Genomic DNA, 115,343 nt, shown 5'->3' with positions numbered 1-115,343 from the left:
CGGTACAGCTTTATCTGTCCAAACAAACCGTATGAACGCAGCTTATATTCTGGTGTATAACCGTCGCCTTCTTTGCGGAAAGAGGCCCAATTGGTCGTCGATGTATCACCGGATATTTGGTGAAATGGGCCGAGCATGTTACGTGGGCTCCCCATTACTTCGATTTCAATTTGGTTGTCTCCCTCGTTGAGATACGCCGTCAAGTCAACTCGGTTGGCAGCCCGCCAAGGCACGTGCCCCGCCGTTTGCCCGTTTGCTCGAACTTCAATCGTTACCGCGGAGTACTCACCAAGCTCCAACACTGTCCGTGCCATTGAATGGTTATCCATAGTGACATCGAAATGGTAGATGATACTGCCGCAATAATGCGCATATCCTTGCTTGCACCAATCTCCGAAAATCAACGTTTCAGGCTCTCTCACAACATACCTGTCAGCATCAACACCGAAATCACCGATTAAGTACATATCCTCCACTTCCATACGGTTATGGTACTTACAGGATATTAGCAGTTCATTCTCACCTTGCTTCAGTCCAGGAAGAAGCACCTTATCAAACGTTCGGTCGAGAAACCAGCCTACAGTAAGATTGGAAACCGTTTCACCATTGAGCGCAATATCGTAATAAGCTGCAGATTCTATAACGAGATACACATCATGAATCGGCACGTCCGACACTTGAAAGGTAAATCGGAATGCTGCCGATGTCCCGTTCTGTGGATGAGGATCGTCAATCCATTTATACCTTTGCTCAAGGCCGTTATAATAAATTTGTCTCATATCCAAAGCTTCGCGAATTGCCCTTTGAGCTTGCCATACACCGGTTTCTTCCGACCAATCACCATCCCTTAATCGATAGGAGCAGGTGTCCAGCGTCAATACGTTAGGCATCGTGCGTGTAAAACGGCAAATTGGTCCAAGCTCAAGAGCCGTCGAGGAAGTCTCATGAGCCCTGCACGAAGATTCTTCCGCTATTAAACTAACTGCTGCTTTAGTCGTATTCATGATGAACAGCTTGGAATCTGCCGGACCAAACTCAGCTTCGAAATGAACGTACCCTTCACGGACGACGATCTCTATCTCCTTCACCTCACCTGTCAGCGCATCCCATTCTTCCACACATCCTTCGCCTTCCATGCGAATGGTTATTCGATGTGTGCCCACACGGTCGTTATTCACGACAAACAAGGCTCGGCAATCGCCTATGTCCCTTAACATATATAACATTTCAGGCGCTTCTTTCGATTGCCTGTTCGTCAAGCTGACTCGCCGTGGCAGAATGCCCTCCAGGGTCGAAACTGTATCTTCAACGTCACCTACGACGGTCATATTCACATGGTCGTATAGCTCAGGTAGCAGCTCTGATTGTCTGCCTTCGATCATCGTCGGAGGCGACCCGACGGCAATCACTTTTCCCCCTGCCTCCAGGAACGCTGACAGAAGCCGAAAAGTGCTGCTTAACATCGTCTGTATAACGGGAATGACGACGATACGATAGGTCACTAGATTCACAGCTAGTTTATCCCCGTGTATTTCCCCTGTTTCCGCCAAAATCGTCTCATCGCCGAGATCGAAATCATAGTGTGCACTGAGTAATTTGCCTAGAAAAGCATTGAATTCATGACCATATGTATTCGTTGCGGAGACATCCCTATCTTTCCCGCGGGCAGGGAAGCCGTACGGACCTGTCCCAACCATACTCCAAGCGGTGGAAGAAGGATGCAGGACAAGCACATCGCGAATTGGCCTGCCTTCCGTCAAAACTGAAGCCAATCTGGCAAAATAATTGTCCACCACATGATTGTATTTCCACCAGCTCGTATTGTAGTTGAATACAGGAGGATAATCCCTCTTCCTGCACCCCTTGATCGAATAAAGTGCCAAATGCTGCGACCTCATATTGACACCGAGCACGTATTGAAAATCTCCCACCCATTTTTGTCCCTCGAAGGTGAACGCCCAACCGGTGCATCCATACGTTTCGGAGAGAACGAACTTTCTACCGTATTGATTCGCTACACTTGTGCATTGCTTAACCGTGATGTATTCGTTCGTCTGCTCGTTTAACATATCGATTCCCGGAACATGCTGATACCTGTAGTTAGGCATAATGGCTCCACAGACGCGGGTGGCAGTACCCAAATTATTTTCCCAGAGGAAATGGCCAGTGAAGTCGATCCCGTTATTCTCGCACCATTCACCCAGTTGCTTAGAGTACGATTCGCTGAATCGTTCGGTGAGCGTCCACCAGTAATCATGACGCGCTTGCGAGGAATACGCGCCATTGAAGTACATGTAGGGGATGACATCCAAGAGATCATAACCCCGTCTTTCTCGAAAAAAGTCAGGAAATGTTAGGGTCCACGGGAGCCAACCGCGGCCAGGAGTAAACTTACAGTGGCTGTCATGCACGCTAGGTTCATCCGTAAATACGCCGCGAATCGTTTTGCCAAAATGATCCCCTACTTCTTTCTTGTAGGCTTCATAAGTGATGTCAATAAAGGCCTGAACTGTCTCTGGATTCAAGTTGTCAGGCGGCGCTTCGTTGTTGAACCAAGCACTGCGCTCAGAAATTTCTACGCGAAATACTAAGAGGACTTCATCCTCATTCAACGCGATATATTCGCCATCATGCAGTCTTTCGCAGCGAACCAAGTTTCTTTCGTCGATGACAGCCTTAAACAGCGCCATACTGTCTGTCAAATCGTGCGGACCAATCTGCATGCATATCTCCAATGTCAAACCTTTGGCACGGAAAGCGTCCCCGCCTCTGTCCTGCACAAGTCCGCCAGCAAATCCGGATGGCCAGCGGTCCTCGTCGTACAACCACACCTGCATGCCGAGATCCTCAGCTGTTTCCACGGTCTTCCGGGCGAGTGCCATCCACTCGCGACCCATGTAATCGGTTTCTAATCCATCGCGGGAATGGATAAAAAAGCCGCCCATTCCCTGTTCCTTCATCTGATTTACTTGACGGACCAGCTCATCTTCTTGCAATTCATCATTCCAAGCCCAGAATGGCACCGACCTGCATTCGACCGATGGATGATCGAATTTATGGCGTAATTGTTCGCTTACTTCCATCGGCATCCGCCTCCTTTTCTGAAGCCACCTCTGACCATGGTCATCTTCTAGCCATTTTACGCCTGCAGGATCAGGATACTCTTGGGCTCTAGCTCAATATCACCGCTGATGCTTAGATTGCTCAGCAGCTCCTTCTGAACGCTGCTGCCTACATTCATTTTTTGAATTTGTTCGGTGTGGTTCATAACAAAAGTAAAGCGATCTCCGTCTTTCTCGCGCTGCGTGACCTCAACTCCCGGCGGTGCGTCGTACAATTGTGAAATCCCTTTCCGTTCGCATAAAGCCTTGATCCATAGCTGCATAAATTCTCGACTTGGGTCTGTAGCTGCATACCATGCCTCGCCCTTCCCGAAGTGATGATAGGTCACGCACGGTGATCCGCGGTAGAAATCACGGTCGAATTCTGCGAGCGTTTCCGCTCCTTCCAGATGAACAATTTCACAAACTAAACCGCATTCATACGATGCTTGAAGCTTTCCAAACCCCTGCTTCATGACCATACCATTTCTTTGGTCTGGAAAAAGAGGATCGATTTCTTCTACCCAGATGCCCAGCAGCTTACGCAGCTCACCTGGATAACCACCAGGTGTAACCAAATCGTTTTCATTCACGATCCCGCTGTAAAACGAGGTCACAAACGTCCCGCCATTCGCTACAAAATGCTCCAGCTTTTGCGCGTACCCGGGTTTTACCATATAGAGCAATGGGGCCAGTACCAAATCGTATTGACTTAATTCCGTATCTACATGGATGAAATCTACTTGAATATGATTCTCGTAAAACGCATCATAATATTTTTGAATTTGATCTAAGTACTTGATATGAGCAGATGGTCCGCCACCAAGTTCTACAGACCACCAATTCTCCCAGTCAAACAAGATGCCGATTCTGCTCTTCACTCGCGAATCMAATAGACGATCGCCTAATTGCTGTAATTCCTTTCCGAGCTCCGCACATTCCTTGAAAACTCGCGTGTTCTCGTGGCCTGCGTGATCAATGACAGCTCCATGGAATTTCTCATACGCGCCAAGGGAGCGCCGCAATTGAAAGAACATAATGGACTCCGCACCACGGGCAATTGCCTGATAGCTCCTGAGCCGCATGACATCTGGGCGCTTGACGGGATTCACGGTTTTCCAGTTAATCACACTAGGACTTTGCTCCATTAACATAAATGGAGCGCCGTCTTTCAGTCCGCGCATGAGATCGTATCGGAGTGCCATATAGCTTTCCGGTGTATGATTCTCGGTGTAGATGTCCAGCGCCGCAATGTCTAAATGGGGTGCCCATTTGAAATAATCAAGCGGCTTGTAAGTCCCGTTTCCTTGGAAATTAGTCGTCACAATCGCATCGGGTATTTCAGCTTTGATGGCATTGTATTCGATCAGATAACAGTCTAGCCAGCTATCGGAGTTAAATCGGTAATAATCGAGCGTAATGCCTTGAAAAGCCGTTTGATCGGAATTTCCGCCTGACAGACCCTCGCTTAACGCGCTAGGGAGTACAATTTCATCCCAATCGTAAAATGTATGTCCCCAGAAGCGGGTATACCATGCTTGATTTAACTGCTCCAAAGTGCTGTAACGTATTTTCAACCAATCTCGAAACGCTTTCTCGCAATTCTTGCAGTAGCAGCGATTGCCAATTTCATTGTTTACGTGCCACAGCAGCAAAGCCGGATGATTTTTGTATCGTTCGGCCAGCTTCCGTGCCATGATTCCGGCAAAATGACGGAAGGTCGGGCTGTGCGGACAAGAATTATGTCGTCTGCCRTATGTTCTTTTTTTCCCATCAGAGGTCACGGTTAGAACATCCGGATATTTCCGCGCCATCCAAGCCGGATGTGCAGCCGTACTTGTTCCCATGCACACTTGAACGCCATTGGCATGCAGCATATCCATCACTTCATCCAGCCAATCGAATCGGTAAGTCTCCTCATCCGGCTGATTCAAGGACCAAGAAAAAACATTGAGTGTTGCGATGTCGATACTGGCTAATTGAAACAGCCGCATATCTTCCTCCCATATTTTCTTCGGAAACTGTTCGGGGTTATAATCACCGCCGAATACTATTTTCCGGAACTTGCGGCTGATCATAGGTTAACCTCCAGTTTCACAGCATCTTGGAATCGCAAGCCATTATGCAGGACAAGAGCAGTCACCCAGGATGGGTTCCATTTATTGCTATGACCCCGGTGATGCCAGTAGGTTTGAAAAAACCCTTCTCCCTGCTCGCCAACAATAGTAAAATTCCATTCTCCGGACTTTGTGCATATTCCCTGTCCCATTGCATTGAATACCATTCGTCCTAATTGCTCATATTGGGTTTTTCCGGTTAACTGGCCGAAACGCCAAAATTCGAAGGTCGGAAAAAAAACATCAAGATGATGATTTTGCACACTGACTCCCGGCCAGCCTGTGGCGGTAAATCCCATGTTCCTGAACTGAGATCCCCGATCAAACACCGGGTTCCACATATATACAAAAGTAAGGAGCCAATCCGCCGATATTTCGGCCCATTCACAATAACGCTCATGATTGGTAAGCACAAATAATTCATAAGCAGCCAGAAAGAAGTACATGCCAGCTTCCTTATCCTCGCAGCTCGCATCGAGCGTAGAACGAGCAAACGGTCGTTCAAATGTCATGGCGTGCTGCTCGTAATAACACTGCATCATTTGCTCAGCAGCCTTCAAATACTTGATTTTACCTGTGACACGGTAAGTCTTTACAACAGCGATCAGACAAGGCAACCCAGCGGCTGTAATCCTATCTTCGGCCGAACGGCCATCGGACAGCCAGGCTGCTGGATAAATACCTGACGGCATGGCCGCGGTAAGGAAGAAGTCACTCGATTCTTCAACAGCCTTCACCCAGGAATTTGGCACTTCCCTGCCCATTTCCCGGAACAGAAGGATGACTTCCGCCAAATCAGCTATGCTTTCCCCGAGAGCTCGGCTGGAGACAACAGCCTGTTTATTCCACTTGAAGTCATCCCATTGCCCATCCGCTAGACGGTAAGAACTGTGCCTTATTCCCGAAACCTCAGTCCGACTTTCACGCAAATAAAAATCGATGGCCTGTTCACAACGGGCGATTCGTTCTTCCTCTTTGTGCATAAACCCTAGCTTGGCGTCGCACCATGCCAACTTCAAACATTGTCCAGTCCACCCGTACATATAGTGAAGCGGACGATTGGAAGCGTTACCGAAATCATTCGAATCCGTAAATTTCACGTATCCCGCGGCACCAAATTCATTTGTCCGCCATCTATCATCCATTGCGTTCTTCTTCAACTGGATCATCTCTTCGAGCGAGTGCGGATTTGCCCCTTTCGGCGCATACAGCTCTATGCCTTTCCGAACAATTTCGCGAAAACCTTGACCAGGATGAGCGACAGATCCCCAATCCAGAGCGTATTCTTTCGTTAAAGAAAACCCGGAAATGAAGTCCAAATAACCGCCGAGGTAAGGGGCTGTTTTGTTTTTACCGACATAATACATGTCTTTCTCACCATTAAACATCAGAACACCGCTCATAGCAGCTAGAATCATTCTCTGTTCCTCTTGAACCGCTCCAAGTGAGCCGTAGTGCACAACGCCATCCGCTGTTTCCTTGTACGCAGGTAACGAAAACAAAGAAAAAAAGCGAGCTTCTGCAGCATCGTTCCATGCCACATTCACGCAAGGGATCGGTAATCGATGTTCCTCGCATATCAAACCTTTATCCTTACCTAATCCAAGTCGCGGAACAACACGGCTCGGATCTGAGGAAGGATTATTGTTGTAAATGAGATGAGGAATGGTCACCATTTCATTGCTCATCTTTGGCAGTGCGAAATGAAGTCCTATCGCTACATCACGCAGGATCCCATGCGTCAAATTTTTCCAAGTCGCATTCATTTTTAGTACATGATGCTCATCGAAGGTTAACTCCATCGTAAACGTTAACGCTTTCAATGATCCGCGGAACCGAATCAAGTTGGGTCCTGCAGTGATTTGTACACCCTCTAACCCTACAAAATCTGAACGCCACGGTCTTCCAGTGGAAAAGCTCAGCATCTCATTCAAATATCCTGAGAAATGAGGGGACTGTTCTCCCTTGTTTTGCAAAATAAGCTGAATGCCTTTAGGCGTACGCGTTATAGCTGCCCGTTTTTGCTTATCTCGGCTAACAATGGTATACATGTGTCGTCCCCTCCTCTCTCGTTCAATATGGAGATCAAGAATCGATCCAATGTTGGGTTGAAACCTACTCTACCCGTAAGCGGCAAACAAACGAAGTAGAACTTCCCTTTACCAACTGGCTTCACTCCAATAACTGGCAGCTTTTTTTTGCCGTTCGGTTCTCCATGAGACTCATAGGCGAAAGCAATTGGATCAAATCCTTCTCCTTGCAAATAACAATTGGTTAGTCCATCTATCCTGTCATTCGTCAAGTTATAAAAATAGGAGAGATCATCCACTTTCATCCACTGCAAATGCGGATTCTCGGTTTGGGAGGCTAACGTGTACAATCCGCGTAATTTATTTGTTCGAACAAGCGTATTTTCGATCTCCCAAGGGTCACTGTCCGGACCGCGCAGAAGCAAAACGGCCGTGGCTCCTTGACGGACCTTCTCGAGAATGGATGTCTGATGACGGTGGAACGCTGCCTTAGAAGAAAGAAGAAGCGAGCCTTCTTTCTGTGTATCTCCGTCATACGATTTGCCTTCAATGTTTAGCAGGGAGCAAATCAGTTCGGCTTCGGCATCTAGATAAGCGATCTTCTGGGAATTCGGATTTTTCGTTTTGGCAAACGCCTCAAAAGAGAATCTTTCCTGATTGATCAACTCCCCGTTTTCATCCAGCAATACGACGTCCAAGTACAAATTCTGTCGATCTAGTACAGATGGAACTGAAAAACTTATTGTTCCTGCATATTTGGAACTCGCCATAGGTACAGAGCCTGTCATTTCGTAATTGCCGTAATCCCGATTATCGTCCCGAAGTGTAGCAATGAAACGGCACCGGTCATAATCTTTGGCTGTATCATTCAATATCCAGACTTCGATTTCCAGCGTTTCCCCTTCATACACCTTCCAACGGTCGCACCTTAAATGGATCCTTACCGGTTCCAAACATTCCTTATAGGTGAAGTAGGCTGGTTTCGGAATACGATCCACACCAACCAGGGCTTTCATCCAGCCTGCAGGCCATGCGTCAATGAGCAGATGAATGGCGGTTGAAACCACCAAATCGGCCCTTCTTCGCCATGCGTCTGTCATCAGCTTCGTCGCCAGACATTGGTGCTTTTGGCTAGCCTCGACCCATTCATGAATCGTAGACTGTTCTGCGAACCAATCGCCGTGCAAACCGTAGGTTTGAGCTCCAGTGATTTTGTTTGGCAGCCATTTCTCCGTCTCTGAGGAGGGAAGCCATTCGCTCGGGTAACGGCTCATCATCAATTGGACATGATCCAGTCCTTCCGTGCCATATTCTCCACAGCCTGCTTTCCATCCCGTCCGAATCGAAGGAAGGAAACCCTTATACATTTTACCTACGGATATCGTATTGTTCGTATACCACATGTTATAACAATGAAAATCGGGCAGTCCTTCATGGGTGGGAGGGTTGTAATCCCCGTCCGCGTTTTTGACTACACGATCCGGATTTTCAATGAAAATTGCCTGTCTAGCGGCAACGAAAAATGCTTCCAGCTCGTTCCGATGCAGATGACGGTGGCCTTTACGCCTCTTCTCCGTTCGGGAAGGTTCATTAATCAATGAAACCATGATCGACGATGGATGACTGCGGATCAGTCTCTCCATTTCCGCTGCTTGTCGGACGCCTTCTACAAATTGGTTGCGGCGGATAAATCCAAATGTTGGAAGATCACATTGATGCATCATGCCGAGCATATCGAAATAGTCATATATTTCTTCCTGAACAGGGCGTTGTGTTATACGGTAAAAGTTCAAATTAGCATATTTGGCGATCAAAATATCATCAATAAGCTGTTCGAAATCGTTGTTCATGACACATTGCTGCAAGTGCCCCATCTCATTGGCGCCTCTTAACATAATCGGCTGATTATTGAGATACAACGTTCCTTTCGGTGTGTCCGTTTCATCCATATGAAATTTGCGCATCCCGAAGGTTCGTTCTTGGGTATCCAAGCATTCTGATTGGCTCATTATCTGTGCACGAGCTATATATAAAAATGGTGTTTCCGGCTCCCACATCCAGAATGACGGAAAATCCACCTTGTAGCGATAATAATTAAGACCTGGACCAGCGTAAGCAGCTTGAAAAGAGATCGGCCCTAATCCTTCACTGGTAAAATTTTTAGGTAAGATTTCAAGAATCAATTCGAAATTTTCCTTAAGCATATTCGTCGTATTAACGACATCAATCCATACTTCCACGAAGCTGTCATCGATGTTAGGCCGAACAAAAATGTCCTGAATAAACAGCGTTGACCGCTCTTCCAAATACACCGAGTTATAAATACCGGCACCTGACGGACAATGACTCCATCCGCTGGATGAATTATCCCATCCTGGCCCAGTTGCTGCGTACATTTTATCTCCGTCCAGCTTCGTGCCGCCTACCCCCATCATTGGAAAGTCGTTTACTACTTCAACGACCAATGTGTTAAGGTCCTGCAGCAAGTCCGTCACGTCGAATTCAAAAGGTGCAAAGAGTCCCTCATGGCTGCCTATGCACTTACGATTGAGATATACGGTCGCTTTGTAGTCAACCCCTTTAAATACAAGGTAGACTCTCTTTCCAACAGGCACGGCTGAATAGGAAAACTCTCTGCGGTAAAACCCCGTCCATTTGCCGTTTTCACCCGTCGGCCCGCGGAAATCAGGAACCATCACATTCTCCCATTCCCCAGTTCCTTCCAGCACATTCGTAAAATCAGCATCCTCCGTTGCTTGATACCGAAATTGAAATTCCTTACATATTTGCCGTTTGCGTTTCATTGCGGAGGATGGAGCCAAATTTCTCATAAAAGGGCTGTACGTTTCACGCAACAGCTTCAAACCCTCATTGAAATCCGCGATTTGTTCCTCATAGGAGAGAACAGAAACGTTCTTTGCTCTTTCCGTACCCGGCGTGAAATATTTTTTCTCATAAGCCACGGGAGGAATCTCCCGCAATCCGTCTTTATTTCCGGGATGTTCGCGGAACGCAATCTCCGCAAACGGATCCTGATGTTTGATTGGCTCCAAACTTATCTCCCCTTCTGCGGAACCCATACCGCATAGATTCAACTCAACCAGCTGCGATTTCAAAATCGAGTGTGTACCCTTCCGTGTCCTTAGGGTACATCCTTACTTCTGTCGTGCTAAAGCGCTGTATCCAGCAGCGTTCTTCGCTCAAGAACGGTTCAACGATCTCTTGGATGCGTTCATCTAAGAAATTGTCCGTAACGTTCCATGTTCCGAAGCCCATTTTCCCGCTCGATCTTAGTTCTACCGGACAATCGGAGGGCAGCAGCCAATCGGCGATCACAACGACGCCTCCATTTTCAGCTCTTTTGACTACCGCCTGCAATGCTGCATTGGAGAGAGATGAGCCTCCCACCATTATCAATTTTGGACTTCCGAGCTGCTCTGCGCTCACTTGTTCGTCAAACACAATCACATTTTGAACAGGATAAAATAACGGATGAACTCTTCTTCCATCGCTGGAAACATACCCATGTTCTAATGGAAATTGTTCGTAGGCTACATTACTTTTCAATTCATGTCTCGGAAAGTCGTAGCCTGGGATATGCATGCAGCTGCCGTGAGCAGGTATTGCACCTCTGCTGAGCAAATGCCAGATGTGAAACACACTTTGGGAACCACCCAAATCAGTGAGTGTCCGATTGCCGAACAATCTTTCATTTTGGCCGTAATTGCTGTCATCTGAATGAATGATGACGATATCCGGATTTGCTTGTGAATGGTGCCAAGACAAGGTATGTTCAGGTATGAATTTATGAACGAACTCTTTCCATACATCTCCGAATTCAGTTGTTTCAAATCCTGTATGACGATGTTTCATTAAAACATCGATATTTTCTACGAACAGATGGGATGGTCCCATTAAGTAGCCCAGCCTTAATGCTGATGCGAATTCCTGCGGAGAATGCCCAGGGAATCCTTGAAAGCGGGTGAACCACTCTCCTGTATCCGGCCCCCACAAGTCGGCGCATATCCATAGCGCTCTGCCATATTGTTTGGCCGCTCCCAAAGCGGTGGATAACTGCAAGGATTGAAACGATTCCTTCATGATCTTAGGGCAAATGTCCATCCCCGCTCTGGCAACCGTATGAAACATAGTTGGAAATACATGCTCCGCAATCAATGGCATGGATGTGCGGGATGCTCCATTTTGTTCTAAAACGTTTTGTACATGCTGGACATGTGACCGAATCGACCGCTCAACCTTGGCGCGCGACTCTGCCAAGTCCCTTGCATCGGTGCTGCCCCAATGCGGGAACCAGCCATCATGCCGATATTGTCCGGCGTTTATTTGCAAATGTTCAGGTTCATCATACAGAAGTCCGATACACCGTCCCGAATTTGCGGCCTGCACAATCGCCTTATCGGGCAGGTCGTACCGGTTCGTTCCTTCCGTCCATGGCCCGTTTATATTTCCGTATTCATTGCCGAGGCAGATGTCTAATCCCGCTTCCGCGATATCCGTCAAGAGTTCTGAATACCCTTTCATTTCTGGAATCACATGATGAACATAAAAGTCCGCGTCTAACTCTTTTAGAGCTCGAAGAAATTGATCAGGCTCTGGCTTTGGATCTTGAGACGGACTGAGACTCCCYGTTCCAGTCCTCATAATAAGCTCAGAAGCATCTCCTGCCCATGAATCCTGCCATGCAACAACTGGGCCCTGTATGCCTAATTTCGGTTTATGCGTCATAGACATTCTTCACGTCCTAACTGCGCTCTCAAAGGATTTGCGGATCAAATCCAAACATTCCGCTACTTCTTCCGGCTTTGCATGCTCCAGAATCAACGGGACATCCGGCAATCGACTGGCAAGCAACGCTGCATACACATGCCAGTCTGCTTGCCCCGCCCCTACCCGAGGTGTCGTGAATACGCCGTCATAGTAGAGCGTGTCTTTGGCATGCGCAATCGGAGAATAGGTAGCAATGCAGTCGAAAATATTCGACATAGCCGCTTCCTGTCCGCTCAAATCTTCTTGCGTCAAATAATTGAATGGATCCATAATGAGCGCCAACCCTTCGGTCCCAAGCTGTTTCATCATTCGGACACCTTGCTCAGGACTCGCCAGCACATTAAGTGCAAATCCTTCGATGACTAATACCGCATCTTTCTTCACTGCTCGGTTCCGTAAACGGTCAATGATGTTCAGCAGTTCATTCCAGGCTTCAGGAGTCCGATTACCTTCAAAATCACGCCAAGCATTGGTAGGGTGAAGACTTCCCGTTTCCGTCGCGATATACCGTGTTCCATAGGCCGAACATAGGTCGATCATCTTCTCTAGCTGTTTTAGCTTATCTTCCCGTTTCTGAAGGTTCGGATTCAATAAATTGGTATAGGCCGACAAACCTACGATGGAAATCCCTTTTTTCTCAAAGATGGCTCGAATTTTTTCAGCTCGTGTCAGTGAAAATGGTTCATCATCCATAACCTGCATAGCCTGCTTGGGGTCGATTTGTACATAAGTCAACCCATGTTTGCAAGCGTCCTCGGCGATAGCTTCCGCGCTCCAGCCTAAGTATATGTAACTCATAAAACCGAGTTTGTTCATAATCCATCGCTTCCTTTCAGCACGTCGCTTCTTTCCACTACACAGCCTTCTTGGCTGGAAATAACCATGGATGTCGTCATAGCAACCGTTTGTAAGTTATCTTCCGAAGTAACCGGCGGACGCTTGCCTTCCTCCAGGGCAGTCATGAATGCAAGCATGGACCCTGCGAAGGCGTCCGGGAACCATGTTCCTTTCAGCTTAATCTCATGTACAACGTTTTTGTGCTTATTTAACGCCATATAGAGCGTTTCTTGCGTACACCAGAGGCTCCCTTCCGTCCCGTCAATCCACCATGTGTTGCTATGTGAACGGTTTGCTTTGGCAATATTGTTAAAAAGCAGCGAAGCCATGAGCTGGTTTCGTCCCCCTTTTGGACCAAACTCGACATTAGCTGAATAGATCAGAGGGTCAATCGCGTTTTGCTGCTTCAATTGAGCTGTCGTGCAGTGTACTCGAGACCACTCTTCTTCTGGGTTAGGATTGAAATATCGGCATAAATCCACATAGTGGACACCGTGATCGACAATATTGAAATTAGGCATGTTCGTCCACCACTTACCGGCTTGGTCTTGGAACGAACGCATCTCATGATGGATGCTGTATACCTCACCGATGAGATCCTGTTCAAGGAGCATTTTCAGCGCTTTATGAGCCGGAGCCCAACGAGCCTGCTGGTTGACGCTAAGTACGATACCCAGTCGGTTTACTTCTTGACTAAGCACTTGAGCGTGCTCTAAATTTAGAGCTAATGGCTTTTGGCATAACACAGGCCTAGGTGCCTTGCCAATCAGTTTCAGCACTTCAAGTCTTGGTTCTGGATGGATCGCTAAATCTATGAGACCAACTTCATCATTTTGCAATAATTCATTAACATCAGTCGTCCAATGCGGTATATCAAATTTTTGTGCTGTCATGCGAGCCGCTTCCTCGTTAACATCACAGACAGCCGCAATATGCAAGCCATATTTACGATAAGCGGGCAAATGCGCTGTATTCGCTATGGTACCGCAGCCAATCAAGCCGATTCCGTATTTCTTCAAGTCCGGAATATGCTGCTTTCTTGGCAAATAATCCTCTGGTCTAATGAATTCCATGGTATCACCTCTTAATTACTACATTACATCACTACGAAAAAACATTTATAGGCTGTTCATGCTTTTTTTAGGGAGCATTCAACCACATCGATAGGATCTTTTGCTCGCCATATATCATCCTATATTCCATGATAAGTAACACAGTGGTGCAGTCGTAGGCAAGAAAAAACCACCGAACGCTATGCGCAAGGTGGTCTACTCAAATAATTAATTGCATGGAACATCAACTTTGCAACTGTGAATACAATCATGAATGACGAACCAATGTCCCTATTTGCGCTTTGCTTTGCTTCTCCGCAATCAGCAAGTAGGTTTTCCCCGCTACCGCGTTAAACTTTGTTAGAAACTCCGACGTAATGGTTTCAACCGGTTTTCCATCCGTTTCCACAATAAGAGCCGATTGCGGACGTCTGCACGTTACTGTGCATAATTGGCTTTTCGTCGCTTTAATGACGCAGTGGGTTAGTTCGCCATCCTCCCACTCCATCTCGATCTCGAAGCCTCCACGGGCGCGAAAACCACTGATTCTACCTCGCTGCCAAGCCTTAGGCAATGACGGTAGCAGCGCAATCTCCCCACGGTGCGATTGCAGGAGCATTTCGGCAATTCCCGCTGTTGCACCGAAATTTCCATCAATCTGAAACGGCGGATGATTGTCAAATAAATTCGGCAGTGTCGAGAGGGAAAGCAGTAAGCGAAGATGCTCATAGGATTGTTCCCCATCCTCCAAACGAGCAAAGAAATTAATGATCCAAGCCCGGCTCCAGCCTGTTTGTCCGCCCCCATTCTCCAACCGGCGCTCCAGTGTCCGTTTGGCCGCTTCCGCCCACTCCGGCGTGTGCCTTGGATGAATGATTTCTCCTGGATGGAGCGCGAACAAATGTGATATGTGGCGATGGCCCGGATGAACTTCATTCCAATCCTCCACCCACTCCTGCAGCTGTCCGTGCTTGCCGATTTGCGGCGCCGGCAGCTTACGCAGCGTAAGTTCCCATTTCTGCCGAATCGTCTCGTCCGTTCGAAGTATGCCCGCAGCTTCCATACACGAACTGAGCAATGTATAGATGATTTGGGTATCCATGGAAGGACCTATACTCAGACATCCTACGCTTCCGTCAGGGCCGATAAATTTATTTTCAGGAGAAGTAGAAGGCCCGGTAACGAGACGCCCCTTTTCGTCTTCAAACAAATAGTCCAGGAAGAATTCAGCCGCTTCCTTCATTACCGGATACGCCCGTTCACGAAGAAATTGTTCATCCAAGCCGAACCGGTAATGCTCCCAGAGATGCAGTGATAACCAAGCGGCACCCATTGGCCAAATTGAACCTGGAATATGATTCCCTTCAATTTGCGTGGATCCCCACATATCGGTATTATGGTGAGCGACGAATCCATTGCATCCGTATACCTTCTGCGCTGTTTTCCTGCCATGTGGCCGCATACGATCGATCAAATCAAACAACGGCTCATGGCATTCGGACAAATTGCAAACTTCCGCAGGCCAGTAATTCATCTCCGTGTTAATATTGATTGTGTATTTTGACTCCCATGGGGGTGTAAAACTTTCATTCCATATGCCCTGTAAATTCGCAGGATTTGAACCAGGGCGGGAACTAGCCATAAGCAAATAACGGCCGTATTGGAAAAACAGAGAAATAAGCCCCGGATCTTCGCCACCGTCTTTGTACCGTTGAAGTCTGACATCCGTTGGCAGTACTTCGATTTCACTTGCATCTTTAGGACGTCCCAACTCCAGCTTTACTCGACCAAATTTGGACGCATGATCCGAAATGTGATCCTGCTTGACCCGTTCGTATCCCTTACTTGCCGCATGAACCAACTGTTGAATACACTCGGCTTGGGGGTCCTCATGACGGAAGGTTGTTGCTGCCGAAAGATAAATGGTAACCGCTTCCGCCTGTTGAACAGTGAGGAAATCACCGATTACTTCCACCGTTCCGCCTTCTGGTACGGCTTTCACTGCCGTGCAGTATGTCACACCGTTTTTCCCGCTTTCACCACTCATCACCAAAGTATCGTTGTCGACCCTATGCGTACCTTCGTCAAAAGGTCTGCGACTCAAATGCATTCGGAGATTTAAGGTTGCAGGTCGATTGCAGGTGATTCTGAGCACCAACACCTGATCGACCGCACTGCTGAACAATTCCCTTTCATGCAAAACATCGTTTAAACAATAGTTTACATGGGCGATACCCTGCTCAATGTCCAGATCCCTATAATAATTGGAAATCATCTTTTTCTCCCCGTCGTGATAAAAGTGCAAATCACCTAACGGCTGATACGGACGCAAAGACTTTGGATTGGACATGAGTCCCATTTGTGCCAGTTCTTCTGCTTCTATTTGTTTCCCTTTTTGTAACAAACGGCGTACTTCCGGAAAATATTTTCGACCGTCAGGATTATCTCCGTTGACCGGCCCGCCGTACCAAACGGAGTCTTCGTTCAGCTGCAGCCGTTCTTGATTCACTTTCCCGAATACCATAGCACCCAGACGCCCATTTCCAATAGGCAGTGCATCATTCCATGTTTTTGCTGGTTTTTCATACCATAGCTTTGAAGTCTTTGAAGTACCCGTTGATTTCCGTAATGGTTCCAATGACATCTCTCCCTTATGAAGCTATTTGTAAGACGTTTCGGTCATCTTGCGAATACGCAACGCGTAATAAAGCTTTGCAGGCAAATCGATCCGGAATCGACCTTCAAATGTCCCGGTAAGAGGTGCGATGGTCATGTTCCATGTATCGATCAGATCTACTTCATATTTACCATCCGGCAGTGAAAATTCGCGATAGGCAAATCGATGCGGGCCAAAGTACTGTAAATAATATTCACCCCTTACCTCCAACGTTGCAGCATCAAGTCGATCGCTGCTGTATGTCATTTGAGCCGGTGCTTTTTCTAGTATTTCGCGCATAAACTCGATTCTCCGAACACTTCTTCCTTGTAGTTCCCCTCCACGAGACGACCAGAGTACATGCTCCACATTTAAAAACGTTTCTCCGTGTGTCACATAGCCTCCACGACAATTTCCTTCCCACATTCGGCAAACTAACTCTTCAGGCGTCAAACTGCCCCAACTTGTAGTCAGATTTCCTTCAAATCCACATTCATCAATGATAACCGGCTTTCCAAATTGTTTGGTGCATTCTGATGCAACTCTTACGTCCGTAGTTTTGATACTCGCATGAGTCACCCACGGGACGCCGAAATCGTACCAAACCCGATCATTATGAATGGAGCGCAAATGTCTGCCATAATCGCATTCCTGAATAAGTCGAAATAAGCGCTTCCAATCCTCACTATTTTTATGTGTCATGCCATCATAGTCATTCGCGAGTGCCCACCACACATTGTGTTGTGCCCCAAGCCGTGCGATGATATATCGCAGATAACGGTCATCCTCATCCGAAGACATTTCATCGAAGCCCCAACGGCCATTGTCATATGGATGCCACAAAATGAGTTCTGCTTGTACGCCGAGATCTGCTAAATCCTTCACCCTTTTCTCCAAATGAGAAAAATATTCCGGACGAAGACGGCTATAATCGAATCCTTGTTCTGGCGTACCTTCAAACGGGTAGTTATTTGGTTCCGCATCACGAAACTCATCGTTTTTCGGAAACACACTCATGCGGATTTTGTTAAATGGCGAATGCTGCAGCGTAAGCAGCGTTTGCTCCTGAAGTTCCTCGCTTTGCAAATGCCACCCATAAGAAGTTGTGCCAATTGGAGTAAATCGCTTTCCATCCGCGTATTGAAAATGTACAGTACCCTTCACCCGAACCGGTCCGTTATTTCCAGATGTTGGTCTGGTACACGCGAACTCTCCCATTATTCCGTCCAGCTTCGAACAATTGCTTGACGTTGAATACGTCCACACACCCTCTTCTTCTGGCATAAACCGGATCCGATAGCTCCCGTTACCGTCGTAAAATCCTTCAGCTTCCGCATAGGTTCGTTCTTTCTTGAAAACAGCGCAGAGACGTATGTCTGTGAACGGGTTTCCATGGCTGGGACCTTCGAGCGTCAATTCGAACACACCCCAACGCTCCACTTCATTGGCTACTCTCAGAGAGACCTCCTCCTTCCCATTCATGGTTCAAAGCTTCCAAATTCGCAATGAAAGATTAGGTTTTCCGGGGAGGTCAACCTTGGTGCGTCCGCAAAACGTGCCTTTAACCGGCGTTATGGTCATGTCCCACGTATCAATAATTTCTAGGCGGTAGGAAGCATTATCAGGGAGATCAACGAAAGTATACGCATGCTGATGATGGCCGAAATATTGAAGCCCATACTCTCCTCGCTGCCAAGCTTTCATCCAATCTGCGGGACCTTCCTCCATCAATTTACGGAGAAAAGCGATTCTCTCAATACTATCTCCATACAATTTTCCCCCGGATGAAATCCAGGCCCTTGTCTCCTTGTCGATAAATGATTCCCCATGCCCGACAAACCCGCCTCGAGACATGGCCTCCCAGAATCGGTGGGTCATTTCCTCGCCCGAAATATTACCCCAACGTCTAGAGCTGTTGCCTTCATAAGAAATTTCGTCAATGACAACCGGTTTTGCGTTCGCTTCCCGCCAGCTTGTCGTAAGCTCTGCATCCCAGTGCTGTATGCTTTGATGAGTGATCCATGGTTTAGAAAAGTCGTACACCCACGAGGACTTATACATCTTTGTTCCGTTATGGATTGAACGAAGATGTTGATAGGGGTCATGATGCTGTACGAATTGGATCAGTCGATCCCAATCCTCAACCGTTTTGAATGTGTTAAAATCGTACTCATTGCAAAGCGACCACCAGACATTTCGAAAAGAGGAGAGTCGCGCGATCACGTAGCGCAAGTAAAATGCATCGGTTTCAGCGTCCATGTTATCGACGCCCCAAAATCCTTTATCATACGGATGAAATAAGACTAGATCGGCTTCTATGCCAAGATCCATCAAATCATCGATCCGCTTTTCTAAATGGGTGAAAAACCCGGGATTAAACCTCGTTCTATCCACATCTTCGGGACTCGAACCCTCGAAAACCAATCGAAGAGGTGCTTTCATATCTCTTGTTGGCAGAAGACACATTCTTACTTTATTAAACGGAGATTCTTTTAAGGATTGAAGAGTAAGCTCCTCAAGTCGCTCATTTCCGTGATGTGTCCAGTGATAGCAGGTAGTGCCGAACGGCATATACGGCGTACTGTCCTCAAAAGCGAATACATACTGATCCTTTACCCTTACAGGTCCATGGTTTTCACAAGAAGCCTCCACACACACGAATTCACCGTGTTGACCATCAAGATCAATGTGATTGCTTTGCGTAACATAAGTCCAAACGCCGACTCGGTCAGGCATGAAGCGGATCCGGTATGTACCGTTTCCATCGTAAAAGCCATCTGGTTGAACCATGTAGTTTTTGTACTGAAATCGAGCAGATAGCTGAACTTCCTGAAAGGGATTCCCTTCCGACGGCCCCTGCATCGTCAGTTCAAACCGTCCCCATTTCTCTATTTCTTGGCTGTTTTGTTGCATGCCCATCATTATGTTACGCTCCCTTCATCCGGTTTGATCCTCTACTTGATGCCGGAATGCGCCATCGTCGCAATAACCTTACTTTGGAAAGCTAAGAACATGATGAAATTCGGCAAAAACAAGATTAATGCAGCTGCAGCAACAGCCCCTTGTCTGGATACACTGTTCGCCAAACCGGAAGTTAATGTTTGGACATAGAACTGAAATGTTCTCAATTCTTCATCTTGAATAAAATTTTCCGATGCTTCTGTGCTGAGCCATGTGGAGTTAAATGCAATGATGCTTACCGTCATGATCGCAGGCAGTACGACAGGAATGACAATTCTTAAAAAAAGTGTAAACTCTTTGGCTCCGTCCATCCGAGCGGAATCGAGTAATTCATCTGGGAGCTGATCAATGAACTGTTTCATTAGAAAAACACCTGTAGGAACGGCTACAAGCGGAAGAACATGCGCCCAATAGGTATTGAATATGCCCAATTGGCTGATGATCAAATATCTCGGGATCGAAACAGTTTCAGGGACGAACAGCAGAGTTAGCAGAATCGTCGCGAATATAAACTTGTGCCCTGGAAACTTATGCTTGGATATCGGATACGCGCACATTGCACTTGCAATTACGATGGCTATAACACCTAGCGTTGTGGCGATCACACTGTTAAACAAATACCGCGTGATCGGGACTGCCGTTCCCTTCGTGATGGACGCTAATTCTAAAAAGCTTTGAATTGTAGGATGTCTCACGAAGATATTCGGCGGATAAATGAACAGCTCCTCATAAGGTTTAAAAGCATGATTAAATATATAAATCAGAGGCAGCATCAAAAAAATACTCATCAAAATAAGAATGATAATTGATACTTTTTCCATAAAACTGAATCTGCGCAGCCGCTTGCGCATACGCCAAGAATCGAATTTCCGAAGAGATCCAGCGACATTCATTTACTCGCCCTCCTTCGTGCCAAACAGCTTCTCACATAGCTTGTTAGCAAAGTAAATAAAAATAAGGAGAAGTACGGATAATGCCGTCGAGTAACCGAGCTCAAAACGGGTGTATCCATAGTCATGCATGTGTGTTAAGAGAACATGACCCGAATATTGCGGCGTTGGATTCATCCCCGATAACGTCTGACCTATTTCTCCCGATTGAATCGCTCCGACAATTGCCATAACAGCTCCGAACAACATTTGCGGTTTTGTGGAAGGGATAGTAATATACCAGATTTCTTCCAGCCTGCTTCGAATGCCATCTATCCTACCTGCTTCGTATAGCTCCGGATTGACATTCAGAATGCCAGCCAACATAGCTAGGAAACCAATTCCCATACTTTTCCAAAGCGTAACAAAAACCATAGAACTCATTAAATACTCTTTGCTGGTAGCCCACAATATTGGTTCGGTAATGAACCCAAATTTAAGAAGAACACTATTCAAATAACCTATTCGATCGCTTGATAACATAGGAACCCATATAATACCAATCGCTATCGTGCCTGCCAAGGAGGGCGTATACATAGCGAGTGTAAACCATTTGCGATATATACTAGGTAAGATCGAAATTAACCACGCTAGTAAGAAAGCGGCTATATATCCACCTGGACCTACTAATAATGCGAATGTTATTGTGTTCGGCAGCGCATATTTGAGCAGGATCAAATCTTCCGACACCATGTAACGGAAATTGTCCCAACCTGCGAAGCGTGGAGGTCCTATGGAATCGTAATACGTAAAACTGAGTACGATCGCAGATAGCACGGGAAGGAAGATAAACAGAATGAAACAGATCATAAATGGCGCTATAAACAAATAGGATACACGGTATGACCAAATTGTTTGCAGCAAGCTACGATCCTTCTTCTTCACTCGGTTTGTGGACATATACGAACTAGGGAGCGTAATCGGCTCACTTTTTAACATACTTATCCACCCCTTCCCAAGGTTTTGTAATAACCGGTAAATCCAACGAACGGACCAACTTTCCATTTTCGTCGATAAATTTAAATTCCTGTAGTTTTCTCTTCACTTCTCGGTCCACTTCTTTCGCGGCCAGTTCAAGTGATGTCCTGTAGTTCATCCCGTCTATGACGGTTCGATTCCATGCATTTTTCATTTCACGCTCCATTAAATAGCTGCCGCCAGGTACGTTCGGCACTTCCCTGTACCATTTCCATTGCTCCAAAATTGCTTGCAGATCATCTTCCTTCCACGGAAGCTGCGTGAACGCTTCCATATTGGACGTGAACCATCGGAATGTAACGCCGTAAAGCGTTTCCAGCTCAGTACCAAACCTGCTCTGCACATCTGCTGATGTCCACCATTTCAAAAACTCCCAGCTCTCATTCGGATGTTTGGCGTTTTTCATAATCATCGAAGAGTACATGTTTCCGCCCATCCAGCGAGCTACCGAACCGTCCTCCTGACGTTCACCTGGAACCGGAGCAACCCCCCACAAACCATTCAATTCAGGAGCTGCTACATTTAATTGCAGATACGTATTCAAATCAGCAATACCAAGGGGATACGACCCATCCTTGAAATGTTGGTAGAAGCTGTCCATCTGTTGATCAATGGCATATTTATTTTGCAGTTCGGTCCATTGCTTGAACGCATTCAAGCTTTTCTCCGAGGACAGCCCCGTCTTTGAACCGTCTTGCAAATAGTATTCGGCCCCATGCATCTGCAGGAATATACCGTGGTCGTTAACCGGCGTGAAGTTCATTCCGTTCTGCTGCAGTACTGGGAGCATCTTGTAAAGATCGTCCCAAGTGTCAGGAACTTTCAAGTCTAGTCTTTTTAAAAGATCTTTCCGATAGTACATGACACGGAACTCTTGTGTTTCTGGCACCGCGTAATAACCGCCGTTATAATAAAAAGCTGGCCACGTACCTGGAGAAAATTGCTTAGCGTACTCATCGAAATCCGGAAATTGCTTCAGATTATAGACGCCGCCCCGAATCGCGTAATCGAACGGAATTGACTGCTGCAAGCCTAACGCAACGTCAGGCGCAATTCCTGCTGCGTTCATCATAACAAGCAGTTTTTCGTCTTTTAGCAGATTTACCCTAACTTTAATGCCGGATTGCGGTGTAAACATCTCATCTGCCAAACTTTGCAGCATGTTGACGTAATCTCTTCCACGCAGCATCCAAACATCAAGCACCATATCTTCGTTATTGGTTTTTCTTTTTGATTTAAAGGAATCGATAAAGTTGATGATTCCGCCTTCCAATTTCTCATAAAAGGTCGGGAGCATTTTCGGAAGCGGCTGCTGGGCTGGCACGACAAACATGCGATCCAACTGAAGAGGCTGATAGGAGAGCTGCTTGATCTGTTCCGCTACCTTGCCTTGAAGCCTGTTCAAAATACTTGCATTATAAGGAATTTCATCTGGATCTTTCAGCAAGCCTTCCAAATCTTTCTGCACGGTAGCAAGCGCTTGCGTAACGGCATCTGGTCGGCCATTGATAGCTGCCATCCGCTCTCGCACACCGTTCAAATCATCATGTACACCTTGCATTTGTTCAATAAAAGTAGGAAGGTCATTTTTGAGATCCCAAGTCCGGTTTTTGTCGTCCACATTACCTGTTAATGTTCTCAAATCCTCGGATAACTTAGACAATTCACTAATCGTTCGTTCCAAGTCCGATGAAACTGAACCTAACGGTGCCCAAGTGGCACGCATCGAGATCGTATTGCTTCCTTTTTCCAAGTAAAATTCGTATGGATTATTGTGTTCATCGGCCAGTGTAATACTTTTCCAACCGGTTGCATACATAAACCGATAGGCTTTCAGCTCAGCAAACGGCACTTTGCCGTTTATCATGATCTGCCGGAATGACGAGCGGTTAGATACAAAAGACTGTTCCGCGCGCATCGCAATTTTATAGTACCCAGTTTCCGGTACATCAAAGTTCCAGCTAATCTCTTGGTTATTCGAAGACCACCGAGCTCCGTCTATCACATTGTAAGTAATATGTCCGCGGACACTGGGTGTTGACGCAATATCATTATCGAAGGCCAATGAGATGGCTGAATCGTTTTTCCATTGCATCTGCTCAGCTTCGATCTTGATCGGTTCCGACTTTACAGGAGGAGTACCGGTTGGCCACTCCCTTCTCACATCTTTATATTCGCCTGGTTGATGAGGTGCTCTTAATGTTATAGACTCGAGCGCAAATGGATCGCTGCCCGCCAATCGGATTCTGTGCTTCCCCGGTTCTAAATACCACGTCAGCGGATCCTCGTATGCACCTGATATATCGCGAAGTTCCCAAGATAACCAGCCTGATTTGTCTTCCGCCGGTGGCCGAATCTCATCGCCTTTGTCGTCCTGACGAATCGGAAACTTATCCTTCCATTGTCTGTATAACTCGACCGATTTCGATTCCAAATAAGGGCTTGAACCATCAATGGTCAAATTCAGCGCAATCGGCTTTCGGTATTTCGTACCGACGAAAGGATTATAGGTCATTGCAATGGTATACAATCCACCTTGCGCCACATTCACCTCATATTCAATCCATTCGTCCTTTGAAGCGCTCCAGATCAAAACGTCATTTTTTTCATTATAGGTCCCGGTAGAAATATTGGCGTTAGCCGACTGGCTGGCCAGCTTCGATCCAGGGATAGTCAAACTCCCATTATGATCGATCGAAGCACCTTCCTTTTTCCACTGTTCCAACTTCTCAGAATAAGATGGATCCAACTGCTTGGATGAATTCACTTGCTCTTCCGCATTCGTTGTCTTTGGTTCTGTTCCCAATGAAGTACCTATATCCGCAAAACCGGGAAGCGTTTGACTGAGTAAACAGAAGAGCGCCAGCATCGCTGAAATCCATACCCGGGTTCGAAAAGAAACCTTCAATTTCATCCCTCCGCTGTCTATTTAATACATGAGATTTTCCTTTGAATCTTTATCGAAAAATAGTACTTTTTGCATATCAAGAGATAAAACAAGCTTCTCATCTTCAACGAAGTTGTGATCAGCACGAGTTCGAACGATCAGTAAATTAGGCACACCAATATCCATATACAGGTACATATCTGCCCCCATTAATTCATTGATCTTTTGGACCCCGTTAATTTGTGCGTGCTGGCCMACATCTGCCGCTGTATGATTTACATGTATATTCTCACACCGAATTCCTAGAAAAACGGATCTATTTACTTTATTTTTCTTTTTCAACATGTTCGCCTGCTGTGAGGGGATTTCTAAATAATATCGATTGGTGTGAAACTCTAATTTGCCGTCTGTGCCTTCCAGAATTTTACCCTCAATGAGATTGATCGGCGGCGTCCCGATAAATCCGGCGACGAACATATTTCTCGGATTATTGTAAATCTGTTGCGGTGTATCTACCTGTTGAATAATGCCGTCTTTCATGACAACAATGCGATGCCCCATGGTCATGGCTTCTACTTGATCATGTGTCACGTAAACCATTGTTACGCCGAGCTGCTTGTGAAGCTTAATGATCTCTGTTCGCATTTGAACCCTCAGTTTGGCATCCAAATTTGACAGCGGCTCATCCATTAGAAAAACCTGGGGATCACGGACAATGGCTCTGCCTAAAGCTACACGTTGACGCTGACCGCCAGAGAGTTGCTTAGGCTTCCTATCGAGAAACGGTTCAATTTCCAGTATTCTTGATGATTTTTTAACCGCTAGGTCGATCTCATGTTTGGGCATCTTCCGCAAGCGCAAGCCGAATGCAATATTTTCGTACACGCTCATGTTCGGGTATAAAGCGTAATTTTGGAAAACCATCGCAATATCCCGATCCTTCGGCGGCAAATCATTGACAAGCTGATCTCCAATATAAAGTTCTCCTGATGTGATATCCTCTAAGCCAGCAATCATCCTGAGTGTTGTTGATTTCCCGCAGCCAGACGGACCTACCATGACAAGAAATTCTCCATCGTGTATTTCCAAATGGAAATCTTTAACTGCATATCCGCCATCTTTGCCATAACGTTTTTCTACGTGATTCAAAAGAATGCGCCCCATTGCGGCACCTCCTATAGTCTGTTTCAATCATCCCGATGATAACGGTTTCAGTTCATTATACATCCATCAACTTTTTCACTTATAGGTGATGATGGCTTACTCTATAGGTGAATCATGCTTTCAACTGCTTAGCTAACCAATCGTAAGAGAGTCTCCCAGATACTTCATGCTTGCCTGGAAAAAGATCAACTTCTAAATTCGCAGCCACTTCTTCAGAATGATATATCTCTTTAAGTTTAGCTACAGCTTCTTGAACGGAAGCAACTGGGAATAGCGGGTCTTCCATGCCTGATTCGACGAATAGTGCCCTCGGTGCAATCAACCCAATAAGTTCCGGAAGCTCCGCAAAAGGAAGAATCGAAGGCATGTAATTGTCAATACAATGATTCATGGCTAATAAGCTTCCGCTAAACGTGCTTGTAAACGCACATAGAACAGTAGCCTGAATGCGTTCGTCCAAAGCGGAAGAAAGCGAAGCTATCAGACCGCCGCCGGAAAAACCCATACATCCGATCCGATTAGGATCAATATCCGCACGAGTTAATACATAATCTACTGATCTTATTGCTTCATAAATCCTCAGCCCAGCTAAAGTTTTACCATAAAGCAGCAAGCGAGAAGTTAGCGCTACACAGGAACTGTTTTTCTTAGGATCCTTCCCCCTGTCAACCCACAGCCTACGATCACCAAATCCAATGATTTCAGGCGCTATGACAATCATCCCTCTTCGAACAAGATGCAATGCAAAATGTTGATGCATACCGGGAGGGTCGTCATCCGTGGTTCCGTCTGGCCGCAAACCGACAATTTCCCTACTCCCATAACCGTGTCCGTGCCAAGCAAGTACGGCTGGCGCCTTGCCCGTGAGCCCTTTTGGAATCAACACAAAGGCAGCTACTTGAAGGTTTACATCTGTTGTGTAAATAACACGCTCTAAATAATGATCCCCCTTATCGATCCTCTCCCCTACAACTGCGTTCAATTCACTTGACTCCCTAGGGAAATCCCCCAAACTTGCAAGCAGCTTTGTCCGTACATCCGCTTTTCGCTCTCTCCAAGGTTGTGTTCGAGTAAGATTAGACGCTTTATTTAAATCGCTGTATAACTGTTCTAAATACTCATCCGGATTTAACATTCAGTAACCCTCCCTATTCATAAATAAAAAAAGCTGCTCCATTGCGATATTGCGATGGTCAGCCGTAAACCTCTTAGTATGTTAATGCCTTATCTTCGAATTCTTGGAAGTTTTGTCGATATTGTCGAGGGGTTACCCCCGTTTTTTTACGAAATAGCGCATGGAAAAATTTCATGTCCTGATATCCCACCTGATTGGCAATTTGGTAGATCGGGATATCTGATGACTTCAGCAATTCACAGCATTTTTGAATACGCACGTTCTGTAAGTATTGCGTGAATGATAAGCCCGTTGATTTTTTAAACAACCGTTGAAAATGGCTGGCACTTAAAAAGAAGTAATCCGCCACATGCTGAACCGTAAGGTTGTCGGTGTAATGGGCTTTGATGAAATGGACAACTTCTTCTAGCATCCGAAAAGGAACCGCTTCCGTTTCATTTTTCAATTCAAAACGCTGCAGCATCACCAACATTTGAATCAGTAAAGCTGTCAAAATAGTTTCAAAGCCATTGCTTCGTTTTAAATATTCTCTATACATAGCGTTAACAATCGTTGAAAACGTATCATGTTTATCTTGAAAATGCAGCCAGCGCTCAGGGCACTTGCCGGGAAGCGTGATGGAATTATAAGTGAGGCATTCTTCCTGTAGCAAATGCATCCAGTTTTCTAATAGCTCTACTTTAAAAATACAGTTATAAATGACGAGCATTTTATCCTGCGTCGGAGAAGACGGACGGAACACATGGGATGTTCCAATCGGAATCACAAACAAATCTCCTTGTTTAATGGGAATTACTTGATCTTCAATGTAATGATAACCGCTTCCTTCCCCCACATAGCTGATTTCAATAAAATCATGGGTATGTTGGGTAGTTGTAAACGATTCCAATTCGCGATTAATAAAAATATTCATCTTTCCATCAAAAAACATATCCCCGCTTAAATGTCCAATTCTACCATTCATGTGCATCACCTCCGGCGCATGATATTAACCCTCACTAACCCATTCTTCCGTTAGACAAACATGTTTGATACCTTTACGCAAATAAGAAAAAGCAATATGTATCTTGCCATCACGCGTTGAGATAATCGAAGGGTAGGAATACCCGATCTCGCTATCTTTGTATTCCAAATCGGCCATCTGTATATTCCTGTAGATTGGCCATGTTTTTCCTTCATCTTCCGAAATGGCTAAGGTAAGTGGTGTACGAAGCGGTTTTTTGCGGAATTCGCCCTTCCTTTGAACCCACCTGAATTGGTCCCGTTCCATGGAGGAATTGTTATAAATCAAGGCTAGATGACCATTCTGCAGCTTGATGAACTGCATCGAGGAATTATTGTTGGGCAATTCACTCTTGACTGGAACCGTCCAATTTTTTCCGTTATCTTGCGAGATACTTGTATAAATGCGATCTGCCTGTCGGCTTCGAAACATGGCATAGAGCGTACCATCATTTCGTTCAACAACATTCATTTGAACCCGGTGCGTGCTGCCCTGCACTTCGTATTCCTTCCATGTTTTCCCTTGATCTGAGCTGATTTGTACAACGCTGTAATGCCCGTCAAGTTTACAATAATACGTCGGAAGCAGCCAATCGCCATTTTTGAGTACAAGCAGCGGATGCCTCAGAAATATGCCCAAACCGTCAAACAACACTTCAGTCGGCCCCCAAGTAAAGCCCTTGTCATCCGATATGCGGAAAACAATTCTTGATGTTTTTTGATTGTGGGGCTCGTTGGACGTATGGAACAGCCAAAGTTTGCCATCTGGTGCCTGGTGAAGGATTGGATTTTGTTCAGATCGTTCGATATCACTTGACAGCTGCATGGGAGCAGTCCATTCATTGGATCCGGCACATAATCTCGACATCAGAACGTTAGTATCTGGATTGCCTTCCCCGCTGCCCGAAAACCAGACACAGAGAAGATCGCCATTGTCGAGTTCCAGTAAATTAGCGGCATGGTTGTCATTCGGGTACGGAATAGGAAGGTAGGCTTCCCGCAATTGCGAATCCGTTTCCGACTGTACAACAACTCCGTTGAAACGTTTCATTAAAACGCACTCTCCTTGCCCGATTGGGGCTATCAATTTACGATAGGGTCAACTCTTTCCAAGTTAACGCTGTTCGACAAAGTGTTGGATTAGAGAAAATAAGTTTGTCATTAACATATAAACGGTAGCCATCTTCGCTATAGGGAGTCTCCGATGACACACTCGGTTTGCGATAGGAGATCCGTATATCCATACCCGCTACCTTTACATGATCTAGACAAAAATAATCTAATTCCACATTCAGAGGATCCAGAACAATCCCCTCTTTTTCAATCGATAATCCTGCCACATGTGAAATTAACAAATCGATATAGTACGAATGATTATATTCCTGTTCGTCACTTAACGGTTCACCCGTTGCACTGTTGTAATGCTCAACAAGACCGGGTTGGTTTAAATCTCTTTGCATAAAATGGAGAAACGAATACTCGCGTAGATAATAGGCAAATTGACGATCAAATTGATGGTTTCTCCGCTTGCTTTCCTTGGCGAGCGCATCGAGCGCGATTGAATTGGTATAAGGCCAGGTTGGGCCGTCCCAAACGCAGCCATTCCGACCTTTGACAAAGTGTCCCATCCAACCGCCTTCTTGCGAATAGGCAGGGCAATCGGCAGAAACAGACGGGAACGGGCATTTCGTATGAAATTCCTGTTCATTGAACAGATGCTCGATCATCCCATTGAATTGATCATCCAGGATTTCTGCCCACCCGGGGTAAATCCCGACAATATTTTTGACAAACGCCTTTTCATCTGTTTGATAATGTAGATCATAGAAGAACTTTGTATTCTCATTCCACATTTTGCCAAGTATGTCCTGCTTGATTTCTTCAGCTTGCCAAAAAAAATCTTTCGCTTCCGGGTCACCGGTTGCCTCGCAAAGCTTAGCAACACCTAACGTGTTCAAGTAGTGATATACAGCGCGATCCACCCTCTTAAGATGGGTATAGGTAGCTTTGTCCTTCGGGTTCTTCGGAAATTGGTGAAAATACCAATAACTTGGTTGATATTCTTTTCCCGTCCGTGTATGTTTGTGTTCGATCATCAAATGATCCTGATCATTACCGTTCACACGTTTCCATGCGGAAATATTCGATTTCATGGCAGGCAGTAAGTCAACTATCGTCTCGGTGTTTCGATGCACAAGAAAGAGCTTATATGCGGCCCAGCAAGAGAAGTTGGCAAAGGAATGCAGGATGGAATCTACCGTCAAGCAGCTAAACATACCATCTTCACCGGGAGCGCTCTTCATGTTTCGAAGAGGACCCTCACTATATACAGGATCGTGATACCATCTAGCATCCATAATATGTAAAGGAACGGACAGATTAATTAGCTTGCTGAACTCCCATCCCCCCTTACTAAAGGGCTTTTTACTTTTTTTATGAGATCTTCCCTCGTAAAACAATGGGTACGACAAGTGACCGTACTGCGGATCAGCCAAATTGTGCCGAAGCAGAAACCAACGATAGGTCCAAGTCTTGTTTAACACAGGGTCGCTGCTGACGAATGTAGGTGCTTTCTCAAACCACGTTTGATACTCATTGCTTTGATTTATTACGAGTTGATCAACCGTGTAACCGCTTTCCGCATAACTCGAAGCCCGTTCCTTCAGCAAGGCGATATCATCCTGACCGGAAATTCCGAACGCTGCAGCGACAATAATTGCTTTGATTTCACCTGGTTTCAACCGCAGCTCTTTGAATACAGCGGGATCGCTTACGGCAATTGCACCTGAGATATCAAAGCTGTAGTGCTCAATATTAAACGATCCATAGAGATAATCCCCTGTGCGCTCCGAGAACGAATCGCTATAGGTCTCCAAACGAAGGACAAGCTCCTCATCACTGCGATTCGTCCAAGTTTGGCACGAAACCGCACAATCATTCCAAGTTATGAATTTGCGTTCTTCCAATGAAAGACGGTTGTCTGTATAGGTCATGTACAAGTGACTCGGAAACCACTCCGTCTGGCATGGCTCTAAGCTTTCTGCCAAATTGTTCGTTATCTTAAACAACAAAGGAATATTCACTTTGTGAATAAAATCGAACCTTCCAGAAAAACCAGGTACGGGATCCAAATAATCGGCCCACAACCGCGCTCCGGTCGAACCGAGCAAGAGTGCACCGGGGAGCGTGCGAAGTGCCTTTTTTCCCGCRCGCAATGTTTCGTCCAATCGGCTGCCAGCAGGCATGGATGACCTCCCATCCCATATATACTTATGGGTGTATAATATTACCATAATTATTATATCGAATTCATTTGATACTTAAATGGTGGTTATCGTCTCAAACTATAGGTCAATCATGCTAAATCGGAAAGCGTTATTTTCCAGAAAGCAATGCGTTCGCGCTTCCAGGTATAGGTCACATATAGGTTTAGTCCACTTGCTACAATAGCGGGGTAGGAATATTGCTTTTCTCCTTGGTCTAACAGAAATTCATTTTCCCAAGTCATTCCGTTGTCCTGCGAAAGTCGAATGACAAGCGGCGTTCTCGGCCCCTTTTTCTTCCCCTCTACCGGACGTGTGGGATTATAAACCAGTGCAATTGTGCCGTTATCCAGCTTCACCAGATCGATTCCGCTATTATTGTTGGGTAAATCAGTGGGATAGGCTGTACACCACGATTTCCCCCCGTCCTTTGAGTCGCTGCGATATATATGCCCTTCGCTGCTTCGAGTGAGCATGTGCACATTTCCAGGGGTAGATTCCCATAAGGTCGGCTGGATAATGCCTGAGCCCTTCATTACGCAGCGCTCCAAGGGAACGATTTCACTGCGAGTCCAGGTCTCGCCTCCGTCGCTCGAGAGGTCAACGAATACATCCCAGGCTGGTTCCAATGAGGCCGGAGCTGCTATCGTACCGTCATACAGAACGATAGGCTTGTTTTTGACAGGACCCCTTCCTCCTTTATCCCCCATAACCAAGGGAAACGGAGACGTCCATGTGTGTCCATCATCCGTTGAGCGAATAACCATGGTTTCCCATTCGGCAATCGAAGTCCCGACCTTATAATAAAGAAATAGATTACCGTCCTGGGTACGAAAAAGGACAGGATTCCAATGCGGAATATCCGCTTGATCCGCTACTTTAAGGGGTGGTGTCCACCCCGTGACTCCCCTGCGTGACAGCCAAATAGCAACGTCTCCAGCTTTCTCGCGTGTTCCGCCAAACCATGCGGCAATAACTTCGCCGCTAGGCAGCAATTCCAAGGTGGATGCGTGACAGCTAAGGAACGGTCTATCTTCCTCAAAAATAAATTCTTTCATGGTATTCACGTATTTCATCTCAAACCTCCGATACAGGGACAATTTCGTAACAGAATCCTACGCCAGTTTCAAATGCGGAATCGACGCCAGTTGAACAAATGAGTTGTCCATTTAGGTGAACTTGGACCGGCTGAGCGCTCCATAAGCGGCACTTCTTTCCAGCAATCGACTTGATGCAAGCGCGTGTAAGTTTGCCTTCGTTCCAGTTCATATCGATTTCAAATCCGCCACGGGCTCTCAATCCACTTACGGTTCCACGCTGCCACTCAGGCGGCAAGGCCGGCAGTAGTTGGATCATTCCAGCATGACTTTGCACCAGCATTTCCGCAATGCCTGACAAACCGGCAAAATTACCGTCTATTTGGAAAATATTCATCTTCACCTTCGGATGCCTGTGAGCATTCATCATGTTGGGGTGCAGACCTGCCAGCAAATCATTTAAAGATCTATTGGCGCCTATTGGGTTTCCTAGCCGTGCCCAAAAGTTAACCGTCCAAGCGCAGCTCCAGCCCGTGTGCGCCCCACCGTGAGCAAGACGGCGTTCGAGTGTTTTTCTGCAGGCTTCAAACAGTTCAGGCTGTCCATGTCGTGTAACGAGGTTCAGCGGATGGAGCGCAACTAAATGCGCAATGTGTCGGTGGCCCGGTTCCAACTCCTCGAAGTCTTCGTCCCATTCCTGCAGCTGACCGTATTTCCCAATACGGAACGGAGGGATTTGACTTAATGCCGTTTCCAGATGACCCCTAAACGTGTCATCTAGGTCTAGAATGAGGCTAGCTTCTATACAATGGGCAAACAAACTTTTAATCAACGCCAAATCCATCGTCGTTCCTTTGGTTACACTACTGGGCTTCCCCTCAGGAGTAATGAAAAAATTTTCTGGGGAAGTAGACGGACAAGTAACCAGATAGCCATCAGGGTCCTCGATAAGCCAATCCAAACAAAACAGCGCTGCCTCTTTCAATGCAGGATACGCTTGTTTAAGAAAGTGCTCATCCTGGCTAAACGCGTAATGCTCCCATATATGTTGGCATAACCAAGCACCGGCCATCGGCCAGAAGGCCCAACTGGGCGAACCGCCGACAGGCGTCGCCGTACGCCACAAATCGATGTTGTGATGAGCGGTCCACCCCCTGCTTCGGTAATGGACACTGGCTACTTTCCGGCCTGTAATTCGTAAATCTTCAATTAAATCAAACATCGGTCGGTGGCATTCCGCAAGATTGCCCACTTCCGCAGGCCAATAGTTCATTTCAATATTAATATTTGTCGTCCAGCTGCTGCACCAAGGAGGTTGGGTTTTGTCATTCCAAATTCCCTGCAAATTGGCAGGCTGTGTACCAGGACGAGAGCTGGATATCAGCAAATATCTCCCGTACTGAAAGAACAATGCGGCGAGGCCAGGATCAACAGATCCATTTTTGACTGCCTGGATGCGAACATCCGTAGGAAGAATGCTGTGGTCTTCACCCCTACCGCCAATGTCAATTAACACTCTGTTGAAAAGTGCAGCGTAATCACCCATATGACGCTCTTTTACCTGATCGTAGCCCAGCCGAATGGCATTCGAAAGCCATGCCACACACATGTCTGTTGGATTTTCGCCTAGAACAGCCGGATCTTTGTCGAAACCGTTATAGCTTGTAGCAGCGGCCAGCAGTAAAGTTACCGCCCCTTTCCCGCTAACGCGAATGCGCCCACCGCTGACTTCCACTTTACCGGATTCTGCAGTCGCTTGAAGGTGGATTTCAAAGCCTATTCCTTTCCCCTCGGCATATTCAACAGGGTCAGCGGATTTGACCGTATTTGGCAATACATGATACGGGCAGCGGCCAGTGAGCGTTATCCGGTCTGCTCCTGTTTTGCGTACGGAAAACTGCAGTGGACTATGTAGAGAGGCAGTAAAACTTGATTTACTCTCGCTATTCAAACGGATCGCCATTACTTGATCAACAGCAGATGCGAACACTTCACGGGTGTAAACAGCACCATTTTGATTGTACCGCACCCTTATCACACCTGCTTCGAGATCCAGTTCCCTGCAATAATCCGAAATTTCGCCATCTTCGTCGTTGATAATCTCCAAATCTCCAAGCGGAAGGAAAGATTCAATATCCGGACCTTCCATGTACTGCTCGATCATCTGCTCGGCATCCGCATATTTCTTCGAAAATATCAGATCACGCACGGATCCGAGATACCGCTCTGCATCATAGCGGATCGTTTCCCGGGGTTCACCCGACCAAAGCGTGTCTTCGTTTAATTGAATATGCTCTCTGTTCGTGCCGCCATACACCATCCCTCCAAACCGGCCGTTGCCAATGGGAAGCGCTTCAAACCAATTCTTGGCCGGCTGGGCATACCAGAGTGTGGATTTTTTATCAGTCATAGATTCTCTCCCCATCTGTCGCTCTTGCTTACTCGTACAGCCAATCCAATGTGTTAATGCCATCATTTTTGTGCTCGACATTTCTTGGCCGAACTTCGTGATCAGCAGGTATGACGCCCAAAATTAAGTAAGCTCCCTTGCCCAAATCGAGCGAATGCCGCCCTGCTTCATAGCGAAACGTATGCACATTGACAGATGGATACGCATACAGTCGTAATCCTTTTTGCAATACTGGCGCATATCCGCCCAAGTCGTCTGCATGTGTATTCTCTTCCAAGCTCGGGACTTGAAGCCACTGCTCATCTTTTGAATTGAAATATCCAATTAACACTTTGGAGGGGTGATGCAATTCAAGATCGATCGTAATTCCGCTTAGACCCGCTTCCATTTGACTGAATCGGATACCTGTCAAACCATCGAGTTCCTCCGCACATCCGACGATGTGAATATCCCCATCCACAAACACTTGCGCTTCCTTCTCAACTCGGTATTTCTCCGCGTTTCCGGACAGTAAAGTGAACGGTACCTCTTCGTATGGAACAATGGGATCTTTCATATTCTTCAGCGCCTCAGGCAATGTACCTGACTTTAACTCACTAAGATGGAACTGAAAACGTTCAAACTCTAACTCATAAACTGGCAAACACGCGGTCCAATGCTTGTATTCAAGACCGTTTCGAACCGGCACTTTCCGTTGCGGCGTTTGCATACTGTTGGCGAATAAATAGGTTCTTTCCGTCAAAGTCGTCAGTGCCCGGTAGCTTTTCAAGGAGCTCTCAAGCTGCCCAGCGGCCTCTTCCAACAATTCCAACTGTGTGAAATATTCCCCTTGAGCCCTGCCTTTGTAAGTCAAAATGAGCAATGCCGCTTGAACTTTATGCACAAAGACATGGACCATGAGACGAATGGCCTGAATGTCATCGTATAAGCGATCAAATTCATCCCAGTTTCGTTTCACTAATTTGCGCGCCCTCTCGATCGCATGCACGGCGTCTGCCGCATGCCGACTGACATCTTCGATAATTTCCGGAGGTGTTTCTCCGATGTGCGGTTCGCCTTTCAACTCACGGTTCACATAGTCCTCCAGCCTTTCCCCCTGAGGAGATTGGGATTCCCATAAATCAGGCCACGGCATGTGCCGATCTGGATTCGTCAATTGACTCATCGTCATGCCCAGGCTCATCGTTTGACGATTGCCTTCGGTAATGCCGAACCGCCGCAGCAATTTAGGCGCACATTCGCCGGACGCTTCGTATGCGGTAAGTATCGCTTCACCTGCTTCTGGACTGCCGAATCGTTGGCCAAGCACATCGGTCCAGTAATTCCGTTCTGCGGCCGGATCGCGGTCTGGATTCCAAGCGTAACGGAACCAAGCTGCGAACCATATCCAATCGCGGTCCAGTTGTTTAAGTCTTGGCTCAGCCAAATCTGGGGAAAACGGCCAATCCCAGAAAAACAATGGATACAGATGAAGCCCGTTCGCTTTCAGCCGGTATTTGGCGGCCTGCATGCATTTTTGGATAAACGAAGGTGCCCCGTAACGAAAAGGCTCCAGGTTAGCAAGAATATGTACATTCACGATATGAATCGTCTCTAGTGAGCCGAGACGGTTGTGAATGTCTAACCATTTGCCTCGCGGTGTATACGTGGTCAATGATTCTCCGTTATATTTGGCCTCTGTATACAAATTTGGATATAGAGGCAGCGCCGCCTCAATGACTTTTTGCGGCTCAATCGCATGGGATCTCAGAATGATTGGCGGCTTTTCCTTCACATTTGAATCCTTTAGCCCTTCCAGCAAGCCTGCTAGAATCGTTTCGTTAAACCATTCCACACCGTATATTTGTCCCTGCAGCGCTTCCCCAAGGCAGACCATCAACCCCACGTTAGGGAATGAACGCACAAAGGAGGCAATCGACTTTTTATAGTAATCACTGGTTAACGGAAGCGGTTTCGGTTGATGCAGCTTCAATCCGTGCTTCTCGGCAAATGGCAGCGGAATATGAATGTTGTAGAACTTCAATACGAGCCATATGCCTCGACGATCTGCTTCTTGCGCCACCCAGCTGAACATTTCAACGTTCAGCGCGAATTCTTCTTCTGTAACTTCAAGCGCCTCCGGGTAATCCGCCAATTTCACTAAAGAGGAAAAAGGATGCCCAGACCACAAATAGACGATGTTGCACCGCTGTTCCAGCAGCATATCGAGAAATTCCTGCCACAATGTCCGGTCGTAAAACCAAGGGAAACGTGCCTCAGTAATCGGATATTCATATGTTTGACGAGGCGGTTCGACAGTTGTTTTCTGCAGTCCGATCGCTGGTCCCCTCAACGAAAAACGAGGAGCGTCCCCATAAGCGATATCTTCGGGCAGAAGCCCTGCAGCGCGAATCCGCCCAGCGAGCTCCAAGCAACCGTAAAGTACGCCGGAATCATTGCCTCCGGAAACTGACGTCAGGTTCCCAGGACCAGTAGCTATATAAAATCCTTCTCCCTCTGGAGCTTCCGTGTGATACAGCAGGACATCTCGTTCTTCCAGTTGCTGCAGCAATTCGGATTCTTTGCGATTTCCCACAAAGATTTTTCTTCCCTGTATGGATCGGTAGCTGTCCCACGTCCAGGACACTTCCTCCGCATTCACCTCATAGCCACAATCCAGCAGCGCTTGTTTCAGCAACCTTATGCCATTTTCCACCCGCGGAGCAGGATTGGGCGCGTATCCAATAGTAATAACTTTCATCGTTTTAAACCAACCTCCATTCTATTCGCTTATTTCAAAAATAGTTCAATGACCGGAACGGTCACATTCGGTTTCTTGACAGGCAGCGATAGCGTCACGGTATGCTCATCTCGACCTTCTTTGAAGGCTCCGTTTTCAATACCGCTTTGCACAAAGCCTTGCTTAAATCTAATTTCGGACGCATCGTTTAAGAATTGTGCATACTCTACTTTTCCAGCAAATCCGTGAAGATGGATATTTTTGAACGGCCAGCTGTACACATGCACATACATGCGATTCAACTGTGGATTGTATGTTAACCGACAATCATCCGGGCACACGAATGTTTCCGGCGCTTGTGTGCATCCGTAGATGGAGCGGTTATGCCGCTTCATCCATTCACCTATTCCCTTCAACCGATTTACGGCACGCTCATCGAATTCACCGCGGCCAGTTGGGCCGACATTCAATAATAGATTGCCGCCTTTACTGACAGTATCAATCATCATTTTGATCAACAATTCGACACTTTTCCATGACTCTTCTTCCCGGTGATAGCCCCACGACCCGCTAAAGGTGTGGCAAGTTTCCCATACGACACGCTTTCCGTTTACCTGAACCCATTTGGTCGGCATATATTGTTCAGGGGTTGTGATATCGCCCCCCACCTGCAATCGGTCGTTCAATAGAATGTTCGGCTGTAGGATGCGGATCATTTTGACCAGCTCTTCACTGCCCCAATCGTCCTTGCCTTTGCCCGCCAAACCGTTTTCTTCTGGGAACGAAAAATCATAAAATAACAGATCCACTTGACCGAAATCCGTCAGTAATTCCTTCGTTTGTCCATACAAATAGTTTCGATAGTTAGTGAAGTCTAGTCGATTATTCCCAGCGATATGATTGGGATCAAAGCGAAGCGGATGTTTAGGATCAACCGTATAATGAGGATGATGCCAGTCGAGCAAGGAATAATATAAACCTACCTTCATATTACGTTTACGGAACGCATCTACCATAGGTCTTAGCACATCACGCCCTGCGGGAGAATTCGTTGCTTTATAATCGGTAAGCTTACTGTCCCATAAGCAAAAGCCCTCATGATGCTTTGTTGTCGCTACAAAGTACTTCATGCCCGCATCGGATGCAAGCTGAGCCCAAAGCTCGGGATCGTATAAATCCGGATCAAATCGTTTGAAATATTTATTACTGTACTGTTCCCCGCTCAATTTTTCGCGGGATTGCAGCCATTCATGTCTAGCTGCTAATGAATATAATCCCCAATGAATAAACATGCCGAAACGGTCATGGGTGAACCATTCACTGTCTCCTGTTGTTTTCTCAACTTCAAATGTCATCGTCTCTCTCCTTTATTCGGAATAACCGTCCACCGGGAAATGAATGTATAGCTTCCTGAACCGGCGCTGTAAACGGATTGATTGGTTGATGTTCCTATAGGTCTCCTGCTGAACGGCTTCACGAAGGTTTATCGTGTATAACGTATTGTCTTCATTCAACATTTCTGCGCAGCTGACGGTAACGAGTTGACCTTCTTGTCCGTCTTCAATCTGAAGACGCACCCAGCCGACCATATTTTGTCCCATATCAAACAGATAGGAGCCGCGCGGAGTTTTCTTCATGCTGACCGGCAGCATCTCCTTCATGACTTGAACAGGAGGATCTACTTGTGGGGTCAGAACCCCTTCATATCTTTCAAAGATACTAGGTGACTCCCATGCATCATCGTCAAAGCCTGGCAAGCTCCATCCCTTTGGCTCCAAACGAGCATCAAAGCTTTCGCCTTTAAGTAAATCCGAATACAAGACTGGACCTGCCATTGTCTTCCATGACTGGTCGGACACAACGATTTGAGTAGAACCGTCTTCATATTCGATATGCAGTTCAAGGAGCAAATAGGGATTATCGCCATATTTGTTTGGTCCAAACATGCCTACGTTGCCGGCGTACCATCCGGTCCCTAGGATTGCACCTAGAGCCATAGTTCCGTTACCCAGATACGATGTTACATCGTAGATTGGAACTGATTGTATGCTTCCGATTTCAGGATCCAGCTTAAACGTGGAACGGTCGTTACTAGGCCTAACGGATTTTCAGAGTATTCCGTTTTCAGATCAGAAACTTTCAAGAACCTCATCTCCTATGGACAGATTCCCTTCAGCGGGTTTCTTGAGTCAAGTGTATCTAAAATTCAACTTTCGGTTATAGGGCGAATTCACCTATTTTATAGGCGACGCCCTCCACCTCACCGCGTTTTTCTTGAAAAAATGTCATGAAAAAGACTGCAGCCATGATGAATGGCATGCAGTCTGAAGTTTGAATGATCGTGTGCATTAATTTCGATTAGGAACGCCAGTAACCGCCTTCAGCCAAGTTGTAGCCATCAACATATCCCCAAGCGTGTTCATATGAACGCCGTCCGTCGTTAAATCCTGACCTATTTCACATTGCAAGAAATTCAGAAAGGCTTCATGTGTCGGCACAAGGATGGCATTGAATTCTTCTGTCAGTCGATTGACAATATCAACATAGGGCTTAAGTAAACGGGTTCCTGTAGAATCAGGATACTCCTTGATGACTGTAGGCTGCATGAGGATCACACGACAATTAGGTAATTGTTTGGTTTGCTCTAACAGACTGCGATATACGGATTCGAACTTGTCAGGGTATACTTGCTCCGCATCCGGCGAATCCAACTGCCGCCAAACATCATTGATCCCGATAGAAACTGAAATCCACTGCGGCTGATGATCCAAGACATCCATTCTCCATCTTTTTTCTAAATCAATCACTCGGTTTCCCGATACGCCTTCATTGATGATCTTTAGCGACAACTTAGGGTATAACGCTGTGAGATAATCATGCAACAGCCGAACATAGCCCGAGCCCAATTTTAAGGGGTCTTTTTTTCTGCCTTTGTCCGTAATGCTATCACCTATAAATACAATTTTGTCCTTTGTTTTAAATGGCACTGTAGCATCTCCTTTTTATTGTTCAAATAGTTACATTTTGTTTTGCCGGTAACTGCTGCTTAAATAGTTGATACAGCCTACCCAGCTGCTTCACTTCCGATTTTTGGTTTTCTCTGAAAGCACCTGCATCTCTGGTCCGGCAGTGCAACGCTATGGATAAACCTATTTGTTGCAGATGATACTTCGCATTAACAGGATACATCTGAAGTTCGATTAATGACGCTGGTCCGATAAACGCCTGAATCATTTCTGCAGTTTCAGACTGCAAGTCCCCGCAATCCGAAAGACGCACATACAAGTCAGGGTGGAAATTAGCCATCACACCGCTGAAGCCAGCCACACCCAAACGTAACGATGCTAGTAAAGTCGCGGAATTTGCATTGAATATTTTCAATGGACTTCCATTTACAGCATCGATCTTCTCGGCAATCTGTTTCATATCGCAGCTTGTGTCCTTGAGAAACCCAAATCTGCCTGTATCTGCACACCATTTAAGCAGTTTCGGGCTCATCAGCCTTTTATACGGATAAGGGCATTCGTAAATACCAAACAGCACATCCGGCACGCGATTGAGCAACTGTTCTGCACGTTTCAACCATACCTCGTCCGATTCTTCCGGACCGGCGAATCGATTGCTAACCAGTACGACTGCATCAACCCCGGTGTCAGCCATCCGCTTAAGCTCATTCACTTGCTCTTCGAATTCGTCTGATATATGGCCGGAAGCGATGACAGGTAATCGGCCGTTCGATTTTTCCTTGACGAACCGTGCGATCCGTACTCTCTCCTCTAAAGTTAAGTAGAACATTTCACTCGATTGACAGACCGCAAATAGGCCGTGAACACCTTGGTCGATGTACCATTCGACCAGCTCCCCTAGTGCTTCAAAGTCAACTTCGTTGGAATTCGTGAAAGGGGTTAGCATCGTTGGCCATACGCCGTTCGGAATGTTAACTTCCATTATCATCAACACCTCTTCCTGATCATTTAATGACACCTTCGCTCACATAGGGATCCATCACGGTTTTCAGCTCCGCTTTAGCAGTCGGAGAGAGAGGTTGAACCGGCAGTCGCGGTTCTCCGGCAGGCAAACCGAGCATGTTCAAAACCTCCTTCAAAACGGAAGGCAGTGTTCCCAACGAGAAGCTACTACGCAGCGCACGCAGCTTACGCTGCGACAATTCGGCTTCTTCCGTTTTTCCTTGCAGCCATAAATCGTAAATGGACCTGACAACTTCCGGGAATACATTGGCCGTAGCTGCGATAGCCCCATGACCGCCTGCCATCAGCGTCGGCAATATGAGTGAGTCTGTCCCGGCTAGTACTGCGAAATCCGGATCGCACAGTTCCAGAACTTGCAAGATGTTATCAAAGCTTCCGCTGCTGTCCTTAATGCCGACAATGTTAGGTACTTTGCTTAACTCCATGACCGTCTTGGGTAAGAGGGTATTGCCGGTTCGCGCCGGAATGTTATATAGGAGAATAGGCAGTTTCGTCGCTTCCGCAACCGTTCGGAAATGTCCAATTAACTCTTGCTGTGTAAATGTTAAAAAATACGGTGTAATGATGGATAAAGCGTCGGCCCCCATTTGTTCAAGACGTGCAGCTAACTGAGCCGTTTCCTGCGTTCCTACGCACCCTGCGCCTACATAAATTGGAACGCGTCCCTGCGCCTCTTCGATGACAATTTCGGCAACTCGTAACTTTTCCTCCATTGTCAGCGTAAAGAACTCTCCATTGGTACCGAGGCAGAACAGACCATGGACGTTAGCGGCGATGAACCTGCGAACGAATAGTCGCAATGCCGATTCGTTGATCTTTTGATTGTCATCAAAAGGCGTAATCATAGCGGGGATAATACCTGCTGGCTTTAACATCGAATCTCTCCTTGTTAGGAACGGATTTTAAATGACCACATTACATGCCTTAGGAAAGGTTATCTATCGGTTTTGGCGCAAGCTCAACCGCAGCGCGGATCGCGGCCAACATACTTCTATCATCCGCTATTCCCCTACCTGCAATGTCAAAGGCCGTCCCATGATCGACAGAGGTGCGAATGATTCCTCCCTTCAAACCGATTGTGATATTCACGCCGGCTTCAATACCAAGTACTTTGATCGGTATATGTCCTTGGTCATGATAACAAGCGACCACAATGTCAAAGTCCCCCTTTACAGCTCGATAAAATAGCGTATCAGCTGGATACGGCCCGGTAACGTTGATACMCTCTTCAGCTGCTGATCTGATACCTGGAATCAGTTTTTGTTCTTCCTCTCCGTTGCCGAACAGACCATTCTCTCCAGCATGCGGATTAATCCCGCAAACCGCAATACGAGGTTTGTCGTTTCCGGCCCTCTGCAACGTTTCATGTGCCAGCTTGATTACCTTGTACGTCCGCTCCGGATTGATCAACTCAATGGCTTGAATCAGTCCGACATGTGTGGTTAAATGGATAACCTTCAGCTTTGGAGCTGTGAGCATCATGCTGTAATCTTCGGTATGTGTGAGCCCGGCTAATATTTCGGTATGACCCGGATAAAGGTGGCCACCCTTATGCAGAGCCTCTTTATTTAAAGGGGCTGTGCAGATGGCGTCAATTTGCCGAGCCAAAGCCAATTCCACTGCTTTCTCAGCAAATACGTAAGCAGCATGTCCCGCTTCGGCGGATACTTTACCGAATGAGAGGTCAGGACCGAGCATGCGCAAATCCAAACAATCTATGCTGCCGTATTCATAACGCCCGTCATGAGGACTCGAAATGATATGAATGGAAGCTGTACCTTTCACAATGTGAAGTGCACGTTCCAACATGACCGGGTCTCCAATCACTAGCGGACGGCAGCTTTCGTATACTTGAGGATGGTGGAGAGCTTTCACGATGATTTCAGGCCCGATGCCTGATGCATCGCCCATCGTGATTCCTATTATTGGTTTCATCTTGTACTCAATCCTCCATTCAATAATTCCAACGCTCGCAGCAATACTTGGTCAGATCCGAATCCCCCTGCTTTGGTTACCGCCAGAAGATGTTCATCTGAAACAAGGCATCCAATCGGGACCCCGCTTTCCACCTCGTCAAGCACCCGAAATTCGTTTACTTGTAGAAAGGAACATACTTGCCTTGCTGTATCGCCACCGGTCAATATGATGCCTCCAATTCTGCTACGAGTCATCAAACGGGACACGGATTCGCCTAAAGCACGTGATATCGCATCACTAACTTCTTGCGCAGTCATGCCATTTAGTGCGCCGGTATTCTGTGCGAGTCGTATAGCTTCCAGGTCACCTGACGAATATAACACCGTATGATAGTTTGCATGTATGGCCTTTTCTGCTTCTTCCACTGCATTCACCAATTCGTGCTCTCTTTCGGCTTTACAAGATACGAGGCGATAAGCCTCCATGCGGATGCCCCGCACATTCGGTTGGCTGAGAAGGACGTCCAATTGACGGCGTGACCGAGAACTGACACTGCCGATCACTGTAAGTATCGGACCGTTTGGTTGCACTAGTTTTTTTGGCGATGGCTGCGTTAAAGTTTCAAATTGAACTGATAATTGTTGTGCCAAACCAGCTGAACCCACCCAAACAACCGAATGCGATGTCTCCCCGACCAGGGAAACAATACGCTTCAAATCATCATCATTGTCAGAATCTACAAGCAAATACCGAAAACCTTTGGAGAGACAATTTTGCAACACGAGCTCCAACGCATCTCTTCCCTCCGCTAGTATCTTGCGAGGGATGACCTCGACAGGCTGCTTCGTCTGATTACGCAATAATTCTGGGATATAGGATTCGGTTACCGGTGTTTTCGGATCGCTTGCGAATTCAGTTTCATGCAGCGGCGTTCCATGAACATACAATTTGCCCTCGCGAACCAGACGTCCGGCTTCGGGATAAGCAGCAGCGATGACTACGAAGTCGGGACGATAGGTGTCGTACACGGCATCAATTTCCGAACCCAGATTTCCGCGCAAGGTGGAATCAATTTTTTTGAAAACAACATCCGCTCCGAAAACCTGAGCGCACCTCGATGCCTCAACAGCTCTCTGGTAGGCGGCTTCGGCATTCAGGGATCGGCTGTCGGTGTCAAATACGAGTACATCCTGCTCTGATACCGCTTCCATTCCCGCCTTGAACTGTAAAAGTACAGTTACATGCAGCCCTTGCTTGGCAAACTGTACGCCTGTATCCCCCGCTCCCGTAAGATCATCGGCAATAACGGCAATTTTCAATTGCGGTAACCTCCCAGCGATTTGGTCAGCAACACGTGCTTCGAACACGTCTAATCCAGGCAGACACTCTCCCTCTATTAAGGGAACAGCTTCCGATACACGGTTTTAATCGACGCCAAGTCCATCGGTTTCGGATTATTTGTTAAAAGCCTAGTAACCTTGGATGCAGCGATCGCCAGATCATCCACATCTCCTTCCGAAATGCCAAACTCGCGCAAGTTTTGCGGGATACGCATCTCTGAAGTCCATTCGAAAATCTGCTTGATCACCCTATCGGAGGACTCTTTCCCTCCCATCTTCCCAACATGCAGCCCCATGACCCCAGCTACCTTTCTAAGCTGATCTGCTATGGCATCCTGATTAAAGGCCATAACATGGGGCAGCAGCATCGAATTGGCAACTCCGTGCGAAATATTGAACTTGCCTCCGAGTGGATATGCAAGCGCATGAACGGCCGCTGTGCCAGCCGCGCTCAACGCCATGCCGCCGTACATGGACCCGAGCAGCATTTTCCCCCTCGCTTCAAGATCCGAACCGTTATGATATGCAGGAACCAGACTTTCTGCAATCAAACGGATGGATTCCAACGCAAACATGTCGCTTATCGGATTAGCCTTGTTGGATATATATGATTCCAAAGCATGCGTAAACGCATCCATTCCCGTTGCAGCCGTGATCGATTTCGGCAAGCCTATCGTCAAAACAGGGTCAATGATGACCAGCTTGGGCAGCAAGTGCCTGCTGATAATACCAACCTTTAACTCTTCTTCCGGAACACTTACAATGGCATTCGGCGTTACTTCCGAACCTGTCCCAGAAGTCGTTGGTACAAGTACTGTCGGGATGCCAGATTGCGAAACAAGATCGGTCCCAATCAGATTCTTCACGTCAACTGGATTCGTCAGTAAAACGGAAAATATTTTTGCAGCGTCGAGAACACTTCCCCCTCCTATACCAATCAACAAATCTACAGGTTCAGCAGAAATGCTGCTGAATACGGAGCGAATATTGTCAACCGTCGGTTCCGGTTTCACTTCTGTTATATAACGACTGGATATACCGGCTTGTTTTAGCTCACGTGCAACTTGTTCAATTACCCCGAGCGCTACGATTGAAGGTTGCGTAACGATCACGGCGTGCCGAAATTCGCCGAGCAACTTGATTCGAGGAATCAATTGATCAATGACATTACGACCGACGACAATGCTGCCGGACGTCTGGAACATGAACGGATTGAATGCATAACCTTCTTTCATAAGAGTCCCCCTTTTGAACAAAATTCCCACAATTTCCCTCATCCTACGCCCGCTTACAATCGATGTCAATGCAGCTGTAGTTTGAAGATGCAATCGACCTATATATCGGATTCAATCCCYCCCTGAGTAGGAATAGGTGTGATAGTAATCTTACAATATGTGGCATCTGTCGTAAGTTCTACAAACCGATGAGGAGATTGAATACCATGAATATTGAGCCCTATGTAACGCCTTATAAATTGGGTAAACCGGTGCTTATAGGATCCGGAATCCCCGGTCACTTTGATGAACGGGCAGTTGATTGCCCCTTCGTCTTTCAACATAATGAAAAGTTTTACATGATGTACGTAGGATTTGACGGTACGGGTTATCAAACAGCCTTGGCCACCAGCAAAGACTTGTTAGAGTGGGAGCACCTTAGTGTCATTTTACGGCGAAATGAAGGTTCAGTCTGGGACTCGAAAAATATAGCAGGTACATGGATTTTGAAGGAAAATAAGATCGATGCTCCTCCGGTGCTTAAGAAATGGAACAACAAATATTGGCTGCTCTATCATGCCTACCCTGATTTTGGGTACGAAGAAGGTTCGGCCAAAATCGGAATCGCATGGTCGGAAGATGAACAACTACTGGAGTGGCACAGATACGTTGATCCAATTCTAACCCCGGAAGAAGGCGCAGATTGGGAAAAAGGAGGTTTATACAAGGAATGTCTTGTTGAACATGAAGGTACGTTCTACCTGTTTTATAATGCCAAAAACGCAAATAAGGGAAAATGGCTCGAACAAACGGGCGTTGCTTTCTCAACTGACCTCACCTCGTGGCAGCGATACGAGCATAACCCGATTCTACGTGTCTCTCCGGAAAGATGGGACTCCGGTTTTGTCAGTGACCCTTGTGTCTTACTGGATAAAGATCAATGGATCATGTATTTCTTTGGCTATAATTACAAGCAAGCACAAGAAGGAATTGCCTTATCGAAAGACCTTTTACATTGGGATAAATATCCGGAGCCGATCATTCGCGTAGGCGAAGAAGGAACGATTGACTCTTCTTTTGCGCATAAGCCGTCTGTCATTACGCATCATGGCGTGCTATATCACTTCTATTGCTCCTGCCGACCTTCTAAGGAAGGCGATGCGACAAAAAACTGGGGAAAAGAGTTCCGTACGATCAGTGTGGCTGCCTCGCATGATGTTTTCAAAGGAGACCCTGCCCATGCAACTGGATGAAATGTTTGTGGAAGGCAAAAGATGCCCGATCGGGATCGATGTGACACGCCCTGCTTTCAGCTGGAGCTACAAATCCAGTCTTACTCGCTCGCAAATGCAAACTGCCTACCGAATCATAGTGTCAACCACTGAAGAAAATATACAGCACATCGTATGGGACAGCGGTAAAATTGCAAGCAGGAAAAGCGTGCATATTTTATATGAAGGTCCTCCGCTACAATCTCGCATTCGCTATTATTGGAAGCTTCAATTTTGGAATCAAGACGATCAGATGGTAGAAAGCCCAGCTTCGTATTGGGAAATGGGACTTCTTCATGAGTCTGATTGGGCAGCTCGTTGGATTGGAGAATGGGATGGAGAGTCGTTCGAACGTATGGCGCTTCCGCTGTTCCGATATGATTTTAAACTAATGAAAAGTGTGAAAAGAGCAAGAGCTTACATCTGCGGCTTGGGACAATACGAGCTTCGCTTAAACGGAAATAAAGTCAGCGATCATGTGCTAACGCCGGGGTGGACAAACTTTGACAAGACCTGCCTATACAACATCTATGATGTGACAGATGAAATGAATACAGGTGACAATGCGGTGGGTGTGATGCTCGGAAACGGATTTTTCAATGTCACGGGTGGCCGTTACACGAAATTTAAACATTCCTTCGGTACCCCAACATGTTTGGTACAGCTTGAAATCACCTATACCGACGGTACGACGGTCACAATTGCCACTAATCAGGACTGGCGGATCGCAGAAGGACCTATCACCTTTTCCTGCATCTATGGGGGGGAGGATTATGATGCTCGTCGTAATCCATCGGGTTGGGATCTGCCCGGTTACACGGAAAGCGATGATTGGAGATACGCAGCAGAAGTTGATCCACCTCTTGGTAAGCTTAAGTCGGAAGCACTTTCTTCAATGAAAGTGATGCACACCTTCAAACCATTGAACATAACACAACCTAGTCCAGGCGTATACGTCGCCGATTTCGGGCAAAACTTTTCTGGATGGGTTGACATATCTATTAGAGGCCAGAAAGATTCAAAGATTACTTTATCCCCGGCAGAACTGTTGAAGGAAGACGGTACCGCCAATCAAAAGTGGACAGGATCCCCTTACAAGTTTTCCTATATCCTGAATGGAGACGGAGAGGAAATCTGGTCGCCGCGTTTCAGCTATTACGGTTTTCGTTATGTACAAATCGAGGGCGCTATTCCTGTCGATTCGTCCGCTCCCCTTGCAGAGATTCCTTCACTGCTCCGCTTGGAGGGACAAATGATCTATCCAGATACGGGATTATCAGGTCATTTTGAATGCTCAGATGTTATATTGAACCGGACACACGAAATGATTAATCAAGCGATTCTCAGCAATATGAAAAGTCTCTTTACGGATTGTCCGCATCGAGAAAAGCTCGGATGGCTGGAACAAATCCATTTAATGGGTCCCTCTGTGGCATTCAATTATCAGGTAGAAGCTTTATTAACGAAAGTCATGGAAGATATCCGAGATGCCCAATTGCCGAACGGAATGGTGCCGACGACGGCACCTGAATATGTTGTATTTTCCGATAAATGGCGCTGCTTCCGCGATTCTGTTTCTTGGGGCGGTGCGTACGTGTTGACAGGCTGGAACCTGTTTCGGCTGTACGGCAATACTCGGATCTTAACCGAGCATTACGACGGTATGAAAGCGTACATCGATTATGTGACGGAGAGCTCCGATCAATTCATCGTCCATCAAGGTCTAGGAGATTGGTATGATGTTGGGGAAAATGGACCTGGGTTCGCCCAAAACACACCTGTCCCCCACACGGAAACAGCGATGTATTACCATCTCGTTGATGTTTTTGTGCAAATCGCAAACTTGTTAAACAACAAGCAGGACGCCATCAAATACATGAACTTACGGGATAAGATCAAATCGGCGTTTAATAACGCATTTTTTAACCAGGAAACTTCCCGATATGCCACCGGCAGTCAAACCTCCAACGCCATGCCGCTATCACTGGGACTTGTGGATGATCAATATAAGGAAACCGTACTCTCTCATCTAATTGAAGACATACGACTGCATGGTTATCATACGACTGCTGGCGATGTGGGGCATCGTTATGTGCTGCTTGCACTCGCGCTGAATGGCCGTTCGGACATCATTTACGAAATGACCCGACAAACTGATCATCCAAGCTACGGCTATCAAATCGCACATGGCGCAACGACATTAACGGAAGCCTGGGACGGTCCAACTGTTGGCAAATCACAAAACCATTTTATGCTCGGTCATTTGGAAGAATGGTTTTATGCCGGCTTAGCCGGCATCGATTATCGATATGACCCCGATTTCCAAAGCTTTACGTTGACGATTAAACCATCGATACCTGTTGGCTTAGAAGAAGTCAAGGCTCAGCACCAGTTGCTTGTCGGAACTATGGGTGTTGAATGGAAACGCTATAATCAAACTCAGTTGACGTTACACGTGCGTATTCCTGCAAACTGTACGGCCGACGTCTATGTCCCTACATTTGCCATGGATAGGATTACAGAAAACGGTTCAAAGATTGAAGCAGCCTCAGGCATCGAAATCATCGGTTATGAAGCTGGATATGGCGTACTTCGAGTTACTTCAGGACATTACCAATTTGAAAGCGAAGTCGCAGACTTACCCTTTGAGCGAAATTAGTCCAACAAAAAAGAGCTATCGTCACATGTATGGACTACATGGTGAGCAGCTCTTTTTCTATACGCATTTAAGGATGGATCGACACGATTTCATAGGCCATACCCGAAGTAGTGTTAAACACGACCACTTGATCGTCTATCAATACATCTTTCAAGGGTTCAACCCCAACTATACGAACTTCGTCACCGGTCCTAAGACGGCAAATACCTCCAAGCAGCGAACGTACCTCTGCACTTTCGAGTTTGCCGCTCCTCCACTTGATATCTACCTCAAAGCCGCCTCGTGCCCTCAGTCCCTTCACTTCTCCGTCAGACCATGCCACCGGCAATGCCGGCAGCAAGTGAAGCTCACCMGTATGACTTTGCAGCAGCATTTCCACGATCCCGGCAGTTCCCCCGAAGTTGCCGTCAATTTGAAACGGCGGGTGGTTATCCAGCAGGTTCGGCAGCGTCGATTTGCCTAACAGCGCCATGATGTTCTCGTAGGCTGCTTCGCCGTCTTCCAAACGAGCCCAGAAATTAATGATCCACGCTCGACTCCAACCGGTATGCCCGCCTCCGTTCGCAAGTCGGCGCTCCAGTGTTTTGCGCGCAGCCTCAGCCAGATCAGGTGTCCCTCTGACAGTCACTTGATTGCCAGGATGAAGGGCGAATAAATGAGAGATATGCCGATGCCCAGCCTTCTTCTCTTCGTAGTCCTCCAGCCATTCTTGAAGTTGACCGTAACGGCCGATTTTCGGTTCTGGAAGCCGGCTGCGGACATGTATCCATTCTTCCCGCACGGAATCTTCTGTTTCCAACAATTCGCTTGCCCGAATACAAGCTGAGAATAAAGCATGCAGAATTTGATTATCCATTGACGGTCCCATCGTGAGACAGCCTCTTTCCCCACTCGGCATCACGTAGGTATTTTCCGGGGAAGCAGATGGACAGGTCACCAGCTTGCCGTCCGGCGTTTCCATTAAGTAGTCGAGGAAGAATAACGCCGATTCTTTCATCGTTTCATAAGCGCGCTGCAAGAATTCGAGGTCGCCGCTAAATTCGAAATGCTCCCACAGGTGCAAACACAGCCATGCAGCTCCCATCGGCCAGTACGTTGCTGGGATATAGATATCCTGCGGAGCAGTATCTCCCCAAATATCCGTATTGTGATGTGCGACGAACCCTCTGCAGCCATACATGGTTTGCGCAGTTTTCCTTCCGCGCTCCCGCATTCGTTCAATAAGATCGAACAGCGGCTCGTGGCACTCCGACAAATTACACGTTTCTGCAGGCCAATAATTCATCTGTGCATTGATATTTATCGTATATTTGCTGTCCCATGGCGGCTCTATTTTATCATTCCATATCCCCTGCAAATTGGCGGGCAAGGAGCCCGGGCGGCTGCTGGAAATGAGCAAATACCGGCCATATTGAAAATAGAGCGGAATGATCCCGGAATCTTCGCCGCCTTCCCGAATTCGCTCCAACCTCTTGTCCGTTGGCAAATCTACAGCCTCTCCCACTCCGGATTGCAGCTTGAATGAAACTCGGTCATACAGACGTCCGAAGTCTTCTAGATGCTCAACTTTTAACTGTGCGTACGTTTTCCCTGATGCTTCCTCCACTTGTCTTACGCATTGCGCCTTCGGATCCTCATAACGAAATGAGGTCGCTGCCGCCAGGTAAAGTGTCACACTGTCAGCTTGATCAATAATCAAATGCTCGCCGATCACACGGACGACACCTCCATGAGCTTCCGCGTGCAGCACTGCACAAAATTCGGAGCCGCCCCCGCCGCAATTGCCGCGAATGGCAATTGCGTGATCGGACAGCTTGCCAATTTGTTCCGCATACTTGTTTTTCTCGCCCCGCATAAGACGCGCGGTCAAGGATAATGCGCCGGGCGTATCTGCTTCCAGCCGAATCGTCAATACCTGATCGACGTGACTGGACAGCATCTCGCGTTTATAACGAATACCGCCCGTCTGGTAGGTTACGGAGGCAATCCCCGTACTTAAGTCAAGTTCACGGTGGTACTCTTCAATCACTCCGGAGTGCCCTTCGAAGCCCAACGTCAAATCAGCAAGCGGCATATAATGACGCTGCCCCTCTGGGACGCCGGAAAGTGCCATCACCGCAAGCTGCTCGGCATCGCGAATTCGCCCTTCCGTAATCCATTGGCGAATTTGCGGAAGATGCGCAAGAGCATCCGGATTGTTGCGCTCCTTCGGTCCTCCATACCAGACCGAATCCTCGTTCAATTGAATCTTTTCCTTGGCAACCTTGCCAAAAACCATACCTCCGAGTCTGCCGTTCCCAATCGGCAGTGCTTCGTTCCACTCGGAAGCCGGCTGCTGAAACCAAATTTTATCCATAAATTCGGTCCACCTCCCGCAGTACTTCGTCATTCATGAAAAATTCTCCTCTCTAATGCGATTGTCTGGCAACCGAAACGAAGTTCAGGCCTAATGAATTACAGTTCAACAACTAAATTAATAACATCGCTAACAGGTAACCTAATATGTATTAACGATCACTGATGGGAGGCTCACCATCCAACCAATTCCATTCGTTGTTTACGATAAAGCGGCTGACAGATTCATGCGGTGTTATTCCCCAATCATGGAAGGAACGAATGCACCCGATGAATGCGCTTATCGTTCCCTTGTTCGGCATAGACAGCATCGCATCTTGCAGTACCATGTAAGATACTGGTTTGTCATGTACCTTTTCCAATGCACCCATCATTGATTTATGGCATGGGAAGAGTATACGGTTATAAGTAAGAATTAATCGTCCTGCAAATAACGCAACTTGACTAACAGCATGCGATAATAAATATGTGTTGTTCAATGCTAACGCTCGATTGGCAAAATATCCCCCATACAACTCCACTTGAGCAAAAAAGTCCTTGAAGTTTCTCTCCCGACTATCTTCAGGATATACGGGAATACGACTAACAAGCTCATCCAAGTTGGGTATTCGAGAAAAGGCGACAAAGGCTCCTTCAAATGAGGCACGAGTCGGCTCACTCCCCTTTTCTGCCGCCGCTTTCAAGAAATCATAATTGATTATTTTCCCGTCATAATAACCACCCTTGTAGTCACAACCCTCTTCTGCATAATAAAACAAATGATCACGCTGTTTTCGTTCCTGGAAAGTCTCATCCTTTACAACCAAATAACAATCAATATCTGAATCCTCGCGTGCGTTTCCTTTAGCGACAGAGCCAGCAATAATCACAGCCAAGTACTCGGAATCCTGCCCAATCCGATTCACTAGATAGTTAATTGCTTTCTTGTGATGTTCTCTGATTTCACTTTTCTGTCCATGCTCAGTCATTGAGAAACACATCCCCAAAAAAGATTTGTTATTCTCACTTTACATCATTTTTGTTGTCAGATTATGTGGTATTCATGACATATCTATAGGTGGAAAATGACAAAAGCTGAATGGTTCCCAAAAATACCCACAAAAGAATATCATGAATAGTTCATTAGGTCTACGAACTATTGGAACTAGTGTGTGAAACGTTAGCAGTGATCGTGTAGTTTCGGCCAGCTTCAGCCGTGAACGCGAACACGCCATCTTCTACCTGTTCCCAATCTGCGACTTCAATCGTAATCGGCACTGCTGTACGCACTTGGCAGCGTCCAGACTGTGAAGCTTGGATAACTGCCCTTTGCAGCTTTCCGTCCGCCCAGTCCAGATCAATCTCGTAACCGCCGCGAGCGCGAATGCCTCTTATCCGGCCGGAAGGCCATGCCTTCGGGAGTGCAGGCAGCAAATGCAGTTCGCCGGCATGGCTCTGCATGAGCAGTTCGGCGATGCCTGCCGAAGCAGCGAAGTTGGCTTCAATTGTGAGCGGATAGAAGGTAATTTTCGGATGACGGTGCGCATTGAATAGGTTCGGGAATGGATTGCCCAACAGCTTCGTCAAATACGAATGTGCCATCTCCGCATCCTCCAGACGCGCGTACATACTAATATTCCAGGAATAGCACCAGCCGATTGTATCCTCGCCTTCATACACACGGCGGCGATCTAGGCTGACACGGGCAGCTTTAGCCAGTTCTGGCGTACCGCGAACCGTAATCTGATTTCCCGGATGCAATGGGTACAAATGGGCGGTATGGCGATGTCCCGGTTCCGCTTCATCGAAATCGCGATACCATTCCTGCAATTGACCATGCTGACCGATACGAAGTGGCAGCAGCCGTTTCAGCGCATCCTGCAGCGATTGTCTGAACGCAGCATCTGTTTCCAATACATGTGCAGCCTCCATACAGTTCGTGAACAGCTCGCGCATAAGTGCTATATCCATCGTCGAGCTCATACTTACCGCAGCCTTTTGTCCATCGGGTGCAATGAAGGTATTCTCTGGTGACGTAGACGGCACCGAGACGAGATTACCTTCACCATCTTCCACCAAGTAGTCGAGGCAGAACAACGCTGCTTCCTTCATAATCGGATAAGCCTTGCCCTTTAGGAAGTTCTTATCTCCGCCGTAAGCATAATGCTCCCACAAATGTTGGCACAGCCATACGCCGCCAAGCGGCCAGAAAGCCCAGCTTGCCGAACCTTGAGAAGGACTCGTATTACGCCACAGATCAATGTTGTGGTGCGCAGCCCATCCCCGACAGTTATAATAAGCCTTTGCCATACGCGATCCGGCGATTCGCAGATCTTCCAGCAAATCGAATAGCGGTTCATGAAACTCCGCGAGATTGCAGACTTCAGCCAGCCAATAGTTCATCTGGGTATTAATATTCGTCGTATAGTTGCAAGACCATGGCGGCTTCGTCATGTTATTCCAAATGCCCTGCAGCGTTGTCGCCTGCGTTCCGGGACGCGAAGCGCTTATCATCAGGTAGCGGCCGAACTGGAAGAACAGTTCAGTAAGCCGCTCGTCCGCTTGACCAGCCAGTACCGCCGCAATCCGTTCGTCAGTTGGGATGTCATCGCGGCTTGGCGCTTCAAGCTCAAATGTCACGCGATCGAAGTAGGTAGAGATGTCCGCAATATGGCGTTCCCGCAGCTCGGCGTACCTCAACTTCGCCGCTTCGTTCAGCCATGCGTCGCAACGTGGCCGTGGATCCACCCCTTCGAGAGCGGGATCGTGGTCGAAGCCGTTAAAGCTGGTCGCAGCGGTAAGCAACAGCGTTACTGCATCTGCTCCCTTTACGACTAACCTTCCGCCATGCGTCTCGACATTTCCACCCTCAAGGATTGCCTGAAGATGAACCTGGAACTGGATGCCTTTATTTTCCTCGTAGACGACCGTATCTTCCGACTGTTCTTTCTCGTGGTCCAGCAGGCTTGGCGCTGCACCAGTCAGGATGATGCAATCGATTCCAAATTTCCCAACGCTGTAATTAAGCCGGCTGGTAAGCGCCGCCTCCAATCCGATTGCTCCCGGACGGTCGGCTTCGAACCGCACCGCCATCACCTGATCAACGGCTGACGCAAACACCTCTCTTTGTATGCTCACGCCACCTGACACATATTCGGTCCGGAACAGCCCGGTACGCAGATCAAGCTCCCGCCGATAATCTTCTACTGAGGAAGGATGGCTCATAACGATCTCCAGATCGCCCATGGCCTGGAACGCATTGCCCGCCGGCCCCAGCATATGCTCTTCAATAATCGCTTGGGCATCACTGTAGCGGCCTGCGAAAATGAGCCTACGGCTCTCCTCCAAATAACGCAACGGCTCCTCACGCTCTCCGTCTCGCTTCGTGCCTGACCACAGAGTATCCTCGTTGAGCGCAATCTGCTCTCGCTTGATACCGCCATAGACCATGCCGCCTAAGCGGCCGTTGCCAACCGGCAGCGCCTCGACCCAATCATCAGCCGGCTGACGGTACCACAATTTCATGCGATTGCCGCCTGTATTGTCTCTCATGGGTTAAACTCCCCTGTCATTGTGTATGATATAGCACTTCATCCCTTACGCATTAGCGGCTTCCAATATCTGGACATCTAGTGCGGCAAGCTGCAGCCTACCTTCATGAGAAGTGCCGCTTAACAAATCAACATAGGTGCCTGCACCTAGCTGAACCTCGGCCGCATCCTCGTTATGATTAAGCAAGAACAGGAATTCTTTTCCGTCTTTGACACGGACGGACGCCTCCACACCGAAAGGCGTAGCCAGCACTGGCTGAATGCCACGCGTTTCACACAAATGCCCAATCAGTCCGCTCAGCATAGATGACTCCGGCGAGGTCGCTACGTACCATGCTTCGCCTGATCCGCGTCGATTGCGAGTAAGAGCAGGGAATCCTTGGTAGAAGTCGCGCTCGAATACGGCAAACGACTCAGCTCCTTCCGCATGAACGACATCGCACAGCACGCCGCAATCGTACGAGCCTTCCAACTCGCCAAGTTGCGATGTCATGACGACGCGATTTCGCTGATGTTCCATCGGTGCGTCGATCTCCTCCACCCATATCCCGAGCAGCTCGCGAAGCTCCCCAGGGTAGCCGCCAGGCGTAACCAGATCGCTTTCGTTCACGATGCCGCTAAATGTTGTGGTAACGAGCGTACCGCCCTGCTCCACGAAATGCTCCAAACGTGCGGCATAGCCCGGATGGAGCAAATACATCACCGGAGCAACCACGATCTCATAATTAGCCAGATCCCTTTCCACGCTAATGAAATCAACCTGTAGATTCCGACTGTAGAAGGCGTCATAATACTTCTCTACTTCATGGACATAGCGTAGATCCACGGTAAGTCCGCTGGAATGCTCGATTGCCCACCAGTTATCCCAGTCGAACACGATCGCCGCCCGCGCATCAGAGCGCGCGCCAATCAACGTATCACCAAGCTGCTGAAGCTCGCTGCCAATCTGGGCGCATTCCCGGAATACCCGGGTGTTCTCATGGCCGGCATGATCGATCATAGCTCCATGGAACTTCTCGAATGCGCCGAGCGAGCGGCGCAGTTGGAAGTACATCACCGCATCCGCACCACGAGCGATGGCATGATGACTCCAAAGACGGTTTACGCCAGGACGCTTCACTGCATTGCGGGGGCGCCAGTTAAGCTGAGTCGGACACGATTCCATCAGCAAGAACGGATCTCCGCCTTTCAATCCTCGCATTAAATCGTAGCGCATCGCCATCTGGCTTGGAGTCATGTCGTCTCCTGGATACATATCGAGCGCAATAACATCCAGTTCCTTCGCCCACTTGAAATAATTTAGCGGCTTATAGGTGCCGTTACTTTGAAAGTTCGTAGTCACAGCCGCATCCGGATTTACTTCCTTGATGGCGTCCCGTTCAAGCTTGTAGCAGTCCAGAATGGCATCCGAATTGAAGCGATCATAGTCTAGCGAAATGCCTTGGAAGGCGGTATCATCCGCATTGCTCGAGCTTAGGTGCTCACTGAGTGCACTCGGCAGCACGATTTCGTTCCAATCATAAAACGTATGGCCCCAGAAACGTGTATACCAAGCGCGATTCAGCTCTTCGAGCGTGCCGTACCGGTCGCGCAGCCATACGCGAAACGCCTTCTCGCAGTTGTCGCAATAACATCTCAAACCGTATTCATTATTTACATGCCACAGCAGCAAGGCAGGATGATCCTTATAGCGCTCAGCAAGCTTACGTGCCATCCGTTCCGAATATAGTCTGAAAGTCGGGCTGTTCGGGCAAGAATTATGCCGGCGGCCGAACTTGCGCTTGCGGCCGTCATACTCGACTAACGTGACATCGGGATACCGCTTCGCCATCCATGCTGGGTGTGCCGCAGTCGATGTGCCAAGGCAAACCTTGATCCTCTGTGCATGAAGCTTATCCATCATCTCGTCCAGCCAGTCAAAGCGATACGTTTTCTCATCCGGCTGATTAAGCGCCCACGAGAAAACGTTAAGCGTGACAATATCAACGCCGGCGATCTGGAACAGCCGCATGTCCTCATCCCAAATTTCGGATGGCCATTGTTCCGGGTTATAGTCTCCTCCGTACATGATTTTCGGTAAGTTCTCTGTAATCATCAGCAATTCGTCCCCCTTGAGTTAATGCACAGACGTAAGCGCTGTCTTTTCTATTCATTGTAATCGCACGATGGCACCAATACAGCGTTCATTTTTAATGAAATTGCTTTAGATTAAGTACTGCCCCCTCAGCGAATGTGACACATTGGCTCCTACGGAGGGGGACTGTCATAAATTTAGCGTAAAAATGGGAGACCTGGTGCCGCAAATACTTGATCGACATCGTCAAGCACCAGCACCCAGTCGTTGCCTGGTGCGCTTATCGAAGGAGGAACGAACGCTTGCATTCCCTCGTTGTCCACCAGTCCAGCGGATTCACTTTCACCTGTTCGCGGATTGAACCACCAAACCGCGGCCCGCTTGCCAGAGAATTGACCAAGCCGCAGGGTGATCGTGCGGCCCGTATAGGTGTACGCCAGCAAATAGCTTTTGCCCAAGTTCACGAATAAACGATCGTATCGGTAACCCGGATCGCCGCAAATCGTCGTCTCGTCAGGCGTCCGCTCATGATAAGGCCTTGATAGGATCAGATGCTTCAAATGGACCATCTGCTTTGCGCCGTCATCATCCAACGCGTCGATCCAGCTCCGCGTGCAGCCGTATGCTCCGACGCCCCGCTCCTCTGTATGAAACTGCATGACCGCATTGTGTCCGTAGGTATGCCCGAATGCGCCTGCGAACACTGCCCAATAGGCATAACGCCTCACATCGTCCGCAGTCCATCTTGGAGCTTCCAAGAAATGCAAGCCATGTGGAATATCCTCGTAAGACGGCTCGGCATCTATCGTCGGCTTCGCTGGAACTTTTGCCCAATCCATTTGCACAAATCGCCAGTTGTCTTCGCCCACTAACGTGTCGGGTTTGTCCTCCTCCATCTGGTCATAGCTACGATGCCCCGACTGAAACATATTGAAGTCGAGCCAATCCTCGTTATGGAACCACGTCGAGGACTGTGTCCGTCCATACGGATGAAACGTCATCAGGTGATTTGGGGCAGCCTTCCGTATCGCACGGCCCATATTGAGCCATGCATCCATATGATCGCTACCACGGATGTCGCCTCCATTTAGCCAGATCACGTTAGAACGATCCTTGTAGCGATTGCCGACCCATTCGCCGTAACGCTCCGCAGTCCCGGCATTGATTGAATAATGTTCTACAACGCTGCCCCATACGGGGACAAGAGCGACATACAGCCCTTCACGCTCTGCCATTCCGATCACCTCATCAGCATATGACCAATAACTTGTAAACTCTGCTGATCGTTCCGCATCGGGCTGGTCCAAATCGAGATCTCGGAACGGCACTCTCCCGTAAGCGTTCTCGGAATTTAAATCATGCACAAGCATGATCTGAATGACGTTGTAGCCCTTGTTTTTCCGGTCACGCAGATAAGTCAGCGCCTGCTCCCTCGTCGTCCGTTTTAAGATTAGCCATGCCGTATCTCCCAACCAAAAAAACGGAGTTCCGTCAGCATGTTGCAAATACCGTCCGTTTTCCGAAACAATGAGTCTCCCGTTATCCCAAGGTCTATGATTATTCATTTAATTACCTCCTATTTCTACTTCAAAATGCAATGGGCGAACATTTTGAATGACTAATGCATTTTATAGTGCTGCCGATATTCGCTCGGTGTGAGACCGCAATATTTTTTGAAAACGCTGAAGAAGTGTCGGACGCTCTCATAACCAACTTGCTCGGATATACGGTGTAAGGAATCCATCGAATCGCCAAGCATCAGTAACTTCGCCTTCTTAATGCGGTAAAGATGCAAATAATTAATCAGCGTCAGCCCAGTCTCTTTACGAAAGAGCGAGCTAATATAATTGGGGTGTAAGTATACATGCTCGGCAATTTGATCGAGTGAAATATTTTCCCTATAATGCGTCTCGATATGCCGGATAATTTTTTTGACATTTTTGGACATTTGATCGTAGTCGATCCCTGGGACGGTTTCATCCCAATTTAATGAGGCTTGAGATGAAACCTCATCCTCACTTTCCAGCAACTCAAGCGACAGATTCGTCATTACGTCGTAAAGCTCTGCCTTATTAATCGGCTTTAAGAGATAATCAATCACTTTACAGCGTATGGCTTGGTGCAGATAGGTAGGATCATCGTATCCGGTCAAAATTATGAAGTGATCGCATAGGCCTCGCTCACGCACTTTTCGTATCAGTTCTAGTCCATTCATCTCCGGCATCTGAATATCCGTAATAAGCAAATCGGGACGGAAGTTCTTCAGCTTTTCAAGTGCATCAAATCCATCATACGCACTGACGATCTGCGAGCATGGTGTCTGCCCTTTCTCAATGATATTAATCAGCCCCTTTAACATAAAGGGTTCGTCATCTACGATCATCAAGTTAAGCATGTTATCCCTCCTTGTACTTGAGCTTTAGTGTGAACATTGTGCTTCGCTAATACATTTATTATATAACCGCGATATCCAATAATGGAATTTTATTCAATCGATTTCATGTGCTAGCATCTTATTTTATATGTAATCAATATCATTTAAGCGTCTAAATTCGCGCCGACGGCCTTTAGGGTAAGAGCAATCCACCTTGCGGGACTTAGTCACCTAAAGATGTGCATATTGTTATTTAATGGCATACAGGCTAACGGGACCATACAGGCCGCCGGCTGCAAAAGCCGTTTCCCAATGCTCAGGCATTGTATCCGTCTGCCAGTAAGACACCTTCGGATTCGTGGATCCACCGACATTGCTTGACGGGCGGCCGATTTCATAATGGGTTCCCAACGTGTTCGTCACCCGAATACGCAGATGATGCGTTCCCGGACCGACATCAAGCTTGAATCGATATGGACTCCATGCGCGTACGCCAAGCGGGCTGCCATTCAGCCATACCTCAGCCGTACCGCGAACATGACCCAACTCAAGTACCGCGCCATTGTCTTCTTTCCATTCGACCATCGATTCATACTCAACTACGCCGCTATGATGCGGCAGGCACAGCACGGATCTCCAATCGCCGAGTTTTCCTTCGACCGGCGCGACCTCGAACCGAATCGGCGCGAGTAACACATCCGTCTCAGTACTCAAATCACTCGGCACGATGCGAAGCGCAGCCATTGTTCCTGCCGACTGCGTTTCGAACCGAGCTTGGCCATCACGCATTACCTTCCGCTCTCCGTCTATCCAACATTCACACTCACCAGCGCAGATGACCTGAAGCGCTGTGGCACCAGCCGGGAGTGGGAAGCGCAGCCAAATTGGTTTTCCCGTCTGAGCTGGTTCTCGCACGAATGGCAGTGGCTGAGACGTCGGCTTGGCATCCGGCATCAGCCAGCCGATATTCGGCAGCGGATGTGTGCGGCCGGGAAGCCACATTGTCTCCGTTTCTGCAAACTGAAGCACTGCTTCATGCAGTACCTCTGAGTGCAGTCCCTGTTCATTCAACCACGATGTGCCGGTGCAGAACAATTGATTGCTTCCATCTACCCGCTCGATCACGCCGTCGACCATTGCCACACCTTCACCCTCTGGCATGACAAGCTCTATGGTATTATCGCCGCCGCGCCAATACTGCGTCAGATCAATTTCTTCTTGACCTTGCCGGATATACGGATTGAAATCGCCATGCTCGGTCATAAGCTTGCCGTTCACATAGAGCACAACGCGCTCCTTCGCACAGAAGATGACGCGTACGCGACTGACACCACTGTTGTCCTGCTCGAAAATCGTGTACGACAACCGAGTTTTCGGATTAGGGTTAGGAGAATAAATCCACTTCGGCAGCGGCTCCTGCTCTTCCGCACACAAGGTAACCCCTGTGCGGATCAGCCCATTGGCTAGCGCCTCCGCACATAACAGCAACGAATTGGCTCCGTACTTCAGGTACACGGCAGATCGCTGCTCCTCAGGACCTCCGCTGCATGCGATCCTTTCTCCATTCACCCATAGCATGATTGCCGCATTGCTCTCCGTGCGCAGCCAGTATGTCCCGGCCTTCGGCGCTACTACATGCGTCCTCGCCCATACCTTATCGCCTAAATCCGCCATTCCCAAATTCAAGAATTTACGGGGAACCCGGCCCATACGGCCCGCCCATGTCCGGAATGACAGATCCCCCAGCGTATTACTGTAGACGACCGGCCAAATGCTGCCTGCATCAAAGCTCTGTTCCCGAGATGCTTCCCAGTAAGCCGCCTCGCTCCACAGCCGTTTCATCCAGACCGAATCGTCAAGGATGCTCACAAGCCAGTTAGCTGCCATGCCGTCCGATTCGCTCTCCTCACGTGCGACAAGCAGCTCGCGGCGCTCGATCGGTGCAAAAGCCGTTTGACCGCCATGTAAATCGAAATCCCCATAGCGATTATCAAGCGTGGGCACTGCCAATACCTGCCAGTCGTGCAGCTCTGTTACCGGGTCCTGTTCTGCAGGAAGCGCGGGTACTTCCGCTGGTAGCACCTGGCTGTCCGATGGGCGAGTGGAATGGCCGAACACTTCAGCCTCCGTTTGATCCCATGGGCATACGACGAATGCCGCTGGCCAGCTGTCGAATACCACTTCCAGTTCAACCCATTCACCGTCCCTGTTATATGAAAGCGGGGACACCTGCCCACTCACCGGATCCCACAGCTGCGGATAGCCTACAGTGCGTAGACGATAGCGTGCGCTCCGCGGAGGCCGCGCCCATTCACCCGACGGTTCGTGCATCGGCAGCAGCTCCCCCGCTTCCGGCAGCAATAGGAATATATCAGCGTCTTCTGTCCTGCGCATCAACGGCATATTCGGCCCATTGGTGCGACCCAGTGACTTCGATTCAAGTATTTCTAACGCGTCTTGGGCGGAGCTGACATAGATAGCACCCTCCAGCACCGGATCATCCTCTCCGCACTGTACAGCAATTACCAGTCCACCGGTTTCAATCCATGCTTTCACGTTCGCTAAGGCAGCATCATCCATAATTGTGGTGCCGCACAGTATTAGCGCAGAGAATGATTCGTCGCCAATTCGAAGCTTGCCGTCTGACATCTTCGCAATCTCCAAAGCAGAATCGTCCGTCACATCAAAATCCATGCATGCGGAGCGAAGCGCACCTGGTTCATTACGCTCCTTGCGATTCCAACGGCCCGTCAGAGATTGGTAAACCGCTTGAACATGCTCGAGTCGCTTATTCGGCATCAAGTTGGCGACAACCATCGGATGCTGGAGCGGCCCTCCGTCTGAAAGCGACATCCAACCGCATGCTGCGTGCGAAGGATAATGTACCGCGACATCGGCGACATGCGTTCCTTGCGTTAACAGCCAGCATGCGCGGCTGACCGTATCGACCAACACGCCGTAATGCTCATAATACGGCTGACGCCATCCCGTGTCGGGCGGCGCCCACTCCCACCATCCGCCACGCGTACTGTAATAGACAGAGTGAGGACTGTAAAGCGTCACGCCAGACTGCAGCCAAGGCACCAGCCAGTGCAACGTCTCCTCCATCGTTCCGCCCCAGCCGCTCGTATGGAAAGACTCCAGAAACACCCGTTTGCCCCCGTGCAAATGAACCATCGAAGCATGTGGCTTGATCTCGCCATCCATATCGCTGCCAGCTGCATTGTACCAGCGATGGGTGCGCATGTAATCCAGATACAGCCGTTGCGCACCATGCAGATCGGCGCGACGCGCAGGTCCAGCCTGATCGCAGCACTGCAGCATATTATGGCGATTGTGCCACTCATGTTGCAGCTTGAACACAGCTTCCTCCGCCAGCTCTGTCGCCAGCTCGTAGACGCGCCTGCGGATGAACGAAGCTCCCTCCACATCCTCGAACAGGGCCGGTAATGCTGCAATCAAGTCCTCTCCATACCGTTCGGCATACAGATTGGGAAGGCTATCCGTCCATAACGGCATCGATGGAAGCTCATCCTGAAAGCTGCCGCCAATCGTCCGGCCTAGCTCACTCGGAAAACGCCGCTCGAACTCGCCGTAAATCCGATCATACAACTGCTCTGTCGCGCTCTTGTCGAGCCAGTTAAATCCTTGCCGAACAGTTATGTAACGATAGCCGCCGCTCTCAGTTAGCAGCTCTACGCCCTCAGAAAGCTCCTCGCCAAGTGCAAGTCTGCGAAGCTGGTAACCGGCTAATTCCGGCTGCTCCGCGACAAGGTGGGCTGGGAAGTTCGATCCTGAGAAGCCGATTTGGTCGTAGAAGAAAATACGCATACCCAGCCTCTGCGCTTCCCGCACAGCCACTTCGAACATAGACCACCAGCGCTCGCTAAAGTATGGCGGATCGTCGGCAACGCTTCCGTATTGTGGACCCGTCGGCGCAATATTAATGATGCCAATATTGCGCAAGCCTCCACTGCGGAATTTCTGTAATTGCCATCGAATGCGTTCCGCTGTTACTTCCTCCGCACTCCACCACCAAAAAGGCACTGGACCGAAGTCCGGATCGGGTGAAGCAAACCTCTCGCGCAGATTCTTGTAATTCATGTAAAGATCCTCCTGAGATTCGGATATGAACATCCATTAAATTAAACCCTTTTGTTGAACCACAGATAACCATTGATTGGCCAAAAGCTGGTGTCCAGCGGAAGTCGGATGTACGCCGTCCCAAATCCAGTATGAAGCGTCAGCTCTGGAACAGGCTTCTTCGAAAGCCTTCTGGAGTGGAACGAATACAGCTTCGAATTCTTCGGCCAGGTCACGTACGGTTTGTTGGTATCCCTGCATCGTCTTCTTCCAGATGTCCCATCTTTCTGAAGTTGCTCCGGTTCTCAGGATGAACGGTTCGCACAAGACAAGCTTGGTATCCGGAAGAAATTCCCGGGTCTCTTTCATAAGTATATGGTACGTCCGCTCGAAACAGGCGGTGGTACCAATGGGTTCTCCGTTTATAGAGCTCCAAACGTCGTTTACTCCGATTAGGAGGCTGAGCAGGGTGGGCTTAATGCTGATGCAATCTTCGTTCCAGCGGGCATACAAATCAGAGACCCGATTGCCACTGACTCCACGGTTGACGAACTCAATAGGTTGTTCTGCAATATCGAAGCCCAACTTGGATCCGATAATAAAAGCATAGCCATGTCCCAGAATATGATTAGGATCGGTTGTCCTCCCTCGGTTCCCGTCCGTAATGGAATCCCCTTGAAATAACACAACTTTTTTACTAGTTGTCATAGTAATCTCTCCTAATAAATATGATCTTTTCCAAACCCCCTTGGATACCTAACAAACAGAATATGAATGACTCAATGGCCGAAATGCGCTTAAGCATTTCGGCCATATCGGCAATCTTCCAATTTTGTTACTGTTACCTCAAGATACGATTAAAAGTTTTTCTGATATTCTTTGTACTTCGCTGTAGCCCACGTTTCTAGCTTCGTTAGTCCAAGACTTTCAGCTTTCTTCAGCATTGTTTCGTATTGCGCTTTTGCTTCTGCTTCGGAAGCCGCCAAATAAATTTTCAATTCTTCGGTCGTGACCATGTTTGTGATTTGAGCTTCAATCACTTGCTCTTCTGTATCCGGTTCTGTAGCAACCAGACCCAGTGCCGGGTTAAATTTAAGCGCGGCTCTGGTGGCAAGACCCCAATTCGTCATTTGAGAACCCGGGGTATAACGTTGTAGCGCTTCGTTAACGCCGCTGCTGCCAATCAATCCCCACCAAACGACGCCCATTTTCTTTTGGATTTCAGCGTTGTTGAAATCATATTTCATAACCGGATATTTCTCTGCTTCGTTCCATTCCCAATCTTCGCCCTTAATACCGTAAAGTCCGAGTTTTTGTCCTTCTTCACTGTACATGTACTGCAGGAATTTAATTGCAGCTTCTGGATTTTTGTTCTTTTTCGTTATGTACATACCTGCCCAGCCGGATCCACCCATCGGAATACCCGCTTGGTCGCTAAGCAGCTTCGTCACTTGCGTCATTTTGAATGCTGCGCCAAGTTTCTCTAATTGAGGGTTAGTCATATCTGCATTTCCTCCGCCATGGGCAAAGGCTTTACCATTCAATACCAATTGATCATCTTGCTGAGCGTCCTTAAATGTGAAGTTCTCAGAAGTCATATATCCATTACGGTACAGATTGTTCATGTACAGGTAGTAATTCAAATAGTTTTTATCTTTCAGGTAGTATTTCGCAGCGCCGTCTATGTCCACGAATCCTTTGCCCTTTTTCAACCCGAAGTTGATGCGTAGATTTTGACCGATTTGATCTTTATCCCACACGAGTGGCACCATATCCGGATACTGTGCTTTCACTTTTCCCAGAACCGAGGTAAGATCATCCAAGTTATTTAGCGCTGGGTTTCCAATCTTATCCATAATGTCTTGCCGGAAAGTCATACCGTTCGCACCTGGTATTGCTTTCGGATTATCTTTCCATTCTTGCTCCGTGGAGAATGCATTGCGTATCGTATAGAAGTTGCCGTCAGGCATCGTGTTGACACCAATACGTTCTTTGCTAATCTTGAAATCCGGCGCATACTTCTTGATTAAGTCACCCAATGGATAGGATACATTACTGACGGCCATACGCGTCAGATCAGTCGCCGTATACACCAAATCAGGCAAATCGCCTGAAGCGATCAGAAGCGGCAGCTGCTTATCATCCGTAGCAACCTGGACGTTCAGCTTAACACCGGTTTTCTTTGTAATTTCTTCCGGTATCTTACCGCTCCAGTCCTTAAGCGACCACCATGGCATATTGACGAATACATTAAGCTCTACAATTTTTTGTTCTGCAACTTGTTTAGTAGCTTCTGGTTTAGTGGCATCTGGTTTGGTACTCTCTTTGCTAGCATCACTATTGTTGCTGGTACAGGCTGTTAGCAACAGCATCCCAGCAAGCGCTATCAACCAACTCGATTTAAAAACCTTATTCATTGAAATTGCCTCCTTTTTATCTTCCCCATAGTTTAGCTGTGAAACGGAATAAAACCTTTGTCTCTGCGGTTTTAATCCGCGATCCACAACGTCATACACCAGAATCAACCTACTGCTGCTTACCCCTTTACGGAACCTATCATAATTCCTTGTACAAAATATTTTTGCAAAAATGGATACACGAGAAGGATCGGTATAACCGCGATTACCATTGCTGTAACCTGTATCGAGAAGGTTGTCACACCAGTAACGGCCGCAGCCCGTTCCGCAGAAGCCATATCAGTTGGAACCATACCTTGATTGATAACTTCCATCATTCGGTAGGTTAACGGCCGGAGCGAATCCTTGTTGACAAAATAAGCCGAATCCATCCATGAGTTCCATTGTCCTACGCCTATAAACAATCCCATTGCAGCAATTAGCGGCTTGGAGACCGGTATGATTATTTTTAAGAAAATGGTTAAATCTGAAGCCCCATCTATTCGCGCCGATTCCTCCATCTCCGCAGGTATCTCACGGAAGAACGAGACCGCAATAATGAGGAAGAAGATCGTCACTGCACCTGGAACAATATAAACCCAAAATGTATTGAGTAATCCTATGCTGCGCAGTACAACGTAATAGGGGATAAGTCCGCCCGACGTGTACATGGCAATGATAAAAAATGAAAAATAGAACTTTTGAAACACCAGTTTACGATACGCCAGTCCATACGCTGTCAAACACGTAAACAAGATCGTGACTCCCACTCCGACAACTGTCCTTAGCCCCGATACGCCAAAAGACTTTATCCACTTCGGATCGCTGAGAAACTTCTCATAATTGCTTAACGTAAATTCCCTTGGCCAAAAATAGATGCCTCCCAGCGAGGTGTCAAGCCCGTTATTGAATGAAATAATGATTAAATAATAAAAGGGGTACATCGTAACCAGCGCAATGATGACAAGTAAACTAATATTTACTGTATCAACGATGCGGTCTTCGATCGTTCTGCGATGCATATTTGACTCCTTTCCGCTGCTAGAACAAGCTGTTTTTGGTGACTTTTTTGGACAAGTAGTTGCTTCCGAATACAAGAATGATCGCGATAACCGACTGAAGCAAGTCGATTGCCGTCGCATAAGCATATCGTCCTTGAGCTAAGCCCATCTTGAACGCATAAGTTTGCAAGATCTCCGAGCGTTCATTATTGATCGCATTACCGAGCAAGTACGATTGCTCAAAGTTAGATCCAACAAGGCCTCCGCCAAGCATGCTTCCTACTGCCAGAATAAGTACGACTACTATCGTGCCCCGAATGCCAGGGAGTGTGATATGCCAGATGCGGCGCAGTCGACCGGCTCCATCCATCTCGGCCGCATCATACAGTGTAGGATCGAGACCGCTGATCGCTGCGAGGAAGATAATCGCCCACCAGCCTGCCTCTTTCCACATTGCCGTCGTGACGGCTAGTCCCCAGAAATATTCCGGACCGGACAGGAATGGAAGCGAATTCTCTACAATGCCTAATCCCTTCAATAAATCGTTTACAATTCCAGAATTGGTTGACAAGAAGACAACGAGCAACCCGGAAACAACGATCCACGAAATAAAATGAGGAAAGTAACTGACTGTCTGTGCGAAACGCTTAAAGAACTGAAGCCGAACTTCGTTAAACATAATGGCCAATATAATTGGCATCGGGAAGGTAAAAAACAACTTCAAAAGACTGATTGCCAGCGTATTCGTTACAATGAGTTCGAAATTGTAAGCGTGGACAAATTCCTTGAAATATTTGAGCCCAACCCAATCACTAGTAAAGATTCCTTGAATACCGCTCGAGATGGAATAATTTTTAAATGCCATCAAAATGCCGAACATCGGCAAGTAATTGAAGACGAAGACAATCAGCATTCCCGTTAAAACAAACAAATGAGCATATTTCTGTTTTACAATTTCACGCCAGATGGATCGTTTTACCGCAGGGAGCTGCCGTGTCCGTTGCGATGTGCTTATCTTCGTTAGCTGCTCCAAACTATCCTCACTCCTCCCTCTTCCCCCGACTCAAGCTGCCGCTTGGAGAATATGACTTTATTGTATAGTCGATAGAATGACATGAATAGTGTTGAAAACTTATATTCCAGCGATCATTTTTAAGGTTTTTGTAAGCGTAATCAAATTCCGCATTTTCTAAATTTGGAAAGTGAATATTTTTAATATCATTTCTTAATATTCTGAATTAGAACGTTATCAAAAAATGTGCGCGCGAAACAAGCCGACCGTTTACAACCCGGTCATGCTCGTCAAGGCCTTTGTTAGACGTACTCCCCGCACCCTATCCCCTTCCGTAAATAGCGCCAATAATTATCATATTCATATTATCTATCACACAACTGCCATCACTTATTGTTGGTAAAATATAATGCTTCCGCCAACTCAGCAGATCATTGCTTGTAATGCCGTTTGATAGCCAATGCCATCATAACCGACATACATCATGTAAAATTGGTCATTGTGCCTCATCGCTTGAGAAAGGCTTCATTCGAACCGTAAATTCCGTCGATTCAGGGGCCACCAGATAAGACGGCAACGTTGGGGCATAGCCGCAGCTATGATTGCCAATACCCGATTGTCTCCAATCGGCATTGATTTCCACTTCGCCCTGATGGATTAGATCAGAATGATGCCTGGCTTCGCTCAAAGCCCGGGTTGAATATCGGCTTACACCAACTTGCCCGAGCGGTATCCCCGCTCCCGCAATGAGCAGCCCAACGCCGTCTACATCCGCGACAGCAGCCCAACGCACGTCCGCCTTACTTCCACTCTCTTGCGGCTTAATATAGGGCACGAATTGCTCATCGACCGTTCCTTTGTACACGCCAAGCTTCCCGCTGTCTTTGCGATCAGCGTAACATTCGTGCGGGCCACGGCCGAACCATGAGAACCGATCGAATCGCTCCGGCATCACGAAGTGAATACCCACTCTTGGCAGAGGCGGCAGTCCTTCCTTCAAAGGTTCAAGCCGATTCTCCAGCTCCACTTCCCCGCTGACGTGAATCGTATATAGCTGCTCTACTTGGAATAATGGCCGGAAGCCTTTAACACTGAGCACGGAACGCGTCTTGATCTGAATGACAGTGTCGTCCTGTAGTGTCAATAACTCGACATTGCGAACGTAGGCTTCAAGCTCATTATAGCCTGCATCACGCCACTTCTTCGCTAGATGGACGTCATTATCAATCGGTGCCCGCCACAAATTGACGCGAGGTCCTTGCGCGATCAAAGATACACCTTTATAATCCCAAGCCGTTATTTCTCCTCTCAGCTTGTCGAACGTCAACGTGAAGACGTCGCCGTCAATGCGAATGATTCGATCGTACTCCACAGCGGACATTTCGGCCAACACCTCGGTGTCTGCGGTAGACTCCGAACAAGCCGAATTGTTCAGCGGCACGTCCGCCCAAGCCACCTCATGTCCTGCCTGCGCCCAATCCGTGGAATCGCGCAGGACGAAGCTGACATGCAGCCAATATTCACTGCGTCCATCTGTCGGGCGCGTGCAGAATGGAATCGTGACCAGCTCCTCTCCTCCTGCCGGAATATCCAGCGGTGCAAGCTCCCCTTCCTCTAGTAGGATGCCATCACAATACACGCGCCAATGGATGGCAAGGTGTTTCAGCGAAACAATATCATAACGATTGCCTATCTGTAAGACGCCTTGCTCCGGTTGCACCGGATGAACGGTGACCGGTTCGATCGCCTTCTTGAATTCGATTATGGCGGGCTTGGGGCTACGGTCAGGGAACAGCAATCCGTCGATGCAGAAGTTGCCGCTATGAGGCTTATCACCGAAATCGCCACCATAGGCGTATTGGAGGCTTCCGTCGCTCGCACGGTGGCGAATCGCGAGATCTGTCCACTCCCAAATCAAACCGCCACAAAGACGGGGATATCGGTAGACGGTATCCCAATATTCTTTCTGATTGCCAAGTGCGTTGCCCATCGCATGCCCGAATTCCACCATCAGATAAGGTCGTGTCTCCTCCTTCTCACCTTCCGCGATCAGCATGTCTACCGAAGGATACATGGAGGAGATGATGTCGACGATCGGTGCATCCTTAGCCCGTTCATAATGAATCGGACGCGTCGGATCCGCCTCTCTCGTCCATGCAGCCATGGCGTCGTGATTGTCACCATAGCCCGACTCATTCCCGAGGGACCAGACAATGACGGAAGGATGGTTCTTGTCTCGCTCAACTAGACGAACCATCCGATCTAGGAAAGCCTCCTTCCACTCAGGATCCTCAGCCAACCTGCTTTCGTAAGCTGTCTTTTCGTCAGGATTGTTGATCCAACGACTGATCTCTCCAAGAAATACACAACCGTGCGTCTCCAAATCCGCTTCATCAATGACGTACAGCCCATATTGATCGCACAGATCGAGCCAGCGCTCATCGTTCGGATAATGAGAGCAACGAACGGTATTAATGTTATGCTGCTTCATCAGCGTAATGTCGCGAACCATCGCCTCCATCGTCGTTACATGACCGAGATCTGGATCGAATTCGTTACGGTTCACTCCGCGAAAGATGACCGGCCTGTCGTTGACGAGCAGACGCCCCCCCTTCACTTTCACGTCCCTAAAGCCAACTGTATAGCGATGTGCTTCTGCCACTTTACCTTCTGCATCGATCAATGTCAGCAGGAGCGTATAGAGAGCAGGCTGCTCAGCCGACCACAGCTCAGGGTCGCTTACTGGAAACTCGGCATGGACGACGGCTTCTGCACGAGGACTAGTTGCAGCGACGGCAAGCGTTGCGCTTGCAAGTTCATCCGCTGGTCCGAGCAGAACCGCATGAAGGTCGCAAGACTCTCCCGATCGGTCAGATCGATTCATGAAGGTGACGGCAAGCTCCAACACACCTTGCCGGTACGTCTCGTCGAGGCGAGTCCGAATGCGAACGTCGAACATATGCACAATGGGGACGGATAGCAGATATACGTCCCTAAATATCCMGCTCAATCGCCATTTATCTTGATCCTCGAGATAGCTGCCGGTCGACCATTGATAGACRCGTACCGCTAGCTTGTTCTCCCCAGAGCGGACAAAAGGCGTAATATCAAATTCCATCCGATTATGGCTGCCTTGACCGAAGCCGACTTCCTCACCGTTCACCCACAAATGAAATGCCGCATCCACACCGTCAAACGCGAGAATGACAGATCTGTCGATCCAGCTGTCAGGGATAATAAACATCCGAGCATAGCAGCCCGTTGGATTCATCTTCGGAATGAACGGCGGGTCAACCGGAAACGGATACTTGCTGCTGCTGTATAAGGGTACTCCGTAGCCGTGTAGCTGCCAATTCGACGGAACTGGGAGTGTATCCCACGCCTCGCAGTTAAACGTTTGTTCATAAAACCGTTCCGGGGTATCAAACGGGTTCTCCGAGTAATGAAATTTCCAATCTCCATTCAGACATCGATAAAACGGGGAGGCAGTTCGACCGTCCACCAAAGCCGCTTGTGCATTTGCGAACGGGATAGAAGCCGCCCTCGGACGCTCTGCGTTTAGTTGCAATATGTTTAAATTTTCAAAATCAGGAATACTGGACATAATTTTCATAGGATTATTCCTCCTTGCCTAAAGGCGGGCTTATTTAGCAATCGTTATCCCTCCGCTATTGAAAGTTTCAAGGTAAATGTCGTACCTTCTCCTTCGCGACTTTCAATAAGCATGCGCGTTTGTCCGCCGTAGAACGTACGAATACGTTCGCTAACATTATATAACCCGTGGCCGGAATTCTCGTTCTGCAGCGCTTGTCGATCCAATTCGTTGCCAAGAACGCCTCGAATCAATTCCAGACGTTCCTCCGAGATGCCGGGCCCATTGTCAGAGATAATGATCAAGAGCACAGCGTGTTCTCGTCTAATGACGATATCGATCTCCCCGCACTTGCGAATGCACCCGACGCCGTGCTGGATGCAATTTTCCACGATAGGCTGCAAAATGAACCTCGGACAGCGAATGTCGTCGATATTCGTCAATATCTGAATGGAGAAGCGTAGTCGATCCAACATGCGCAGCTTATGCATATCCAAATAATGCTGCACATTATCGATTTCGTGCCTCAGCATTGTATCATTATCTCCGGAATTCAGCGTATATCGAAGCAGCCTGCCAAACGTATATGTCGCATTGACCACTTCCTGATCGTTATTGATCTCAGCCAGCATACGGATCGATTCAAGCGTATTGTAAAGAAAATGGGGCTTAATCTGAGCTTGCAACACAAGATAGTCCGCCTCCCTCTTCATGAGCTCGGCTTTATGAACGGTATTTAACAGTTCGTCAATGCGATGGACAAGTGAATTGTAAGATCGGGTCAGAAAGTCAATTTCATCATTAGATGTTCCAACAACGTAAAAGGTTAGCTTGTTTTCGTCCACATGTCGCATATGCTTTGCCAAACCAAGAATTCGGCTAACGAGAGAGGTAGCCGTCGCGTAATAGATCCCCGTCAGCACTGCCAATGAAACCAGTAACGAAAGTGCGAGAATGAACACCTTGATTCGGATGTCAACGAATACTTCATCCATCTGACTGAAGAAGTAGAACGTCATTGAAAGCTCAGGGATTGATAACGTGTTCACAATCATCCTCTGTTTGCGCAAATAGGCGTAGCCTTGATTGCTTCCTTCGGCCATAGCCAGCAAGTCTGCATTCTGTTCGTCGTACAGCCCTTCCCCCCCGCTCATGTAGACTGTATCACCGCCTTGCACAATCTGCACTTGCATGTTCTGATTGACATCGACCGCCTTGAGGAAATTTCGCAGCAATGAATCATTTGTTATAATCTCCAACACAGCAAGCGGCTTCGTATAGCTGTTATTATAAACACGTTGGTAGTAGCTCAAGTTCGGAAGCAGGGTGATATCGGATCCGCTGTGACGCTGCCAGACTCCTTTATCAACATTAACATTGCTTAGCAAGGCGAGCGGCTTCTTATCCAATTGGTTCAGGTCCTCAAGTTCACCGTTGACGGAGCGGACCTCGTTTAAAGTTTTATACAGTTTAATAGATGAAATCTCGTTATGGTGCGATTGCGCATAAACAAATAGCGGACGAATGTCTTTGAGATAATTGTATACAGATTGTAGCTCTGAAGTATTGTAGCCACTAAGATAATCGATCAACTGCTGATTGTTCATGAACAGAGAATGAATCGATTCCACCTGATTCAGACTCGACCGGAACCCTTCACCAGCTTGAATGACCAGCTTCTGCTTGCCTTCCGAATACTCTTTTGTGACATCCATATAGAACTGATTGTACAAGTATCCGCCGAACACAATAATCGGCAGAATCACGAGTAGCAGGTATCCAAGCGCCATTTTCTGTACGATCCTCAAATTCTTCATTTCAACGGCCTTCCTTTGCATCCAGCAACCTTGATTGAAGAGCTTCCATCCTAGTAAACTTGACGATGACGTACATATTTATGCGAAGCTATATCGCTCACTTTAATGAAGAAACCATTTTGAAAATGTTCACAACATCACCTCTGGCTCCTCTGTTCAAAAGAAGTGAAGTGATCGCCATGTTCAATTCCGAAATGGTCACATGAAATGCAGCATTACAATCTCATTCTATCTCAATACAGAAACTATAGCTCTGTTCCAACCTGCCCTATACACGTCCCGTACTTCCGCATCTATCAATGGCAAATAGATCTGATAATTCGATTTGATCGTCATTACTTCCTCCCAGGATGGCCAGAATCCGATGCCGACACCACCGATATACGCGGAACCCATAGGCGATAATTCAGCAACTTCTGTTTTAACGACTTTCTTGCCAAGCAGATTGGATTGGAATTGCATCAAGCCTACATTCTCAGATGCTCCACCATCGGCACGCAATTCTTGAAGCTCAACATGGGTTTCATTCTCTATCAGATTAACAGCATCATTGACCTGATAAGCTATACTTTCAAGAGCTGCCCGAATGATATGGGCTTTGGTTGTTCCTCGATTCATTCCAGTAATTGAAGCCCTCGCGTAAGAATCCCAATAGGGTGCTCCGAGTCCAACGAAGGCCGGCACGAAGTAAACGCCTTCACTATCAGGAGCTTCTTGCAGCAATTCCTCCATTTCCTCGAAAGTACGGAATAATCCAAGATTATCACGTACCCATGCCAAGCAATCACCAGAGGTGCGAATAACAGCTTCAACGGCATACGTTACTTTTCCTCCAATCCCCCAAGCGATTGCACTTACTAATCCGTTCCCAGCTTGAACCGGCTTATTACCCACATTCATTAACACGGACGTCCCCGTGCCATAGGTTGCTTTAGCCATCCCGATATTGAAACATTGATTTCCGAACAGGGCTGCTTGAGAGTCTCCAATGACACCCGTGATTGGTACACGATTTTCACCGAATATAGTTGGGTCTTCTGTGTATCCGAATATATCATCTGACGATTTAACTTCAGGAAGCAAGCTGCTTGGGATTTCGAAAAGGTTGCAGAGCTCTTCATCCCATTCTAATGTATGAATATTAAATAGTGATGTACGGCTTGCATTGGTGTAATCCGTTGCATGCACGTTACCTTTAGTCAACTTCCATATTAACCAGCTGTCCATGGTTCCAGCTCTAAGATGTCCGGCAGCCATCTTATCCTGGATGCCTTCCACATGCCCAAGAATCCATCGCCATTTTGCAGCCGAGAAATACGGATCCAGCATTAAGCCGGTTTTGGATCTTACCCTATCCTCCGCACCTGTCGCCTTGTAAGCAGCACACATATCTGCGGTCCGTTGGCACTGCCATACAATGGCATGATAGACCGGAAGACCAGTCATAAGGTCCCATATGACAGCTGTTTCTCTCTGATTTGTAATCGTCATGGCGGCAATAGCCTCATAAGCAATCCCAGCGGAGCGTACAGCTTCATGAGCTGAGTGTTTTACATTGTTATAAATCTCCATCGGATCCTGTTCAACCCAGCCAGGTCGTGGATAGAATGTTGTATGTGAAACCGTACTACGCGTTATTATGGCACCCTCACGATCAACGATAAGTGCCTTCGTTCCAGATGTACTTTGATCAATAGCCAACAAATATGATTTATTCATCAAACTTACTCCTGTTTACCAAGCATTTTTAATGCGATTTGCTTAAGATTACTTTTGCTTATTCCATAATACTCGAATACTTCCGTACTTTTGCCAGCAATCGCTGGTTCATCAGGAATACCGATAATACGCATGGGAACCGGGTGATTTTGAACAATGACTTCGGCTACAGCTGCACCTAGTCCACCAAGAACGCTGTGTTCTTCTACCGTGATAATATGTCCTGTTTCTTCGGCAGCTTGAATAATTGCTTGTTCATCCAGTGGTTTAATGGTGTGCATATTGATGACCCTGCATGACATGCCAACCTGCTTTAGCTCCTCATGCACATCAAGCGCTACTCGAACAGTTTCTCCAGTGGCAATTATTGTGATATCTGTTCCTTCTCGCATCCTTACGGACTTTCCGATAATAAATTCATATTCGTGAGATTCATACACATCTTCAACGGCATTCCGACCGATGCGAATATAAACACCGCCGTTATGCTTTACAAGTGCTTCAGTCATACGTTTTGTTTCATGCCGATCAGCAGGCAAAATAACCGATAATCCTGGAATTGCACGTGCAACCGCAATATCCTGTACAGAATGGTGAGACATTCCCAATGCGCCATAACTAACTCCACCGCTAATACCAACCAGCTTTACATTAGTTCCCGAATAGGCAACGTCCACTTTGATCTGCTCAATGCTTCTCATACTCAGAAAGCAAGCTGGTGAAGTCACGAAGGGCTTTTTACCACTGTGTGCCAGTCCTGCAGATATCCCAACGATATTTTGCTCTGCTATACCCACTTCAACGAATTGATCTGGGTATGCTTTAGCGAAAGGTGCCATCGCTGCTGATCCCCTTGAATCACTAGCAAGCACCATAATGTCACGATCATCTTTGGCAAGCTCGAGAAGTGTTTCACAAATCACTTGGCGGTTAGGAATCGTGTTCATTTAACGTACCTCCCCCTTTTGTTCAAGTATCTCTAAAGCTGCAGTTAGCTCGGCTAGTGCTCTCCCTAATTCTAACTCATTTGGTACATGATGATGCCAGTGGGGGACATTCTCTGCAAAAGAAACTCCCTTGCCTTTCACTGTATTCGCCATGACTAATGTTGGCTTACCGGCTACTGCTGGAGCTGCTGCAAATGTTTCAACCAAGGCTTTCATATCATTGCCATCGATTGAAATAACGTTCCACCCGAATGCTACCCATTTATCTTCAAGTGGGTCCAGCCCCATAACCTCTTCTGTTGACCCACTTATTTGCAACCGATTCCGGTCAATAATAGCAATTAAATTATCCAATTTATAATGAGCGCCTGCCATAGCTGCTTCCCAAACCGAGCCTTCTGCTTGCTCACCATCTCCCATAAGACAATAAGTCCGATAGAACGCACAATCACGTTTAGCAGCAAGCGCCATTCCTACAGCGACTGCCAAACCATGGCCAAGTGCCCCCGTATTCATCTCGATACCAGGCACTTTGTTATTGGGGTGACCAATAAGCTTTGTGCCGAATTGGCTGAATGTGGCGAGGTCTGCTTTTGGGAAAAAGCCTCGATCCGCAAGTATGGACCAAAGAGATTCTACGGAATGCCCTTTGCTCAAGATAAACCGATCCCTGTCTTCAGCTTTTGGATTCATAGGATCTATGTTCATAATCCGATAATATAAGGCAGTCAATATGTCTGTATTGCTAAGTGAGCCGCCGGTATGGCCTGTTTTGGCAGTCGCAATCATTTGAAGTAAATCCATTCGGATTTGTGTTGCTTTGGCTTGCAGCGCTTTGATTTCCATATTTACAACCTCCTCCTTACAAACCCTTGCCTCTTAGCCATGCTTGAATTTCACTTTCTGTTGGATCTACAGGATCCGGTGTCAGCCCAGGAATATATTGACATGCCTCATATAAGGATGGAATCACGTTCGCATGAATCCCAACAGAATGATGCACATAAGGTCCTTTGACTAATTTTTCTTCCCAAAGTGGCCAATCATTGACTTCTACCCATACATAGGAACCTCGCGTATATGGCCCTTGTATACCATGAGCACGCCCAAGAAACAGTTGATAATCGCCATGATCTCCATCGAACCTAGCCAGCGTCATACCGCCGCCTTTAATTTCTCCTTCATGTGTTCCAGGTGCATGATCATCGAACAAAAAGTGCTTGCGTAGTTTAGGTTTCTCTTCTACAGAAAGTGATACTGGGAAGTTACCACAATGGAAGAGCAATTCACCATTGGCATTCTCCGGATGCCGGACCGTCAAATCAGCGAAGAAAGTTGGAGCTTGATTCATAGCAGCAGCTTGCACCATGACCGATGTGATCGCACCATGTATGTCTGTTTCGCATGTTACCGGAATTTGTTCATCTGTCAGAATCGCATTGGCTAAGCAAGGCATGATACCCATAGCTTCTTGTAAAGAAGACCAACATTGAATGGCAATCGCTGTACTGCCTGTTTGCAAGGCATATTGTTTCATCGCGACTTTTAATGCCGCGATCCGCCTTACGTCCGCTTCCGTCACCTCCGTCCAATCCAGTTTGGCTTTAATGTAATCGATAGCTTGAGCTAATTCAGAGGAATTCCCGTTCTCAACACGCTTGGATGCTCGCTGAATATCTACGAGTGTAATCGGATAAAGCTCAATGCCAAACCGTTCCAACAACTCGCCTTCGTTGCACATCATTGTCCAGAACGAAGATGGCCTTGGACCAATTTGCAGAATGCGAAGTGCGCGGAACTGACGAACAACATTAGCCGCTGAAATAAAATTCGAAAACCCTCTTTCAAGCACAGGGTCGTTCACACGTGTATTCGTTACATAGGAAAACGGCACATTAAAACGTCTCAGAACCTTACCAGTAGCAAATAGACCACACTGTGTATCGCGAAGCCTCATCCCGTCTTCGAGGGGCGCCTCATCACGCGGGCCCCACAAGAGCACAGGTTTTCCTAGCGCTTTACCTACACGTGCAACGGTATCCTCTGTACCGAAGTTGCAATGCGGGAAGAAAACAGCATCAACCTTCTCCTGACGAAACCGCTCGATAATGAGGTCAGCGTTAATATTGTCGTCGTATAAAAGACCTTCAGAATTAATTCCCTCAAGATCCACGATGTCGATATCGAGCCCAAAGCTTTGGATTTTCTCCTTAATAAGTACTTTGTACTTAAAAGCGTCTTCTGCACTAAAGACAAAGCGTCTTGTAGGTGCGTAGCCAAGTTTTAACTTTTTCAAATTGTATGCCCCCAGTTAGTTTAGTCATAAGTTTAGTTCTATTCGATAAACAAAACTAAACAAATAATTTAATTATTTTAGTGAATACTCAATAAAATATGATGTAGAACAAATCTAACACGGCATTTTTAGCGCGTCAATCACATTTTTAGCTAACTTTAGTTTATTTTTATATAATCTTTAGTTAGATCGTTTCCCCCTATTGTACAAATGATCAATCTATTATAAACTAAACCTAACTAAACAACTTTAGCGAATGGGGATTAATTAATATGAAAATGGAAGATATCGCTAAACTAGCAGGCGTGTCCAAATCAGCTGTTTCGTTTGCTCTTAGTKGGAAACCTGGAATAAGCAATGAAACGCGAGAGCGCGTTCTTGAAATCGCTCGAGAAAACGGCTATGCACCCAAGCCGAGATTATCAACAAATGAAGGCTCCGTGAAATCCTTAACATTTTTGGTGTTTACGAATTCAGGGATCGTCCTCGAAGCGTACTACCAGCAACCTTTCTTTCGAGAATTGATTCATTTCATCGAAGAACGATGTCGGGCCAAAGGTTACTCTTTGCTTTTTTCAACAATCAATATGGCCAACTTCGAACAAGAAATTCGTACGTTTTCTGAGGATAATCAGAGTGATGGTGTCATTGTTCTTGGTACAAACCTAACCTCAGTTGATATATTGGAAATCGCAAATCGGCTAAGCCCTCGACTTGTCGTACTTGACAACTGTTTTGATACATTACCTGTTCATTTTGTCGGGATCAATAATAGGATGGGTGCTTATCAAGCGGGGGCTCACTTATGCAAATTGGGGCATCATGAAATCGGATATATAGCTTCAAATGTTCATATCCATAACTTCGAGGAGCGAAAAGAAGGTTTTCAAGAAGCACTTAAGGCATATGATAGACAGATCAATCCAGAACACTGCTTTTCTGTGGCACCGACAATGCTTTCATCACAGGATAATCTGAAAGCCCAAATCAAAACTTACTTGGAGACAGGTCGTAACCTGCCGACGGCTCTTTTTTGCGAATGTGATTATATCGCGATTAGTGCAATGAAAACATTAACCGAGCTTGGTATTCGGATACCAGAGGAAGTTTCCGTTATTGGATTTGATAACATTACAGAATCACAAATCATTTCACCTGAGTTAACAACGATCCATGTTGAGAAACAGCGAATGGCTCAATTAGCCGTAGATTTAGTTATTGAATCTATCGAAGTTGGGCTAGAAATAACATCCAAAATCAGGGTCGATACCCGGTTTGTTGAGCGACGTTCTTCGCACACAATGATGGCAACCACCTTATAGTGGAGGAGATTATCATGAGTATTCAGACAAGTTACCCTAGAGATTACCGTCTTACAGGACCAGAACGAGAACGCGCCATTGAAAAAGGACTATCTTCAGCAGAATGGTACAGCAGTCCCATCCCTCGCAAACGACTCAAGGAACTTATGCAGCGCCGAGATGGACCTGCGATTCGGGATACACTCATCTGGTTCGCTCTCCTGACTGGTATGGGAATATTAGCCTATCATTCGTGGGGCACCTGGTGGGCACTGCCTGCATTTTTCCTATATGGCATCCTCTACTCCTCTCCAGGTGATTCGCGGTGGCACGAATGTGGTCACGGAACAGCCTTCAAAACTTCATGGATGAATGAGCTTATCTATCAACTCGCATCCTTCATGGTGCTGCGTCCCGCTACGCCTTGGCGTTGGAGTCACACACGGCATCACACCGACACATATATTGTTGGTTTGGATCCAGAGATCGCTCAACCACGTCCACCTGTGTGGCGTATTATTGGCATGGAATTCCTTCATTTATACGGCGGACCCAAGGATATGAAGCGCATGTTCTTTCATTGCTTTGGCATTGTGGATGAGGAACAACGAACTTATTTACCACCATCTGAATTTCGTAAAACGTTCTGGGAAGCTCGGGTCTATGTCCTCATATTCTTAATTGTCATTGGACTTTGTATCTTCACTGGAAGTATTTTACCAGCTATGTTCATTGTCCTTCCTTCTTTTTACGGTGCTTCCTTAATGCTGACTTTCGGTCTCTTACAACACCTCGGTTTACATGAAGATGTTCTAGACCACCGCTTGAATTCGCGGACAATCTATATGAATCCCATTTTCAGATTTCTGTATTGGAATATGAATTACCATATTGAACACCACATGTTTCCTATGGTGCCTTATCATGCACTGCCTCTGCTGCACGAAGAACTCAAGGAAGACTTTCCTCAGCCGAATCGAAGTGTGTGGGAGGCAGTCAAGGAAGTAACGGATGCCTTGATTCGTCAAGGCAAAGATCCTGGGTATACAATCCAGCGTATTCTTCCAGCCTCAGCTCAGCCTTACAAGTATGGATCAGCGAAGTGTACTCCAACAGAGGCGGAAATTATCGGGAGGGAATTAACATGCAATTAAAAGGTTGGATTGAAGCATGCACAGTGAATGACATTGAGCAAGAGGATGTGATTCGGTTCGATTACGAGAACCGAACCTTTGCCATTTATCGCTCACAGGACAATGGCTATTATGCGACTGATGGCTTTTGCACACACGAGAAGGTGCATCTCGCTAATGGACTCGTCATTGGTCATTTGATTGAGTGTCCGAAGCACAATGGCCGATTCGACTATACGACGGGTCAGGCCAGTAGGAAGCCAGCCTGTGAGCAATTGACTACCTATCCCGTACAAGTGGTAACAGACAAGGTGTACATTCAAATCAATTAAATACGCTGCTGGCATAAGCTTGTATCAACAAAAGAAATGGATTGCCTTAAAATCAGCAATCCATTTCTTTATTTCTGTATGTTTCTTACAACAACCGCCCATCCCGAAACCTCACAACCCGCTTCGCCTGTTATTAAATGGTTACTAGCTGCCGCTCAGCGCCTCTCTTACCAATTGATCGCTTTTCCATCTCTGAAGAATCCTCCCTGGGGTCCCTCAGGTCCAATCGTCGCTAACCAAAGGATAGACTCCGCTGCTTGATTGGGCTTTCGAGGGGCTGCTGGACCCCCATATCCGTTCTTACCCATCCCGGACAGACTGCGTTGATTTTGATATCGCCCTGGACTTCTACGGCAACCAATCGAGTCAATCCATTAAGGGCAAGTTTGGACAACTTGTAGGCCCCCACTCCTCGCTCMGACATCTCGTTCATCATTCCGTACTCGGATGATTGCTTATGATAAGCCCTCCTTCAATTTCAAATAGCAAGCCCTTATCTAGAAAGTTGTTGAGTAGAGGTAAACATGTACCTTCTTAGCAAAATGGTTACTGAACTCAATACCAATGAAAGTAATCCCACCATTACGACGTATTGTATACCCATTCCTGAGATAAATAACCCGCCAACAGCCGTACCCAAGGTTGTCCCTAAATTTGCTGCTGTTAGAAACAAGCCATTAGCGAAATCAGGTGCTTCTGGTGCTGCAGACATCATTAAGTATTGATTGATATTCCCTCCAATACCCGCTACTATACCCCAGATTAATGTAATGATGGCCATCGGAATGCTAAACTTTCCAAAGAAGAACAACACAATGTAAACAGCCCCCAAAACAAAAGGAAAAGCGACAACAGATCTCATGGCACGATTCGTGAGCAATTTACCTGCGACCACATTTCCGATTATATTGGCTCCGCCGTACATGAACAACATGAAACTAATTGTATTCATAGACATATTTGACACTATTTTCAGATATTCAGCAAGATAACTATAAACGCCAAAAACGRATGAATTGAACAAAATGACGGTCACAATGGAGAGCCAAGTAATTGTTTTTCTTAATACAGACAATTGAGCCCCGTAAGAAAGTCTATCCTTCACAGGCATAGATGGTATAAATATCAACGTAGCTAGGAAAACCACAACATTTACAACAGCAAAGAAAACCATTGCCATTTGTAGAGAGGATGCACTAGCAATAAAACTTGCAATAGGTACACCGATTACCATGCCGGCCGATACGCCAATAAGAATTTTGGAAACTGCTCTTGGCGCTTCTTCCTCGTTTACCGAATCAGCTGCTACCGTGAACGCTAATGAACAATAGACAGGGTGAAAAAAGGCTGGTATGACACGAGCAATTAATGCGATTGAAAAACTTGACGCAAAAATGGATACTATATTTCCCGCTACGAAAACGCCAAGTACGAGTAACATGACTTTCTTTCGATTGATCCCCGAAAACAATAACGGCATCGTTGGCCCGGATACTGCAACAGCTATGGCAAAAAAACTCACCAACCATCCTGCCTTGGAAATACTTATATGATAGTGTTCCGCAATGGAAGGCAGTATTCCAATAACTCCCATTTCGGTATTTAAGATGCCGAAAACGCCTACTGTCAGAATAAAAATAAGCAAATGATTTCGTTTTTGCAAAATAACAGAACCTCTCTTTTAAAAATTGCCCTCAAAGGAACCCGTGTAGAAAGCCACTACCTTCCAGCATTAACTGATCGATCGAAAATATGCTTATTCCCTGCTTCAATTTGATTGTTTAATCAACTCACGTTTATTATTCTAAACGGAAACGAAATACTTGCAATAATCAACTCCTCACGATGTGTGGATTACTCAACAAACCATCAAAAACTGCCGATTATCTAAACACTCTTAGGGAAATGAAGATAACTGTATCAAGCTATACTAATTAAATAGCCACGTAGAAATTAAAAAAAGTGAATGTTCACAAAAGTGAACATTCACTACCGATTTTTATTTTTCTTGATCATTTGCTCTATTGAATAATAAGTGGGACTACCTTGCCCTGATTCACATCGATTAAACCGAAGTCCGTAATTTTCAAAGCCGGACTTACCGGTAGAGAGTGCGTACTGATGGACATGATGGGATTATAATGCTGATAGCCCAGCGATTCCATAGCTTTACGGAGCTGTTCAACTTCCATGGCTACCTGCTCCAGCGGCTCTTCCGTTAAGATGCCGCCAACTGGCAGCCTGAGGTTCGCGATCACTTTGCCGTCTTCCACAACGCTGAAACCACCTTGATTGTTAATCACTTCGTTAGCGGCAAGCTGCATATCGCCGGGATTGTGCCCGACAACGAGCAAGTTATGATTGTCGTGGGAGTACGTCGTCGCGATGGCTCCCCGCTTGATCGTATCGCCGCCAATCAATCCGTAGGCGCGATTGCCATTCTTCCCGTAGCGTTCGAACGTAGCAATGAGTGCGCTGCCGCTTTCCTGCCATAGCAGCTTCCCTTGCCGAACTTCAACCTGAGCTTGTTGTTCTTCTGTGAATGTAGAACCATCCTTCACCATCATCCTGCGGCACGTATAAACAGCGTCAGCTGCTTCTATACTGACAACAAAATCCGCTTCCTTTAAAGGCGCCATCTGCACGCTCTGATAATAATGCGCAGGGAAAGCCGGAGGCTTGATGATTGGTATATAAGCTTTGTCCACATCGTAAACTTCGCGTCCCGCCTTGAAAACCTTCTCAATCGTTAGCTGTTCTAGATTGGAAAGCAGCAGGAAATCGCCTATCTTGCCAGGGGCGATTACCCCGCGGTCATACATCCGCATCCGCTTGGCTGGAGAGAGTGTGCTGGCATAAATGGCCTGCTCGGGCTTCATACCCATGCCGATAGCTTTGCGCACAATATGATTCAAGTGCCCGCTCGGGGAATCGGCTGGACTTTATTTCAATAGTAAAGCGGGGAATGGTACTCAGGTTACGATTAAACTTCCGAAGGAGAGTGAGTCAGTTGTATAAGGTTTTATTGGTTGACGACGAGAAGTTATCCAGAGACAGTATTGCTGCTCTAATTAATTGGAAAGAGCATGGCTTACATTTGATCGGAGCTGCCAAGAATGGGTTCGAAGCCATTTCCTCACCAATGGTAATGTCTTGTACATTATTGCTGATAGCGTTCCGTAGCAGTCTGCTCAGAGCTTCTACCATACTGGATATAGCTGCTTGCCCGCTTACCCTTGCCATCCAATTGATTGAGGTCAGCGTGTTGTACAAGAAATGAGGGTTAATTTGCGCTTGTAATGCCCTATATTCCGTATCCTTCAACATCAGTTGCCGGGTATAATTCTCTTCGATCAGCGCGTCAATTCTCTGAATCATAATGAAAAACCTTTTCTGCAAATAGCCGACTTCATCGGATCGGTCGAATTCCCGGGAATTGGTAACAATCAATCCGAAATCACCTTTCTCGGCATACCTCATTTGCTGCGTTAAGAGTTCAATTGGTTTCGTGATCCCTCTTGCAAATCGGTAACTAATCGCAATGACAGTTATGAATAAGAGTATTACGACTACAAGAAGAGCAAAGCGCAAATCATTTTTCTTCTTAAATATATTGTTATAGGATAAGACACTGTAATAGGTCCATCCCGTTTCTCGAGAAGTCGTATAAGCGATGAAAGAGCTCATCCCATCTATCTTCTGTATGGTAAAGCCTTGTTTGGTCTCGCGAATATCGGCTGGAGGCTCAAAACCCTTATCATGCGTATAAATGGGCTGATTGTCTTTCCAGATGTATAGCAATCCGCTTTCTTTGGTGACAGTTTGATGCTGCTGCACAACAGAGTCTAAATTCACTTGAAATAAAAGTGTACCTAGCGGCTCCAATAAATCTGCTCCTGTCGAACGTATCTCTCTAGCAGCTAGTAAGTATGGATGCGTGGCATCGGGTTCAACCCACACATTGCCTCCCTTGGCATGCCTCGCTTTAATGAAAACTTCTTCTTTCTTACTTTCATCTGGCATCTGTGCACTCTGACCAACCAGCAAACTATACCCCGAATCATTCATAAATTGGATGGATGAAATATGCTTTTCAGTCAACATATAGACAAATATTTTATTCTTGAATTCTGTTAATGCTAGCGCCCTGTCATATTCATTGGTCATTTCCTTTACTTTGGAAAGTTGTTCTTGAATCCGCGTATCAGCAGCGATTGTCAGTGACAGCTTTTCAATATTGCTAATTTCATTCTCGATATCACCAATCGAATTATTGATGGTTTGAGCAGATTGCCCATATAGCATTTCATCATAAGCATGAAAAATGAATTGCAGACAAGCAATGACGACTATACAAAAAATTATAATCAACAACATCATGACGCCCATCAGCTTATGTTTGATCTTCATATCCTTGAAGGATATACGGCGAAATCGGTCGGTAAACAAGGTGTCAACTCCTTCAAGAAATAGTAAGAAGAGACACTGACCGCTTCGTCAGTGCCTCTTTCTAGATTATCCTATTCTGAGTGCCATGCCCATAAAAAAATTCGTGCTAAATTATATACTTTTCAGACTTACTCCTTTCACTAAAAATACCACCAACTAGGAAACTGGCGAGACTCATTCAGCTTTCAGGCTCAGCAACAGCTGCATAACGTTCCAAAACGGCAAACTTATGGGTTTATCTTGAATTTTAAAAGTTCAAAAGCCCTACGATTTTATCGTAAGGCAGATCTTTGTTACATATTGTTTGTTTCAATAAACCAACCGTCCATCCCGAAACCTCACAACCCGCTTCGCTTGCTGCGCAACCTGCCGATCATGTGTAATCACAATAATTGTCCGCCCCTGCTCATTCAGCCGCCTGAATATATCCATAATCTCCACACCCGTCTTCGAGTCAAGCCCACCTGTGGGCTCATCCGGTGGTGCCCATAAAACTTGATTAAAACACAAATGACCCGTAAGAGGGTCACTTTCTTCAAAGTGTTTATCAAACGGGTCACAGTTCAAAATTGGGGTGAAGTCCCTTTTTTGTGCCTGAAAATCCTTGCTTATCAGGGGCTCAGGATTATGACAAATGTCATTTCAGTATGAAATGTATTTTTTGGTTGAATACTATACTATTAAGTTGATATTGAAATCAAAAAAGAAGGAGCATAGAATGAAATATTTCTGGACCAATACAATTTGGTATATAATTTTAGGAGTTGCCTCTATTATAGAACTAACTTTTGGGATAATTAACAACAAAAGAAAAAAGCTTATTTTGGGTTTGTTTATTAGTATTGTGGGAGTAACTGTTATGTGTGAAATTATTATCATGGCTGATTTTAAGTCTTATTCATACTACCCCAAGATTTTACCAGAATCATGGCAACATTTTAAGCTTCCTCATGCTGAATATTATTGGCACAATGAATCGATTATTGGTAATTATTTTTCACAGGTGTCTGTATCAGCAACAGCTATCTTGCTAGCAGCTCGTAATCTAAAATTTTATTGGTATGTAATTAGTATCATTCTATACTGCCTTGTAGAAGAGTTATTTTTATATTTAGGTATTTATAGTCATAATTGGTACCGGACATGGATGACATTTGTTGGTCTTATAATTCTTTTTGGTGTAACAAAATTAATATATATGAAAAGCCTAAAAGGAAACGGCCGAGTTTTGAATTTTATTTATATTTTGTTTGGATTATTGGGTTTAAATTGGTTCACATCACCTGGCTGGTTCATGTATTTGTTTGGAGTTCAGACGTTAACAGCCAATTTGTTTTCGACCCCTTCCGCCAATGCAGCTTCTATGTATGCCGGTTTAACATTTATACAGGGAAGTATTGCAATGACCATATATTTTTTAAAGCCTAAGTGGTGGTGGTATATTATTGTATCAGGTTTTCTCTTCTTGCAACATTATCTTTTATATATACTTAATTTTAACGTCTTTAAGTATTGGTGGGGGTTTGGTGTTTTTTCTACTACATGGATTTTGGGAACATGGTTGCAAATCTATATTTTGGATAAACTATATGATGGCACCAACAAAAAGAATTTCAGGTATGCGAAATGGAACAGGTAGCAAATCTCCTTTAAACCATCTCTTCTTCAGTGACTTACGAACCTGTTAAATTTCTTTCAGTCTATTCCGCCAGTAAAGCTGCCGTAAATGCATTTTCAAAATCATTGGCACTTGAAGTTGAGCCCTTTAACATTCGTATTCGAATCGTAAGACCCGGGGCTTCGCCTGAAACGTCATTCGAAAAAAATGCACAGGCCTTAAAGGAAAAAGCACCCGAGGCTTATATCTTAGCGCTTCAAGAGTATTTCCAATCATTCCAACATTCAAAGGCATCCTATAAACATGCAATAGATGTTGCAAATGTAGTATGGCATTCAGTCACTGATCCTTCAAAAGAAGTTCACGACCTACCAGCTGGTGCTGATGTGGAGGAATGGGCGAAAAATCAGAATTGATATTAAAAACGAGCCTTAGAATCGCTTCTAAGGCTCGTTTTTCTTTGAGTATTCAGTTCAACTCGACGATTGGTCGGTCATCTAGAAACACCTTTATCTAGATAAATCCTCCTCTACTTTCCGAATGAATTCAGTGGCAGTAGAATATTCCGGAGATGCTTGCGGTTTTTTTAAAGGCAGGAAGCAGAATGCCATCAATGATCATACGATAAAAGTTTACGTCGAACGTTTTGCGTTGAACCAGTCCACGATATGAAGCTATTGAATTAATGACTTGGCAGGCCAATTCAATGTCTGCATAGACGGTGCTCTCCCCGCGCTCGACGGCTCGAAGCATAAGTTCACGATTCACTGCCGCCCACGGCTCGAAAAATTCTACAGCAACCGCTTCTGGATTCTGCGAGAAATGTTGCACGTGCGGTAAATTTTCGTGGAATTGAGATTGGACGATACACTTCTTTTAGAAATTCCGATGACGGCTTTACGAAACTGCTACAGGTATCAGAAACTCCAAGAAAGTCACGGTTACACTTCCGTGCTTATTGGACTTGAACCAACAGGTCACTATTGGTTTAGCTTAGCGGATTGGCTGACTGCCAGGCAAATCGAACTAGTGCTGGTGAACTCACTAACAACGAAGCGAAACAAGGAAAATCGAGATAATTCCAAGTCCAAAAATGATGTGAAAGACGCTCTGTTGATAGATGCCGTATGTCGCGGCTTTTACTCTCTCTACTCCCCAAATGAAGTGATATATCAGCGTTTACGCACAATCATGAACGAATCGGGAGTCCTGGTCGAAGGACCTTGCCCACATAAAAAATCGAATGTTTCGCTGGATAGATACCAACTTCCCTGAATATGGAAAAATAATTAAGGATTGGACAATTCCGCGTTCGATTGCAACACTCAAGTCTTTTCCCTTGCCGATAGATCTCAAGGCTCTATTAAATGGGACTATGTTCTTGTCACCCGACACGGATGTCAAGAACATTATCCGATTATTGACAAGTACATTGTCCGATTCCCCACTGATCGATTGATTTCCAAACAAAAAAGTCACGAATGACGTGACTTTTTTGTTTGGAAAACGTTGAGAATTTTACTGGAGCATTTAGATTATAAACATATTTTTTATGTAATTCTTTTCTTCTTGATAATTAACATGATAACTTTCATCTGAATAATCAAATAACGCATTGAATAAGCAATAGCGATGACCGTAGGACAGAACCGGGCTGTTCGTATATCCGGATCCTTCTGGACTTTGAGCCGGGAGAGTTGTGGGAGCATTTGGCGGCGTTCCCTCTCTGCGCCAATTTTTGCTTCGGCTGTGGAAGGAGCCCCTGCAGCAGCAGGTGTTCAGGACATGCTGCACCGGCTGCCGCCACCCCAGGGACCGCAGGTGATGGACTGGCTGGAAGCCCAGTCCGTCCACCTGACGCCCAGCCACATATCCACCGCCTTCCGCCAGGCGGTGGGCAGCACCATCACGGACTACCTGACGGCAGTCCGTGTGCGCCAAGCCTGTCTCCTGCTGCGGACAGGGGGCAAAAGTGTGGAAGAGATCGGCCGGTCCGTGGGGCTGCAGAACACCTCTTATTTATGCCAGATGTTCAAAAACCATGTGGGTATTAGCCCCACCGCTCCCGCCGCTCCTTCCAACGGGTGGAGGAGAAGCATTACCACAATTAATTCTTTTGTTTCAGCCACTTCGACAATTTACCTGTTTCGATGCCCGCCAGCAACACAATCCCTATACCATGGGTATCATTCGTCACCGCGTTCAGTTCAATCTTATAATATTCCGGTGTGAAGGAATACCGGGAACCCCTGCATACCCCGTGTACATTCCCGAACCGGTCGATGCTATATTTCGTCAGGGCTTCCCAGCCTCTGTTCACCGCATTTACCGCTATTGACACCCTATCATCCCTAATCCAGCCATGGCGGACTCCTCTGGATAAACCGTAAACAAACATACTGGTGCAGGAGGTTTCCTCGTAGGAATCCGAATCAGTCAACACCTGATGCCACAGCCCACTGGTTCCCTGCAAAGCCATATACCCTTCGGCAAGCTCATTGTAGAATGTCAGCAAGTCCTCCCGCTCCACGTGGTTTTCCGGCATAACCTCCAGCAACTCCGACAAGGAGAAGAACACCCAACCGTTACCCCGGCCCCATGGGACATTGGTCGGCTTGTTGTGCTTAAAGTCGTACACATGGGACATGATCTTGAATTCAGGAATAAACAGATACTTCTTAAACTGGTTAAATTGCCTTGCCGCGTCATCCAAATATTTGGCATTCCCCGTCAGCCGATAATAGCGGATTAAGAACGGAGTGCTCATATACAGGTCGTCAGCCCATAGCGTATTTTCCTGGAAACTGTTCAAGCAGATGCGGTAGAAGGTTCCATCTCCAAGCCGTTCCTGTTTATATTCCATGTGATTCGCGATTTGTTCAACCAAATAAGGTGTATGAGGATCTTGCGAGTCACTATACGCTTCGAGCACAGCGGACCCGAAAGAACCGCAGTCGTCCAGCATATCCATTTCCACCAGTTGATTGTTTACCGAGGGATAGCCATACTGCTCCGCATCCCATCTCGCATATTTATAGATCCGAGTGCATTCAGTAATATGGTTCACCGTGTAATCGCGGATTCCCTGCTTCTGTAAGAACCTACCGGTCTGCAGCAACCCGTAAAGCGTAACCCCCAGGGGATAATTCCACTTGGCGAACAGCGCATTGTCCAAGTAAGGTCTTACCCATGTATTCGGCCGATCCTGCTGCCAGAAGAATTGACTATCCCCCTGCTCAAACAAACGGTATAGGGAACAAATGCTATCTGCGGGTTCCTCCATCTGATTGTCAAAAGGCCCCAGATACAGCCATGGTTCAGAGCTCCCCTTTACACCCCTGGGAATCGATAACACAACGTTTTCCCCATCCATGATAAAGTTAAAGCCGTACTCCCATCCATGTTCCGAGGAACACAATTCCACCAGCACCTCATGCTTCCCCGGATCCAGCTTGAATTCCGCCATATCCGATGTCTTCAGCGCTCCTGAAAACACCTCATTGCCATCAATCCACATCCTCAACTTCCCGGTGGAACTCCCCATCAGGCTGCACACTTTTGAGCTAGCGCTGGAATGGCTAAGCTCCGACCAGAGGTAAGCCACCTTGTGGGGCGTATTACCGAAAATCCGCGTGCACGAATTCAACTTCATTTTTTCTGCATCCCAGGAAAGAGCGGGGTACCAGACCATGCCGGATTGCTCTTCCAGGCCTGTGTATTCCGGAATATGCTCTTCGCTGAAACAGTCCGCATTCATGGCATCAGAATAGATCCAGCCTGCCTGTCCTTTTCTTTCCTGAAAGGGAGACATAAACTCCATGGGATTCCATTTTGTATGCAGCGTACCAAAGATCCCGCCAAAACCTGCTGCTGTCTTCACAAACTTCACGCATACAGAATTCCAACCCTTTTGCAATTTGGCACGAATGCCTTTATTCATCTTGGGATTTACTTCTTCATTAATATCGGCTCTATACAGAAATTCTCGGTTCAAATAAACAGTAGCAGGACCATAGCAGCTCATTCCAAAGTCCGTCCACCCGTCATGGTTGCTCCAGAGCAGACCAAAGACATAAGCATACTGGCCCAGTTTGGCTTCTGGCAGCTTCTCCTCTAAATTCATGTTATATCTTCCATTATTCTTCTTAAGAAAACCTTCCCGTGAAAAACTCCGGAACTCAAAAGGAAGCGCAGGATTCCTTCCAATGTAAGCATTGGCAACGGTTTCAAGAATCTCATCTGTACGGTCATACAATTTCGAATAAATACTTTCCTGTTCATCAAAATATGGCTTCATCTTCGCAACTCCCTTATGAATTATTCTACGATTTCATGGTAGCACATATTGAGTGTTCAAGGCATGTATGATATGATTCGATTTGTAATATATACTGATTATTTGGTGGTGTGATGGCTTGAAGACTACCGATGTTTTAAACGCCATGGTTCCACATTTTTACCTGGCTATTAAACGGTACGCTACCCCTTCCTGGAAAATTCCTCATGCTGTTTTTCATCATCATAATCTAATGTTGATCATTGATGGTGAAGCCAATCTCCTTTGTAATGATGCTGAGTTTAAAGCCACAAGCGGAGATATTGTTTATTTTAAACCCGGCGACATGAGAAGGGGCGATACGAATCCAAATAGTCTTGTGAAATGTTATACCATTGACTTTCAATATGCCTGTCCTATTATGGAGAACGGCAATTGGGTCAATCTTGATGTTGCACTTCCTTTTCCGCCTCACAGCCATATTCAGGACCGGTATCTATTCCGTCGTTTGAAAGAATTATTTGAAGAGTTCATGCGACATTGGTCATCGGGACACGAGAATCGGACGTTCAGATGCCGCGCCGACTTCATGGAAATTCTTCTTCTTATTTCTAAATACATAGATAATAACACCATAAATTACAGCTCTATTCATAAAGTGGAGAAAGTAATCAACTATATTGCAGCAAACTATACCCGAAAGTTAACCCTAAATGAGCTGGCCGACAGTATACAAATCAGCCCCTCCCATCTAGGGCATATCTTCAAGGAAACAACAGGAGAAACTCCCTTTGAGTTTATTATCAAATATCGGATCGCTCGTGCAAAAGAATTTCTGGAAAACGGCTGCTCCGTAACGGATACTGCAAGATTAGTTGGTTTTGGCGACATGTTTTATTTCAGTAAGTACTTTAAGAAAATAGAGGGGATCTCCCCGACTAAATATATTGGATTGTAGTGGAGTCATCCAACTTACGAATGGTAACCGTGTCGAAAAATAGTTGGATAGAAAAATAACCCAATCAAGCGATCCCATGACCGCCTTCCAAGACGGTTGTTTCCGAGGCCACAGTGATGGCTTATTTGCGCACAACGATTTTTCGCTTGTTTGCTCGAATCCGCAATTATACGTAACGAAAATAATAGTTTATGAATAGAGGCGAGTTAATCGTAAATACAAAACACGGCAGCCGGATCCTCTGTCCGGCTGCCGCTCATGCGATCAGATCAATTCCGATTTTTGAAGCAAGCGATGGATAAGCGCCGCAACTTCCGCTCTCGAAATGTATGCTCTCGGAGCCAGCAGGCTCTCGGTTCGTCCAGAAACAAGTCCGGCTTTCAAGCTGTCGGCGACCCCATTCTTTGCCCATGCCGATACATTTTGCGAATCATCGTATGGCCTCAGCATTTCATCTGCCGAACGGTTCGGAGGCTTCTCTGCCAAATTCGTTAAAGCCATTGCTTTCGCCACGATGATCATGGCCTGTTCTCTCGTTATTTTCTCTGACGGGCGGAACGTTCCGTCTTCGAATCCGCTGATCAGGTTATAAGAGTGAGCGGTCAATACCGCACTGCTGAACCAATCCGAAGGCTTCACGTCTGCAAATAAGGCATTACCGCTTTCGAGCTTCAATCCCAAGCTCCGAACCATAATCGCCGTAAATTCCGCTCGGGTAATGTCTTGATCCGGATGGAAGAGATCCTCCGTTATCCCGTTAATCACCATTCGGGAACCCAGGTCGTTGACGGCTTCCTTCGCCCAATGCCGGGCAACATCCTTAAATCCTTTCGGATGCCATAAAAGGGAATACGTACTGTTTGTCAAGCTGTTGATTTTGGCAACGTATTTGCTGTCCACGTTGATGACCTTCGTCGGCACATGACGTACGGTTCCATCAGGTTCGACCACGGCCCCGGTGGTGATCTTATTGGGATCTATTCCATCCGGTATGGCAATAGTTCGTTCAATAAATGCGTTAAACTTCGAGATCTCAACCGTCGTTTTGTCGGAGGTCGCTTTTACCGTGAAGTCCAATGGAGGCACAACGAGCGTGAACTTTCCGGAAGCAGCGGTATTTTCCACGACCTTCATCATATCAGCGACAGGCTCGCCGATTTCGATCTGTACCTTGATATCCTGCAGGGTGACGTCCTGGCCAAATTGATCGGATATCGCACTGATATTGATCTGCTTGGCCGGCAAAGTATATGTTGCGTTCTTCGTCTTGATCTCTACGACCGCTTGTTTCTGTTCCATGGTTTTGACCATCTGGCCGTTCAATTCGGCAACGATAACGTCGGATTGCGTATTGACCGGAATCGTGATCACCACACCCAGGCCTTCAGCCGCCAGCTTCTCCTCCACTTTCTGCTGGTCGACCGCGACGGTCGTGACGGTCTGATCATCTCTTGTCGTAGTCGTTGCAATTCCTGCACTCTCCACCTTACCATTCACCAGAATCTCCACCCCTTGATTCTGGCTCTCAGTCGAACTTGTAGTTTCAGTCGTGCTCGACGACGGCGCACTAGGCGTGACGGCATTGGAGGCAACGGAAGCTTGACTGCTTCCCACGCTGTTAATCGCTCTTACCGTAAATGTATATGTCGTTCCGTTCGACAATCCCGTTACCGTAATCGGGCTTGATGTCCCCGATGTTAGTATATTTCCAGGAGAAGTCATCACCTGGTAGCCGGTCACGGCGCTTCCGCCGTTAGACGCCGGAGGGTTAAACGCGATGATGACTTGCCCGTCCCCTGCTGTCGCATTGAGATCCGTCGGCGCTGCCGGTACCGATTTGGGCGTTGCGCTGATCTGGTTGGAAGCAGCGCTCTCGCCGTCTTCGTTCATCGCTGTAACGACGAAGTAATATGTCGTCCCATTGGCCAACCCTGTCACATCGACACCGTATATCGATCCGGTAACGGTAACGGCCTCGGTTCCGTAGGTGCTGGACGTTACGCTTTGATAGATTTTATAAGCCGTCGCGCCGCCCACCGGGCTCCAACCAAGACCGACTTTAGCGTCGCCCTCTTCCACGGTGACAATGTTCGGCACTCCGGGAACATCCGGAATAAAGTAGGCTGTGTACGTAATCGCCCCCGTCACGGACGGGCTTGCGGGCAAGGCGGCCGTAATCGTCACGTCTCCCGCAACGGGCGGCGTCGTAAAGACAGTGCCGAATCGGCCGTCCGCATCCGTTACAGCTTTAGCGTCGAAGCTGTCCGACGAATCCGCTAATTCGACCTCCACGCCGGGGACCGGAAGATCGTCGCCGTCGTAGACGACTCCCGTAACAGACACTTCGCCTCCGACCGTCACGGAAGACGGCGTTGCTTGAAGTTCGATCCGAGCGGGAAGCATTTGTACGGTCTCGGTACCGTACACTTTAAATTCCCAGAACGAGTAGCCGTATGTGGTCGCTCTTTTCGTGCCATACATCCGAACATATCTTGCATTCACAGGTTCAAAGGAGATATCATCGATTCCGCCATCTCCGGCTGTGGTGCTGTAAACCGTAGTCCAATTCGTCTCGTTGTCGGAAACTTGAATTTGGTACTCCTTTCCATACGCGGATTCCCAACCCAGACTGACCTTCTGGATGGATTGGCTTGAGCCAAGATCGACGTAGATCCACTGCGGATCGGAATAGTTAGATCCCCAACGGGTCGTCAATGAGCCATCGACTGCATTACCGGGCTTCACGTCCGCTGCTCTTGACGAGCTTGCCACGACCGACATGCCTTCCGCAAGATTGGGGGCTACTGCTTCATACACCTTAAATTCATTAAGTGAGTAGCCATCTCCGGTACCCTGCCGAACTCCCTGCATCCGAACATACCTGCTACTAACCTTGCCAAAAGAAATGTCGTCGATTCCGCCGTCTCCCATCACCGTTGTGTAAACGTCCGTCCAGGTGACAGCATCGTTCGATACTTGAATTTTATAACTTTTCCCGTACGCCTTCTCCCAATTTAACCTAACTTTATTGATCGAATATTGATTTTGCAAATCAACATAAATCCATTCATTATTCGAAGCGTTTGAACCCCAATACGAAGTTCTGTAAATATCCGTAGCATTCGAGGCGAATTGTTTGCCTTTGCTGGATGAAGCGGTCGAGCCTTTATCGTAAGCGAGATCGAATCCGCTGTCGTCAATGGAGGTTCCCTCGTTTATAGTAATGCTTCGACCGGTAAACGTATCCTTGCCGAGTCTATAGCTTGTCGTGGATTTTTCTCCGTTTCGATCCAGCGTCACTTTCACTGTAATCCCCGGTGTTTCGGGATTGGCAACTGAGATACGAACAGGCTCTGCGGATTCGTCAATGATTACCATGGCGGGTTTATCTACCGTGACAGTCAAACCGCCTTTCACCGTCACCGTATCGGGTTGATAAAACAGCAATTCCGCAATTCTCAGAGTCTGATGCCGGACAGCCTGGACGGATGAGGTATTCGAAAGAATACTTATCGGGTTGTCGCTCGCGTAGCTGCCGACCTCTTCAGAAGTTTTGTTTGGCAATACAATGTACTGATAGGAGGCGTTTGTGGGTTTCACGCCATGATCAAGCCAAATGGAAAAAATCGATTTGGTGATCGGTTCCGGTGAACTTCCCGAAATCACGTCGCTCCAGCTTCCGGTTTTCGTCTCCCGTTTTACTTGAAAATCCGTAGGATTCGGGAATATATAGCCGATATTATCGTTATATGCCCAGCGTCCGTTTGATTGCATCGTTCCGTCTGCTATCGGATTGCCATCTACGAGAATATCGCCTATCGCTTGACTTTGGTTCAATGTCGTGTGGATAGGAGCGTTGTTCGTCGAAGCGATTCCTGCACCAAGCGCCACCATTTCATTATCGAAAAAGAAGTAGCCTTTCTTTCCGCTTGTATTCAGCTTGTTAAAATCATACGCGGTGGCCCCATAACGCTCATTAGTCACTCCGCCTACATACGTTTTGGGGTTGTTGAAGTTCCCGTCTTTCGTGAGTGCGTAGGGGGCCGTCGTACCGGGAACATGGGCCCAATCCATCAGCGGATATATGGGTCTGTATTCGTCGCCGGTTCTCTGAATGGCGGTGGCTCCTTGCGGCGTCCAGTACAGAAGGTTAAATCCGCCTGGATTAATCGTTCTCCATTCGCCTCCTTTAACCGTGCTGGAAGACATCTTGACCGTAATTCCGTAGCCATTTCGCATATGTGAGGAAACAAGCGTCTGCCATTGCGTCATATTGTTGGAGTTCTGTCCGTTGCTCGTGCTCGTGCCGAAGTTGCGAATATTGTCTAGGAAACTCGCAAACTCCCCAGCCCTCATTGGATTGGCCATCTGCATCCACAAGAGCGGATCTTCATAGAAGGTCAAAGCCGCGCTCGGATAACCCGGCCAATCAGGTCCATTCATCCCCATGCCCAGATCGGCAACATCACCTCTCACGAGATACCTGGTGCCGTCCAACAAGTATGAAGATAACGAATCAATCGCTGCCTTGCTGTACGAGAACACGGTACCCGAAGTAATGTACGCCCAGAATGACATATCTCTGGCAAAGCTTCTTCCGTAGCCCGTCGTATAATTCGTTTTGCCATGCATGAAAAAAGACATGTCCGACTGGATTCCCGTCACAGTCGTCGTCACATTCGACAGCACGTTAAATGCATTCACGGCGTTCCGAACGATCTGAGCATCCTCCAGCAATAAGCCGCGGTACATATAATTTTGATTGTACCAAGACGAGTTGGCTCCATCGACAGTGTGAGGGTTGCTGTCTAACGTGCCTATAATATTGGAAACTTGCTCTGCAGTTAAATAGCCTTCGCATAAAAGTGCAATTTTTCCCAACCTTAATTGTTTACCGATTCCGGTCTCCCACCAGTTGGTTGAAGTCGGCTTTACCGTAAACCAATAGTTCAGCGCCTTTTTAATACCACCTAGCAGCGCTTCACTATGATAGTTTGGATCATTGGGGTCAGCAAACGCCTGAGCCATCGATTGCATCCGATCTAATGCAAGGTAGGGTGACCAACCTCTCCCATTGGCGGCGGAAGTTGTACTCGTGTAATCGACATCCCCCCAGCTTCCATCCGGGTTTTGATTGGATAAGTAAGTGCCAGCCTGTGATTTGAAGGTCCATTCGACTCGACCGTTCGTTCCATCGTTTATGATATCTTTGGAGATGTAAAAATCAACCATACGCTTTTTCATCATTTTCATATCATCGACCTCTTGGGAAGCATTCGTCTCTTCGGGAGTGCTCGCCGATACGGGCGAGTATACGAATATCGATGATATCAATAAACAAACAGTAGTAAGACATATCCACCTCTTAAACCTTTGTATTTGGTTATCCATTCTATGGCTCTCCTTTTTCAAGCTCAAAAGTAGTAGTTAACGATTTCTATTTAATGGATTGAAGAAGCCCATGGTGTAGATACTTTTGTTCTAATGAAGATCTCGCAAGTGGTTTAATTCAACTCTTCCGTTGTTTCGCGGAATTGCTTGGGCGTCATGCCTGTCGCTTTCTTAAATGCCGTAAAGAAATGGCTTTTCGCTTGAAACCCGGCTGCCTCAACTATTTGCGATACCGGCCATTCGGTGGAATGGAGCAGCTGTTTCGCCTTTTCAATGCGCTGTACAAGAATGAAATCCGACAAGCTCACCTGCAATGTATCCCTGAATATGGTCCGCACATAGTTCGGCGAAAGCCCGATGTGCAAACTGATGTCTTCGATCGAGAGGATAGGATTGTGCAAATTTTGGTTGACGAAATTGACGACAGCTGCAGCTACATCCTCTTTGCGCTTCTCCCGGCCAGGTTTCTTTACCTTCTCTTGCACGACTTGGATTTCTTTCCTCAGCCACTCGTTCACTTCATTTAAACTGCCATACTGTTCAAGCTTCAGATTAATCCCTTGCCAATTCTGAAGAGTATCCGTTTGAAGGAAAGTTTTCGCGATTTCATACATAAGACGGGCTAGATGGAATTTGCACTCCTCGAAAGGCAATTGCCGAAGCCATTGAAAAATATCATCCATCACTTTCGCCGTCTCAGCTTCATTGCCTTTATTGACTGTCTGGATCAAGGTTTTGATTAAGTCGTTCGGAATATCCTCCGATGATTTTCCCAGCAAAGACTGACGGTCCGAATGATCATAAATCTTCTCTTCTCCGGTTAAAAACTTGATGTAAGAAATCTCGAGCACATCACGGTATAGCGCGTTCAGATCAAAGGAATCCTTGAAGGTTGTTGAAAACGCGCATACGCAATTGATGTTGAGATAGCGGCTCACATTCTCTTTCGCTTCCGCCAAAGCGGCGCGAGACTCGCCATCATCCGTCGGATCCGCCATAAGAACGACGAGATGGTCGTCTTTAAAGTCTATCGATGCTGCTGTAATTCGGCGATTCCGCATCGTCTCTTCTACGATATTACCCATTGCGTATTTAAGCAGCCTGCGAGAATAATACGTATATTCCTCTTCGAAGGAAGGGTACGATTCGATCCTTACGACCGCAAGTCTCAATCTTCGGGCGCCGGCGATCGGGGTCAATTGCCGGAGGGAAACGAGCGTCAATTCCGGCAAGTTTCCGTTCTGCACCCATTGCCTAAGCAGATCTTCCCGAATAATGTGTTGGCTGGACTTAATCGACTGATCCATTTGTTCGACTTGAACGACCAGCTTGCGAATGCCGCTTCGGATCAATTCATATTCGGCTTTATCGCGAATCGCGTCGTCATGTCGGCCCTCATTCTTATGAAGCAAGCCGACCAGGTCGCTGAATGGCAAGTAATTTCTTCTTGAGATCCAGAACACAAAAAACAAAGTCAGTAAAAACATTCCGCCCGCAGAAAGCAGAATCACATTCCTCAAATGGGATACTTTGCTCTTCCACATCTCCCAAGGCATGAATTGGTAGACCGTCCAGCCCTCCGGATCAATTTTGCTGTACCGAACGGTCCATTTTTGCTTGCCGTTCTCCCATCCGAACGTTCCCGTCTCGGCTTGCGATTTATCTGGAATCGCTTGCGCCAAATTCTCCGGCACTTCACCGATGATCGGATTGCTAGAAGGATCGGTTATGATGATTTTCACTAAGCTTTGATCGTTTGACTGCATGACATAGCGTTCAAACAACTTCTGATCAAGCAGCATAATCAAATAACCTTCAGGCTTCTTTAAACCTATCGCGCGGACAGCCAGTTTAATGAAGGATTCCGAAAGATAATCATGTCTGCTAAATCGAAGATACGGTTCGGAACCTTCAACTATTTCCTGCAGCAGTGGCTGATCATAGAATTCACTATAATCGAACATGGCTTCGCGCGAGGTCAACACGCGCTTTCCGGAAGTGCTGATCAAATCGATATTATAGATAAAGGGTTCTGAAGAGATATATTTCTTGATATTATTGTTCAACCTGACAAGCAGTTGAGGATCATCGTAATCCGTGAACCATCCTTGTACAGTCTCGTCCTCATACATCCTCATTCCATAGAGGCGCAGCTTATAGAGGGTAAACTTCGTGTTTTCAATGATTTGGCCGAGCTGGGTTTGGGCAGCCTGGTCGATTTCCTCACGCGCAGACATAGAAAAAATTTGGACAAGGTACAATGAAAAGACAGTTACGATAATCGTAAAGAGGATCGCGAATGTGGCAAACACTCGGAGATATGTTTTATGAAGAGACCATTTCAGTCTTTTTATTCTACGCATAATAGTCCCTCACACCTGTTGGAATAACTCTATTGTACCCAGCAGGCTCGGTTTTCGATAGTTCTGGTTTTTACAATGATGAAATTCAGAACGTACGATAAATATCCTCGAGAGAAAGATCCGCGCAAGCCATCACCTCATCCGCCGCACCGTAATACATGCGTACGGTTTGATCCATCAGCAACACGCCGCAGGAAAACACGACACCGCCGAAGAATCCGTTCATCTCATAATCCGTTTCGGGCATCAAGACCGGAACACGGGACCTGGCAAGCACCTTCCCAGGATCCTTCCTATCCAGCAGTACTGCTCCCATACAGTATCGATCGTTCACATCGGCTCCATGATACAGCTCAAGCCACCCATCATTCGTTAGAAAGGGTACCGCGCCTCCGCCGATTCTCCCGTTATCCCAGCTTTGCTCACTTAAGCCGATCAGGAACCGATGATTTCCCCAGTGCATCAGATCCGGAGATTCCGCAATCCACATCTCCGGCGAACCGATTGATTTCGGGACAGGACGATGCAGCATAAAGTACTTGCCTTCAATTTTACCAGGAAAGATCGCAACGTCTTTATTTTCCGGCGGCAGAATTAATCCAAGTCTCTCAAAGTTATGAAAATCGTCCGTTACCGCCAATCTTACCGCTACGCCCTTGGGAGATACGGCACTATAAGTGATGTAATAACGATTGCCCAGCTGAGTGATCCTCGGATCCTCGATACCCCAAGTCTCCTCGGCATCAATCGGAAACAACGACGGATGCTCGTCGATAACGAACCGGACTCCGTCTTTGCTTCGCGCAACCCGCAGATGCGATATCGAGGTTAAATAAGCGTACCGTCCTTGTTCTTTCACGACACGCGAATCTTCATAGTTATATCTAGGATCGTTCTTGTTCAGATATTTGATCTCGAGCGTCCCATCCTGCTCGTTCAATACGGGTACGGCTATATAGTTTCCCGGCACATGGACGGGCATCTCCGCAACTCGGAGCAGCAAGACGATCTCGTCATTGATGGCAGCCACCCCGGCATTGAACACGCCGACGACTTTAAAATCGGGTCTACTGGGCTTCACATGGTTAGTCGAAATAATCGGATTCTCTTCTAGTCTGCCTATTCTCATCTTGTTCTCCTTCATCGTTTATACGGATAGCCGCATCGCGCCGAAGCAGTTACAGCTTCGGGCGCGATAGCAGCCTGCAGTTAGCTTAATGACGGGAAATATAAGCGTCTAGTTGTTTTTGATACTCGTCTTGAACTTTTTTAAGCGTGTTGCCTAACTTAGATTTGAATTCCTCCATCCCTTTGTTGGGATCAAGCCCGCCGAGCAGAATCGGATAGACGAATGAATTGGCTTTCAGCGTCGCCACTTCCTGGGCGACCGGATCAGGATTGAATGTAAAACCTGCATCCACAGATTTGATGAAATTTTTTGAATCTTTCGTCCATCTCCACCACTTCAAATCTTCTTCTGATAATGTAGAATTATAGCGTTCCAATGTCGGATTCCATATCCAGTCGTAGCCGAAGAGCGGGTAATCCGCACTAAGCGGCTTATAGCCATCCTTGCCTACCGCTTCCCAATCTTGTCCCTCGATGCCATAACTAAGCAGATCATAATTTTCCTTCTGATTCGCCCAGTCAAGGAACTTGATGGACCGTTCTTTATTCTTGCTTGTCTTTGGAATACTGATAAAGTTCCATTGTTTGAAATCGGAAACGTATTTCTGAGACGGGTCTAGCAGCGTCAGCCACTCTACTTCGCCGCCGAGCTTCTTCACCGCGTCTTGCATATTTTGCTTAACGCCTACGTCCGCAATGGTGATCGCTGCAGTTTTACCGTTCATGAACAGATCCTGTTCGTTTTTTACAGCCAAATTATCTTTGTTGATGATGCCATCCTCATACCACTTGCGCATATTCTGGATGCCTGCCCAAATTCCGGCGTCTTTCTCTTCGAGCATGTTGTAGATTTTGCCGTTGTTATTTTTCTTGTATAGGAACGGGAACAGCTGTGCGATTTCTTGTTTATAGTCATAGACGGGATCGTAGTTGAACTTATAAGCATTCGTAATCCGGTCCGTATCTACCATCGTAGTAAGAGGACTCATGCCCTTCTCGTTCTCTTTCACTTTATACAAATAAGCATTGAAATCCTCGAAGGTTTTGATCTTTCCTAACCCATATTTCTCACGTAAATCTTTGCGAATATAAATGCCACGGATTTGGTAATGCGAGATACCTAGCGGAATTCCGTACACCTTGCCTTCAAACTTGTTGGCATCCCACATGTCTTGGGGGCGAGTGCTAATGATATTGGGCCCGTACTGCTTCAACAATTCGTCCAGCGGCTCATAAGCGTTCGAAGAAACCATTTTGTTCATGTGGAGCCATGGCGCGTCGAAAATGAGGTCAATACTCTCGCCGGAGGCGAGCGCCACCGAAGTCTTGCTGTCTAAATCAGACCAAGGAATGAAAGTAATATCCAGCTTAGCGTTGATCGTCGAAGCCATCCGTTTCTCAACTTCCGCAATGACAGCGTTCATCTTCTTCGGACGGTCGCCAGGAATATAGATTTTGAGCGTAACAGGGTCTAGCGCTTTCGACCCGCTGCCGTTCCCTTTAGCCGCCGTTTCTCCGGCATTTCCGCCGTTCGTTGTTGATTTTCCTTCGTTGTTGTTCCCGCTGCAGGCGGATAGGATACTCGATAAAACAAGAATCAGGACAACGAACATGAGCAGCCTGCTCTTTTCTTTAGACTTGAAGTAACTCATTGCTTTTCCTCCCTTTTTTGTTCACGCATGTATGCTCAACCGAATTCGGTTAACGCCGTTTTACCCTTTGACCGAACCAACCGTCAATCCCTTTACAAAATATCGTTGAAGGAATGGATACAATAAAACGATGGGGCCGATTGTCAGACATACAGTCGCCAGCTGTACACCATAGGACGGAATAGCCTGCGTATAGCTTGTGCCTGAACCTTGGATGTACGATGCGGCGTTAATATTGGAGATCAATTGGCGAATCATAATTTGTAATGGGTGCAGGGTTTCATCGTCGATAAATAACAAAGCCAGCCACCAATCATTCCAGTATTGCAGCGCATACAAAAGCGTAACGGTTGCCAGCACCGGTGTGGAGATGGGGAGAATAATCCGGAAAAAGGTTCGGTATTCCCCAGCTCCGTCTACGGTAGCCGCCTCATTCAACTCGTACGGCGTTGTCCGGAAGAACGCGACCATAACGAAGGTATTAAATGGATTTAGCACATAAGGCAAGATGAGTGCCCAGATCGTGTCCTTCAGGTGATACCAGTTCGCGATCATCAGGTAGAACCCTACTAAACCTGATCCGAACAGCATAGTAAAATAAGTAAGAAAAGCCAGAGTGTTGCGAAATCGAACCTTGCGATGCGAAAGGACGTATGCGTACATAGAAGTTATGAGTACCGCAATCAGCGTTCCCAGGATCGTAACCGAAATAGTAACGCCATAGCTGYGGTAAACCTGTCCTCCATTGAGCAGAAAGTGGTATGCGAATAAACTCAGTTTTTCCGGAATAATCTGGAAGCCATTAACGCGAAGCGCATTCTCATCAGTAAATGATCCGATAAGGACCATCCAAAAAGGAATCAAACAGAATAACATGAAAATGGTTGTAATCAGATACGATGACATGCTCAGGATGCGATCGTTCAGTCCATAAACCTTTCGTCTCAAATCAGATCACCTCCTAGAACAGTTTGGAATCAGGGTCGTATAATTTGATGATCCAATTAAAAAAGAGGATCGTGATCAAGCCCATCACGGATTGATAGAGCGATACGGAGGAAGCCATCCCGAAGTCGCCAAGCCCGCGCAAAGCCCTGTAGGAATAGGTATCGATAACGTCTGTTGTCGGAAACAGCAGGCTATTCTCCCCGACAATTCCGTAAATCATCCCGAAATCGCCGTAAAAGATCCGACCGATGGCAAGCAATGTCAGGATGATGATGGTCGGGCGCATCATCGGAAGAGTAATATGCAGAATTTGCTTGAACCGACTTGCTCCGTCGATCGTCGAGCTCTCATACAACTCATCGGGTATCCCGGAGATTGCAGCCAGAAAGATGACCGAATTGTATCCGGCGAACTTCCATATGGAAACTATTGTTAATATAGCTGGCCAATACGAAGGCGAGCTGTACCAATCGACGCCGGTCACACCCCATTTCTCCAGCTGCAGATTGACCAGGCCGTTCGTGGAATTCAGCAATCCGAACACCATCAGGCTGACAACCAGCCAAGATACGAAGTACGGTAAGAAGATGAACGTCTGTGCTAGCTTCTTATAGATCCGCGATCGAATTTCATTTAATAGAATTGAGATGATCAATGCTGTCCCCAATCCAAAAATAATAAAAAGCGCGTTAAGACCCAGTGTGTTTAAGGTAATCCGGATCCACTCCGTACCCCCGAAGAGAAACTTAAAGTTCTCGAAACCGTTCCAAGAGCTCCCCCAGATCCCTTCCGTAATTCTGAACTGTTTGAAGGCAATAATGTGACCGGCCATCGGCAAGTAGGCAAATAAAATGAGAAAAAGTATACCCGGCAATGCCATCACATAAAGACTACGATTTCGTACAATATCTCTCAGCAACCCCATGATGTTCTCTCCCTTCCATGCACACATTTTAGGTTTAGCCGATTGGTTCTGTAAAGTTCTTGTTTTAATAAACGGCCATTAAACAGGTGCGCAAGGAAGTTCTGATCTTAACTAAAAGTACACGTGCCATTACTGACATCAACCGGAACGCGTCTGTTCAACATTAGTTGTTGGCGGCGGCAAGTCATGGAATGATGAATAACTCTCGAGTTTTGTTGAGATTGAGCCATTTTTCGACAAGACTTTTCTCTGCCCAGATCAAATACCATCGGATAAAAATCCGATGGTATTTGATCTTATGGCAGCCACATTATATATTCGCTTCTTGCCATAATTGTCAGGTTTAACCTTTGAGCGCTCCAACCATTACTCCCTTAACAAAATACTTCTGCAAGAATGGATATGCTGCCAGGATAGGGAGTGTAGCAACCATAATAGTTGCATATTTGATCGTTTCTCCAATTGACTGTCTGTCCTGTGCTACTGTTCCGGACATCATTTCATCCGTACTGTTGGAAATCAGAATTTCCCTCAGCGCCAACTGTAACGGCCATAAATCCCGATTTCTCAAGTAAATCATGGCGCCAAACCACGCATTCCAGTGGCCTACCCCATAATACAGCACCATAACGGCAATGGTTGGCAAAGCCAGTGGCAAAATGATTTTGAATAGGATGGTGAAATCATGTGCGCCATCGATATGGGCAGATTCTACCAAACTGTCCGGAATTCCCTGGAACGCCGTTCTCATGATAATCAGATTCCAGGTTCCGATTGCTCCGGGAATGATCAAAGCCCATAATGAATCCATTAAACCGAGATTCTTGACTAACAAGAAATTGGGAATCAGCCCACCACCGAAAAACATGGTGAAAACAATCATGATGGTAATCGGCTTTCTCCAGAAGAAATCTTTCCTGGAGAGAACAAAAGCTCCCATGGATGTCATCATAATATTGTAAGCCGTGCCCACCACTACAATAAAGAGGGTATTCATATACCCGGTATAAATGATTGGATTTTTTAACACAGCTTTATAAGCATTTAGACTCAAGCCCAATGGCTTCAGAAGTAAGCCGCTATGGGCTGTAAGCTCATCTGCACTGCTCAAAGATGCAAAAATAACATAAACAAACGGATAGGCCGTTATCACAGCTAGAGCTGCTAATAAAATAACATTCACCGAATCAAAAATGTAATCCCCAACTGTCTTTTTGACAACCATGCCTTCCACTCCTTACCACAGACTGGTTTCATTAACCTTACGGCTTGTATAGTTTGCTGCTACGATTAGAATCAGGTTCACTACAGAGTTAAATAGCCCCACCGCTGCACTGAAGCTGTAATTTGCCTCCACCAATCCACGTCGGTACACATAGGATGAAATGATATCCGCTGTTTCATAAGTACTGGGATTATAAAGCAATATGACTTTTTCATATCCTTCACTCATCATATGGCCAAAATTCATGATCAACAGGATCACGATTGTGGGAGCAATTCCCGGTAGAGTGATATGGACAAACTGTTTCCACCTTCCGGCTCCGTCAATGGTTACCGCATCATATAACTCCGTGTCAATAGCGGTGAGGGCAGCGAGATAGATAATCGACCCCCAACCTACGCCCTGCCAGATGCCTGTACCTACATAAATTGTCCTAAACCATCCTGCTTCAACAAGAAAGATCGTTCGAGAGCCTCCAAAATAAGCAATAATATCATTGATCAGGCCGCCTTTTGCGAAAAAATCAATAATCATGCCACAGATAACCACCGTTGAAACAAAGTGTGGTAAATAGGTAACGGTTTGGATCGTCTTTTTAAAATATTTACTTTTGATTTCATTAAGCAATAACGCCAAAATAATAGGTGCCGGAAAAGAAAAGATAAGCTGATAGGAATTGATTAATAAGGTATTTCGGATGACTCTCCATGCGGAGATACTGTTAAAGAAATCATGAAAATGTTTTAGTCCTACCCAGTTACTGTCCCAGATTCCTTTTACGGGGCTAAATTGTTTAAACGCGATGATGACCCCGTACATTGGAACGTAGTGAAACAAGATATACCAGGCTACTACGGGCAGGGCCATCAATATCAACCATTTATTTTTTTTATAATCTTTTTTTATTGCCTGAATGAGGCTTGGCTTGTTGTATATCAAATGTTGCGGCTGCATCTTTACTTCTGGCACTATTGGAACCTCCCTGTATGGTGAAATGGGGGAATTTCTTCCCCCATTTCAATCATGCTATTTAGCAAAGATGTCGCTGATATTAAACGATTGCGGATTTAATGCCTGCGGGAATTTTTTAATGAACCGATCATAGGCGCCCTGTCTAACTTTGTTGATATCCTCAATACCTAGCTTTTTGATTTGCTCCACATATTTATCCCAAGTAGCATCCACATCTTCTTTCCCCATAAGCCACTTCAGGAACATTTCATCCTTATACGTATTAATTTCATTTTGTTTGGTAGTGGTTTGAGAGACTTCATCTGGAGTCAAATTCCCTCTATAGTTTTTATTGGCCTTGGTGACCTGCTCCGCATATTTGGTCCAGGTTTTAAGTGACTCTTGTTGCTGTGGCAACGCCATGTACTGTTCAAAATACCTCCTATCCTGTACAAAGGGTCCGTCTTTAAAGGCGCGGGTATAAAATGTTCCCATGGTTGCGATAGGCTGTCCGTTGGGATTATTCGTAACCAGCTCCGTATATTTGGGATACCCATTATCCATCTTATAGCTGACGCCCTCAATGCCGAAGTTATAGAGCATGGATCCTTCCTTCGTATAGCCATAATTCAAGAATGCGAGTGCTTCCTTCAGATTTTTCTTAGCTGTGCTGGTAATGTTCCATGCACCGTTGCTGACGGTGGGGCCGTCCTTCGGCATAAAGGGATTGAAGTCACCTTTCTTAAGTACGGGATACGGCATGGCGACCTGGTCAAATTTCGGATCTTTCTTCGCCATCAACGGCAAGTATTTGCCCAGACCTGAACCCGTGTTTCCAACGGTTGCACCAGCTTGATTTCCAGTAATTTTGGCATCGATCGTCTTGGAATTATTCGTAGCCAATTCGGGGTCTAATAGACCGTCCTTATACCATTTTACCATGGTCTTGGTATATTCCTTGAACCTTGGGTCAATCGCTCCGTATACGACCTTGCCATTCTCAATAAAGTGATCCTGGCTAATCCCCCATGCTCCGGTAAAGTAGGTCCCTTTAATATTTCCGACACTTCCGGTAAAAGGCGCGGTTGCCCCCTTCTTTTCTTTGAAGGCTTTCAATACGGTATACATTTCGTCGATGGTTTCCGGCACTTGCAGTCCCAGATCATTCAACCAGTCTTTACGCATAAAGCCTCCAAAGAAAGTGTAGATACTCTCATCACCCTTGAGGAAAGGGACATAAAACTGCTTTCCATCCTCTGTCTCTACATCCATTAATAAATTAGGATAGGCTTTATAGATTTTGGCAAGATCTGGTGCATATTTAGGGATTTCATTCTTGATGTCAACCAGTATCCCGTCTTCGTAGGCTTTTGTCCTTCCTCCAGGATAGTCTCCAAAGGTACCCACAATAAAATCCGGTATATCGCCGGACGCAAGCATAAGATTAAACTGTTCTTTCGCCGAGCCCTCTGTAGGATGGATATATTCAATCTTAACATTTAGCCTCTTCTCCAGCTCTTTGTTCAGTGCGGATTCGGCATAATTCTTCATCACCGAAAGAGAAGTACTCATCAGGGGATCCCAGACGCGGAATGTTACCGTTTTCTCAAAAGGTAATTTTATTGCGGTATCCGTCGAAGTCGAATTCGTTGTTTCAGCCCCTTTTTCCGCCTCTCCACATCCTGTCATCATCACAGATGACAAAAGAGCTATCAAGAGGGAACCGGTAGTAATCTTGGTAAAAACCTTTTTACTTTTCAACACTTTTTCCTCCCCATAAGTTTCATGTTTTTGCCACACGCAATTGTAACCTAACTGCAAGCATTCACTCTACATCAACAATTACAATTGCTAGGGCAAGTGTAGTATTTCTATCAACCGTAAATCAATCTCCATCCAACAGAATGCGTATTCAAAATCCCCAAAACCAATATCAAATTTGAGCAAATCATCATCAAAAACAAAAAACGGTGCAACGCCTAACGATGTCTGCTTCCTACGGCACTGCCGGAGTGCCGCCAGTCAGGCAGCACAGGAAGGGCATGCTCCAAGTTGTAGGCCATAGATGGTTTTATAAAGCCTGCGGGAAAATTATGGAATTTCATTTATAATGTATTGTAGTATACTATTTAGGAACGTAAACTCTCCAAGACTGGTATTCCCTGCTTGCGGAGCATGGAGACGAACCTTCGAATGTGGCTGAAGATCCGGGTCCCCTCCTTCCGTGCGGAATTTTGTTACCCGAACTCACTAATCATAATAATGAGGGGGATCTCATGAACGTAAAGAGAGTTTTGAACACTAGAAATAGTATCATTTTCACCCAAATTTTATCTTATATTTTGATTCTGTTAATTCCTATCATTTTCACTGGAATCGTTTATTTTGTTACTGTAAGGACCATTGAGCAAGAAACAAACAGGGCAAATCTTGCTATGCTGAAACAAGTTCAGCTGAATATGGACAACATCTTAAAGGATGCCGAGCGCTTAAGTTTTGATATTGCCTTTAACCCGGATATTCAATTGCTGGCCACTTCGCAGGAAACGAACTGGAATAACAAACAGTATGAGGTTTCTGAGATCGTAAAAGATTTCAAAAGGATGAATATAACGAATGGCTACATTGATAATTTTTATGTGTACCTTAAAAACTTGGATGCTGTGATTTCTTCAACAGCAGCTTCAAGGAGTAATTATATGTACTCTTTTCTTGTCAATAAAGACATAAGGTATGAACAATGGATAGATACTCTTCAAAATACGTACAGCGGCAGATATATCTCAATTGACAATAAGACAAACCCAAGTGAGAATTCCGGAGCGCTCGCTTACATGCGTTCAATCCCAATATCAAATTCGGAGAAGTCTCTTGCCACAATCGTCATCCTGTTAAATAAAGAACGATTTACTGAAATGATTCAAAATATACAATCGGCGCAGTATGGAAGTATCTTTATTTTAGACAAAGATAACAACATTCTTGCGTCGACTGCTTCTTTTCATTTATCGGACATCTTACAGGTGGATGAGCTGAACGATAGCAATAATATGCTGGTGAAAGGACAAGGAAAGGATTCGTTAATCATATCCTATACGAAATCCGATGTATCCAAGCTAAAGTATGTTTCCATTGTTCGGCGAGAGATTGTGATGGAAAAAAGTGAGTTTACAGAAAAATTAATGATTGCAAGCATTATACTATGTTTAATTTTTGGAGGAGCAGTATCGGTATTACTTACCTGGCGTAATTATAATCCGGTTCGTAATCTCATCCGTATCGTCCAAAATGGGAAAATAAAGAACTCTTATGACRGATCCGGTAATGAATATCAGTTTATTTATGAGGCAATCCAGGATGCTCTTCAAGAAAAGGAAAAAATAAACCTGAAACTTAAACAGCAAAGCAGTGTTGTGAGAGCGGATTTTCTGCATAAGCTTTTAAAAGGGAAGTTTGGCAATATATCTGTACATCATAATGCATTTTACGCTCTTGACATGCAGTTTATATCCAGTGATTTTATAGTAGTGCTCCTCTCCATAGAAGATAAGGGCAAGCTTATTTCCTTAGGGATTGGAGATGATTTTGAAGCGAAGTCAAAGCTCCCCAGCTTTGTGATCACCAATGTTTTCGAGGAGCTCTTKGGACAAAGGTATAAGAATTTTGTTACAGAGATTGATGAGAAAATAGTATTCCTAGTGAACCTGCAGGATCCTGAAGCGGTAGATCATGTGCAGGAATTGGTAAACATTACAGAAGAGCTGCAAAACTTTTTTGGGAAATATTACAATATGATCCTTACAGTTTCGATCAGCGATGCCCACACGGGTATCCATGGCATGCAGGAAGCCTATCAGGAAGCCGTAGAAGCCCTGGAATACAAATTGATTGCCGGTAACGGAAAGATCATCAGCTTCCAAAGTCTGAAATATAATGTCAGAGATTATTTCTACCCTCGTGAAAAAGAGCAAAAATTAGTGAATTGCATCAAATCCGGAGAGTTTGAAAAAGGAAAGCAATTACTTGATGACATTATTCGCTCCAACTTTATTGACGGCACTCCCACTGCTGAAATGACAAGGTATTTTATGTTTGACCTTGCAAGTACAGTAGTAAAAACAGTAAAAGAAATATCTGCTGCTGAACCGGTGGAAAAATTGTTTGTATGTGAAACCCTAGCTGAACTGCAGGCGGAAATTACCAAAACACTATCATCAGTATGTAAACGCATACAGTCAAAAACCGGTAATCGTTCCTACGAATTGAGCAGGAGTATCATCGAGTCTGTTAACACCCACTATGGAGAAGTTGCCTTAAATGTAGCGATGATTGCAGAAAATCTAGGAATTACTCCCAGTTATATGTCCAAGCTCTTCAAAGAACAAACCGGAGAAACCTTGCCGGATTATATCAATAAGGTAAGGTTAGAAAAAGCGAAAGTGTTATTAAGGGACGAAAAACTCAATATCTCCGACGTGGCTGTCAAAGTAGGGTATTTAAACAGCAATGCGTTGATACGCAGTTTTAAAAAGTATGAGGGAGTTACTCCGGGAAAATATAAAGAGTGATGCTCCTTTTATTCCAGCGGACCCGGAAGAGGTCTGTTTTTGTGAGGATATGAAATAAAGGATATGGTTTCTTTAAACAATTTGCATGTCAAAAGATAAAATGCTGTTTTACAATGAAATGGAGGATAAATACTATATCAAAAACTCCGGGCAATTCGATGCGGACAACAAGATTCTGGAGTAGGTGGGCTCCGTGCAGGGCAAACGGGAGTACCGGCGTTTCATCGGGGACTAAGTGATGAAACAGCAGGATATTCGCTCGCCGATCCGACACGCCGAAACATCCTGACCAGGCTGTCACAGAGGCCCACGACAGTCGGGGAGATCGCCGAGCCCTTCGAGATTAGCGCACCCGCGATCTCCCAGCACCTCAATGTGCTGGAGCGAGCAGGGCTGATCGAACGCACAGTGGCGGACCCTGTCGATGTGCACCGAGCCACTCGAATAATGAACATGAACATGTCCACATCCGCACCGGAGTTCACCATCACCCGCACCCTGTGCCTTCGACACCTCTGGAGTCCATCTCCTTCGACGTCCGCGAAGGCGGACCCTACCGCTACACAATGGTCAACGTCGAGACCGGCGAGGAGTAGGTTGGCGGATGCATATGAAACGTGCCGGCGGTTCCAGCAGTCTACAGAAAGCKGCTCTACTACTTGCTGTATCCCATCGTTCCATTGGACGTACCACTTGCGAGCAGGAAGAAAGGCAAAACCTGAAGTACCTCCTTGAGGACTACGAGAAGCTTACAGCAAGGCTGAAAGAGAACTTGTTGATAATTTTCCTTGATTAATAAAGATCATCATCACACTATTTTTATCTGACTTTTTCGTATGATACATTTATACATCAAGAATAAACCCGCGCAATTTGAACGGGTTTACAGTGTAAGTAATATCAATTCTGATGTTTAAATTTCACTAATACATTCCGTACTCAATGCACCAACCGCCCATCCCTAAACTGCACAATCCGTTTCGTCTGCTCCGCAACCTGTCGATCATGCGTAATCACAATAATCGTCCGCCCCTCCTCATTTAACCGCCTGAAAATATCCATGATCTCCACACCCGTCTTCGAATCCAGCGCTCCCGTAGGCTCATCTGCCAAGATGATCGGTGGGTCACCAGCCAACGTCCGGGCAATAGCAACCCGTTGCTGCTGCCCACCAGAAAGCTCCGAAGGAAAGTGCTTCCGGCGATCCAGCAAGTCGACCGATTCCAACGCTTGCAAAACAAGCGGCTCCCTCTGTTTCCTCGATAATCCCCGATAAATCAATGGTAGCTCTACATTTTCATAAGCACTTAATCTCGGCAACAAGTTAAAGTTCTGAAAAACAAACCCGATCTTCCGATTCCGAATCTCGGCCAATTGTGAATCTTTCATGGCGTGAATTTGCTTCCCATCCAKGGTGTAGACCCCTTCGTCCGAAACGTCCAAACAGCCGATGATGTTCATCAGCGTGGACTTTCCAGAGCCCGAAGGCCCCATAATAGCAACAAATTCGCCCTGCACGATATCCAGCGAAATATCATCTAACGCTCGGATCGTTTCGCCGCCCATATGATAAAATTTGCTCACATGCTCAATCTGGATTAAGGCTGTCATTGTCTTCGCCCCCATTATTTGATGCCAAATAAATGAAGAATACGATCCAATTCTTTTACCTCTTCGCCTTATAAAACTCATGATACAGCTTCATCAGCGCCCGCTTCTCGATCCGCGACACATACGAACGCGAAATCCCCAGCTCCTTCGCGATCTCCCGCTGCGTCCGCTCCTCGCCGCCAAGCTCTAACCCAAACCGACCGACTACGACTTCCTTCTCACGGTCATCCAAAATCTCTAAATTTTTATATATCTTCGACTTCTCAATCTTCAGCTGCACCGCATCCACCACATCGTCAGCTTCACTGCCGAGGATGTCAATCAACGTAATCTCATTCCCCTCTTTATCCGTTCCGATCGGGTCATGCAAAGATACATCTTTCCTCGTCTTCTTAAGCGATCGCAGATGCATCAAAATCTCATTCTCGATACAGCGCGCTGCAAAAGTCGCCAGTTTTGTCCCTTTGTTCGGGGAGAAGGACTCGATAGCTTTGATCAGTCCAATCGTCCCGATGGAGATCAAATCTTCCAAATCTTCCCCCGTATTGTCGAATTTTTTGAGGTTGTGTACACGAAGCAAGGTAAGTTCCTTCTTTCGTATCAAGAAAAAAACGAGTAATGATAAAGACTGCACCCACGTCGAAATGGACCAGCTCCTTTTTCATACTCGTTGTCAACTCAAAAATATTTAATCCATCTTTTCGAACCGACCAACCGTCAGTCATCATTCATCTGCCCTTTTTAGGATACTCCAAGCTAAAACTGACTTTCGTAATTCAGGATAATAGTTATTAGATAAAAATAATGACTATATTTAGATAGATTTAACTTAATGAATTATCTCAATCCGCTCATCGATGCGCCAGCCCTTACCATCAATATAACGCATTGGGTTATGGTGCAAAGATTCACAAAAATCTGCCAGTTACCCCACTAACGATGTGAAGCCAAGCATTGGTTTTGTGATTTTCTTTATAAACCCGTGATCTTGCTCCACAATGTTGTTAAGATACTTTGTCTGTCTAATCAAGGTTTCTTTTGTTAAGGATTCCTCATTTATTAATTCTTGTATGGCTGGTGGATATACTGGATTTTTATCCAAGGTGATTACATGTGGGATTTGAGTATGTGGTCATATGGCAATCCGAAAAGCGCAGCAAGGAAAAAAAGGTGTTGGGACAAACCAAACCGATACCTACTATTTTGACGTAGAGAAATGCAAGCGATGCCCTTTTCAAGAAGGCTGCTACAAGGCAGACGCGAAAAGTAAATCGTATTCGGTAAGTATTAATCCGAAGAGCATACTGAGCAAATTGCATCTCAGGAAAGTGAGCATTTCAAGGAGAAATCCAAAGAACGCTACAAGATTGGAGGGATGGAGCTTCAAGGAGCGATGGGGATTTTTGCAGTGAATCTGAAGCGAATATTGAAACTGAATGACTAAAAACTAATAAACCAACAGGGCATTACTGTGTAAAAAAACGGCACCTGCTCCCAAAAACAGGGAGTAAGTGCCGTTTTTTTTCGTTTCAAATATCTAGCGTTAGAAAATGCCTCCCTTCTTCAGTGGCCTTCGTCTTCCAAGAGCTTTCCTTATTAATTTATTTTTTTTACCGATTCTCCGGGTAGAAGTTCACAAGCAATTTTTAGTGTTTGCCAAGGCTTACTTTCGTTTTCTTCTAAAACATTACTAAGCAAGACGTCAGCGGCCATTTCTCCAATGAGTCGTTCTGACTGGTCAATACATGTAAATTTAGGTACATTCAACTGCGTCCAACTTGGGGTACCAATAATGACGGTAGACAGATCATCAGGTATTCCTACCCCGCGTTCTCTTAGTAATTGAACTCCCCCCTCAGCTA

At 46.5% G+C, this 115,343-nt stretch carries 73 protein-coding genes and 8 pseudogenes (2 of these 81 cut by a window edge); 14 read left to right on the top strand and 67 right to left on the bottom strand.

What is annotated here, in order from left to right; all coding sequences use genetic code 11:
- The 30 genes from AB4114_RS15390 to AB4114_RS15245 form a co-directional block, all read right to left on the bottom strand.
- Positions 1–3,083 carry the 5' portion of a glycosyl hydrolase gene (locus AB4114_RS15390; protein ID WP_441989222.1) on the bottom strand. 7 nt of this gene lie to the left of the window's left edge, so the window shows 3,083 of its 3,090 coding nt (coding positions 1–3,083); the start codon lies at positions 3,081–3,083; its stop codon lies beyond the left edge, outside the window.
- A gap of 56 nt (positions 3,084–3,139) precedes the next feature.
- The gene (locus AB4114_RS15385; protein ID WP_441989221.1) at positions 3,140–5,179 is read right to left on the bottom strand and encodes a beta-galactosidase; all 2,040 of its coding nucleotides are present in this window, start codon (positions 5,177–5,179) and stop codon (positions 3,140–3,142) included.
- Entirely contained in the window at positions 5,176–7,269 is a 2,094-nt protein-coding gene (locus AB4114_RS15380) for a hypothetical protein (RefSeq protein ID WP_441989220.1), read from the bottom strand. The genes AB4114_RS15385 and AB4114_RS15380 overlap by 4 nt, the downstream gene beginning before the upstream one ends.
- Positions 7,224–10,301: a glycosyl hydrolase 2 galactose-binding domain-containing protein gene (locus AB4114_RS15375; RefSeq protein ID WP_441989219.1), complete on the bottom strand. Its 3,078-nt coding sequence runs from the start codon at positions 10,299–10,301 to the stop codon at positions 7,224–7,226. Before AB4114_RS15375 ends, AB4114_RS15380 begins: the two co-directional genes overlap by 46 nt.
- Before the next feature lie 43 nt (positions 10,302–10,344).
- Positions 10,345–12,000, bottom strand: coding sequence for a hypothetical protein (locus AB4114_RS15370; RefSeq protein WP_441989218.1), 1,656 nt, complete (start codon positions 11,998–12,000; stop codon positions 10,345–10,347).
- 3 nt (positions 12,001–12,003) lie between these two features.
- Entirely contained in the window at positions 12,004–12,852 is an 849-nt protein-coding gene (locus AB4114_RS15365; RefSeq protein WP_441989217.1) for a sugar phosphate isomerase/epimerase family protein, read from the bottom strand.
- Positions 12,849–13,946: a Gfo/Idh/MocA family protein gene (locus tag AB4114_RS15360; RefSeq protein ID WP_441989216.1), complete on the bottom strand. Its 1,098-nt coding sequence runs from the start codon at positions 13,944–13,946 to the stop codon at positions 12,849–12,851. The genes AB4114_RS15365 and AB4114_RS15360 overlap by 4 nt, the downstream gene beginning before the upstream one ends.
- A 247-nt stretch (positions 13,947–14,193) precedes the next feature.
- On the bottom strand, positions 14,194–16,563 hold the full coding sequence (locus AB4114_RS15355; protein WP_441989215.1) for a glycoside hydrolase family 95 protein: 2,370 nt from the start codon (positions 16,561–16,563) through the stop codon (positions 14,194–14,196).
- A gap of 21 nt (positions 16,564–16,584) precedes the next feature.
- Positions 16,585–18,063, bottom strand: a complete 1,479-nt coding sequence (locus AB4114_RS15350) for a DUF5060 domain-containing protein (RefSeq protein ID WP_441989214.1) — start codon at positions 18,061–18,063, stop codon at positions 16,585–16,587.
- Positions 18,064–18,066: 3 nt separating this feature from the next.
- Entirely contained in the window at positions 18,067–19,503 is a 1,437-nt protein-coding gene (locus AB4114_RS15345; protein WP_441989213.1) for a DUF5060 domain-containing protein, read from the bottom strand.
- 32 nt (positions 19,504–19,535) lie between these two features.
- Positions 19,536–20,435 (bottom strand): carbohydrate ABC transporter permease, encoded by a 900-nt coding sequence (locus AB4114_RS15340; protein WP_441989212.1) that lies wholly within the window; start codon positions 20,433–20,435, stop codon positions 19,536–19,538.
- Positions 20,436–21,410 carry a carbohydrate ABC transporter permease gene (locus AB4114_RS15335; protein ID WP_441989211.1) on the bottom strand — a complete coding sequence of 325 codons (975 nt, stop codon included), beginning with the start codon at positions 21,408–21,410 and terminating at the stop codon, positions 20,436–20,438.
- A complete protein-coding gene (locus AB4114_RS15330; RefSeq protein ID WP_441989210.1) occupies positions 21,397–24,363 on the bottom strand; it encodes an extracellular solute-binding protein in 2,967 nt (988 codons plus the stop codon). Before AB4114_RS15330 ends, AB4114_RS15335 begins: the two co-directional genes overlap by 14 nt.
- A 15-nt stretch (positions 24,364–24,378) precedes the next feature.
- Complete coding sequence (locus AB4114_RS15325; protein WP_441989209.1) at positions 24,379–25,500, bottom strand: ABC transporter ATP-binding protein; 1,122 nt, start codon at positions 25,498–25,500, stop codon at positions 24,379–24,381.
- Between the two features lie 112 nt (positions 25,501–25,612).
- Positions 25,613–26,635 carry a dienelactone hydrolase family protein gene (locus AB4114_RS15320; RefSeq protein WP_441989208.1) on the bottom strand — a complete coding sequence of 341 codons (1,023 nt, stop codon included), beginning with the start codon at positions 26,633–26,635 and terminating at the stop codon, positions 25,613–25,615.
- A 73-nt stretch (positions 26,636–26,708) separates the two neighbouring features.
- Positions 26,709–27,599, bottom strand: a complete 891-nt coding sequence (locus AB4114_RS15315; protein ID WP_441989207.1) for a helix-turn-helix domain-containing protein — start codon at positions 27,597–27,599, stop codon at positions 26,709–26,711.
- Positions 27,600–27,623: 24 nt separating this feature from the next.
- Complete coding sequence (locus AB4114_RS15310) at positions 27,624–28,688, bottom strand: sialidase family protein (protein WP_441989206.1); 1,065 nt, start codon at positions 28,686–28,688, stop codon at positions 27,624–27,626.
- A gap of 37 nt (positions 28,689–28,725) precedes the next feature.
- On the bottom strand, positions 28,726–30,882 hold the full coding sequence (locus tag AB4114_RS15305; protein ID WP_441989205.1) for an MGH1-like glycoside hydrolase domain-containing protein: 2,157 nt from the start codon (positions 30,880–30,882) through the stop codon (positions 28,726–28,728).
- 110 nt (positions 30,883–30,992) lie between these two features.
- A complete protein-coding gene (locus AB4114_RS15300; RefSeq protein ID WP_441989204.1) occupies positions 30,993–31,976 on the bottom strand; it encodes a sialidase family protein in 984 nt (327 codons plus the stop codon).
- 1 nt (position 31,977) lies between these two features.
- On the bottom strand, positions 31,978–34,347 hold the full coding sequence (locus tag AB4114_RS15295) for a glycoside hydrolase family 95 protein (RefSeq protein ID WP_441989203.1): 2,370 nt from the start codon (positions 34,345–34,347) through the stop codon (positions 31,978–31,980).
- A 28-nt stretch (positions 34,348–34,375) separates the two neighbouring features.
- Positions 34,376–37,087 (bottom strand): hypothetical protein, encoded by a 2,712-nt coding sequence (locus AB4114_RS15290; protein WP_441989202.1) that lies wholly within the window; start codon positions 37,085–37,087, stop codon positions 34,376–34,378.
- Positions 37,088–37,116: 29 nt separating this feature from the next.
- Positions 37,117–38,421, bottom strand: coding sequence for an alpha-L-fucosidase (locus AB4114_RS15285; protein ID WP_441989201.1), 1,305 nt, complete (start codon positions 38,419–38,421; stop codon positions 37,117–37,119).
- A 12-nt stretch (positions 38,422–38,433) separates the two neighbouring features.
- On the bottom strand, positions 38,434–39,063 hold the full coding sequence (locus tag AB4114_RS15280) for a family 78 glycoside hydrolase catalytic domain (protein ID WP_441989200.1): 630 nt from the start codon (positions 39,061–39,063) through the stop codon (positions 38,434–38,436).
- A 23-nt stretch (positions 39,064–39,086) separates the two neighbouring features.
- Positions 39,087–39,209: a hypothetical protein gene (locus AB4114_RS15275; protein WP_441989199.1), complete on the bottom strand. Its 123-nt coding sequence runs from the start codon at positions 39,207–39,209 to the stop codon at positions 39,087–39,089.
- A 205-nt stretch (positions 39,210–39,414) separates the two neighbouring features.
- The gene (locus tag AB4114_RS15270; protein ID WP_441989198.1) at positions 39,415–40,053 is read right to left on the bottom strand and encodes an SGNH/GDSL hydrolase family protein; all 639 of its coding nucleotides are present in this window, start codon (positions 40,051–40,053) and stop codon (positions 39,415–39,417) included.
- A gap of 22 nt (positions 40,054–40,075) precedes the next feature.
- Positions 40,076–41,020, bottom strand: a complete 945-nt coding sequence (locus AB4114_RS15265; RefSeq protein ID WP_441989197.1) for a dihydrodipicolinate synthase family protein — start codon at positions 41,018–41,020, stop codon at positions 40,076–40,078.
- Between the two features lie 16 nt (positions 41,021–41,036).
- Positions 41,037–41,930, bottom strand: a complete 894-nt coding sequence (dapA, locus tag AB4114_RS15260; protein WP_441989196.1) for a 4-hydroxy-tetrahydrodipicolinate synthase — start codon at positions 41,928–41,930, stop codon at positions 41,037–41,039.
- A 49-nt stretch (positions 41,931–41,979) separates the two neighbouring features.
- The gene (gene pdxA / locus AB4114_RS15255) at positions 41,980–42,990 is read right to left on the bottom strand and encodes a 4-hydroxythreonine-4-phosphate dehydrogenase PdxA (protein WP_441989195.1); all 1,011 of its coding nucleotides are present in this window, start codon (positions 42,988–42,990) and stop codon (positions 41,980–41,982) included.
- Positions 42,987–44,291, bottom strand: a complete 1,305-nt coding sequence (locus AB4114_RS15250) for a four-carbon acid sugar kinase family protein (RefSeq protein ID WP_441989194.1) — start codon at positions 44,289–44,291, stop codon at positions 42,987–42,989. The genes pdxA and AB4114_RS15250 overlap by 4 nt, the downstream gene beginning before the upstream one ends.
- A gap of 77 nt (positions 44,292–44,368) precedes the next feature.
- Positions 44,369–45,547, bottom strand: coding sequence for an iron-containing alcohol dehydrogenase (locus AB4114_RS15245; RefSeq protein ID WP_441989193.1), 1,179 nt, complete (start codon positions 45,545–45,547; stop codon positions 44,369–44,371).
- 206 nt (positions 45,548–45,753) lie between these two features.
- Here AB4114_RS15245 and AB4114_RS15240 point away from each other — a divergent pair, with 206 nt between their 5' ends.
- Both AB4114_RS15240 and AB4114_RS15235 read left to right on the top strand, forming a co-directional pair.
- Entirely contained in the window at positions 45,754–46,779 is a 1,026-nt protein-coding gene (locus AB4114_RS15240; RefSeq protein WP_441989192.1) for a family 43 glycosylhydrolase, read from the top strand.
- On the top strand, positions 46,766–49,456 hold the full coding sequence (locus AB4114_RS15235; RefSeq protein ID WP_441989191.1) for a family 78 glycoside hydrolase catalytic domain: 2,691 nt from the start codon (positions 46,766–46,768) through the stop codon (positions 49,454–49,456). Before AB4114_RS15240 ends, AB4114_RS15235 begins: the two co-directional genes overlap by 14 nt.
- Positions 49,457–49,523: 67 nt before the next feature.
- Here AB4114_RS15235 and AB4114_RS15230 read toward each other — a convergent pair whose 3' ends face one another.
- From AB4114_RS15230 to AB4114_RS15150, 17 genes and pseudogenes are all read right to left on the bottom strand, one after another.
- Positions 49,524–51,812 (bottom strand): glycosyl hydrolase family 95 catalytic domain-containing protein, encoded by a 2,289-nt coding sequence (locus tag AB4114_RS15230; protein ID WP_441989190.1) that lies wholly within the window; start codon positions 51,810–51,812, stop codon positions 49,524–49,526.
- Positions 51,813–51,963: 151 nt separating this feature from the next.
- Positions 51,964–52,779 (bottom strand): nucleotidyltransferase domain-containing protein, encoded by an 816-nt coding sequence (locus tag AB4114_RS15225; RefSeq protein WP_441989189.1) that lies wholly within the window; start codon positions 52,777–52,779, stop codon positions 51,964–51,966.
- A gap of 160 nt (positions 52,780–52,939) precedes the next feature.
- Positions 52,940–55,342, bottom strand: coding sequence for a glycoside hydrolase family 95 protein (locus tag AB4114_RS15220; protein WP_441989188.1), 2,403 nt, complete (start codon positions 55,340–55,342; stop codon positions 52,940–52,942).
- Positions 55,343–55,387: 45 nt separating this feature from the next.
- On the bottom strand, positions 55,388–57,436 hold the full coding sequence (locus AB4114_RS15215; protein WP_441989187.1) for a beta-galactosidase: 2,049 nt from the start codon (positions 57,434–57,436) through the stop codon (positions 55,388–55,390).
- Between the two features lie 176 nt (positions 57,437–57,612).
- On the bottom strand, positions 57,613–58,980 hold the full coding sequence (locus AB4114_RS15210; RefSeq protein ID WP_441989186.1) for a glycoside hydrolase family 140 protein: 1,368 nt from the start codon (positions 58,978–58,980) through the stop codon (positions 57,613–57,615).
- Positions 58,981–59,033: 53 nt separating this feature from the next.
- A complete protein-coding gene (locus AB4114_RS15205; RefSeq protein ID WP_441989185.1) occupies positions 59,034–59,810 on the bottom strand; it encodes a response regulator transcription factor in 777 nt (258 codons plus the stop codon).
- A gap of 228 nt (positions 59,811–60,038) precedes the next feature.
- The gene (locus AB4114_RS15200) at positions 60,039–63,893 is read right to left on the bottom strand and encodes a hypothetical protein (protein WP_441989184.1); all 3,855 of its coding nucleotides are present in this window, start codon (positions 63,891–63,893) and stop codon (positions 60,039–60,041) included.
- Between the two features lie 36 nt (positions 63,894–63,929).
- Complete coding sequence (locus AB4114_RS15195) at positions 63,930–64,580, bottom strand: SGNH/GDSL hydrolase family protein (RefSeq protein ID WP_441989183.1); 651 nt, start codon at positions 64,578–64,580, stop codon at positions 63,930–63,932.
- Positions 64,581–64,729: 149 nt separating this feature from the next.
- On the bottom strand, positions 64,730–66,289 hold the full coding sequence (locus AB4114_RS15190; RefSeq protein ID WP_441989182.1) for an extracellular solute-binding protein: 1,560 nt from the start codon (positions 66,287–66,289) through the stop codon (positions 64,730–64,732).
- A 119-nt stretch (positions 66,290–66,408) separates the two neighbouring features.
- Complete coding sequence (locus tag AB4114_RS15185) at positions 66,409–67,290, bottom strand: carbohydrate ABC transporter permease (RefSeq protein WP_441989181.1); 882 nt, start codon at positions 67,288–67,290, stop codon at positions 66,409–66,411.
- 19 nt (positions 67,291–67,309) lie between these two features.
- Entirely contained in the window at positions 67,310–68,302 is a 993-nt protein-coding gene (locus tag AB4114_RS15180; protein WP_441989180.1) for an ABC transporter permease, read from the bottom strand.
- A 475-nt stretch (positions 68,303–68,777) separates the two neighbouring features.
- A complete protein-coding gene (locus tag AB4114_RS15175) occupies positions 68,778–71,894 on the bottom strand; it encodes a glycoside hydrolase family 2 TIM barrel-domain containing protein (RefSeq protein ID WP_441989179.1) in 3,117 nt (1,038 codons plus the stop codon).
- Positions 71,895–71,938: 44 nt separating this feature from the next.
- Positions 71,939–73,690 carry a sensor histidine kinase gene (locus AB4114_RS15170; RefSeq protein ID WP_441989178.1) on the bottom strand — a complete coding sequence of 584 codons (1,752 nt, stop codon included), beginning with the start codon at positions 73,688–73,690 and terminating at the stop codon, positions 71,939–71,941.
- Between the two features lie 228 nt (positions 73,691–73,918).
- On the bottom strand, positions 73,919–75,409 hold the full coding sequence (gene glpK, locus AB4114_RS15165) for a glycerol kinase GlpK (protein WP_441989177.1): 1,491 nt from the start codon (positions 75,407–75,409) through the stop codon (positions 73,919–73,921).
- A gap of 5 nt (positions 75,410–75,414) precedes the next feature.
- On the bottom strand, positions 75,415–76,356 hold the full coding sequence (locus AB4114_RS15160; RefSeq protein WP_441989176.1) for a transketolase family protein: 942 nt from the start codon (positions 76,354–76,356) through the stop codon (positions 75,415–75,417).
- Positions 76,357–77,211 (bottom strand): annotated as a pseudogene (locus tag AB4114_RS15155) (transketolase); the annotation flags it as partial.
- Positions 77,212–77,218: 7 nt separating this feature from the next.
- The gene (locus AB4114_RS15150; protein WP_441989175.1) at positions 77,219–78,652 is read right to left on the bottom strand and encodes an L-fucose/L-arabinose isomerase family protein; all 1,434 of its coding nucleotides are present in this window, start codon (positions 78,650–78,652) and stop codon (positions 77,219–77,221) included.
- Positions 78,653–78,924: 272 nt separating this feature from the next.
- On the opposite strand from AB4114_RS15150, the gene AB4114_RS15145 reads away from it, so the two are divergent.
- The 3 genes from AB4114_RS15145 to AB4114_RS15135 are packed head-to-tail and all read left to right on the top strand — an operon-like array spanning position 78,925 to position 81,418.
- Positions 78,925–79,974: a LacI family DNA-binding transcriptional regulator gene (locus AB4114_RS15145; protein WP_441989174.1), complete on the top strand. Its 1,050-nt coding sequence runs from the start codon at positions 78,925–78,927 to the stop codon at positions 79,972–79,974.
- Between the two features lie 14 nt (positions 79,975–79,988).
- The gene (locus AB4114_RS15140; RefSeq protein ID WP_441989173.1) at positions 79,989–81,107 is read left to right on the top strand and encodes a fatty acid desaturase family protein; all 1,119 of its coding nucleotides are present in this window, start codon (positions 79,989–79,991) and stop codon (positions 81,105–81,107) included.
- Complete coding sequence (locus AB4114_RS15135; RefSeq protein ID WP_441989172.1) at positions 81,098–81,418, top strand: MocE family 2Fe-2S type ferredoxin; 321 nt, start codon at positions 81,098–81,100, stop codon at positions 81,416–81,418. Before AB4114_RS15140 ends, AB4114_RS15135 begins: the two co-directional genes overlap by 10 nt.
- Before the next feature lie 167 nt (positions 81,419–81,585).
- Here AB4114_RS15135 and AB4114_RS15130 read toward each other — a convergent pair.
- From AB4114_RS15130 to AB4114_RS15110, 5 genes and pseudogenes are all read right to left on the bottom strand, one after another.
- A pseudogene (locus AB4114_RS15130) lies at positions 81,586–81,869 on the bottom strand (SDR family oxidoreductase); the annotation flags it as partial.
- A gap of 42 nt (positions 81,870–81,911) precedes the next feature.
- Positions 81,912–83,081, bottom strand: a complete 1,170-nt coding sequence (locus AB4114_RS15125; RefSeq protein WP_441989171.1) for an MFS transporter — start codon at positions 83,079–83,081, stop codon at positions 81,912–81,914.
- Between the two features lie 358 nt (positions 83,082–83,439).
- A pseudogene (locus AB4114_RS15120) lies at positions 83,440–84,339 on the bottom strand (adenine deaminase C-terminal domain-containing protein); the annotation flags it as partial.
- Between the two features lie 85 nt (positions 84,340–84,424).
- Positions 84,425–85,867, bottom strand: a complete 1,443-nt coding sequence (locus AB4114_RS15115; RefSeq protein ID WP_441989170.1) for a cache domain-containing sensor histidine kinase — start codon at positions 85,865–85,867, stop codon at positions 84,425–84,427.
- Positions 85,868–86,176: 309 nt separating this feature from the next.
- A pseudogene (locus tag AB4114_RS15110) lies at positions 86,177–86,344 on the bottom strand (macrolide ABC transporter ATP-binding protein); the annotation flags it as partial.
- 241 nt (positions 86,345–86,585) lie between these two features.
- On the opposite strand from AB4114_RS15110, the gene AB4114_RS15105 reads away from it, so the two are divergent.
- Both AB4114_RS15105 and AB4114_RS15100 read left to right on the top strand, forming a co-directional pair.
- Entirely contained in the window at positions 86,586–87,506 is a 921-nt protein-coding gene (locus tag AB4114_RS15105) for a hypothetical protein (protein WP_441989169.1), read from the top strand.
- Between the two features lie 17 nt (positions 87,507–87,523).
- On the top strand, positions 87,524–87,901 hold the full coding sequence (locus AB4114_RS15100; protein WP_441989291.1) for an SDR family NAD(P)-dependent oxidoreductase: 378 nt from the start codon (positions 87,524–87,526) through the stop codon (positions 87,899–87,901).
- A 130-nt stretch (positions 87,902–88,031) separates the two neighbouring features.
- On the opposite strand, the gene AB4114_RS15095 is transcribed toward AB4114_RS15100, so the two are convergent.
- Positions 88,032–88,316: a TetR-like C-terminal domain-containing protein gene (locus AB4114_RS15095; protein WP_441989168.1), complete on the bottom strand. Its 285-nt coding sequence runs from the start codon at positions 88,314–88,316 to the stop codon at positions 88,032–88,034.
- Positions 88,317–88,373: 57 nt separating this feature from the next.
- Here AB4114_RS15095 and AB4114_RS15090 point away from each other — a divergent pair, with 57 nt between their 5' ends.
- Both AB4114_RS15090 and AB4114_RS15085 read left to right on the top strand, forming a co-directional pair.
- Positions 88,374–88,760, top strand: coding sequence for an IS110 family transposase (locus AB4114_RS15090; RefSeq protein ID WP_441989290.1), 387 nt, complete (start codon positions 88,374–88,376; stop codon positions 88,758–88,760).
- Between the two features lie 357 nt (positions 88,761–89,117).
- Positions 89,118–89,534, top strand: a pseudogene (locus AB4114_RS15085) (helix-turn-helix transcriptional regulator); the annotation flags it as partial.
- Positions 89,535–89,592: 58 nt separating this feature from the next.
- Here AB4114_RS15085 and AB4114_RS15080 read toward each other — a convergent pair.
- The gene (locus tag AB4114_RS15080) at positions 89,593–91,782 is read right to left on the bottom strand and encodes a glycoside hydrolase family 88/105 protein (protein WP_441989167.1); all 2,190 of its coding nucleotides are present in this window, start codon (positions 91,780–91,782) and stop codon (positions 89,593–89,595) included.
- 118 nt (positions 91,783–91,900) lie between these two features.
- On the opposite strand from AB4114_RS15080, the gene AB4114_RS15075 reads away from it, so the two are divergent.
- Positions 91,901–92,719 (top strand): AraC family transcriptional regulator, encoded by an 819-nt coding sequence (locus tag AB4114_RS15075; protein WP_441989166.1) that lies wholly within the window; start codon positions 91,901–91,903, stop codon positions 92,717–92,719.
- 264 nt (positions 92,720–92,983) lie between these two features.
- Here AB4114_RS15075 and AB4114_RS15070 read toward each other — a convergent pair whose 3' ends face one another.
- The 9 genes from AB4114_RS15070 to AB4114_RS15030 form a co-directional block, all read right to left on the bottom strand.
- Positions 92,984–97,972, bottom strand: a complete 4,989-nt coding sequence (locus AB4114_RS15070; protein WP_441989165.1) for a polysaccharide lyase family 8 super-sandwich domain-containing protein — start codon at positions 97,970–97,972, stop codon at positions 92,984–92,986.
- A 251-nt stretch (positions 97,973–98,223) separates the two neighbouring features.
- On the bottom strand, positions 98,224–100,473 hold the full coding sequence (locus tag AB4114_RS15065; protein WP_441989164.1) for an AraC family transcriptional regulator: 2,250 nt from the start codon (positions 100,471–100,473) through the stop codon (positions 98,224–98,226).
- An 85-nt stretch (positions 100,474–100,558) separates the two neighbouring features.
- Entirely contained in the window at positions 100,559–101,602 is a 1,044-nt protein-coding gene (locus AB4114_RS15060) for a glycoside hydrolase family 130 protein (protein ID WP_441989163.1), read from the bottom strand.
- 85 nt (positions 101,603–101,687) lie between these two features.
- Positions 101,688–103,253 carry an extracellular solute-binding protein gene (locus AB4114_RS15055; protein WP_441989162.1) on the bottom strand — a complete coding sequence of 522 codons (1,566 nt, stop codon included), beginning with the start codon at positions 103,251–103,253 and terminating at the stop codon, positions 101,688–101,690.
- Between the two features lie 60 nt (positions 103,254–103,313).
- Positions 103,314–104,201, bottom strand: a complete 888-nt coding sequence (locus AB4114_RS15050; protein ID WP_441989161.1) for a carbohydrate ABC transporter permease — start codon at positions 104,199–104,201, stop codon at positions 103,314–103,316.
- 13 nt (positions 104,202–104,214) lie between these two features.
- Positions 104,215–105,126, bottom strand: coding sequence for an ABC transporter permease (locus tag AB4114_RS15045; protein WP_441989160.1), 912 nt, complete (start codon positions 105,124–105,126; stop codon positions 104,215–104,217).
- 343 nt (positions 105,127–105,469) lie between these two features.
- Positions 105,470–106,351 carry a carbohydrate ABC transporter permease gene (locus tag AB4114_RS15040; RefSeq protein WP_441989159.1) on the bottom strand — a complete coding sequence of 294 codons (882 nt, stop codon included), beginning with the start codon at positions 106,349–106,351 and terminating at the stop codon, positions 105,470–105,472.
- Between the two features lie 12 nt (positions 106,352–106,363).
- Positions 106,364–107,305, bottom strand: a complete 942-nt coding sequence (locus AB4114_RS15035) for an ABC transporter permease (protein WP_441989289.1) — start codon at positions 107,303–107,305, stop codon at positions 106,364–106,366.
- A gap of 72 nt (positions 107,306–107,377) precedes the next feature.
- Positions 107,378–109,063, bottom strand: coding sequence for an extracellular solute-binding protein (locus AB4114_RS15030; protein WP_441989158.1), 1,686 nt, complete (start codon positions 109,061–109,063; stop codon positions 107,378–107,380).
- Between the two features lie 515 nt (positions 109,064–109,578).
- On the opposite strand from AB4114_RS15030, the gene AB4114_RS15025 reads away from it, so the two are divergent.
- The 3 genes and pseudogenes from AB4114_RS15025 (at position 109,579) to AB4114_RS15015 (ending at position 112,666) form a co-directional block, all read left to right on the top strand.
- Positions 109,579–111,870, top strand: a complete 2,292-nt coding sequence (locus tag AB4114_RS15025; RefSeq protein WP_441989157.1) for a helix-turn-helix domain-containing protein — start codon at positions 109,579–109,581, stop codon at positions 111,868–111,870.
- A 129-nt stretch (positions 111,871–111,999) separates the two neighbouring features.
- Positions 112,000–112,278 (top strand): annotated as a pseudogene (locus AB4114_RS15020) (metalloregulator ArsR/SmtB family transcription factor); the annotation flags it as partial.
- A 196-nt stretch (positions 112,279–112,474) separates the two neighbouring features.
- Positions 112,475–112,666 (top strand): hypothetical protein, encoded by a 192-nt coding sequence (locus AB4114_RS15015; RefSeq protein ID WP_441989156.1) that lies wholly within the window; start codon positions 112,475–112,477, stop codon positions 112,664–112,666.
- 143 nt (positions 112,667–112,809) lie between these two features.
- Here AB4114_RS15015 and AB4114_RS15010 read toward each other — a convergent pair whose 3' ends face one another.
- The 3 genes and pseudogenes from AB4114_RS15010 to AB4114_RS15000 all read right to left on the bottom strand — a co-directional run.
- Entirely contained in the window at positions 112,810–113,481 is a 672-nt protein-coding gene (locus tag AB4114_RS15010) for an ABC transporter ATP-binding protein (RefSeq protein ID WP_441989155.1), read from the bottom strand.
- 55 nt (positions 113,482–113,536) lie between these two features.
- Complete coding sequence (sigK, locus tag AB4114_RS15005) at positions 113,537–114,115, bottom strand: RNA polymerase sporulation sigma factor SigK (protein ID WP_441989154.1); 579 nt, start codon at positions 114,113–114,115, stop codon at positions 113,537–113,539.
- Between the two features lie 303 nt (positions 114,116–114,418).
- Positions 114,419–114,598: pseudogene (locus tag AB4114_RS15000) on the bottom strand (DDE-type integrase/transposase/recombinase); the annotation flags it as partial.
- A gap of 13 nt (positions 114,599–114,611) precedes the next feature.
- Here AB4114_RS15000 and AB4114_RS14995 point away from each other — a divergent pair.
- Positions 114,612–114,925: pseudogene (locus AB4114_RS14995) on the top strand (transposase); the annotation flags it as partial.
- Between the two features lie 152 nt (positions 114,926–115,077).
- On the opposite strand, the gene AB4114_RS14990 reads toward AB4114_RS14995, so the two are convergent.
- Positions 115,078–115,343 carry the final stretch of a LacI family DNA-binding transcriptional regulator gene (locus tag AB4114_RS14990; protein ID WP_441989153.1) on the bottom strand. 778 nt of this gene lie beyond the right edge of the window, so the window shows 266 of its 1,044 coding nt (coding positions 779–1,044); the start codon falls outside the window, past its right edge; it ends in the stop codon at positions 115,078–115,080.

It is taken from the genome of Paenibacillus sp. 2RAB27, assembly GCF_052115445.1.
Lineage (GTDB): Bacteria > Bacillota > Bacilli > Paenibacillales > NBRC-103111 > Paenibacillus_E.
This window is presented reverse-complemented; position numbering and strand designations above follow the sequence as displayed.

Excerpts from the sequence above, each read along its gene's own strand:
- AB4114_RS15380 (WP_441989220.1), bottom strand. The coding sequence starts at position 7,269 with ATGTATACCATTGTTAGCCGAGATAAGCAAAAACGGGCAGCTATAACG.
- AB4114_RS15365 (WP_441989217.1), bottom strand. The coding sequence starts at position 12,852 with ATGAACAAACTCGGTTTTATGAGTTACATATACTTAGGCTGGAGCGCG.
- AB4114_RS15360 (WP_441989216.1), bottom strand. The coding sequence starts at position 13,946 with ATGGAATTCATTAGACCAGAGGATTATTTGCCAAGAAAGCAGCATATT.
- AB4114_RS15350 (WP_441989214.1), bottom strand. The coding sequence starts at position 18,063 with ATGAATGGGAAGGAGGAGGTCTCTCTGAGAGTAGCCAATGAAGTGGAG.
- AB4114_RS15345 (WP_441989213.1), bottom strand. The coding sequence starts at position 19,503 with ATGATGGGCATGCAACAAAACAGCCAAGAAATAGAGAAATGGGGACGG.
- AB4114_RS15340 (WP_441989212.1), bottom strand. The coding sequence starts at position 20,435 with ATGAATGTCGCTGGATCTCTTCGGAAATTCGATTCTTGGCGTATGCGC.
- AB4114_RS15335 (WP_441989211.1), bottom strand. The coding sequence starts at position 21,410 with ATGTTAAAAAGTGAGCCGATTACGCTCCCTAGTTCGTATATGTCCACA.
- AB4114_RS15330 (WP_441989210.1), bottom strand. The coding sequence starts at position 24,363 with ATGAAATTGAAGGTTTCTTTTCGAACCCGGGTATGGATTTCAGCGATG.
- AB4114_RS15320 (WP_441989208.1), bottom strand. The coding sequence starts at position 26,635 with ATGTTAAATCCGGATGAGTATTTAGAACAGTTATACAGCGATTTAAAT.
- AB4114_RS15315 (WP_441989207.1), bottom strand. The coding sequence starts at position 27,599 with ATGAATGGTAGAATTGGACATTTAAGCGGGGATATGTTTTTTGATGGA.
- AB4114_RS15310 (WP_441989206.1), bottom strand. The coding sequence starts at position 28,688 with ATGAAACGTTTCAACGGAGTTGTTGTACAGTCGGAAACGGATTCGCAA.
- AB4114_RS15300 (WP_441989204.1), bottom strand. The coding sequence starts at position 31,976 with ATGAAATACGTGAATACCATGAAAGAATTTATTTTTGAGGAAGATAGA.
- AB4114_RS15295 (WP_441989203.1), bottom strand. The coding sequence starts at position 34,347 with ATGACTGATAAAAAATCCACACTCTGGTATGCCCAGCCGGCCAAGAAT.
- AB4114_RS15290 (WP_441989202.1), bottom strand. The coding sequence starts at position 37,087 with ATGAAAGTTATTACTATTGGATACGCGCCCAATCCTGCTCCGCGGGTG.
- AB4114_RS15285 (WP_441989201.1), bottom strand. The coding sequence starts at position 38,421 with ATGACATTTGAAGTTGAGAAAACAACAGGAGACAGTGAATGGTTCACC.
- AB4114_RS15280 (WP_441989200.1), bottom strand. The coding sequence starts at position 39,063 with ATGGCTCTAGGTGCAATCCTAGGGACCGGATGGTACGCCGGCAACGTA.
- AB4114_RS15265 (WP_441989197.1), bottom strand. The coding sequence starts at position 41,020 with ATGATAATGGAAGTTAACATTCCGAACGGCGTATGGCCAACGATGCTA.
- dapA (WP_441989196.1), bottom strand. The coding sequence starts at position 41,930 with ATGTTAAAGCCAGCAGGTATTATCCCCGCTATGATTACGCCTTTTGAT.
- AB4114_RS15245 (WP_441989193.1), bottom strand. The coding sequence starts at position 45,547 with ATGAAAGAAGGTTATGCATTCAATCCGTTCATGTTCCAGACGTCCGGC.
- AB4114_RS15240 (WP_441989192.1), top strand. The coding sequence starts at position 45,754 with ATGAATATTGAGCCCTATGTAACGCCTTATAAATTGGGTAAACCGGTG.
- AB4114_RS15235 (WP_441989191.1), top strand. The coding sequence starts at position 46,766 with ATGCAACTGGATGAAATGTTTGTGGAAGGCAAAAGATGCCCGATCGGG.
- AB4114_RS15225 (WP_441989189.1), bottom strand. The coding sequence starts at position 52,779 with ATGACTGAGCATGGACAGAAAAGTGAAATCAGAGAACATCACAAGAAA.
- AB4114_RS15220 (WP_441989188.1), bottom strand. The coding sequence starts at position 55,342 with ATGAGAGACAATACAGGCGGCAATCGCATGAAATTGTGGTACCGTCAG.
- AB4114_RS15215 (WP_441989187.1), bottom strand. The coding sequence starts at position 57,436 with ATGATTACAGAGAACTTACCGAAAATCATGTACGGAGGAGACTATAAC.
- AB4114_RS15210 (WP_441989186.1), bottom strand. The coding sequence starts at position 58,980 with ATGAATAATCATAGACCTTGGGATAACGGGAGACTCATTGTTTCGGAA.
- AB4114_RS15205 (WP_441989185.1), bottom strand. The coding sequence starts at position 59,810 with ATGCTTAACTTGATGATCGTAGATGACGAACCCTTTATGTTAAAGGGG.
- AB4114_RS15200 (WP_441989184.1), bottom strand. The coding sequence starts at position 63,893 with ATGAATTACAAGAATCTGCGCGAGAGGTTTGCTTCACCCGATCCGGAC.
- AB4114_RS15195 (WP_441989183.1), bottom strand. The coding sequence starts at position 64,580 with ATGACAACTAGTAAAAAAGTTGTGTTATTTCAAGGGGATTCCATTACG.
- AB4114_RS15190 (WP_441989182.1), bottom strand. The coding sequence starts at position 66,289 with ATGAATAAGGTTTTTAAATCGAGTTGGTTGATAGCGCTTGCTGGGATG.
- AB4114_RS15185 (WP_441989181.1), bottom strand. The coding sequence starts at position 67,290 with ATGCATCGCAGAACGATCGAAGACCGCATCGTTGATACAGTAAATATT.
- AB4114_RS15170 (WP_441989178.1), bottom strand. The coding sequence starts at position 73,690 with ATGAAGAATTTGAGGATCGTACAGAAAATGGCGCTTGGATACCTGCTA.
- glpK (WP_441989177.1), bottom strand. The coding sequence starts at position 75,409 with ATGAATAAATCATATTTGTTGGCTATTGATCAAAGTACATCTGGAACG.
- AB4114_RS15160 (WP_441989176.1), bottom strand. The coding sequence starts at position 76,356 with ATGAACACGATTCCTAACCGCCAAGTGATTTGTGAAACACTTCTCGAG.
- AB4114_RS15140 (WP_441989173.1), top strand. The coding sequence starts at position 79,989 with ATGAGTATTCAGACAAGTTACCCTAGAGATTACCGTCTTACAGGACCA.
- AB4114_RS15135 (WP_441989172.1), top strand. The coding sequence starts at position 81,098 with ATGCAATTAAAAGGTTGGATTGAAGCATGCACAGTGAATGACATTGAG.
- AB4114_RS15105 (WP_441989169.1), top strand. The coding sequence starts at position 86,586 with ATGAAATATTTCTGGACCAATACAATTTGGTATATAATTTTAGGAGTT.
- AB4114_RS15090 (WP_441989290.1), top strand. The coding sequence starts at position 88,374 with ATGACGGCTTTACGAAACTGCTACAGGTATCAGAAACTCCAAGAAAGT.
- AB4114_RS15080 (WP_441989167.1), bottom strand. The coding sequence starts at position 91,782 with ATGAAGCCATATTTTGATGAACAGGAAAGTATTTATTCGAAATTGTAT.
- AB4114_RS15070 (WP_441989165.1), bottom strand. The coding sequence starts at position 97,972 with ATGAAAATGATGAAAAAGCGTATGGTTGATTTTTACATCTCCAAAGAT.
- AB4114_RS15065 (WP_441989164.1), bottom strand. The coding sequence starts at position 100,473 with ATGCGTAGAATAAAAAGACTGAAATGGTCTCTTCATAAAACATATCTC.
- AB4114_RS15060 (WP_441989163.1), bottom strand. The coding sequence starts at position 101,602 with ATGAGAATAGGCAGACTAGAAGAGAATCCGATTATTTCGACTAACCAT.
- AB4114_RS15055 (WP_441989162.1), bottom strand. The coding sequence starts at position 103,253 with ATGAGTTACTTCAAGTCTAAAGAAAAGAGCAGGCTGCTCATGTTCGTT.
- AB4114_RS15045 (WP_441989160.1), bottom strand. The coding sequence starts at position 105,126 with ATGGGGTTGCTGAGAGATATTGTACGAAATCGTAGTCTTTATGTGATG.
- AB4114_RS15040 (WP_441989159.1), bottom strand. The coding sequence starts at position 106,351 with ATGGTTGTCAAAAAGACAGTTGGGGATTACATTTTTGATTCGGTGAAT.
- AB4114_RS15035 (WP_441989289.1), bottom strand. The coding sequence starts at position 107,305 with ATGCAGCCGCAACATTTGATATACAACAAGCCAAGCCTCATTCAGGCA.